Genomic DNA, 115343 nt, shown 5'->3' on the forward strand with positions numbered 1-115343 from the left:
CATGACGTTCCATTTCATGCCGGGCCTGTGGCTCGACGACTGGGGACTCGAAATCACGGAGAGCATCCTGATTACGGAGTCGGGTGTCGAGACGTTCTGCAATACGCCGCGCAAGCTGTTCATCAAGGAGTAGTGCAATGCGGGCATCACCCATTCATGCCACTGTCGATTTCGAAGCGGACGGCGAACAGCACGGCTTTCTGAAGCTGCCCCATTCGCACGACGCGTCCGCGTGGGGCGCCGTGATGATCCCCATCACGGTGATCCGTCGCGGCGAGGGTCCGACCGCTCTGTTGACGGGCGGCAATCACGGCGATGAGTACGAAGGTCCGATCGTGCTGTCGAAGCTCGCGTCGACGCTGAAGGCGAGCGAAGTGACGGGACGCGTGATCATCGTGCCGTTCATGAACTATCCGGCGTTTCGCGCGGGCAGCCGCACGTCGCCGATCGATCGCGGCAATCTCAACCGGAGCTTTCCGGGCAAGCCGGACGGCACGGTGACGGAGAAGATCGCCGACTATTTCCAGCGCTATCTGCTGCCGCTCGCGGATTACGTGCTCGATCTGCACGCAGGCGGACGCACGCTCGACTTCGTGCCGTTCGCAGCCGTGCACGTGCTCGACGATGCGAAGCAGCAGGCGCGTTGCGAATCGGCGATGCGCGCGTTCGGCGCACCGTATTCGATGCGGATGCTGGAACTCGATAGCGTCGGCCTGTTCGATACGGCTGTCGAAGAAGCGGGCAAGGTGTTCGTGTCGACGGAACTGGGCGGCGGCGGAACGGCGACGGTAGCAAGCGTCGCCGTGGCCGAGCGCGGCGTGCGCGGCTTCCTCGCGAATGCGGGCGTGCTATCGACGGCGCCTGCCGACGAAGCCTCCGCGCGCACGACGACGTTGCTCGACATGCCCGACGGCACCTGCTACACGACGAGCGAGCACGACGGCCTGCTCGAATTGTGCAAGGACCTGGGCGACAACGTCGAAGCCGGCGAAGTGATCGCGCGCGTTCATGACGCGACGCGCACGGGCGCAAAGCCGTTCGAATATCGCGCGAAACGCAGCGGTCTGCTCGCCGCGCGGCATTTCCCCGGGCTCGTGCATATCGGCGATACGGTGGCCGTGGTGGCCGATATCGTCGAGCGCGGCATTCCCGTTTCGACGGCCGCCGCGAAAAAGTAGAGGCATGTGCCGATGATGAAACTCGATCGCTACGATCTCGCCATTCTTCGCATCCTCGCGCAGGACGGACGCATCACGAAGTCGCGTCTTGCGGAGGAAGTGAACCTGTCGATCTCGCCTGCGTGGGAGCGCGTGCGGCGGCTCGAAGAGAGCGGCGTGATTCGTGGCTATCGGACGGATATCGACTGGGCACGCGCATTCAAGGGCAGCCGCATCATCGTCGAGGTGACGCTTGCGCGGCATACGGCGCAAGACATGCGCCGATTCGAAGAGCGCGTCGCCGCCGCCCCCGAAGTGACGCAATGTCACGCGACGGGCGGCGGCGTCGATTACGTGCTGCACGTGATGTCGCGCGACATCGATCACTATCAGCGCTTCATCGATGCGCTGCTCACCGATGAACTCGGTATCGAGCGCTACTTCACGTATATCGTGACGAAGGTCGTGAAGAACGTGCCCGAGACGATGCCGGACTGGGCCTCGGATGCAATCGGCGGCGAATGAAGCCGTCGATGCAGTGCGAAAGGCGAAAACGGGCGGCAAAAAACTTCGCGTAACGCGGCGCTAAAACAGAAAAAACACACAGCGCCGGCGTGCCGAACCAAAAAAACACGATGCGTATCGCCCGTACAGTAACAGTCAGATAACGCACATAGGAGATCGTCATGTTGCTGGGTCATCCCGTTCTGTTCAAGTCGCTGTGTTACGTCGATGGCCGTTGGGTGCATAGCGAAACGGCATCCACGGTGGCCGTGCAGAATCCCGCGGATCAGGAAGTGATCGGCCACGTGCCGATGCTCGAAGCGCCGCAAATCACGCAAGCCGTCGACGCCGCGCAGCGCGCGTTCGAAACGTGGCGCTGGGTGCCTGTCGCGAAGCGCGCGGCATTGCTGCTGCGCTGGCACGAACTCGTAATGCGCCATCAGAACGATCTCGCGGGCATTCTCGCGCTCGAGCAGGGCAAGCCGCTTGCCGAGGCCGCCGGCGAAATCGCGTATGGCGCGAGCTTCATCGAATGGTTCGCGCATGAAGGCAAGCGCCTGAACGGCCGCACGATTCCGACGCATATCGACGGCGCGCATCTCGGCACGATGATGGAGCCCGTCGGCGTGGCCGCATTGATCACGCCGTGGAATTTCCCGAACGCGATGATCACGCGCAAGGCGGCGGCTGCGCTGGCAGCGGGTTGCACCGTCGTCGTGAAGCCCGCGCACGAGACGCCGTTCTCGGCACTCGCGCTTGCGCAGCTCGCGGAAGAAGCGGGTTTTCCCGCGGGCGTGTTCAACGTCGTGCTCGGCGAACCGCAAATGGCGATGGAAACGCTGGTGCGCGATCCGCGCGTGCGCACGGTGAGCTTTACGGGCTCGACGCGTGTCGGCGGACTCGTGATGCAGGCCGTCGCGCAAAGCGGCATCAAGAAGACGGCACTCGAACTGGGCGGCAACGCGCCGTTCATCGTGACGGAAGACGCCGATCTCGAACAGGCGGTGCGCGTCGCCGTGGGCGCGAAGTTCCAGACGTCGGGACAGGACTGCTGTGCGGCGAACCGCATTCTGGTTGCGCGCCCGGTTTACGACGCATTCGTCGAGCGCTATGCGCAAGCCGTGCGCGCGTTGAAGGTCGGCTCGGCATTCGAAGCGGGCAGCGAAGTCGGTCCGCTGATGCATCAGGCGGCGTTCGATGCAACGGTGCAACGCGTCGAAGATGCGCGGGCAAAGGGCGCGCGCATTGTCGCGGGCGGCGCACCGCATGCGCGCGGCGGATGGTTCTTCGAGCCGACCGTCGTTGCCGATGCAGGCAAGGGCATGCGCATCTATGATGAAGAGAACTTTGCGCCCATTTCCGCCGTGTCGCCGTTCGACACGCTCGACGAAGCGATCGCCCGCGCGAACGACACCGAGTACGGCCTCGCTGCATATCTTTGCGCAAAGGATCTGAACACGGTGTTCCAGGTGATTCGTCAACTGGACTTCGCGATGGTCTCCGTGAACGGCGTGAAGTTCACGGGCGCGCCGATTCCGTTCGGCGGCATGAAGGCATCGGGCCTCGGCCGCGAAGGCGGACTCGAAGGTTTCGAGCCGTTCGTCGAAACGCGTTACTACTGCCTCGGTCAATTGGGCTTGCCCGTCGCCGACGCTGCTTCTTGTGCTCATCGGCCGCACGCCGCTTGAGACCTGTCATTCAACTATCGATCAGAAAACGGAGTTTCCCATGACCCAGCTCGATCAACTGTTTAGCGCGGACCGCGCGCATTTCATGCACCCGTCGACGCACGCTCACGACCACGCGAGCGGCGCGCTGCCCGGCCGTATCGTCACGGGCGCGAAGGGCATTCGCATCGAAGACCATCAGGGCAAGTCGTTCATCGACGCGTTCGCCGGCCTCTATTGCGTGAACATCGGCTATGGCCGCACGGAAGTCGCCGACGCGATTTACGAGCAGGCCAAGAAGCTCGCGTATTACCACACGTATGTCGGCCACTCGACGGATACGATCATCGAGTTGTCGTCGCGCATCATCGACTGGTCGCCGAAGGGCATGAAGAAGGTGTACTACGGCATGTCCGGCTCGGACGCGAACGAAACGCAGATCAAGATCGTGTGGTACTACAACAATGTGAAGGGCCGCCCGAACAAGAAGAAGATCATCTCGCGCCAGCGCGGCTATCACGGCTCCGGCATCGTCACGGGTAGCCTGACGGGCCTGCCGAGCTTCCATCAGCATTTCGATCTGCCCATCGAGCGCGTCAAGCATACGGTGTGTCCGCACTGGTATCGCCAGGCGCCCGCGGGCATGAGCGAAGCGCAGTTCGTCGACTATTGCGTCGAAGAACTCGAGAAGCTGATCGCGAAGGAAGGCGCGGATACGATCGCCGCTTTCATCGCCGAACCCGTGATGGGCACGGGCGGCATCCTGCCGCCGCCGGCCGGTTACTGGCCCGCGATCCAGAAGGTGCTGAAGAAGCACGACATTCTGCTGATCAGCGATGAAGTGGTGTGCGGCTTCGGACGTCTGGGCTCGAAGATGGGCGCGCAGCATTACGGCATCGAACCGGATCTGATCACCGTCGCGAAGGGCCTGACGAGCGCGTATGCGCCGCTGTCGGCCGTGATCGTCGGCGAGAAGGTGTGGGATGTGATCGCCCAGGGCTCGCAGGAACATGGCCCGATGGGACACGGCTGGACGTATTCGGGGCATCCCGTTTGCGCCGCTGCCGCGCTCGCGAATCTCGACATCCTCGAGCGCGAGAACCTCACGCAAAACGCGGCCGACGTCGGCGGCTATCTGCTCGCGCAGATGCATGCCGCGTTCGACTCGCACCCCCTCGTCGGCGAAGTGCGCGGCGCAGGCATGCTGGCTGCTCTCGAATTCATGGCGCATAAGGAAGAGCGCCGTCCGTTCGATGCCGCGTTGAAGGTCGGTCCGCGCGTGTCGGCTGCCGCGCTGCAACGCGGGCTGATTGCGCGTGCGATGCCGCACGGCGACATTCTCGGCTTTGCGCCCCCGCTGATCACGACGCGCGCCGAAGTCGACGAGATCGTCTCGCTGACCAAGGCCGCCGTGGATGAAGTCGCATCGCAGGTACTCAAGGACGCGGCCACGGCATAACAGCGTCGCCGCTGAATTGCAATTGGCGTAAGCGAGTGCGAGAGCGGCCCCATGCACGACGAGTGCATGGGGCCGCTTCGCATTTGTGCGCATTGCGTGTTATAAGCCCAAAGACAGGCTTTTCGTTCCTGAACCGGAAGAATGTCTTTGGAGACACGCATTGAAACTAATCGATAAAGCAAAGTTCTCTACAACAGCCCTCGCAGTGGCCGGGCTTTTCGCAACATCAGCGGGATTTCTCGAATCCGCGCCGGCCTACGCCAAGGCCCCTCCCAAACAGAAAGCCGTACTCGATGCATCGGCCGTGGCCGTCGCGGACAAGTACAGCGCCGATGCCGCCGAGCAGATCTTCAAGGAAGGCGGCAATGCCGTCGATGCGGCCGTTGCGATTGCGTTCACGCTGGCTGTCACGTATCCCGAAGCGGGCAATATCGGCGGCGGCGGTTTCATGACGCTATACATGAACGGCAAGCCGTATTTCATCGACTATCGCGAGCGTGCGCCGCTTGCCGCGACGCGCACGATGTATCTCGACGAACAGGGCAACGTCATCAAGGGCAAGAGCCTCTTTGGCGCCGATGCCGTCGGCGTGCCGGGAACAGTTGCGGGCATGTGGGAAGCGCAGCATCGCTTCGGCAAGCTGACGTGGAAGCAGGTACTGGCGCCCGCGATCAAATACGCGCGCGATGGATTCGAAGTCGACGAGCAGCTTGCGCAGCGCCGCGAAAATGCCGAAAAGGACTTTGGCGGCAAAACGAATTTCGACACCTATTTCGGGAATCTGAAACAGGGCGTCAATTTCAGGCAGCCGGATCTTGCGGCCGTGCTGACGCGCATTGCGAACCAGGGCGCGCGCGAGTTCTATAACGGCAAGACGGCCGATCTGATTGCCGCGTCGATGAAGAAGGACCACGGCCTCATCACGAAGCGCGACTTGCAGGAGTACAAGGCCGTTTGGCGTCAGCCCATCCAGGCGAACTGGAACGGCTACCGCGTGATCACAGCGCCGCCTCCGAGCTCGGGCGGTATCGGCCTCGTGCAATTGCTGAAGATGAAGGCGGACCGCAAGGACGACTTCAATAACGTGGCGCTCAATTCGCCGCAGTACATCCATCTGATTTCGGAAATCGAAAAGCGCGTGTTTGCGGACCGCGCGCAATACCTTGGCGATCCCGACTTCTACAAGGTGCCGGTTACGCAACTGACCGACGACGCGTATATCGCAAAGCGCGCATCGGAAGTCAATCCGGGCACACCATCGGACACGAAGAGCGTGCAGCCGGGGCTGGGCACGTCGATGCCCGAGAAGGCGGAGACGACGCATTTCTCGGTGGTCGACAAGTGGGGTAACGCCGTCTCGAACACGTATACGATCAACGGCTATTTCGGTTCGGGCGTCGTGGCGGAAGGCACGGGCATCGTGCTGAACGACGAGATGGACGACTTCGCGTCGAAGCCGGGCGTGCCGAACATGTTCGGCGTGGTGGGCAGCGATGCGAACTCGATCGAACCGAAGAAGCGTCCGTTGTCGTCGATGACGCCGACCATTCTGACGAAGGACGGCAAGGTGTCGCTCGTGATCGGCACGCCGGGCGGATCGCGCATCTTCACGTCGATCTTCCAGGTGATCAACAACGTGTACGACTTCAACATGCCGCTGAACGAAGCCGTTGCCGCGATGCGTTTCCACCATCAGCTGCTGCCTCCGAACACGATTTTCTGGGAGCCGTACAAGCCTATCGATGGCGACCTCGCGAAGCAGGTCGAAGCGAAGGGTTACACGTTGCAGGCACAGAACTTCAATGGCGACATTCAGGCAATCAAGATCAACGGAGAGACGCCGCAACCCGTATCCGACCCGCGTGGACGCGGTGTGACGCGAGTGATACCGTAACAGCGTGACGTGCATCGGCACGTCGTGTCGATTCGCTTTGCAGCGGGCATCGCCGGAATGGCGTGCCCGCTGTTTTCACTTTCAGCAGCGGGAGAGAGCGATGAATCAGCCGGTCTCACAGAACGATGCCGCCGAACCGCGCTTCGAAGGATTGAGCGCCGTGACGCTGGCGACGCACGACATGCAGCGCGCCGTTGCGTTTTATCTTGCACTCGGGTTTCCGCTTTCTTATGGCGGACCGTCCGAAGCATTTACGTCGTTTGCATTCGGCGGCACTTATCTGAATCTGATCCTCGACACGCGGGGGCCTGTTCTATGGTGGGGACGGGTTATCGTTCACGTGTCCGACGTGGACGCTGTCTATCGCAACGCGCTTGCGGCGGGGTTCACGCCACAGGCCGCGCCCGCCGATGCGTCATGGGGCGAGCGGTACTTTCATATCTGCGATCCCGATGGACATGAGATCAGTATTGCAAAGAGGCTTTAACACTTTTCGTCTGCCGCCACGCAACTGCAAGGGAAGCGGTTGCTGGCGCGCTGTCGGGCGCAACGGCAGATGGAGTAATATGAATGACACCCACGATCGCCACAATCACAAGAGCCCACGCGCAGAGTAACCCCCTTCCGTGGAATGGAAGAAACCAGGAGCCACTGTGATGAAGGAATCCGAGCAGGAATATGACGGCGCGTCGCTCGCCGCCCGGCAGCGCCGTTTCGAAGAAGACCTTGTCGACGCGTACGACGAGGAACTGGAAATGGAAGTGGACGACCGCATTCTCGACGGCTCGGAGGGCTTTACGCCCGAGGCACGCGAAGCCCGCAAGCACTATTTCCGCGAATTGTTCCGGCTGCAAGGAGAGCTCGTCAAGCTCCAGGACTGGATCGTCAAGACGGGACATCGCCTCGTCGTGATCTTCGAGGGCCGCGATGCGGCCGGCAAGGGTGGCGCGATCAAGCGCATCACGCAGCGGCTGAATCCTCGCGTGTGCCGCGTCGCCGCGCTGCCTGCACCGAACAACCGCGAGCGCACGCAGTGGTACTTCCAGCGTTATGTGAGCCATCTGCCCGCAGGCGGCGAAATGGTGCTGTTCGATCGTAGCTGGTACAACCGCGCGGGCGTCGAACGCGTCATGGGCTTTTGCAACGACGACGAGTACGAAGAGTTTTTCCGCTCAGTACCCGAATTCGAAAAGATGCTGGTGCGCAGCGGCGTCCAGATCCTCAAGTACTGGTTCTCCATCACCGACGAAGAACAGGAGATCCGCTTCCAGGCGCGCATTCAGGACCCGCTCAAGCAATGGAAGCTGAGCCCGATGGACCTCGAAAGCCGTCGGCGTTGGGAAGACTATACGCAAGCGAAGGAAGTGATGCTGCAACGCTCGCATATCCCCGAGGCGCCGTGGTGGGTCGTGCAGGCCGTCGACAAGAAGCGCGCGCGCCTGAACTGCATTCATCACCTGCTGAGCCAGGTTCCGTATCACGAGATCGAACACCCGTCGATCCAGTTGCCGGAACGCGTGTATCACGACGATTACATTCGACAGCCCGTGCCGTCGTCGATGATCGTGCCGGAAATCTATTGATCGATGCCCTGTTTATAGGCCCTGTTCATGGGCCTCAAATGAAAAGCGCGGCTTGTTTAGCCGCGCTTTTTTATTCGCCCTCTCGGGCGAATGGCCGTCGATCAGAACGTATGCCGGAACACCCAGTACAGGCACGCCGACAACGCAATCGACGCCGGCAGCGTCAACACCCATGCCAGCACGAGGCTGCGCACGGTGGCCCATTGCAGCCCCGAGCCGTTTGCAGCCATCGTGCCCGCAACGCCCGACGACAGCACGTGTGTCGTCGAGACGGGCAGGCCGTAAACGTCGGCGGCCCCGATCGTCACCATCGCGACGAGCTCGGCCGACGCGCCCTGGCCATAGGTCAGATGCTGCTTGCCGATCTTCTCGCCCACCGTCACGACGATCCGCTTCCAGCCCACCATCGTACCGAGGCCCAGTGCAATCGCCACCGCGACCTTGACCCATGTCGGGATGAACTTCGTCGCGTGATCCATCTGCTTCTTGAAGTTGTCGATTGCTTTGGCGTCGTCCGGTGCAAACGCGGGCTGCTTCGCTTTTTCCATCAGACGGATCGCCTCGGACGCCACATACATGTTGTTGCGAACGTTATCGACCACGTCTTGCGGTACGTTCGCCATCGAACCCGATGCGCCGACCTGCTGGCCGATCTGTTCCGACAGCTTTTGCAGCGCGGGCACTGTCGCGGGCGTCAGTTGACGCGTGCGCACATAGTTCTCCACTTCGGCGCGCGGCGTGGCGACGGGCGGCGCATTCTCGGTCGCATACTTGCTGAGCGTAGTCGATGCCTGTTGTGAAACGGCGAGGAACGTCTGCGTTTCGGTTGCGTTGACGGCCTTGTTCAGCGCATACGCCGTCGGCACCGTGCCGATCAGGATCAGCATGATGAGGCCCATGCCCTTCTGTCCATCGTTCGAACCGTGCGCGAATGAAACGCCCGTGCAGGTCAGGATCAGCAGCGCGCGAATCCAGAACGGCGGCGGCTCTTTGCTCTTCGGCTCGGAATAGAGTGCCGGCACGCGCACGATCGCCTTGAGGATCAGCAGCAGCAGCGCTGCCAGCAGGAAGCCGACGACGGGAGAAAACAGCAGCGATTTGCCGACACCGAGCGCTTGCGCCCAGTCGACGCCGCTCGTGCCGTTCGGGCCGTGCAGCATCTGGTTCATCAAGCCGACGCCGATGATCGAGCCGATCAGCGTATGTGAACTCGACGACGGCAAGCCGAACCACCAGGTGCCGAGATTCCAGATGATCGCGGCGATCAGCAGCGCGAAGACCATTGCAAAGCCGGCGCTGCTGCCCACCTGCAGAATCAGTTCGACGGGCAGCAATTGAAGAATGCCGAATGCGACCGCGCCCGTCGATGTCAGCACGCCAAGAAAATTCCACGCGCCCGACCAGACGACGGCCACGCTGGGCGTCAGCGAGTGGGTATAGATGACGGTTGCGACCGCGTTTGCCGTGTCATGGAAGCCGTTGACGAATTCGAAGCCGAGCGCGATCAACAGAGCAACGCCGAGAAGCAGATACGGAACGATCGAACCCATGCGCACGGGTTCGAGGTCGCCGATCAACTGGAACGCGCAATAGATGGCGCCCGCGACGAGCGCGATCAGGAAGACGGCGACGCCTAAATTGCGGTTTTTTGCGGTTGCAGTACCTGGTTGCGGATATGAGAGTTCCGGCATGGCCTGGGCCTCGGGGGAAGGTTCGGGGGGATTTACGATGCTGCAAGGCCAGTATGTCTGTACGATGACAACCCCGTGACGGATGCTGCCCCTTAACGTTTATGCCCTGAATCAAGGGGTTTTCTAGCGGCGATGCGCGCTCTTGCGCACATGCGATGTTGTGTAGTGCCTTAAAAGAAGGCTGCGAAGAAGAGCGTGTCGGCCCGAACGCTAAAATGCCTGATTGACCGCCCTTGGCGGCCTTTGAGAAAGAGACATCCTTGAAAAGAAAAATGCCAGCGCTCAATGCGCTCAAAGCCTTTGAAGTCGCCGGCCGCACCGGCAGCTTTACGCGCGCCGCAGAACTGTTGAATGTCACGCAAAGCGCGGTGAGCCGTCAGGTGCGTCAGCTCGAAGAACAGCTTGGCGAATCGCTGTTGCAGCGGCGGCATCATCATCTCGACCTGACGGCGTCGGGCCGTGTGCTCTTGCAGGCTCTACAGCATTCATTCGACAAAATCGAATGGACCGTGCGCAGCATTCAGGAGAAGACACATCTCAATCGTCTGCGGATCAATGTGCCGCCCACGTTTGCAAGCCGCTGGCTGTTACCGCGGCTCGGCCGTCTGCGCGCGGATCGGCCGGAACTCGAACTGAGCCTGTCGACACGTCTCGAAGACGATCTCGCCGAATCGAGCGTACTCGACTGCGCGATTCGCTTTGGCAACGGCGAATGGGAAGGGCTCGACAATGTGCTGCTGATGAACGAGCAGCACATCGCCGTGTGTTCACCCGCACTGCTCGCGCGCCAGGCGGGAAGCTCGGGCATCGACCTCAACCAGTTCACGCTGCTGCACGTATTGGCAAGCGACAACCAGCGCTATCTGACCTGGCAGCACTGGCTGAAAGCGGCGGGCATCGAGGGCGTCGATACGTCGGGCGGCTTCGAGTTCGATCTGCTCGATCACGCGATTCGCGCAGCCATCGACGGCCTCGGCATCACGATCGCCGATCGTCATATGATTGCGCAAGAGCTTGCCAATGGACAGCTCGTGCAAGTGTTGAACGTGCATGTCGATGGGCACCAGTCCTATTGGTTCGTGACGCGGCCCGAGCAAGGCGAGCTGCCGCATGTGGCCGTCTTTCGCGACTGGCTGCAGCAGGAAGTGTGGCTGACGCAGCGCAGCTTCGAAACATCGGCGGCATCAGCCGTGCCGCTGATAAGCGGCCATTGACCACACTCAGGCTCGATCGCTTCTTGTGGGAAAACAACACACGCGCGCGACAGAAGCGCTTCCACCCGTCAAAGGGACGCATTGCACGCGGCGGCACTGGTATTATTTTTATATCAATCCATGACGTTGCGTCTGCATTGAAACTCCAGGCACCACGCGCAATGACCATCGCGCGTGCCTGAATTCCCGTAGTCACTTGCTCAGAGAGCGATGAAGTTGGCAACGAATAGCAAGGTCGCGCAAGGGACACGCTTTGTCGAGCGCATCTACCGCTTGCGCATGGCCGGGCTCGGACTTGGCTTCTTCTGCGTCGCTTCCGTATTCGCGCAACAGCATCGCGGCTTCTTGCTGTGGGCGCTGCTCGTGTTTCATGGTTTCTTCTGGCCGCACGTCGCGCGGCGCGCCGCGCTTGCGTGTGCCGTGCCCTCTCGCGGCGAGCGCGTGAACCTGATCGTCGACGCGCTGCTGGGCGGCTTCTGGGTCGTCGCGATGCAGTTCAATGCGCTGCCGAGCGTGCTGATTCTCGTGATGCTCAGCATGAACAACATTGCCGCCGGCGGTCTCAGGCTATTTGCACGCGGCGTGGCTGCGCATGTACTCGGCTTGATCGTCGGGCTTGTCACGCTGGGCTTCGTCTTTGCGCCAATAACGCAGATGCCGGTCATTCTCGGGTGCCTGCCGTTTCTTTTCGTTTATCCGCTCGCATTGGGCTTGACGAGCTACCGCCTGTCGCTCGAGCTTGCGCAGCGCACGCGGGAACTGGAACGTCTGAGCCGCACAGATGGCCTGACGCGCCTGTGGAACCGGCGGCACTGGGAAGGTCTGCTCGCCGACGAGTTCGAGCGATGCCGCGAGAACCGCTACGCGTCATGCCTTCTGCTGATCGACCTCGATCATTTCAAGCGCATCAACGATACGATGGGCCATCCTGCCGGCGACGCCGTGCTACAGGCATTCGCGGATCTGCTGCGCCGCCATTTTCGCGCGGGCGACAGCATCGGGCGCTACGGCGGCGAAGAATTCGGCGTCGTGCTGCCGGGCGCGACGCTGCGCGAGGCGCACGCCGTCGCGAAAGCGCTGGTGCAGCGCGTGCGCGAGAAGTGCAAAGACGCATCGGCGGAATGCCCGTGTACGATCAGCGTGGGCATCGCCCAACTCACCGACGATCTATCCGACTATCACACGTGGCTCCTCGAAGCCGATCGCAGCCTGTATCAGGCGAAGGCGACGGGGCGCGACCGGATCGTTGTCGGCGGACTTGTACCCGCGCAGGAAGTCGCGCGCGGCTAAAGCGGCGCGGGCCATGCTAACGGGGGATCAAGAAACACGCGCCTAAAGAATGGTGCTCAGGCAAAGCGCTTTTCGCGTACACACACTTGCACGCGCGATTCAGGAAACGGCGCCCCTCGGCGCAATACCGCGAAGCGTGATGCCGCGCTCTTCGCGCTGCGCGCGGCTCTTTTCGCGTGTGGGAAGCGCGACAATCTCTTCCTCGGCGCCCGAAGGCTCGACCGCATAGCCGCGCCGCTCCCACGCGTCGAGTCCGCCTCTTAGCGCGCGAACCCGCGTGAAGCCTTTGCTTCGCATATGCTGCGACAGCGCTTTCGCCGTGACATCGTCGGCGCAAACGCAATAGACGACGACATCGCGCGCAAGTAGTGCGGCATCGACGGTGCCGGGTGAATTGATGTCGAGTGGCAACGCGCCTGGAATGCACTGCGGCGCGCGCGCTTGCACTGCTTCGGGGCGGGCGTCGAGCACGATGGGCGGCTTGTCGGCGTGCATCATTGCATCGAGCTGTTCGGGCGAGATGGGCGCAAGCGACAGCGGCTGTTGCAACCGCCAGCGCTGGAGGAGGCGGAACGCCAGATAGACGATCGCGATTGCGAACAGCACATCGACGATCGTCCAGCCATGAGCCCGCACTTCGAAAATCAACAGGCTGAGCTGATGCTCGAATATCGCGCCGCCGAGCAGCCAGAACGTCGCCCACGCGACGATGCCCGCGGCATCCCACGCGAAAAAGATCACGGCGCCGACGCGCGTCGTACCCATCAACGGCGGCGTGATGATCGCAAGCCCCGGCACGAACTTCGACACCGACACGATGGCCGGGCCAAAGCGAACGAAGAGCGCGCGCGCTTTGCGCATGCGCATTTCAACAGCGGCCGACAGCCGGGCGAGCGCGCGGATCAGCCGTCGGCCGAGCAGGCGGCCCGCGAGGAACCATGTGCCGTCGCCGATCAGCGCGCCTGCGAGCGCTGCTGTCAGCACATGCCAGAACGACAGATGGCCATTCGCGATGGCCGTCCCTGCAAGCAGCAGAACGGGCACGGCGGGCACGGGAACACCGAGGCGCGTGAGCAGCACGTTCGCGAAAACGACGGTTGCGCCCCAGGTAGATATTGCCGACGGGTGGAACTCGACCAATTGCAGCGACTCCTTGGCGCTTTGCATCGCTCGTCTCGCGTTGCCTGCCGCGCGGTTCACGTCGGCAGCGGCTCATTGTTGCACGGCTGGACGCATCGCGCGTATCGAGCGTAAGGGGCGCGAAGCCGAAGCGAAAAAGATACGCAAGACTAGCGCCGGTTCGACGCAAGCAGTGTGACAGGGATGTCGGTGCATCCGATGCTGCGCGAGATCTCAAGCTCTCGCCACTCGCCATCGCGCGATTTCGATGAGATGAGCGGTTCGAGTTGCCGGTCGGTGCGCAATACGTTGAAGGGCCACGATGGCCTTAGCAGCCGTTCGTGTACGAGCGAGCCGAGCCAGATCGGCGTGGGCGCGATGTCGTCGCGGCGCGCAACGGCATAGCCCGTGCGCCAGAAGCGCAACACATCGCGTTCGTCGCGGCGATCGCGCTGTTTGCTGAAGACGAGCAGCGACGGTTCGCCGTCGTTGAGCTTGGGCAAAACGGGCAGATCCATCGCGGGCACATCGGGGGACACCAGCGAAAACAGGCTCCGCGCATTGAAACGCGTGCCCTCCAGCCAGCCGCGGCTGCGCAACTGCGCGACGATCTGCTGCGGATCGGCTGTCCATTGCAACGTGATCGGCTCGCGCCGGTCGCCTTCCATATCGGAGCGATAGCAGGGAAAGATCTTCCACAACGAGTCCGTCCATTGCGCTTGCGTCACGACGATAGGCGGCCGCTCGCGCATCGGTCTCGGCGCATCCGGCTGGCGTCCCAAGCCGATCTGCAAGCCCACGCTCGCGCACAGCACCACGAGCAGAATGGCAGGCATCGCTTCGCGCAACGGCGGTGTTTCAGGGTGCCGCCATACGGCCGTCAGCGCGACCACGGCCACCCACACGGCAGCGAACGCTGCGCCGCCCACGGCATCGGAGAACGCGAAGCGTCCCGAGTACAGGCCCGCGAACGCGATGACGATCACGATCAGCGTAGCAAGCGCCGTGACGGCGATGCTCGTCAGCATGCCGACTCGCCGCGCGACCACGAACGCGAGAAAGCCGTATACCGTGACGCTTGCCGCAACGTGATTGCTGGGAAACGCGTAGAGATCGGGTTGCGTGGCGGCAGGCGGCGCATGATGGACGATCACCTGGATCGCGAAGATCAGCAGTTGCGAGAACAGCACGGCAATGAGCCAGTAGATGAGCGTGCGCCAGCGCTTCTCATAGGCCATCAAGATGACGGACGTGATGACGAGCGCCATCAGCGTGGGAATGCTGCCCAGTGTAGAAGCGCGCGCAAGCGCTTCGTCTATCCACGGCGCGCGCGACGATTGCAGGAAGCGATAGACGGACATATCCACCTGAACCAGCGGATCGCCTGCCACGACGTCCTGCATGACGCCAAAGAATATGCCCGCGCACAACAGCACGAACAACGAAATGCCGACGAGCAGGCCGATGGCTTCGCGTTCGGGATCGACGATGCGATAGATCAGCCGGCCGTATGGTGCTTCATGATGGCGTGCCCAGTTCAGGATGCCCTGGCGCGATGCGCTGGCCCATGCACGCGCATGCGAGACCACCACGCGCATGATCCAGAAGCAGCCCCACACGAGGGCGACGACGATCGCCAGCGCCGCGACGAGGCGGAACGACACGGCGCCCGCCAGTTGGATCGATGCGCCGAACACGACGCCGGGCAGAATGTGCGCAGGTGCCCATAGCAATGCCGAGAGCAGATTCATTGCGTAGAAGCGCGCGGGCGGCATTTCGAGCATGCCCGCGACCACGGGCACGACGGCGCGCAGCGGCGCGGCGAAGCGCGCGAAGACGACGCTCTTTGCGCCGTGTTTGTCGAAGTGCTTCTGGCCGCTTTCGAGCAGGCCCGGATGCGTGCTGAAAGGCCAGAGCCTGCCAATTCTGTCTTTATAGCGGCGGCCGATCCAGTAGCTCATTCCGTCGCCCGCGACGGCGCCCGCAATTGCGCACGCGAGCAGCCAGCCGAGATTCAGCGTGCCCGTGCCGACTAGCGCGCCCGCGATGAACATCGCCGTGCTGCCGGGCACGAACGTGCCGACGATCGCGACCGCTTCGAGAAAGGCCGCAAGAAAGACGACGATCAACGTCCATGCCGTATGGCCTGCAAGCAGGTGCAGCAACTGGACGTACGCGTGCTCCATCGATTTCTCCGGGTATTGAAGCTGCTATCCAAGAGCATGGCGACGCAGCACGGTGACGCGCGTGGCGCGCAATTCGTTCCATGAAAGTCTACCAGTGTGCTCATGCCGGACGCAGACATGCGGCTACGCATCGCGAACAGGATATGGAGACTCAACGTTCGAAAGCCATCGCTTATTCTCGCGACTCGCAAAGCCGCCTCGATGTTCTTTAAAGCGTGTCAAAGCCAGGCTTGCTGGGCGGGTGTTACAACCCTTATGCGAGTCTTAAGGGCGAAAGCCTTATAAATACACAGCGATTGTCTTATTCACGCTTCAAAACCATAGCGCTTCTAAGCAATTCCGTGGCATAGTCGGCCTTGTAATTCAAAGGGAGGCAATAATGGCGACATTGGAATCTATCCAGGCACGTATAAAGAAGCTGCAAACCCAAGCCGAAGCGATCGTCACCCAACGCGCTCAGGGCGCGCTGGACCAGATCCGCGAATTGATGATCAAGCACGGTCTCACGACGGAGGATATCGAACGGCGTGCAAAGGCTCGACGCGATCGCGCGAATGCGGAGCGTCTCGGTCTTGCCGGCGGCAAGGCAAAGTCGGCGACGGCCACGAAGGGCAAGCTGCCGCCCAAGTATCGCGATCCGAAGACGGGGGCGACGTGGAGCGGTCATGCGCGTCCGCCGGCATGGATCAAGAACGTGAAAGACCGCAGCAAGTTTTTGATCGATCCGGCTGAGGCTGTTTCTGAACCGGCTGTGACCGTCAAGGCGGCTGCTAAAAAGACAGTTGCAAAGAAGGCAACCGCAAAGAAAGCAACCGCAAAGAAAACGGCGGCAAAGAAAGCAGTGACAGCGAAGTCCGCGGCGGGCAAGGTCGCGAAGAAAGCGTCCGTCAAGACTGCTGGCAAAAAGACAGCAGCCAGAAAGACCACTGCAAATTCCGCCGCGCCGACGGCTGCAAAGAAAGTGGTCGCAAAGAAAGCGGTCGCCTGGAAATCCACCGCAGCCAAAGCGCCCGCAAAGAAGGGCGTCGCGAGAAAAGTGAGCGCGAAGAAGGCGCCCGTGAAGACCGTGGAGCCCGTCGTTGAAACGCCGGCGGCAGTGCAGGCGCCCGCCGAGACAACCGGCCAGGCTTGAGCCGCGCGTCCGACGCGGAACACTTCGATACGACCCGGCCGGATCTCGCGAGGTCCGGCCCTTTCCCCTGGCGCGGTGCATCAACCGCCGCGCCGTCACTCGCAGCCAGCGCGATGCCGGCTCGCTCGACGGCAGTTCTGCCGTTTTCCGCGTCCTTAAAGCAGCAGTCGAATAGACGCATTTCCACACATCCGTCCGATCCATTGGCGCATCGTTCGTCTGGGCGTCAATTCGCACTATAAACATGAGTTTTTCGAATGCTTACGGGTCGAAATACTCGCTTGCGCGTCGTAATGGCGCAGAGAAGAATCCGGTCATGCGCCGGTTGCACGTTTCGAATCGCTTTAAAGCGCTTCGAATGGCGGCCGGTAACGTGCTTTGCGCACGCGTCACGAGGCAAGGACCATGCGACTCGACCGGAATTTCGTAAGCGGCCAGTTCATCGAACCCGCAACCGACGAACTCATCTCCGTCTATAACCCCGCCAACGAGGCGTTGATCGCGCAGATATCGGGCGCGTCGCGCGAAGAGGCGATCGCCGCCGTCGATGCGGCCGCTGCCGCGCAGAAGCACTGGCGCAAATTGCCTGCCGCTGAGCGCGCCGCGTATCTGCACCGACTCGCGGATGCATTGACCGACTGTGCGCCCGCCATCGGCGCAGCGCTTGCGCAGGAGTCCGGCAAGAGCGTCGCCGATGCCACGAACGAAGCCGTCTACGCCGGCCAGATCACGCGCTATCACGCGGAGTGGGCGCGCCGCATCGAAGGCGAAGTCATTCCGAGCGACACACCCGACGAAAATCTCGTGCTGCATCGCGAGCCGATCGGCGTGGTCGCATGTTTGATTCCGTTCAATTACCCGGTCTATACGTTGATGCGCAAAGTCGCGCCGGCCCTGATCGCGGGTAATACCGTCGTCGTGCGTCCGAGCAACAACACGCCGACCTCCGCATTCGAAATCGCCAAGGCCGTCGCTCGCGCCGAATTGCCGCCGGGCGTGGTCAACATCCTCGCGATGAGCCACGCGACGGCCGAGGCGGTGTGCACGCATCCCGCCGTCGGCATGATCACGCTGACGGGCAGCGTCGGCGCGGGCCGCAAGGTACTCGACTATTGCAAGGCGAACATTGCGAAGCCGTCGCTGGAACTCGGCGGCAAGACGCCTGCGATCATCGAGCCGGATGCCGATCTGGAGAAAGCCGCGCGAGAACTCGTCGGCTCGAAGACCACGCATTGCGGCCAGCTTTGCACGGCCATCGAACGCGTTTATGTGCATGAGAGCGTGCACGACCGTTTCGTCGCGCTGCTGAAGCAGCGTATGAGCGCCGTGAAAAGCGGCGACCGCAGCGTCGATGCTTCGCTGATGGGCCCGCTCGTCAACGACGCATCGCGCCAGTCGATTCACGCAATGGTCCAGCGCGCGATTGCGGACGGCGCAAAGCTCGAGACGGGCGGCGTGATGCCCGAAGGCAAGGGCTTCTTCTATCCGGCGACGCTGTTGACGAATTGCCGTCAGGAAATGGAGATCATCCAGGAAGAAACCTTCGGCCCGATCATGCCCGTCGTGCGCTACAGCACGCTCGACGGAGCGCTGCAAATGGCCAACGACCATCAATTCGGACTTTCGTCGGTGATTTACACCGAGAACTACCGCACGACGATGAAAGTCGCCAACAACATCGAAGCCGGCGAACTCTACGTGAACCGCACGCCCGCCGATCCGTATCAGGGCTTTCATGCAGGCTGGAAGCGCTCGGGCCTCGGCGGCGACGACGGCAAGCACGGCATGCTCGAATTTACGCAGACGCGTCTCGTCGTCATGAAGTACTGATCCTGTCAAAGCGCATTCCGCGCAAGCGGGTGCGCTTCTTCCTTAACAGCAGCAAGCATACGCTGCGCTGCATTCATAACAACATCTGGAGACACGACGTCACGGCGCATGCCGTGCTCCTCGCGCGTCTCCACAGGAGCACCTCAGTGGCAAGCCCATCTCTGCAAACGGACGTCTCGGCACGCCGTTCCAACGCATCGATCGTTCAGTCCGCCAGCAACGCGCAACGCTATGTGCAATTGCTGCTGCTCGTCATTGCAGCCGGTGCAATCTATCCGATTCTCTATTTGCGCCAGGTCTATCAGCCGACGATGCTGGAAGTCTTCCACATCAGCGAAAGCCAGCTTGGGTATCTGTATTCGATGCTCGGCACGATCTTTCTGCTGAGCTATCTGCCGAGCGGCTGGCTCGCGGATCGCATCGCGCCGCGCGTGCTGATCAGCTTTTCTCTCGTTGCAACGGGCGTGCTTGGCCTGCTGTATTCGACTGCGCCGTCGTTCGACCTGCTGCTGCTGATTTTCGGCGGCTGGGGGCTGTCGACGGGCCTGACATTCTGGGCGGCCGTGATCAAGCGCGTTACGCTGATCGCCGGTCACGACGAGCAGGGCCGCTTCTTCGGCTTTCTCGACGGTGGCCGCGGACTCGTCGAAGCGATGCTCGCGACGATCGCGATCACGCTTTTCGCGTGGCTCACGCAGACGAAGGGTGAACCGGCTGCCGTCGGCTTCCGGTTTGTCGTCTATATGTATGCGTTCCTTTGCATCGGGCTTGGCGTGCTGCTCGCGCTCGTCAAGGACCCTTCGTCGCAAGCGGAAGAGGTGATCCGCGCGCAAGCCGAAAAGCGCAGCAACGTGGTCGCCGATCTGCTCACGCTCGCGAAGATTCCGGAGCTGTGGCTCGTCGCGGCGATCGTCTTCTGCGGCTATCAGGTGTTCTGGGCGACCTATAGCTTCTCGGCTTATCTGCACGAAGGCGAGATCGGGCTGTCGGTGGTGATGGCGGGCACGATCACGACGCTCAAGCTGTGGATGCGTCCCATCGGCGGGATTGGCGGTGGTTTTCTCGGCGACCGCTTTTCGAAAGTGACAGTGCTGATCATCGCGCTCTTTCTTGCGTCGATTTCGCTGATCGGCCTGATCTTCGCGCCGAAAATCAGCAGCCACGTGCTGCTCGTCTTCCTTGTGCTTTTTATCGGCGTGCTCACTTACGCGATTCGCGGACTCTACTGGTCGCTGCTCGACCGCTGCAATGTGCCCGTGCAAACGATGGGCCTCGCGATCGGCCTGATCTCCGTGCTCGGCTATTCGCCCGATGTGTTCCTGCCGCTCGTCAACGGCTATCTGACGCAGACGTTCCCGGGCGTGCACGGTTATCAGATGTACTTCGGCTATGTGGCTGCCGTGTCCGCCGTCGGCGGTTGCGCTGGTCTCGTGCTGCGCAATATGCTCAACAGAAAAGAAGGTGCGTAAATGAAAGTCGTCTCGCTCGAAACGCATGTCGTTGCCGTACCGCCGCCGCATATCGGCGGCATGTACTGGATCTTCGTCAAGATCAAGACGGATTGCGGCATTGAAGGCGTCGGCGAAATCTATTCGGCTTCGTTTCATCCGAATGCGATGACGCACGTCATCGACGATGTGTTCACGCGCTATCTGCTCGACAAGGACCCGCATCATATCGAACGCCTGTGGCGTGAAGCGTATTCGAGCGGGTTCACGCAGCGTCCCGATCTGACGATGATGGGCGTCGTGAGTGGCCTCGAAATGGCGTGCTGGGACATCATTGGCAAGGCGGCGAACAAGCCGGTGTACGAGCTGCTGGGCGGCCGCGTGCACGAGCGCCTGCGTTCGTACACGTATCTGTACCCGAAGAATCGCCGCGGCGAGTACGACTATGACGATCCCGATCTCGCCGCCGAATGCGCAGCCGAAAACGTCAAGCGCGGCTTTACGGCCGTGAAGTTCGATCCGGCCGGGCCTTATACCGCTTACTCGGGCCACCAGTTGTCGCTCGAAGTACTGGACCGTTGTGAAATGTTTTGCCGCAAGGTGCGCGAGGCCGTGGGCAGCAAGGCCGATCTGCTGTTCGGCACGCATGGGCAGATGGTGCCGTCGTCGGCGATCCGCCTCGCGAAGCGCCTTGAAAAATTCGACCCGCTGTGGTTCGAAGAGCCCGTACCGCCGGGACAGGACGATGCAATGGCGCAAGTCGCCGCGCACACGAGCATTCCCATCGCGGCAGGCGAGCGCCTCACGACAAAGTATGAATTCTTCAAGCTGCTGCAAGCGGGCGGCGCGTCGATTCTGCAATTGAATGTGGCGCGCGTCGGCGGTTTGCTCGAAGCGAAAAAAGTGGCGAGCCTCGCCGAAGTGCATTACGCGCAGATCGCGCCGCATCTGTACAACGGACCGATCGGCGCTGCGGCGAGTATTCAGTTCGCCACGTGTACGCCAAATTTCCTGATCCAGGAAAGCATCGGCACGTGGGGCGGCTTCCACGCTGAAATCCTCAAGACGCCGATTCGCTGGGAAGACGGCTACATCATTCCGTCGACGGAGCCGGGCCTCGGCGTCGAGTTGAACATGGAAGTCGTGCAGCAGCACACGCCGTACACGGGTACGCGTCTGCATTTGCAAATGGCATCACAGCCTTTTGACGTGAAAGATCTCGCGCCAGCCAAAGGCTGAATGCACGAACGGGCCTCAACGTATTCCACGTATGGACGCCTGCGGGCGGATAAAGCATGAACTACGACTACATCATTGTCGGGGCGGGATCTGCGGGCTGCATTCTCGCGAACCGGCTGTCGGCGTCGGGCGAGTACTCGGTGCTATTGCTGGAAGCGGGGCGCGCGGACGATTCGTTCTGGTTCAAGATTCCAGTCGGCTTTACAAAGACGTACTACAACGAAACGTATAACTGGATGTACTACAGCGAGCCTGAGAAGGAACTCGACGACCGTTCGCTGTATTGTCCCCGCGGCAAGGTGCAGGGCGGCTCCGGCTCGATCAATGCGATGATCTACGTGCGCGGCCAGGCGCGCGATTACGACGACTGGGCGCAAGCGGGCAATGAGGGCTGGTCGTATCGCGACGTGTTGCCGTATTTCCGCAAGCTCGAATCGCATCCGCTCGGCGACACTGAGTATCACGGCGCGAATGGGCCCATCAGCATTTCGCCGATGAAGGACGCCGCGCATCCCATCTGTCATGTCTTTCTCAAGGGCTGCGAGCAGGCGGGCTATCGACGCACGGACGACTTCAACGGCGCGCAATTCGAAGGCGCGGGCATTTACGACGTGAATACGCGCAATGGCCAGCGCTCGTCGAGCAGTTTCGAGTACCTGCACCCGGTGTTGAACCGGAGGAACCTGACCGTCGAGCGCGAAGTACTCGTCACGCAAGTACTGTTCGACACGAACAGGCGGGCGACAGGCGTCGTCGTGAAGCAGAATGGCGGCACGCGTCAATTCACTGCGAAGCGCGAAGTGATTCTGTCAGCAGGAGCCGTCGATACGCCGAAGCTGCTGCAACTGTCGGGTGTCGGCGACCGGACGCTGCTCGAACAGCATCGGATTCCGCTCGTGCACCATCTGCCTGCAGTCGGGCAGAACCTTCAGGATCATCTTTGCGTAAGCTTCTATTACCGCGCAAACGTAAAGACGCTGAATGACGAAATGCGGCCGCTCATCGGCAAGATCAAGCTCGGCTTGCAGTACATGTTGACGCGCAAAGGGCCGCTCGCGATGAGCGTGAATCAGTCCGGCGGTTTTTTCAAAGGCAGCGACCGCGAGGCATTGCCGAACTTCCAGCTCTATTTCAATCCGCTCTCTTACCGCATTCCAAAGAGCAACAAGGCGAGCCTCGAACCGGAACCGTATTCGGGCTTTTTGCTGTGCTTCAATCCATGCCGTCCGACAAGCCGCGGCTCGATTCAGATCGCGTCGAACCGCGCCGAAGATCCTGCGAAGATTCGCATCAACGCGCTGACGACGCAAAAGGACATCGACGAGGCTGTCGAGGGTTGCGAGCTCGTGCGCAAGATCATGTCGACGCAGGCGCTCAAGGGCATCACCGTCGAAGAGATTTCACCGGGGCCGCAAGTGAACGATCGCGCGGGCTTTTTGCAGTACTTCCGCGCGCAGTCCGGCTCGATCTATCACCTATGCGGGTCGTGCGCGATGGGGCCCGACGATGGAACGTCGGTGGTCGACGAGCGTTTGCGCGTGCATCGCATATCGGGCTTGCGCATCGTCGATGCGTCGATTTTCCCGAACATCACGTCGGGCAATATCAATGCGCCGACGATGATGGTCGCCGAAAAGGCCGCAGACATGATTCTCGAAGACGCGCAAGCGGGCGGCGCGCAAGTGCGCGAAGTGGCACAGTCGATGGTTGCCGCTGCCGCGCACCAGGCATAATTGAAGAGGCTGGCGGCCGCGTGTACGGAATGGTTTTCCGGCGCGCGGCCGCTTCGTTTTTGATCTCGCGAATCGCGCTCAGACGTCTTCTGGAAAGACGGCGCGGCCTTGCGTCATGTCGCGCAGTGCTTCGCGCGCGGCGTCGATGGCGGTGATGGGCATGCGCATCGTCAATTGCACGCTCATTCCATAGGCGCTTGATTCGAGCGTGTGATTTTCCTGTTCGATCCAGCGGCGCACGCGTGCTTCGTCGGGATAGCCGATTTCGACGCTCAGCGACGCGAGCGCGATCCGCTCGACGCGCGGCGCGTCATGCAGCGCGGTCGCGATGGCGTCGGTATAGGCGCGCACGAGGCCGCCCGCGCCCAGCTTCACGCCCCCGTAGTAGCGCACGACGGCGGCCAGCACGCCGTCGAGGTCGTGGTGACGCAACACTTCGAGTATCGGGCGGCCCGCCGTGCCGGAAGGTTCACCGTCATCCGACATGCCGGACTGGCCGCCCGCGAGAAGTGCCCAGCACACGTGCGTGGCAGTGGGGTGCTCCGCGCGCAGGCGCTGTAATTCTGCCATCGCGGCGTCACGGTCGGCCACGGGAATCGCGTAGGCAATGAAGCGGCTTTTGCGGATTTCGAGTTCCGCGTGAAGCGTCGAGGGCAGCGTAAAGGTCGGCAAAGCAGGTTGCGAACGGTGATTTAAAGGCGCGGGTGCGTCCGACATATTAACGGATGTGCGAGCACGGCCTGTCTTTTAGCGGACTCGCTGCTCGCATTTTGACGCATGCGGAAAGAGTCTATTGTTCACTTGCATGATGACGCGACAGCAGCGCGAGCCGATAATGCATCGCATGACGGATCTAGCTCTGGCTGGAGCGATGCCGGACTCCTCATCCGGTGATCCGTCTGTCCTTCTCTTTCGACGCGGCGAATATCGTCGGGTGCCGGCGCTAAAATCGCGTTCCCGCCGTGCAACCCGCAGCGTAGCCGTAGTTACTGCCGGCGCCCGCGCAACCGAAAATCCCACAAGCGGAAAGCAGCGTGCTGACGATTGCCACTATGGCGATGAGTTGGAAGCGTGATTTCATCCTGTGCTCGTCACGGTAATTCCGCTTCGCGTCATCGTCGCCATTGAATCATCATGGGACCACTCGAAGCCGCCCCTTTGCCCCATTCAGGAACAAAGGGGTCTCGTTCTGCCAGCACCCCAAAAAAAGCAGACACAAAAAGAACTCTCAAATCATCGGTCCTTTGATACGCCCCTCGAAAATGGCGGTGTCGATTGCCCAGTCGTCGACAGTGCCGCTACGGGTGCCGTCGACGGTCACGGCAACGCTTCGTCCGCCGACAATGCTTTTCATCGTGTCAGGCGTCAGCGCGGTTTCCTTGCGGTCGAGGGTGGTGGATGGGGACAGGTCTTTCACTACGACAGTGGCTTTCATGGCAATTCTCCCGATGCGGATACGAGCACGATTCAGCGCTCGCTTCCTGCTCCGCAACGCGTATGCCGATTTAGCCGCACTCTGAGGGGTAACGCACATTGCGCGTTGAAAGCGCCTGCGCACAAGGGAATATCGGAACGGACTCACGCGTCTATCACCGGTTGGCCGAAGCGTCGGCGAAATACTGTTCGCGTCAACCACACCGGCACGCGTGAGCGTTGTTGGAACGAACCCGACGTGTCGATCGATGCTGCGCGTTGACGCGCGAACGAATGCGATCCGTATGCCGCCGAGTAGCGGCATACGGCGAGAAGGTACTCGTGAGTAATTGACGAGAGCGGGACGAGAGCGCTACCGCTATTTGCGCAAAAGGCTTTGCGGCGGTATACGTTCGTCGACGGGTTGACGCGCGGCCGTCGGGAATCCTGCGGGGTAGTCGACTACGCGCGTTTCGGCGGACAGTGCCTGCGCGGTGACGCCAAAGAAGCGTCCCCCTGTTCTTGCGCCGCCGACGATGGCCGTCATGGCCGCGCGATCGAGTTCGACGCTTTCGGAGAGATCTTTGATGACGAGCTTGGGCATGGCAGTTCCAGAAAAGATGTCGCGCGACGCCATCGCGACCAAAGGCGCGCTTCGATCAGTGGCGGCAACGCTCGGGCTCGAATAACCAGTATAGGTAATTCAGGCTCGATACGATGTGGGCTACCGAGCAATGCCGGCCAAGCGAGGCTAAAAGCGGAGGCGAGACGCAAACTGAGAAGCGCAGCGCCCGTATTCGTCGCATCGTTTACAAGCTGCGGGGCATCGACCGTCTTGCTGTTGTCGAGCATGAACGGCAGCCGCGCCGCTCGCGCCGTGCGCACGATCACTACGCGGCACATCGATCGACGCATAGGCCATGCCAGTCGCACGACCGTGCCGTGCGCGCGTCGCGGGCCAATCCTGGTTTGCGAAAGGCATACGTGCGAACTACTATCGAACGAGCACATGTAATTGGTTACGACAGGGAATTTCTTCGGCCAACGGGAGCTGCAGCGCTTTGAACACATGGCTAGCCTTGCGCACGTGATTCGGGATTTTCAGAGCGGCGCGCTCACGCAAGACGCGTTTGTCGCTCAACTCGACAGCACGCTGACGACGGAAGGTCTCGGTTCGGCTCGTCTGCTCGAAATACTTGGCGAAGCGCACACCAGGAAGCCCCTGCCTCCTGATCTCTACACGGAAGTGCGCCGCCGGATCGAGCAGATGCCGGTGTCGAATCTTGCCGCGGCGGGCGGTGAGGAAACGCGCGTGCAGACGGTGCCGGAGCGCCTCATCACGTCGCCGCCCGCGAGGAACGCGGATACATCCTCCGTTCTGCACGGCCTCGATCAGGTGAAGGGCACGGGCGATACGCTGAACAACCGCTTCGTTCTCGAAGAGTGTCTGGGCGTGGGCGGCATGGGCACCGTGTACAAGGCACTCGATCTGCGCAAGCTCGAAGCGTCCGACCGCAAGCCTTATCTCGCGATCAAAGTACTCAATACGCAGTTTCGCGGCAATCCGAAGTCGCTAATAGCATTGCAGCGCGAGGCGCGCAAGGCACAGGTACTCGCGCACCGCAATATCGTCACCGTTTACGATTTCGATCGCGATGGCCCCATCGTTTATCTGACGATGGAGTACCTGTCCGGCAAGCCATTGAGCCAGATCCTGCGCACGCCGGATTTCAAGGGCATGCCCGTGCAGTCCGCGTTGCCGATCGTGCGCGGCATGTCGAACGCGCTTGCCTATGCACATGAGCGCGGCTTCGTGCATTGCGATTTCAAGCCCGCGAATGTTTTTCTCACGGATACGGGCGAAGTCAAGGTGATCGACTTTGGCATTGCGCGTGTTTTTCAGCGCCCCGAAGAAGAGAGCGACGCGACGGTGTTCGATCCCGCGAGCCTCGGCGCGTTGACGCCTGCGTATGCGAGCCCGGAAATGCTCGAGCATCTCGAGCCCGATCCGCGCGACGACATCTACGCGCTCGGCTGCATTACGTATGAGCTTTTGACGGCACGTCACCCGTTCGAACGCATGTCGGCGACTCAGGCGCGAGCCGCGAATCGACAGCCGCAGCGGCCGGAGAATCTGGGCAACCGTCAATGGCGTGCACTGCGCTCAGCGCTGGCATTCGATCGCAAGGCGCGCACGCCGACCGTTTCCCGCTTCGTCGAAGAGTTCGGCGCGCAGGAGCGTGCATCCGCGTCGAAGTCGACGACGCACAGCCCTGACCGCACAGGGATGCTGGTGAAATCCGGCGTCGCGGGTCTTGCGCTCGCTTGCGCTGCGGCGGGCGCGCTGTACTTCTATCGCGCGTCGCAGAACCTGGAGCACGAGAACGACGCACAGCAGGCGTCGGCCGTGCCCGAGGCAGGCGCGCCGTCCGCGCAGAGCGCGACTGTGTCGCCAACGTCCGCTACGTCTGTTGCACCCGTCACACCCGCACAACCGTCCGACGCTTCCGTGGCCCCCGCGCCACCGTCGCGCCAAACGCCCGACCAGGCATCCACCCCGACGCCGCCCGCGCCGCCGACGCTCGCTGCCGTCACGTCGGTGCTTGCATCGCTGCCGTGCTCCGCGCTGGCCGCTTCCGTTCAGGATCGCGCGGTAGAGGTGCGCGGATTCGTGCCGCAGCAAGGCGAGGCGCAAGTCAACGAGCGCCTTGCGACGTTGCCGGGCGTGGCGTCGACGAAAGTCGACGTGCATCACGTGAGCAACGACAAGTGCGACATCTTGAAGGAACTCGGTCCTTACTGGTCGCATAACTGGCTGGTGGGTCACATCAGTTCGCTGAAGGCGCGCATGCCGAATGGCGTGCTGACGGAAGGCGATCCTCTCGTCGTCGATGTGACGACGCCGGGTTACGACTCGTATGTGAATATCGACTATTACGTGCTCGACGGCACGGTCGTACACATGGTGCCGGGGCCGCGCGCAAAGGGTAATCAGGCGCCGCCGCACTATGCAGCGACGATCGGCAACGGCGGCGAGTGGGTCGTTTCGAAGCCCTTCGGCCAGGAACTGGTTGTCCTGCTGGTCACGCCTGCGCCGCTATTCGATTCGCCGCGTCCCGAGAGCGAGTCGCGCGCCGACTATCTGCGCGCGCTCGATGCGCGGCTCAAGCAGCTTGCGGCGAGATACGGGCAGGATCGCATCGTCGCCGATATCGCGCAGATCAACAGCAGGCCAAAACCGAATTAAAAGTAAAAGGCGCGCGCGTTCTGCGTAATACGCGCGGCCTTGGATCACTTGAGTTCCTTGACGACACGAAAGCCGTTTTGCGACTGGCGCACGCTCGGGCTGTACTTGAAGCGCGTCGAGCTCAGCATGTAGTCGTTGCCTTCGCGCCATGAGCCACCGCGAATCACGCGCATGTTGCAGCCGGGCGCATCCCATGTGCGTCCGTCGGCGGGTGCGTTCTGGTATGAGTTATGCCAGCAGTCGCCAACCCATTCCCAGACGCTGCCGTTCATGTCGTACAGTCCGTATGGATTCGCCGCATATGAGCCGACGGGTTCCGGCGCTTCCTTGTGATAGGGATCGCCGCAGTCCTTGCAGTTCGCGACGCCTTTACGCATCTGATCGCCCCACCAGTACTTCGTCGAAGTGCCCGCGCGATCCGCGTATTCCCATTCGGCTTCGGTCGGCAACCGATAGGTCTTGCCCGTTACCTTGCTCAGCCATTTCACGTATGCCTGCGTATCGTCCCAACTGAGATCGCGCGCGGGTGCATTCTTCACGGAGCTGTTTTCGGACGATAGCTTCGGGCATCCGTTGACGTCCGCGCACGCGTTCCATTGCTCGACCGTCACTTCGTATCGGGCGATCGCGAACGGCGCGGAAATCGTCACATGATGCGGCGGCTTCTCCGATGGGTCGCCGTAATTGCTGCCCATCGTGAACGAGCCTGCGGGCAGCGACACCATGACGGGGCATGCCGCGCAGTCCTTGCTTTCGCCCCCCGTCGCGGCGTGCGCGGGCGCGGCAGGCGCGGGTGTCGCGGCGGCTTTCGGTACAGGAGCGGGTGTGGAAGCCGGCGAGGGCGTTGCGGCAGCCTTCGGTGCCGGTGCGGCTGGCGCCGAAGGAGCAGGCGCCGCGTGCGTGGCAGGCGGTGCGGCCGCTCCCGCTGCCTTGAGCCGTTCGATGCGCGCTTTCGCGAGCGTCGCGAAGCGGCCGTTCGGATAGGCCTTCAGATACGCTTCATAGTCGCTCGCGTAATTGCTGTCCTTGATCGAATCCCAGAACGTCAGTTCGTATTGCTCGTTGCTGTCCTTCGGCAAAATGCCACGGCTATTCAACGCGACAAGTGCATTCGGCGAGTCATCCATGGCCAGCGTCGAGGTACGGAATGCGAAGACGTGTGCCGGCTTCGTCAGCGACGAGACGGCCCACGGTTTCTGCATGCCGTGCGTCGCTTGCGTCACGCGTTGTGTGACGTGAGCAAACATCGAGTCGAGTGGCTGATCCGGCGCGCGGGCCATTTCGCGCAACCATGCGTCGGTAAAGATGCCGTGACGCGTGCCGTCGGCCGCCTGCTCGCCCTGCGCGGCCGCAAAGGCAATGAGCGTTTGCGCGGGCAACGGAATCGCCGCGACAGATCGCGCGAACGGCTGCGTGAGGCACGCGTCGAGCACCACCAGATTGAGCGCATGCGCGCGCGGCGCAGAGAGCGTATCGAGCACGCCCGAGAGATCGACGCTCGCCGCCATCAAGGTCGCGGGCACGCGCGGGTCGGCGCTGGCGGAAGCGAGCAGAGTCGAGTGCCCCGCTAGCAATCCGTGCCCGGCGAAATAGAAGAGTGCGGTGCCGCCCGGCTGCACGCGGCGGCGAAATTCGTCGAGCGCGTCGCGCATCTGTTGCGCCGTCGCGTTCGTGCGCAGCACCACATCGAAGCCTTGAGCGCGCAACGTATTGGCGACGCTTTGCGCATCGCGCACGGCGTTCGGCAGCGCATCGACAGGGTAGTCGGCGTTGCCGATCACCAGCGCGACCTTGCGCCCGGCGCCTTCGACTGAACCTGTAACGGCATCGTCCATCGCGATGCGCAGAGCGGCAGCGCCTGGTTCGCGCGATAGTGTTTGCGCGGCGGCTGCCTGCATCTGGAGTGCCCCGATGATGCAGACCAGCAGAAGTTTTCGCCACATTTTCAGATCCTGTTTGTTCTGGAAGTTCTGGAGAGAACCTCGCTATGGACGAACCAGCGGGACCAGCCGGAGGGGCCCAGCGCGCAATGAGAACGACAGCCGTTCGCTGCATTGCAATCGACGGCGAAGCACTGCTTTTGCATGGACTACCCTCTTCAACGATAGCACGCGATTCGAAACGTCAGAACGTTAACGAGCGTGGCGTATCTTTTTGACAAGTTACGTCCTAAGCTAAAACGGAAGCAAGCAGCACTGACCCTCCCTCGGAGAATGCGCAATGCAAAGAACAATGAGGCTGGCGATTTTCGGCGCGCTCTTTCTCGCTTCGGCACAGGCGTACGCGGGACCGACGCCTTCTCCTCCCGGGGCCGAGGAGTACATCATCTGGCCGTCGGACGGTACCGTCATTACGGGCGGCAAGCTCTGGGTGCGAATGGGCTTGCGCAATATGGGCGTGTGTCCTAAGGGCGTGAATGTTCCGAATACGGGACACCACCATCTGCTGATCGATACGGACCTGCCGCCGATGGATCAGGAGATTCCCTCCGATCGCCAGCACCTGCATTTCGGCGCAGGGGAAACGGATGCGCGCATCGAGTTGCCGCCCGGCAAGCACACGCTGCAATTGCTGCTAGGCGACTACAACCACGTTCCGCATAATCCGCCCGTCTATTCGAAGAAGATCACCATCATCGTGAAGTGAGCACGCGCCGCCACTGCGCCGGCGGACCGGTGCAATGCGCGCAAGACGGAGAACAGCAGCCATGACCAGGATCGTTGCCGCCGCGGCGCTTGCCGCTCTCGCTTCGTTGAATATCGCCTTCGCCGGGCCGACGCCTGCGCCAAAAGATGCATTCGCGTATATCGGCTATCCGAACAACGGACAGGTCGTGCCCGCCAACAAGCCTTTTCGCGTGTGGTTCGGCTTGCGTTATATGGGCGTCGCGCCAAAGGGCGTCAAGTACCCCAATACGGGCCACCACCATCTGCTGATCGACACGGACCTGCCGCCGATGGATCAGGAGATTCCTTCGGATCGTCAGCATCTGCATTTCGGCGCGGGGGAAACCGAGACGATGATCGAATTGCCGCCCGGCAAGCACACGCTTCAATTGCTGATGGGCGACGAGAACCACGTTCCGCACAATCCACCCGTCTATTCGAAAAAGATCACCGTGATTGCGAAGTGAACGAACGTGTGTGCTCAACAACGGCGGGATCAATTGAGTACTTTGCGCGTGTTCTTTTCGACCCAACAGTTTCGTTATGGATGTTTGCGAGGCGGCATCACTTGCGCCGCAGACGATCGCATGCGCAATTCGTATGCGCAGAGGCGTTTTGACAGGCAACTCAATACGAGCAAGGCTCCGAAGGTTTTTAAAGGTACACGCGATGCAATTGGCACGGCCCATGCGTGAGTAAGGTTCGAGCAGACAAGATGCTTGAAGCACCAAACTGGATATCTCGCGAACCTTTCGCTTTTCTCATGGGAGAACTGTCATGAGCGCACTGATGATCAAGAACCTGTCCGTTACGGAAGAACTCGACAGCGAAGCGCTGAAATCCGTCCGCGGCGGCTATCTTGCCAATCCGTTGTTCCCGAGCCTGTCGTTCCTGTTCGACAACAGCAAGACGATCAACGCGCCGCAATTCGTTCAGCAACACATGAACATCACGAACGTCGGCGGAAACAGCAACTCGACGACGCAGATCATTCCGATGATGACGGCCGGAAACAGCATCGTCATGAACTGACGTTTCACGCGCGCATTCGAGGCTGTCCGGACCGGCAGCCTCGAATGACCGGGCGCTCGTACTCAACCCGTCGCCACCGCCGTCAAAAAGATCGAAAACGTAATCGTCCTTTTCACAAGACCGCCGCGTCACCGCACGAACTCCACGCCGAACGAAATCCGCCGACATCCATAGTGATGCCGCGCTGGACGTGCTTTACTTGAATGGCGCGCTTTGCACGTGCAGTAGAGCCGGGAAAGATCGGAGAATATCGTGTCTGCGTTGCCTGATTCGTTCGTCGCCTGCTGCATGCAACCGGGTTCGTCCGCCACCGTTCACGCGGATAGCCGCGACAAAGCGCCGAAAAGCCGTATCGCCATCGCCGTTCGCGCAATCGCATCCACCGCCATCTGCGCGGCACTGCTTGCCGGTTGCGTCGACGTTCACCAGCCCGACTACAAGCGTCCCGATACGCCCGCCAAAGCGTCATGGTCGGACAAGACGGGCTCGCTCGTTTCGCCCGCCGACACCATCGTGCCCGACTGGTGGAAGGGCTTCCAGGACCCGTATCTGAACACGCTGATCGACAAGGCGATTCAAGGCAACTTCGACATCAAGGTACTGGCCGCGCGCATCGATGTCGCCGGCGCGCAGATCGGCGAAGCGAAGGCGGGCGCGCTGCCGACGGCCGATCTCGGCGCGGGCGCGAATTTTCAAAAGGTCACGGGGCAGCCGTTTACCAAGCAGTACAACGTCGCTGCCCAGGTGAACTGGGACATCGACATCTGGGGCAAGGTCGAAAAGGGCGTGCAGGCGCAAAAGGCCGAATTCCATGCGACGGAAGCGGACTGGCGCGCGGGCTATCTGGAACTGGTGTCGAACGTGGCGACCACGTATTTCCAGATTCTTCAGTTCGACGACCAGATGGAAGCGCAGCAAAAAATGGTCGACGAGAACAAGCAGATTCTCTCGATCTTCGACGGCATGAATCGCAACGGCCTCATTCCGAAGACGCAGGTTCTTCGCCAGCAGGCGGAGGTGAATCGTCTAACGAAGGATCTGATCGATCTGCGCCGTTCGCGCAGTCTCGCGAACAACGCTCTGTGCACGCTGATTGGTGTGCCCGCGGGCGAATTCACGGTACCTGTCGGTCATTTGCAGCAGCGCGTGCAACTGCCGCCCGTGCCGGGCGGACTGCCTTCGCAATTGCTGTCGCGCCGGCCCGACGTCGTCGCGGCGGAGCTGCGCGTGCTCGAAGGCTACGACTTCGTCGGCGAAGCGAAGCTTGCGCAATTGCCGACTGTCAGTCTGACGGCGCACGGCGGCACGGCGAGCTTTGCGCTGTCCGAGCTGCTGAAGTCGTTCACGTTCGGCCTGATGCCGAGCATCAACATTCCGCTGCTCGATCCGGGCGTGCGCGCTCATGTGAAGACGACGGAAGCGCAAATGGCCGTCGCCGAACAGCAGTACCGGCAAACGGTGATGGCGGCATTCGAAGAAGTCGAAAACGCGCTGGTCAGCCTCGACGCGCACAAGCAGCAGCGCGTGGAATTGCAACAGGAAGTGCAGCGTCTTGGCGTGGTCGCGCAGCAAATCGAGTCGCAATTGCGCGAGGGCGTGGTTTCGCAACTGGAAGTATTCGAAACGGAGCGCACGTTGCTTCAGGCGCAACTCGATGTACTGACGAATCATCAGCAAATACTGTCGGACACGGTACTGCTTTACAAGGCACTCGGCGGCGGCTGGCCGGCCGTCAATGTGGAAGCGCAAGTCAAGCAGTGAGCGCGGCAATCAATCCCGCAATGAACGGGTGCTCGCCATTGGCAAGCACTGGCACGGTTCTTAAAAGTACTGCGACGAATCGGATGAATTATGGCGGCCGCAATAGCCGGACCAACAATTGACTAACACCATGCGTGACTTAAAATTCCTGATTAGCTGCCGAATTAGCTACGAAGTCGGTGGCTGCGTCGAATACGCTCGGGTCGCCGCGCCTGTCGAAAGCTCTGTCCTGACGCTCGCGCGTCAGCTGTCCACGCTTGGTGATGCAAAGAGATGAATCCCGGCGAAGCTCCGATTGCTGAGATGCGGGCGGCTCTGGACAAGGAGTTCGACGTCCTGCTGCTTCCCGTCTCGCATCCGTCCCCGGGCCCCATCCGCATCGTCGACGATCTGTTCGCGATCGGCCGCAGCGAGCCGCCTTTTGCCGAGTATTCGCGCGACCTGGTCACGAAGCTGTCGCGGCGTCACGCGCGCATCTTTAGCGAGCACGGCGCGGTTTATGTGGCGGATCTCGACAGCAAGAACGGCACGACGGTGAACGGCAATGCCGTACGTCAGACGCCGGCGCGCGTGCGCGCAGGCGACGAACTGTGCTTTGGCGGCGAGTTGAGCTATCGCGTCGCCGTCGAGCCTCGCCCGTTCAGTTCGGCATCCGCGCGCGGCGTTCAGCATCTGACGGTGACGCTTAAGCCGGAGCGTGCCGATCTGGGGCTCGAAGCGATCGACATCCCTGCATTTCCGTTTCTTGTCAGCAAGACTGACGAACTGTTCGCGCGCTATAAAGATCGCTTTCCGCATCAGGTCAATTACATTTCGCGGCGCCACGCCCATATTTTCCTGAAGAGCGGCGAGCCGTGGATCGAAGATCTCGGCAGCACGAACGGCACGTTCGTCAATCACAAGCGGCTAGGCGAGTCGGCCGTCGCGCTGCAAAACGGCGATGTGATCGGATTCGGCGGAGATCATTTCGTCTATCAGGTCGCGCTCGAAAAGACTTTCGAAGTCGAGCCCACCGTCACGCAGATGACGCCGCCGCTTACCGACGCCGCTTCGCCCATCGCTTCACATGTTGCTTCCGATACGCCCGCGCCCGTTGCCGCCGCCGCGATGCCTGCGGAAGATCCAGACAAGACGACGTTCGTCGGCGCGGCGCATTCGTTTCTCGACATCTTCTGTGTCGATCGCGCGTTGCAGCGCGAAGATGAAGTCAACGAGAACTCGCCGCCGTTGACGCCGGAAGAGTCGACGGAAACGCCGGCTCGCCGTCCGCGTCGCCGCTGGCAACTCCTGCTCAACGAATTGACGCGTACCATCGCGGGAGGCGACCGCACGACGATGCGGCGCATCGGCTGGGGCAGCCTTGCCGCGCTGATCGTGATCGGGGGCATTGCAGTTGCGCTCTACATGCGCGGTGCGTCCGAGCGTGAACTGAAGAATCTGCTCGCGGCGGGCGAATACGAACAGGCGGCGCATTCCGCCACGTCTTATCTTCAACATCATTCCGCCAGCGATTCGATCAGGTCGCTCGCGAGCGAAGCGCTGATGAAAGCGCGCGTGCCCGGTTGGCTCGCTGCATTGCGCGCCAAGCAGTTCGACCGTGCGGCCGCGCTGGTCGAAGGGATGCGCGCATCGAGCGAGGGCAACCCGGATGCCGTTTCGCTGATCGACCAGTTGCGCTGGGTCGGTGATCTCGAGCGTTTCGTCGTGGGCCGTGGCGGCCCTGACGCGCCGATTCACATCTATAGCGACGAAGGTCGCATCGGCGATCTGCTGAAGCGCTGGGAAGACGATGCGAAAGGGCATCAGCGCATACTCGATCGCATCGCGTCGTATGTGCCTGAATTTGCCGAGCCGTATGCGCTCGCGATGAGCCATCTGCGCAAGCTGCAAAGCGACGATTCGGTGTATCTCGCGGCAATCGAGCGGCTCAATTCCACGATCGCGACAGAACTGGAACGCGACAAGCCGAACACGTTGACGGCCGTGCTCGACGATTACGCGCAGCGCTATCCGCGCCTCGCCGGACTCGATGCGGTGCGCGCAGATTTGCGGCAGTACATGGATATCTTCAACGAGATGACGGCGCGTCATCTGCCGGCGCTGCTCGCCTTGATGAAAAAGGCGAGCTTCAGCACGCCGCCGTTTCAGTCGCAATACACGCAATTGAGCGCGAGTCGCTTGCCGTCGGCGGAAGTGATTGCGAAGCACGATGCCGTGAGCGCCGCGTGGCAGAGCGGCGACAGCCAGCAGGCGCTGGCAGGCTTGCAGGCGATGCCCGCTGGCCCGTGGTCCGATGTGCTCGCGGCAGAACTCGCGCACAAGAAGGCGGTGCTCGACCAGTTCGCGGACTTGCAGAAAAGCCGCGGCGCGGGCAATCGCGACGACAAGTTGTTGTCGTTTTACGCGAGCCTCGATCCTGTTGAAGACGCGTACTACGTGCGCGCAATCAAAGCCGACGTCGACGCGCTTCGCGACCGGGCGCTCGCGCGTGCGCAGGACTCGATCAATCGCGCGCAGACGTTGTGGCGGCAATATCGCGCGAACGGTTCGATCGGCGGCACGCAACGTCTCGAAGCGGGCGTTTCAGAGGGCTTTCGCAATCAGGCGCGTCTGCTTTCGGAAGCGAATACGTCCGCGCAACAGGGCATGCGCATCTATACGCAATTGAAAGCGCCGCCGCCCGCCGGCTCCGATCAGTTGATCGAAGACATCGAAGCCGAAACGCAATTGCAGCGCCGTTCGTTGCAGGAACTGCGGATGGTGCTCGAGCCTGGCTTGCTGAAGTCCAAGCTCGCGTTGATTGGAGGCACTGACGAGTGAAGCGCGACAATCAGCCGAAGCCGCTTTACGAAGCGCTCGAAGATCACAGCGCCGAGGGCATCGCAATCCTCACCGCGGAGCCCGTGCGCATTGCGACGGCGCTTGTGCTGACACTGGTCGCGCTGGTGGTGGCGGGCCTGCTATGGTCGTTCATCGGACGCGCGGATGTGATCGTGACGGCGCAAGGCACGCTCGCGCCGGAATCGGACGTGCGACGCATCTACGCGCCGATCGACGGCGAACTGACCGATCTGTATATCGCGGAAGGGCAGCCCGTATCGAAGGGCGACGTGCTCGCGCGAATCAACGCGCGCGGCGCGATCGAAGCGGCGACCAATGCGTTGCAGGCGCAACTGAAGCTCGAAGACGCCGAGCGCGAATGGAAAGAGTTTCCGCAAAAGAAGGAGTTGATGGAGCGAAGGGCGGCCGCGCTCAAGGATCAGCTCGAAGTGGAGGAGCGTCTGCACGAGAACCGCATTTCCGAAGGCACGACCAAGCTCGCGGAAGGCCAGAAGGCAGAGCTGGAAGAAGCGCGCAGCACGCTCGACAACGCGCGCCGCGCGCGCGACGCCGCGCGCCAGGAAGCGGATAAGTACGCGCGCCTTTTCTCGCAGCCGGGCGGCGGCGGCGTGGCCGAACTTCAGGTGGATGCGAAGCGCAACGCGTATCTGGAAGCGGACAACGCCTATCGCGTCGCGCAATCGAAGCTCACGGAACTCGACTTCAAGCTGAGCCACGAATATGCGCAGGCCAATGCGCAACTCGAAACGAGCGGCCAGCAGGCGACGAGCTTGCAGCTTCAATACGACGCCGCGATTCGCGACATTACGAGCACCGAAGAGAAGCTGCGCCTGCAATTGCAGACGGCGCGCCTCGTCGCCGACGCGGCCGCGCGCATTCGCTTCGAGAACATCGACAAGGACAATTTCCTGTTGATCCTCGCGCCGACATCGGGCGTCATCACGGATGTCACGTCGACGCAAACGGGCGACAAGATTCAGGCGAATACGCCGCTGGGTGGCATCGCGCCGAAGGACGCACGCCCGGTGCTGAAGATCGAGATTGCGGAGCGCGACCGCGCTTTCCTGCACGAAGGGATGCCCGTCAAGCTGAAATTCAACGCGTTTCCGTATCAGCGCTATGGGCTCATCAACGGCACGCTCGCGTATATCTCGCCAGCGACGAAACCTTCGGCGCAGGACAAGCAGCCTGTCTACGAAGGCCGCGTGTCGCTCGACAAGAATTACTACCAGGTCGCGGAGAACCGCTATCCGCTGCGTTACGGCATGACGGCGAGCGCCGAAATCGTCGTGCGCGAGCGGCGGCTGATCGACTTGGGGCTGGACCCGTTCAGGCAACTCGCCGGATAAGCCGGCCACGATCTGGACGCTGCAACGCAAGCCGTAGTCAACATACAACCGCCAGCCCGCCTGTTCTTTCGGGCCACCACTAGAGGAGCGGACGAGATGACCGCGATCGTACGAATCGATGATGAAGTCGTGGATGTCGGCGAATTCACACGCCTGCTGAAGCTCACGGGCCAGTTCGAAAGCCTGATCGAGCAGATGGTGCGCGACAAGCTGACCGTGCATGCCGCAAAGAAGCATGGCGTCACGGTGAACGCCGACGAGATCCAGGAACGCGCCGATCAGTTCCGGCGTGTGCGCGGGCTGCATCGCGCAGCCGACATGAACCAGTACCTCGACACGCTCAAGGTCAGTCTCGACGAGTTCGAGGGGTTCATCACCGACAGCCTGTATCAGGAGAAGATGCTCGACAAGGTGTGCAGCGACAGCGCAATAGAAGAGTACTTCTCGATGAATTCGCCGAAGTTCGACGCAATCGAGATCAGTCACATTCTTCTCGACGACGAAGGCAAAGCCAAGGAGATGATCTCGTATCTGAACGACGATCCCGATGCATTCGCGGAAATGGCCCGCGAGCATTCGATTGCGGATACGAGCGTATCGGGCGGCGTGATCGGCAAGGTACTGCGCGGCTCGTTGAAGCCCGATATCGAAGCGAAGATCTTCAACGCGGCAGTAGGCGATCTGCTCGGGCCGTTTGCATCGCCGGACCGTTCGTGCTTCGAGATCTTTGCTGTGACGGCGAAATATCCGGCAGAACTCGACGCCGATGTGGCGTCGGAAATCAAACGCCTGCTGCGCGAAGAGTGGCTGATGACGCGCGCCCAGGAACACATCATCGAAGCGCTCTGAGCTGAAGCGCGCTACTGCCGGGAACCACCAGCATCATGGATGCACCGCAAACCACGCCGTCCATCGCCGACTTTCTGTCGACGGTCGAGATTCTGTCGCCGTTCACGCGCGAAGAACTCGAACGTCTCGCGGAACACGTGCAATCGCGCTTTTATTCCTTTGGCGAGACGGTGTGCAACGTGGGCGATCCCGCCGACGGTCTCTACCTGATCAAGTCGGGATCGGTGCGCATCTTCACCGAAGAACACGGCAAGGAAATCAGCATGGGCGTGCGCAAGTCAGGCGAAGTATTCGCCGACATCGCGATGCTGCGCGCTTACGTGCACGAGTCATCCGTGCGTTCTTCTGGCAAGACGGAGTTGCTGTTCATTCCGCGCGCGGCGATCGAGCCCGTCATCGGCGGCAATCAGGCTGCGCTCGCATTTGTCGCGAGCTACGTTGCGATCAATTCGGCGGGCGGTTTCGTTGCGCAGCTATTCGATTTGCGCGGCAAGCTGAACAAGCAGGAACTCGAAGAATACGTGCGCAGCGTCGGCGTCAAGCGCGTCAGCGCGGGCAAGGAAATCCTCAGGCAGGACGGGCGCGACGACCGGCGCCTCTATGTGGTGCGACAGGGCGAAGTGCGCATCGTGCGCCAGGAAGACGGCAACGACTATACGCTCGCGACACTGCGCGAAGGCGAGATCTTCGGTGAAAAGGCCTGCCTGATGCGGCAGGAGCAGGCGGCGTCGGCGGTTGCGATGACCGATACGCGGCTGCTCGTCATTCCAGAGCGCACGGTGCATTTCATTCTCGAGCGCAATCCGAAACTGCGCGAAGTACTCGACGAGCGCATCAAATACGCGGATCGCGAGCTGGACCGGCAAAAGCGCATCGAACAGCGCCGCAAACTGCCGCTGCGGCTCGATCTGCATACGAAGCCGGAACTCGGCGAGCGCGTGATAAAGCGCTTCGCGCTTGTCGAGCAGGCGGAGGAAATGGATTGCGGCGCCGCGTGCCTTGCGATGATCTGCAAGCACTACGGCATACCGATGACGCTCGGCAAGCTGCGCGAGCTCGCGAACGTGACGACGCAAGGCGCGACGCTCGACAGCCTCGCGCGCGCGGGAGAATCGCTGGGCTTCACCGCGCGCGGCGTGCAATGCACATTCGATTCGCTGCGCGGCTTCGATCTGCCGTTCATCGTGCACTGGGAGGGCTACCACTACATCATCGTGTACGGCGTGTCGAAGGATCACGTCTGGCTCGCCGATCCCGCGTTGGGCTTTCGCAAGCTGAATATCGAAGACTTCGAGCGCGGCTGGAGCGGCACGTGTCTGCTGTTCACGGCTGGGCCTAATCTCGTGCAGCTATCGGCGTCGCGCTCGCCGTGGCTGCGCTTCGTCGCCTATCTGACGCCGTACAAAAAGATATTGATGCACCTGTTTCTCGCGACGTTCGTGATTCAGGTGCTGGGCGTGATTCCGCCATTGATCATCCAGAACATACTCGATGGCGTGATCGTGCATCAGAACATCAGTCTGCTGCATCTGCTGATACTCGGCCTGATCATTTCAAACGTATTCTCGCAGCTGATGTCGATGATTCGCGCGTACCTGTCGAACTTCATGGTTCGCAACATGGACTTCGCGATGATGTCGCAGTTCTTCAAGCACACGATGTCGCTGCCATTCTCGTTCTTCGCGAAGCGCAAGACGGGTGACATTTTCGCGCGCTTCCAGGAGAACCAGACGATCCGCGCGTTCCTGACGGAATCGACGGTGACGACGGCGCTCAATCTGCTGATGGTGTTCATCTACTTCGCGATTATGTTCTTCTACAACGCGAAGATGACGATTGTGCTGATCGCATTCGTCATTCCCATCACGGCTCTGACGATTGTCGCTACGCCGAAGATCAAGAACTACGCTCGCGAGACGTTCTCGGCGGCGACGGATTCGAAGTCGTTCCTGATGGAGGCGCTATCGGGCGTCGAGACGGTGAAGGGCATGGGCATCGAGCGGCCCGTGCGTCTGCGCTGGGAGAAGAAGTACGCGAAAGCCCTTGAAGTGCAGTACCGCGCGCACGCGTTCAACATCCTGATCGGCTTTATCAGCCAGTTGTTGAATGCGGCGACGACGATTGCGATTCTCTGGGTCGGCGCGAATCTCGTGCTTGCGCGCGAAATGACGATTGGTCAGTTGATCGCGTTCAATGCATTCATGGGCAGCGTGCTGACGCCGCTGATGGGACTCGTCAGCTTGTGGAGCATGCTGAACGATGCGGGCGTCGCGATGGAGCGCCTCGGTGATGTGCTCGATATCGAGCCCGAGCAGAAGCCGGAAGATCTGCCTTCGCGCGTGATGCTGCCGGATCTGCAAGGCGCGATCAGCCTCAATGGTGTCTATTTCCGCTACGGCGAGAACGAGGGCGCGTATGTGCTCGAGAACATCACGTTCGATATCAAGCCCGGCGAACTCGTTGCGATAGTCGGAAGAAGCGGCTCGGGCAAGACGACGCTTGCGAAGCTGCTGGTCGGCTTTTACGCGCCGAGCGACGGGAAGATGACCGTGGACGGCTACGACATGAACGTGGTCGACAAGGCGTTCTACCGCGCGCAGATCGGTTATGTGATGCAGAGCAATCTGCTCTTCTCGGGCACGATTGCCGAGAACATCGCGAGCGGCGACGATACACCCGACCGGCGGCGCATCGAGGAAGTCGCGAAGATGGCCGACGCGCATGCGTTCATCAGCAAGCTGCCGCTCGGTTACGAACAGATCGTCGGCGAGCGGGGCATTGGCTTGTCGGGCGGACAGATCCAGCGTCTGTGCATTGCGCGCGCGCTGTATCACGATCCGCGTCTGCTCGTCTTCGACGAAGCGACGTCGGCGCTCGATACGCAATCGGAAAGCAATATCCTCAGCAACATGCACGACATCCTCAAGGGACGCACGGCCGTCATCATCGCGCACCGTCTGAGCACGATCATGCGCGCGGACAAGATTCTCGTGCTGTACGAAGGCGCGATCGTCGAGCAGGGGCGTCACGAGGAACTGGTCAACCGGAAGGGCATGTACTACCAGCTCGTCCAGAAACAGTTGAGCGCGTGATGAAGATACTCGACCAGCAACCTGAAGAAAGCAGTTCCGCCCTCTCATACGCGGGATTGATCGAGAAGATCGAGATATTGCGTTCGACGCTGCGCTGGTCGTCGCGGCTCGAACGCGCGGATATCGAAAAGCTCCTGAAACAGGCAAGTTCCTTGCGCGACGAAGTCATGCAGATGTCGCACAAGGAGCGTTTCGTGCAGGCGGCCGTCGTCGAGCCGTTGCGCGGCGACCAGTCGCGCGGCGCGCGGCGGCAGGCGCTGCTTGCGCGCAGCTTTATTTTCGAAGGCACGTTCGGCGACAACCCGAAACTGCTGGAAGCACTCGAAATCGCGGAGAAGGCCGCGCCGACCGATCTGCCCGTTTTGATCGACGGCGAAAGCGGCACGGGCAAGGAGCTGATGGCGAAGGTCATTCACGCGAACGGCAGCCGCGCGGACAAGCCGTTTATCTCCGTCAACTGCGGCGCGATTCCGGACAACCTGCTCGAATCGGAACTGTTCGGTCATCGCAAGGGCGCGTTCACGGGCGCGACGAACGACCGCAAGGGCAAATTCGAAAGCGCGCATACAGGTACGATCTTTCTCGATGAAATCGGCGAGTTGCCGTTGACGGGACAGGTGAAACTGCTGCGCGTGCTCGAGGCGCATGAAATACAGCGCGTGGGTTCCGATGAGCCGATCGGCGTCGATACGCGCATCGTCGCCGCGACCAATCGCAACTTGCGCAAGCTGAGCGAGCAGGGCACGTTCCGCGAAGATCTGTTCTACCGGCTGAGCGTCATTCACGTGACGCTGCCGCCATTGCGCGAGCGGCGCGATGAAATTCCGCTGCTGATCCAGTACTTCGGCGACGAGGCAGCAGGCGCGCTCAAGCGCCGTCCTGTGAGAATAACCCCTAAATTAAGGGACTTTCTGCTGACCTATTCGTATCCCGGCAATATCCGCGAATTGCGCAACGTGATGTACCGCATTTCGTGCCTTGCTGGCGATATCGCGGATGTCGATCACTTGCCGACGGATATGCGCCCATCGTCGCCGATTGCTTCATTGATACCCGGCGTGGCGAGCGACACGGCGAACGGCGCCGCGAGCGTGACGAACCTGCTGTCGCTCAGCGACGCGAAGCGGGCCGCCAGCGACGAAGCCGAAAAGGCCTTTTTGCAGCGCGGCTTGCGGGAAGTAGGCGGCACGGTGGCGGAACTCGCGCGGCGCGTCGACATGAACCGCTCGCATTTACAGATGCTGTTGAAGAAGCACGGGCTGCATTCGAAGGATTTTCGCCGCCAGCATGCGCAGGCCAATGCGCGCAAGGACGAGACGGAAGCGAACGACGAAACGCAATGACGCAACACCGGGAAACCAAGGCGTCGTATCAGGGCGCCGGATTGAGCAGCGTTTTGTCAGACGCATGCGGATCTTCTGCCTGCACGACGATCGCCGTGATGTTGTCGCGGCCGCCGCGCGCCAGCGCCATATCGACGAGTTCGCCCGGGGCATGCAGGCAATCGACGTTGGAGAGCGTCTTGTGAATCTCTTCGTCCGTTACTTCGTTGCTCAGGCCGTCGCTGCATAGCAGGAACACGTCGCCGTCCACGACTTCGATCGCGTCTTCGTCGAGATCGAGATGATCGGTTGCGCCGACCGCGCGCGTAATGATGTTGTGCGCGGGATGATTGCGCGCTTCTTCGTCGGTCAGATAGCCGGAGCGGCGCAGTTCTTCCACCTGGCTGTGGTCGCGCGTCAGTTGGCGCAGCTGCCCTTCACGCAGCAGATAGATGCGGCTGTCGCCCGCCCACAGATAGCCGCAGAAGCGGTCGCATGCGAGCAGCACGACGACGGTGGTGCCGATGCGCGGCACCTGCCGGCGGCTTGCTTCTTCGCGTAGCTGGCGGTTCGCGTCTTGCAGGCACGCGCGCGCCTGGTCGATCGACTGCTTGATGCCGGTTGCGTCCGTTAGCTGTCCGAGTATGCGGACGACGAGCTGGCTCGCGAGATCGCCGACAGCGTGTCCGCCCATGCCGTCGGCCACGGCCCAAAGGCCGCGCCGCGGCTCATCGAGGCAGGCGTCCTCGTTGATCTCGCGCACGCGACCGGTGTCGGAGCGTGCCGCCGACGCCCACCGGAATTGGCTGATACAGGTCACGGCATCTAAGCCCGGTTCAGGCTCCGTTCGTCAGGAGCGGTGATGACGTTCGAGTTGTTGCCCGTGTTCTGGACGTTGACCGTCTGGAACTGGTTGATCATCTGGTTAGCATAGAAGTTGTTCGTGACGTCGTACAGGTTCACAACGGGGCCGACGCTCGGCGTGTTCTGGACAAACGGCGTGATCCAGCCGAATACCCACGGTGCGCCGCCACCTCCGCTGATCGTGGACATTGCCTTGCGATCGAGCGCGAGGTTGAGGGGAAGGTCGCTGATGTTGATGGATGCCATGACGTGTCTCCTGAGGGGCCGTCAACCATGAGGCCGCGAGTCAGAGAATGATGCGTGATGCCAGCTAAGGTGCAAGGCCTATGCCAGTTTGCATCGCACGCGCGCGCTTTCCTGCCGATCGTTGCTGGGCGTGGCATGACGGCAAGCTCCCGCCGATCGCGCGGCATGCCGGCGACTCGTTGCGTTGGCGCTGGCCCAACAAAGGACAGCGGCAAAAGGTGGGATAGCCAACACTCTTGCATGCCGCAACGCGCGTCGCTGCAGAGCGCGAAGTGATGGTGACTGCGCAACACAACGGCCCGAATTTCTGTTGGAACTATCCATACACAAGGTGCCCGAACGGCACGCTTCAAGAGGAAATGTATCGTTAAATCAATGGCCTGTGTCGCATGGTCCGCTTGATGCAAAAGAGTCGGCAACAGTGTTGGCCTTTTGAACCGGATAGCTCGACAAAGCCATGAACCGCAACCTCCAACAATCAGGCAGTGAACAAGGCGCAAACCGCGCGGCCGCTTATGCATCGGCGGACGTCGCGCTCGGCGGTCGCGATGACGAACCCGCTCTCGGTGCTCACCTGATCACGCAACGCCGCGGCTACGAACATCACGGCATCTACGCGGGCAACGGCAAGGTCATTCATTACGCCGGTTTCGCGAAGTCCGCGCATCGCGGCCCCGTCGAAGAAGTGCCGCTCGAACAGTTCGCCGATGGTCACGCCGTCGCCGTGCGTCCGCATCCGTTCCCGAAATTCTCCGGCGAAGAAACCGTGCTGCGCGCCCGCGCGCGCCTCGGTGAAAACCGCTATCGCCTGCTGACGAACAACTGCGAGCACTTCTGCGCATGGTGCCTGCTCGGCGAAAGCCGCAGCGAACAGGTCCACGAATGCTTCACGCATCCGCGCACGGGCATGCATGCGCTGCTGTGCCTCGTGAGCGCTTTTGTCAGCAAGCGGATGAAAATCGGCCACGCGGTTGTTAACGCAGCATGAACCCGGCAGCATGAACCCGGCAGCATGAACCCGGCAGCATGAACCCGGCAACTGAAGTTTGAAGCAGACAAAGACGCGAAGGAGACCATCATGAGCCCGACCGGAAAGACACTGCACTGGGCCGTCGACAAATGGCTTGCGCCCACGCCCGCGATGCCTGCGCGCGTCGTTCGCTTCTGCCGCACGCAGATGCATCGGCGCTGCGTGTGCGTCGAAGCTGCGCGTCCCGGTGGGCTGCTGTCGATCTTCTTCTTCCGTCACGACGACGGATCGTGGAATGTGTTCCCGCCCGCGCAAGCGCGCCCGGCGATGTCGGCTTGGAGGGCTGCGTGATGAAGAACGGCGACCCGGCGTGCAACGCACGCGGCCCGCGCATCGAGCGGCTCGCGCTGTGCGGCGCGCAATCTATTCGCCAGGCTGACAGAAGCGCCGCCCCGGCACGTGCGACATTACGGCCTCGGCGATTTGACGAGGCGTGCTGTCGGCAGGCACGACGCGCCGGCAGGATTCAACGTCGTGCCTGAAGGTCCATTCGACGAGCCGGTACGAGCGTCCCCATGGATGCTGCATCGGCGGTGAAACGGTGCAGCTGCGGATCGTGAGCGTTTGCGCGTTGCCGTGCAGCGCGCGCAGATGTTCGAGCACCGAGTCTTCGACCATCATATCTCTCCTGTGTCGGCCGAAGTTAGTGCTTCAGCACTTACTTCGGCCCCATGCAAAGCGGTCGGCCGAGTTAGTGCTTCAGCACTTACTTCGGCCCCATGCAAAGCGGTCGGCCGAAGTTAGCGCTTTAGCTGTCGGCTGGAGTGAGTGCTTTAGCGCCTTGCTCCGGTCCCATGCAAAGCGTTGCAACGGGAGGCGCCACCCCCGGCGGATAAAAAAATGCCGCCGATGCTCAGGCGGCTCAACAGGGGATGTTGAGCCGCATGTTCACAGGAAAGAATTAAACGAGCCTTAAAAGTGGTGGCTCCACGGATCGCGGAAGGACGCGCAGGCCAGCTCTCAATGCTGCTCGCCGTAGCCGTCGGTCAGCGTGCGCAGGAACGCGACGATGTCGCGCATGTCCTGATCGGTCATCGCGGGCTGCTCGCCGAACTTGCGATCGAACGGCGCATCCTTCACGTCGACGTTCGCGCGATACGCGGGCGGAATGTCGTTGTACTTCTCGGGCTTGCCGTCGGCGCCGCGCGGATAGAAGCGCGCGGGATCGGTATTGCGCGCGTTGTAGAACGCCATCACGTCGTCGAGATTGTTGTAGATGCCGTTGTGAAAGAACGCGTGACGTGTCGCCGAATTGCGCAGCGTCGGCGTGAGGAACATCCCGCAGTATTGCGTCTGGTCCTTCAGGTCGGTGCGGAAGGGGCCGCAGATGCCCATGTCGAAGAAGTGCGGATCGCGGTTCTGCGCAAGCGCCGCATTGCGCGGCACGCCGAGCGCTTCGTACTGGAAGTCGGTGAACATCGGCGGCAGTCCGTCGCGGCTCGGCTTCGACAGATGGCAGCCCGCGCAGTTGGCCTTGTCGGGATCGTTGAAGAGATGCAGGCCGCGCAGTTCCGCGCGCGACAGACGCGCCTTGCCTTCGAGCCAGTAGTCGTACTTGCTGGTGTACGGATGGAACGACGGGTCCTCGACCTGATAGCGCGCGACGGCGAACATCATCTCGGCGACGGCGAGCCGCTGGTCCTTGAAGATATTCGGGCCGAACAGCTGCATCATCGTCTTCGCATAGCGCGCGTTCTGCAGCTTGCGCAGCACTTCGGCGTCGTCCTTGTTCGCCATCTCGACGGGATTGAGCATCGGGCCCGACGCCTGCTGTTGCAGCGTATCGACGCGGCCGTCCCAGAAAAGTCCGCCCTGCGGCACCATTTCCGCCGCCGCGGGCGCCGCGCCCGCTGTCTTTTGCGCGCGTTGCGTGCCGGCGGCCTGGCTTGCGAGCTGCGCGAGATTGGCCGGGTTGTCGTCGTTCTCCGCGCTGTCGGGGCCGATGCTGAAATTCGGCTGACGGTACAGGTACATCAGCGACGGCGGCGGCCGGTAGCCTTGCAGCGTCATGTGCTCGCCGCCCAGCTGCACGGCGAGATCGTTGGGCGGGCCATACGCGTGCGCGGGACTATGGCACGTCGCGCACGACTGCTTGCCGGACGCCGACAGCGACGTGTCGAAGAAGATCTCCTTGCCGAGCATCGCGACAGCGGAGAGCGGCGCGACGGACGGGCGCTGCAACGTGACGGGATGCGCATTGGCGCCCGTCATGTCCTCGACGATTTCGCCGATGGCATCGGGCATGTACTGCGGATACGCGACGGCGAATCCGCACGCGCCGAGCGCCACGACGACGACGGCCGCGGCGCACAGCGCGAGCGCGCGGCGCCGCGAGCCGGACGGCGAACCGCTCGGGGTGTTCCTGGGTTCGACAGGCGTGGGATTCGCTGACGGCGTAGAGAGCTCGGTCATATTCGATGGCGATGCAGTGACTGATTCGGGACAGACGCGCCGCACAGGCCGCGCCTCGAAAACGAAAGCGCCGCGTTGCGCCGGTTTCCCGGCTGCAACACGGCCATGCTGCTAGATGCCAGACGCGCTCGATGCGCGCGTCAGATCGCGGGCACCGAACTGACGGGGGTGCCTTGCGTCTGGTCGAGGAACAGCGTCGGGTTCTTGCCGCCGTTCGAGAAGTCGAACATCGACATGATGCTGCCCGACGTCGCATCGAACGAACCGCCGCCGATGCGCTGACCGTTCAGCCAGTTGTCCTCGATGAAGCGCACGACGGAGGCCTGGTCGACGAACGTGTGATCGACGTAGTTCGTCTTTGCCCACGGCGAGATCACGAGGAACGGGATGCGCGTGCCCGGACCGCAGCGGCCGTTGACGGCGCCGCCGTTCACGCCGGCCGGCTGCGTGCCCGTCGTGCCGCACACGCCCGCGCCGTTGAGCTGGTCGGCCTGCGCATCGAACGAGCCATGCACGGGCGGCATGAACACATGGTCGTACCAGCCGTCCGAGTCGTCATACGTGACGATCACGGCCGTGCTGTTCCAGTCGGGCTGCTGCTGCAGGAAGTTCACAACCTTCGTGACGAACTGCTGCTCGTCGAGCGGATCGGAGTAGCCTGCGTGCGCGTCCTGCGCGGCGGGTGCCTTCAGGAAGCTCACGGACGGGTAGTTCCCCGCCTTCACGGTGGCGAAGAAGTCATCCGTGTCGTACTGGTGGTTCGCGGGTTCCGGCGTCTTGCCGTCGGATTCCGTGCTGTAGCCGATCGCGGCCGTCGAGCTCGGGCGCGTGTGCTGCGGATTGGCCGTCGACGTGTAGTACTGGAACCAGTTGTGGTGCGGAATGTAGTCGGCCGTCGCGGCGCCCACGGCCGTCGCGACCGTGCTGCGCTTGCAGCCCGTCGTGCCGTTCGGGTTCGTCGTCGACAGGTTGAAGCCGCCCATGAAGCCGCCCCACGTAATGCCCTTCGCGTTCAGCAGGTCGCCGATGTTCTTGCCCGACATCAGCACCTGGTCGGTCTGGCTCGAGCACACGTCGTTGCCCGGATCGACGTCGTTGATCATCGTGATGCCGCCCTGGCCGTCGTTGATGAAGAACGAGCTCTTCGCGACCGTCGACGGACTCGCCGTCGTCTTCAGGATCTGCACGCCGTTGGTCTGGCCCGATACGACTTCGAGCGCGCCCGGCGTTGAAGGACCATACGTCGACGTCCACGCGTTATCGCTCATCGAGAACTTCTGCGCGTAGTTCCACAGGCCCGTGACGGTGTTGCCGTCGAAGTAGCCCATCACCTGGCCCGTCGTGCCGAATGCGCCGACGCCGCCGCTCGAGCCCTTACCCGTGAACTTCGGGAAGAGGTCGGCTGCGCCGTTGTCGTTCGCCTGCTGCTCGGGCGTGTACGAGTGGTTCTGGTCGGCCGTCGCGGCCTGCGTGCGGTCGAGACGGAACGGATTCGCCGCGCCCGTGCCGTTGGCGGCATTCAGGTTCGGGTTGGCCGTCAGCAGCGTGCCCGTCAGGACGTTCGCCGACGGCGTGCCGGCGGCGGGCGAGAACGCCGGCTCCCCGGCCGGATTCGTCGCGTTCGGATAGGTGCCGAAGTAGTGATCGAACGAAACGTTCTCGCCGTAGATCACGACGAGGTGCTTGATGGGTGTGGCGGTTTGCAGCGAATTCTGTGCGGTCGAGTTGTTGTGATCGCTGCCGCATGCGACGAGCGACAGCGCCAACCCGGCGCAAGGAACGGCTATCAAAGCTCGGCGAAACATAATGACGTAGCTCCCGGGAATGAATTGTTGATTTGTTTCGGGGCGGTCGTATCGTGAGCGCGCCGATCTCAGGCGCGTGACGATCCGCATGACGATGCGGGCCGCGCGTCGGCTATGCCGACGCGACCGCATTGAATCAAACAGGTGTGAACTTATGGAGTCGTGTAACTTTCGCCGCTGTTATCGTCGGACAGCGTTGTGAAAGGCGTCGATTGTCAAATCGTCAATGCATGTCCGCGCAACCATCGGCGCGGCTGGAGTTTGTCTTGCATCGTGCTTACGGGAGAAACGGCGCGTCATTGCGCCGGTGGCGCGGACGATGACGAAGTGGCGTCAGGAGAAGGCACAATGTCGAGCGATTCGACGCGCACGGCGGGCAGCAGGACGTGTTGCGTATCGGCGTTATTGACGCGCGTGATCGTGCCATGCACCTTCACCTGCCGGTTCTGCAACGAGAGCGCCCGTTCGCGCGTGATGCCTTCGAGTTCGAACACGCCGCGCGCATCGTAGACCACGGGATAGACAAACGGCTCGTTGCCGCGCAGCGCGAGCCGTCCCGACAGATCGACGGCGTCGCCCCGTTGCATCGTCGATCGCGTCGCGGGTTGCATCGCCGGTTGCATCGCCGGTTGCATCGATGCTGCGCAGGCGGTTTGCATCAGCACGAGCGCGGCGATCGTCGCAGTGCGTTTGAGCATCGTGGACCTCCTGGAAAGCGTTGTCGTCGGCAGTCCATCCGAGCCATTAAAACACGCACGCGCGATGCCGTCGCGAGTCGTTGTGCCTTGTCGTGCGGGTCAGACGCGTATCAGTCGATCACGACCGACAACGTCGTGCCCGCCGGCACATGCACCGTTTCGCTGTACGTGCCGCTCACATGCGGACGCACGACGGGGAATGCGCCGAGCACGGCGAGCGTGGCGGGAACCGTCGTGGGCAGCGCGCGCGCCACGCCATTCGACAGCGAAGCGGGGTCGATTGCGGGCAGCGTGAAGCCGGCTTCGCTGCGGGCCGGGAACGTGAAGCCGCGCACATTCGACGACAACGGGATCAGCCCGCTCGCCGCATCTGCGAAATCGCGCAGTTCGGAGGCCACCGTCGCGCCCGACTGCGCGTTGCCGATCGCGTCGTCGAGGATATCGAGCGAAACGGTGTGGTTCTTGTTGTTCAGCAGCGACTGATAGAACGCCAGGCCGAACTGACGGTTCAGATAGCCGCCGAACGAGCCGTTCACCGCATAGCTTTCGCAGTCCGTGCCATACGGCGTCCACGTCGTGAGGCCACAGTTGTAGCTGCCGTGGCCCGCATACGTCATGTACGTGGTGAAGCGCATGTCACGGATCGCGTTGTAGCCGGGCACGATCGTGGCGCTCGCCCAGTCCTCCATCATCATCGCCGTCATTTCTTCGAGCCACGGCTCGAATGCGTATTGCGCGCCCATCAGCACCGCGCGCCGATAGAAGTTCTGCATGTGCATGCTCTCGTGCGCCATCGTCGTCAGCATCTGATCCATGCCGTACGTGCCGCCGAGATAGAGCGTCTCCGAGTCCAGATACAGCGAAATCGATTCGTTGCTGTACGCGAGTTGTCCCGCGCCCTTCCTGAAGTTGTTGAGCGCCCAGAAGTAACCGATCACGCCGTATGGAAGATTGTTGTAATCGAAGTTCATCACGACGAGATCGATCGGCTGATGCGTGCCGTCGATCAGGCTCGTCTGGTCGTTCGGACCATACAGCGGGCCGCCGACGCGCGTCAGCATGTCGTAGATGCCGCCCGGCTGCGCGTATTTCGTGATCAGCGTGTCGATGATCTGCGGGGAAATCTTCGCCGCGCCGAGTTCAGCCGATTCGACCCACAGATTGACCGTCGTGCCGTCGGACGTGTTCGTCGTCTGCGCGAGCGTCGTCGTGCGCGGCGAGTAGTCGGCGTAGTAGAACGTGCGCGTATCGCCGACGTTGTAAGTCGTCGACGTGCCCGTGCCGTTCGTCGCATAGCGCGCGGCCGGCGCGACGCGGTTCGTCGCGAGCGTATCCCAGCCCCGATAGTTGAAGTCGCGGATCGCGGCCAGCGTCGGATTTTCGCCGCTCGCGGTCGTTGCCGTTTCAGCCGCCAGCGACTGCGCGCGCATGATCGACGCCGACATGTTCGCGCTCGATGTGTTCAATGCGATGGCCGGCATCGGCTGCGCGCTCGTGCCTTCGTTCGTGAAGACGAGCGTCACGTTCTGCCCCGACAGTCCCTTGATGCTGACGGGTACGTCGATCGCCGATGCATTCGTGTTGACCGCCTGCCAGACGGCCGTGCCGCTGCCGGTGTAAGTCGAATCGTCGGCTGCGGAGCAGGCCGAGCACGCGGCATGCAGCACGCTGTTGCTGCCCACGGGCGCCGGCGTGCTCGTCGTGGCGGGCGTGCCCTTGGCCGTGTTCGACGTGGGCGCGCTGTCGCCGCCTCCGCCGCCGCAGCCGCCGAGCGTTGCCGCAAGCGGCAGCGCGATCGGCAACGCAAAAGCCGCGACGCGTGCCGCTATCGATTTCGAGCGTTGGCTGCCCATCGCAGATGTCCTTTCGGTATCGCCGGCGACGGGGCAGGGCATCGCCGACCGTGCCGGCGTGTCGGTCCACGATGTGCGTCAAGCGGCCTCACAGGCGTCGACGCACGAAGCGGGACTGATGACGGGAGCGCTGATGCAAAGCGATGAAGCCTTGATGGCCTCTGCTGGAATATCGGCGGCGCGGGAGGCAACTTTAGGCGCCGATGCCGTTCGGGCAGCCGGTGATGGATGAAGTCGCAAGCGATTTGCGCGTGCTTGCGCGAAGTCGCGCGTGACGAAACAACGGATGTGCCGACTGCGCGGCATGGCAGGCATCACACGTCGGGCGCATGCGTGGCTTCCGTTGCTGGCACCGTCACCGGCGCATCGGGCGGCACGCCGAGCAGTTGCAACGCGCCGCCCGTCACCGCGCTGAACACGGGACCCGCGACCGTGCCGCCGTAGAACGCGCGGCCCGCCGGATCGTCGATCATTACGGCGACGATCAGACGCGGATCGCTCATCGGCGCCATGCCGACAAAGAGCGAGCGGTAGCGGTTCTTCGCATACGTCGCGCCGACCTGCTTGCGCGCCGTGCCCGTCTTGCCGCCGACGCGATAGCCGTCCACATTCGCCGCGCGCCCCGTGCCGCCCGCGCCCGTCGCCATTTCGAGCATCGAGCGGATTGCCGCCGCTGTCGCAGGCGTCGTGACGCGCTGGCCATCGCCTGTGGAAGCGGGACGCGCCGGGCCGGTCATGAGGCTGACCGGGTGCAGCGTGCCGTCGCCGGCATACGCGGTGTACACCTGCGCGATCTGCAGCAGCGACGTCGACAGGCCGTAGCCATACGCCATCGTCGCCTGCTCGATCGGGCGCCAGCGCGCGAACGGCCGCACGCGGCCCGCCGCGACGCCGGGAAACGTCAGTTGCGGCGCGCGCCCGAGTCCGTACTCCTGATACTTGTCCCAGATGGTTTCGGCGGGCAGGTTCAGCGCGAGCTTCGCGAGCGCGATGTTGCTCGACTTCTGCAATGCCTCGGCGATCGTCATGCGTCCATGATTCGACGTGTCGTGAACCACGTTCGGGCCGATTTTGTACCAGCCCGGCGTGGTGTCGATCATCGAATCGGGCCGCACGAGGCCGCGATCGAGCGACAGCGCGACCACCAGCGGCTTGATCGTCGAGCCCGGCTCGAACGTATCGACGACGGCGCGGTTGCGCAACTGCTGCCCTGTGAGCCGCGCGCGGTCGTTCGGATCGAAGCTCGGGTAGTTGGCGAGCGCGAGAATCTCGCCGTTGCGCGCGTCGAGCACGACGACGCTGCCCGCTTGCGCGCTGTGCTTCGCAACGGCCGTCTTAAGCTGCGCATACGCAAGCTGCTGGATGCGGCGGTCGATGGTCAGGCGCACGGTCGCGCCGTTTTGCGCGGGCGTCAGCGGCCGCGTATCGGAGACCACGCGCCCGAGACGATCGCGGATCACTTCGCGCTCGCCCGGCTCGCCGGCGAGCAGTTCGTTGGCCGAGAGCTCGATGCCTTCCTGTCCGTTGTCCTCGATATCGGTGAAGCCGACCACATGCGCGGCTGCTTCGCCTTCCGGATAGAAGCGCTTCGAATCGGCGATGCGCGTGATGCCCGCGAGATCGAGCTTGTCGATATGCGCGGCCGTCTGCGCATCGACCTGGCGCTTGAGCAGCACGAAGCTCTTGTCGCCGGATACGCGGCGCGCGAGTTCCGCGCGAGGCATGTCGAGCAGCTTCGCGAGCGGCGCATGAGCGGTGTCGTCGAGCAGTTTCGGCGACGCCCAGATTTCATACGTCGCGAGACTGACGGCGAGCATCGCGCCGTGCCGGTCGACGATGCGCCCGCGTGTCGCATCGAGTTCGATGGTCCGCTGATAGCGCTTTTGCCCCTGCTCGATGTAGAAGTCCCGGTTGACGACCTGCACCCACAGCGCGCGGCCGATCAGCGACGCGAACGCCGCGAACACGAGGATCACGGTCAGCTTCGAGCGCCACATCGGCAGCCGCGCGACGAGGACGGGATTCTTCGCGACGGGCGCGTACGGGTCGTGGTTTTGCTTGCGTGTCATGAGGGCGAAGCCGGCCGTTCCGATGACCGGTCCACAGTGAGTGTGGAACGGATTGTAATAAGAACGTAATCTCGGCGCGAGCTTCGCGCAAGCAATCGCGATGAAAGAGCGGCCGCTTCGAAGCCGTGTCGCTCCGTGCGGCCGCGCTCATATCGTGTGGAATGCGGGCAAGTTGGCGTTGAAAAATCGGACGGATCGCCCGTTCAACCTATGCGTCGTCTCCGACGCGGCGTGTTGAAGAGGCGCTCGCGATGAGCGCCTTCTTTTTGTCGACTACGTTTTGTGGCCTTTCTTGGCCGCATCGGAAAGGCAAAGGGCACTCAGGCGGGCAGTGAGAAACTCGAAATCGCTTCGCGCAGCACGCCGACCTGATCCTTCAGCGAATGCGCGGCGGCGGCCGCCTGCTCGACGAGCGCGGCATTCTGCTGCGTGACCTGATCCATTTCACCGACGGCGCGGTTCACCTGCTCGATGCCCGCGCTCTGCTCGCGCGACGCGTGGCTGATTTCCTCGAGTATCTCGTTCACGCGGCGCACCGACGCGACCAGTTCCGTCATCGTCGAGCCGGCGTTCGCGACGAGCGACGCGCCTTCCTCGACGCTGCCCGTCGACGTTTCGATCAGCGCCTTGATCTCCTTCGCGGCCGTCGCCGAACGTTGCGCGAGGCTGCGCACTTCTGCCGCGACGACCGCAAAGCCACGGCCCTGTTCGCCGGCGCGCGCCGCTTCGACGGCGGCGTTCAGCGCAAGAATGTTGGTCTGGAACGCGATGCCGTCGATTACGCCGATGATGTCGCCGATCTGCCGCGAGCTGTTCGTGATGTCACCCATCGTGCGAACGACGTCATCGACGACGCGGCTGCCGCGCGTCGCGACGTCGGCGGCCTGGCTCGCGAGCTGAGCGGCCGTGGCGGCGCTGTCGGCGTTCTGCTTCACGTTCGACGTCATCTCGTCCATGCTCGATGCCGTTTGCACGAGGGCGGCCGCCTGCTGTTCCGTGCGCTGCGACAGATCGGTGTTGCCCGCTGCGATCTCGCTCGCGCCGACGTTGATGTTCTCGGTGCCGGCGCGCACGCGCGAGACGGTATCGACGAGGCCTTTTTGCATCGTGCGCAGCGCATGCAGCAGGCTCGCGCCGTCGTGATGCGCGACGGGGATGGGCGTCGCGAGATCGCCGCGCGCCATGCGCTGCGCCGCTTCGACGGCCACTTCGAGATCGCCGCCGAGCGTCTGCTTCACGCTGCGCAGCACGAGCACCATCGCGACGGTGGCGAGCGCGCCGAGCGCGAACGTGATCGCGAGCCAGCGCACGAGGTCCGCGTAGAACGCGCTCTGCACGTCGTCCATGTACATGCCCGTGACGAGCACCCAGTCCCACGGGGCGAAGCGCATCGCGTAGCTGGTCTTCGCGACAGGCGTTTCGCTGCCGGGCTTCGACCACAGATAGTCGACGAAGCCGCCCTTGCCCTGGTTCGCCGCCTTCACGAGATCGAGGAACAGGTGATTGCCCGCCGGGTCCGCGAAATCCGCCAGGTTCTTGCCGACGAGGGCCGGCTTGAAAGGATGCATCAGCATGACGGGCTGCGAATCGTTGACGGAGAAATAGCCGTCGCTGCCGTAGCGCAGCGCGGAGAGCGAACTGAGCGCCTGCTTCTTCGCGTCTGCTTCGGACATCGCATTCTGCTGCGACAGCGTGTAGTAGTGGTTGACGATCGCGTTCGCTTCTTCGACGAGCGTGGTCAACTGGTCGCGGCGGTCGGAGATCATCGACGCGCGGTTCTGCCACGCGCCGAACGCGCCAATGAGGATCAGGCCGATCCAGAGGATCGCAATCATCGAGGCGAGTTTCTTGTTGAGAGTCATGGTGAAGTCAGGATGGTCGGTTTGCTGCGGCTGGTGTCGAGGCTTGCGGGTTGTTGCTGGTCGTTGCTGGTCTTTGCTGACGTGTTGATTGCCCATGCGGCTGGTTTCCGTGGCAACCGATAACGCGCTGCCCGATGGGTATAACGGCGCGTTTCCGCCAGACCTGACGCGGGGAAACCCGTAATCTGACGTCGATTAATCGTATGATCTTTCTCGCCGCGAGCCGGGTTTAACGCGTGACCGTCTTGCCGGCTCCAGGGACAGAATCGCCGTAATCGCGGTACTCTCCTACCCGGCGCACTTTCCGCTTTGTCGCAACCCGCAACGGTTTTAACAGGACACGATCCGATGCCCAACGACATTCCAGAACCGCAAGCCGTCGACAGTCCCATTACCCGCAGCGCGATTTTCATCGTCGCGACGCTCGCCGCCGGACAGGACCACGCCAGCACTGTGCGCGCATGGTGCGCTGACATCGGCGCGCTCGTGCGCTCCGTCGGCAAGCGCGTGCCGTCAGGCAACCTGTCATGCGTATGCGGCTTCGGCTCCGATGCGTGGGACACGCTGTTCGGCGCCCCGCGTCCCGCGCAGCTTCATCCGTTTCGCGAGTTCGGCCCGAGCGAACGCCGCGCGGTCGCGACGCCGGGCGATATCCTGCTGCACATTCGCGCGGACCAGATGGACCTCTGCTTCGAGCTCGCGACGCAACTGATGGGCCGGCTCGGCGATGCCGCGTCGGTGGTCGACGAAGTGCAGGGCTTTCGCTATTTCGACTTGCGCAGCATGGTCGGATTCGTCGACGGCACCGAGAACCCGACGGGCCGCGAAGTGCCCGGGTTCACGTTGATCGGCGACGAGGACCCGGACTTCGCGGAGGGCAGCTACGTGCTCGTGCAGAAATACCTGCACGACATGACGGGCTGGAACGCGCTCACCGTCGAGGCGCAGGAGCACATCATCGGCCGCACGAAGCTCTCCGACATCGAGCTTGGCGAAGGCGTGAAGCCGTCGTGGTCGCATAGTTCGCTGACGACGCTCGTCGAGAACGGCGAGGAAGTGAAGATCCTGCGCGACAACATGCCGTTCGGCCGCCCCGGCGCAGGCGAGTTCGGAACGTACTTCATCGGCTATGCGCGCTCGCCCGCGCCGCTCGAGCAGATGCTCGAGAACATGTTCGTCGGAAGGCCACCGGGCAACTACGACCGGCTGCTCGACTTCAGTCGCGCCGTCACGGGCGGTCTCTTCTTCGTGCCATCGGCGACCCTGCTCGAAGTGCTCGCGGAACGCAATCCGCAGGCCGGGAACGTGAATGCAGACGCGAGTGCCAATGTAGAGATGAGCGAGCCCGCCGATGATGCATCCGCATCCGCATCCGCATCCGCATCCGCATCCGCATCCGCATCCGCGTCCGCTGCCGCCGAGCCGCGTCACGAAGGCTCGTTGGATATTGGCTCTCTGAAAGGAACTCCCCAATACGAATAACCTGCATCGCGAGCTGGCGCGATCGAGCACATCAAGCGGATCGTGAACGGCGACATCGTCTGGGCGCCGGCGGTGGAGGGTGGAAGCGCGCTGTCGAGGCGCGGCGGCGACTACGAACTGCATCTTGGCCAGGACGCGTCGATCGGCTACCGGAGCCATGGCGACTCGGCCGTGCGCCTCTATCTGCGCGAGACGCTGACGTTCCTGATGCTGACGAGCGAAGCGTCGGTGTCGATGATGCGAGCGGAGTAGAAGGAATCAAAGCCCAGTAATGATTCGCGCGTTTGCACTGCGCGAATCGAAATGTATGATGGCGGGCTCGCGCCGCGCGAATAGCCATACGGCGCGAACGCATCCATTCACGACGACAACAGGAAGACCGCCATGACGGCCGCAACGCAATTCGATCAGGTTTCCGTTATCAAACGGGCTAACGTCTATTTCGACGGCAAGTGCGTGTCGCACACCGTTCTGTTTGCCGATGGCAGCCGCAAGACGCTCGGCGTGATCCTGCCCGGCACGCTCAACTTCGGCACCGATGCGCCGGAACTGATGGAAGTGCAGGCCGGCCAATGCCGCATTCGTCTCGAAGGCAGCGACGAGTGGAACACGTATCGCGCAGGCGAGTCGTTTTCGGTGCCCGGCAAGAGCCGCTTTGATATCGACGTGATCGAAACGCTCGATTACGTGTGCAGCTATCTGTAAAGACGCTCGGACGCGTGTCGCTTGCGTCGCTCGCGTTCACGCCGAGCGCAACGGCGTATTGAAGAATCCTTTGATCGCGTCGGTGAACGCCATGCGGTTATGCCGCGAGCGTTCGAGCAAGCCGACGTGACGAAGTACTTCGACGCCATTCAAAGGCATCACCTGCAGCTTCTGGTCATTGGCCCACGCGACGTTGGCGAGCTTCGGCACGATTGAGATGCCGAAGCCTTGCCGAACCAGCTCGATGATGGCTTCGACCGAGTTCAATTCCATCGCCTCGTTGACGAGCGTATCGCACTGATTCAACGCGTCCTGCACGAGATGCCCCGTCCACGTGCTTCTGTCGAAGCGCATGAAAGGCGCTTCACGCAGGATGTCGTTCTGGTTGCGCGGCACATCGAAGTGCGGGCTTCTCGGCACGATCAGAATCATCGGCTCTGAATATAACGGCGTCCAGAGAAGATTCGAAGCGAGCGCGCGCGGCGATTGCGTGACGACGGCCGCATCCAGTTCGCCCGTTTCCACCTTTCGCGCGAAGTCGCTCGACATTCCCGCAAACAGATGCACATCGAGCCGGGGATAGCGTTGACGGATCGACCATAGCGCATCGGCAAACGAGCCCATCAACGCCGATACGAGCGCGCCCATCGTCACCGTTCCCGACATTTCGCCGCCACCCACTGCGGACTCGAGCAGTTCATAGCGGCGCACGATTTCCTGTACCTCAGGAATCAGCGCGCGGCCGACGGAATTGAGCACGGCCGCGCGAGCGGTCCGGTCGAAGAGCTGTACCTTGAGTTCGTCTTCGAGCGCGCGAACCTGAAGACCGATTGCAGCGGGCGTGAGACCGACTTCGGAACCCGCCGCCGCGAATGTGCCGCAACGGGCGACAGTGAGGAAGATTTTGAGGGTTCTGATCGAAGGCATGACGATGGGTCAGGCAGCGCATCGACGCGGTAGTGCGTTGAATTGGCAAAGCCTCATGATACAAAAGCGAAAGTTTTCCTTGTGCTAAGGAAAACCATTATTGGATTTTTCTTTATCAACGTCGGTTTCATAATGACTCGTGGAAAGGAACCCCGATACCACGAGGCAATGCACCGATGCTTGACCATGCGTATCTCGCTCTGTCCACGATCGGAATCGACATTGCTTCGATAGCCGTGTCGGGTGTGATCGTCGCGCTTGCGTACCTCGTGTACGGCGTGACGGGGTTCGGTTCGTCGATCGTCGCTATTCCGATGCTGACCCAGCTCATTCCATTGAAGACGGCGACGCCCGTCATGCTGATACTTGACCTGATGGCGGGACTGCTCGTCGGCATCCGCAATCTGAAAGACGTGCAGATCGGCGAGCTGCGCAAGATAGGTCCGTGGCTTTGCATCGGGCTCGTGCTTGGCGTGACCGTGCTCGTCTCGGCGCCGGAAAAGCCGCTCGAACTCATACTCGGCATTTGCCTGCTCGTGTATTCGACATGGCGAATCATGTCGAGCGGAGAATTTCGCGCGCTGGGCGCAGGCTGGGCATTGCCGTTGGGTGTCAGCGGCGGATGCCTGACAGCCGTATTCGGCACGGGCGGTCCCGTCTATACGATCTATCTCGCGGGGCGGCTGCGTGACGCCGACCAGCGGCGCGCCACCGTCAGCATGCTGATCACCGCGACGGCTGTCGCGCGGCTCTTTCTATTCAGTGCATCCGGCTTGTACAAGAACCCGGTGGTGTTGCCGCTCGCGGGATGGCTCTTGCCTTGCGGCGCGCTCGGTCTTGCCGCGGGCGCGTTGTTGCGCAGCAGAGTGCCGGCCGCCAGAGTGTCGACGCTTCTTTGGGCCGTGCTGATTCTGGCAGGCGCCAATCTCATCGTCCGCTCTTCAATCGGAATGCTGGCGTGATCTCGCCATTTTGGCGGCATGCCGCACCGTTCTTTCCTGCAAGACACCTTACTCATAAAGCGGCTCTTTGCTCTTTTCACTCACGAACTGTCGTCAATCCATTGACGAGCCGCGACGAGAAACAGGAGACACCATGCTGCGTCGATTCACCCGACATGTCTATTTCCAGGTCTTTATCGCGATCCTTATCGGAGTCGCAATCGGTCATTTCTTTCCCGCGTTCGGACAATCACTGAAGCCGTTGTCCGACGGCTTTATCCGCCTCATCAAGATGATCACGCCGCCGCTGATCTTTACCACGATCGTCTGCGGGGCCTCGCAAATCAGTGATCTGAAGACATTGGGCCGGATAGGCGGCAAGACGATTGTGTATTTCGAGGTGGTAACGACACTGGCGCTGCTGATCGGCATGATGATGGTGAATCTGATCGGACCCGGCACAGGGATGAATCTTCAACCCGGTTCCGCCGATGTTCACGCACTGGCGCAATACCAGACAGTCGTACAACACGACAGTGGACTGGTCGGCTTTCTGCTGAACATCATTCCGCCGAGCTTTCTCAGTCCCTTCTCATCGGGCGACATGCTGCAGATTGTCGTGATCGCCTGCCTTTTCGCTGTGGCTTTGTCGTACCTCGGTGAAAAAGGACAGCCGCTGTTGACCTTCTTCGACGGCATTTCCGAAGTCCTGTTCAGGATCGTCGGTTTCATCATGAAGCTTGCGCCGTTGGGCGCACTCGGCGCAATGGGCTTCGCGGTAGGCAAGTACGGTTTGTCGGCGCTCCACTCGCTCGGCATGCTGCTCATCACCGTCTACGTCGCGACCATCTTCTTTCTCGTCGTGGTGATCGGCACGATCTGCCGAATGAGCGGTTTCGGGTTGCTCAAGCTGCTCAATCATATGAAAGGCGAAATCCTGCTGGTACTCGCCACCACTTCTTCCGAGTCGGTGTTTCCCCAACTGATCCGCAAGCTGGAGGGATTGGGATGCCCCAAGCAGGTGGTCGGAATCGTGATGCCGTTGGGGTATTCGTTCAATCTCGACGGCACCTGTGTCGCGCAGGTGATATGCGCAATGTTCATCGCGCAGGCCTATGGCGTGCCGATGACATGGGGCGATCAGATCGCGCTGATGGTGCTGTCGATGGTGAGCTCGAAAGGCGCGGCGGGCGTGTCGGGCGCCGGCTTCGTCACATTGCTCGCGACGCTGACGGCGTTCAGGCACATACCGATCGAAGGCGCCGCGCTGATCCTCGGCGTGGACCGTTTCATCTCGGAGATCCGCGCCGTCACCAACATGATCGGCAACGCGGTCGCGACTCTCGTCATTTCAGGGCTGGAGAAGGAACGCGATAACGCCCGCATGGCGTTGGTGCTGAGCCGTCGTGGCGTCGACTGATGAAAAGCGATTCTTTCTCTCAAGCCAAGAAATATTCGCTTTTCCTTTATCTCCCGATGCAGAACACTAGTGAGTGACAAGCCACTACTGGCTATTGCATTGGGCATTCTTCATCAAAGGCACTGTCGACATGGACACACGTACGGACACACTACGCGTCAAGGTCTGGAGAGGCCGCACGGAAGGCGAACTGATCGACTACGAAGTGCCTCGCCATGAGAGTCAGACCGTATTGGACGTCGTGACTTATATCCAGCGTCACCTGCAACCCGATCTGGCCTATCGATTCGCATGCCGCGTGGGGATGTGCGGCTCTTGCGCGATGAACGTGAATGGAAAGGCGCGTTGGACGTGCCGCACGCATGTCGCAAAGGTGGCCGCGGGCAATCAGCTTGAGATTGCGCCGCTGTCGAACCTGCCCGTGATCAAGGATCTCGTGACGGACATGAGCCGCTTCTTCGATAAATGGGCTCAGGCCAAAGGTCAATTCAGCGGGGAACGTACGCGCCGCGATGACTTCGCGCGCGTGCAGCCAGACAGCCCTGGACGACGAGCGGCCGACGCGGGTGTCGAGTGCATCGGTTGCGGCGTCTGCTATTCATCGTGCGATGTCGTGACCTGGCGTCCCGATTATCTTGGGCCCGCCGCGCTTAACCGCGCATGGACGCTCGTCAACGACGAGCGCGACAGCAAGCGTGCCGAACGCCTTCGCGCGGTGGCGGGCGATGCAGGCTGCCATTCGTGTCATACGCAGGCGACCTGCACGGAACGTTGCCCCAAGCACATCTCGCCGACGGCTGGCATCGCGGGCCTGAAGCGTATGACGATGAAGGCCGCGCTCGAAGGGGAATTGTGATGAACGCGATGTCGCTGAGAACGCAGGCGCGTTTGTGGTACTGGCAGAGAATGAGCGCGACGGTTCTCGCGTGCTGCGTATTCGTTCACATCGCCGTCATCGTTTACGCGGTGCACCAGGGGTTGAGTGCGTCTGCCATTCTCGGCCGCACGCATGGCAACTGGTTCTTCGGCGCGTTCTATACATTGTTCGTGATTGCGTGCGCGATTCACGTCCCAATCGGTCTGCTGCGGATTGCGGAAGAGTGGTTGCAATGGCGCGGCAAATCCGCAGTGGCGGCAAGCGTTGCGATTTCCGCCGTGCTGGCTTTCATGGGACTGCGCGCGGTCTATGGAGTTGTCGCATGATGCGCAAGAACGACTATCGCGCGCGTACGCATCCGGCGTATTGGGCGTTTCTCGTACACCGCTTGTCCGGTCTCGGTCTTGCGCTCTTTTTACCTGTTCATTTCTGGGCGCTCGGGCAGTCGATTGCCGGCGCGGGCGCGCTCGAAAGTTTCATTCGCGTCACTGACCAGCCGCTTTTCAAGTTCGGCGAATGGGGCCTCGTGATCCTGCTCTCGCTTCATTTGATGGGCGGCATCCGGCTGTTGTTGATCGAGTTTCTCCCTTGGACCGGGCTGCGAAAGAACTGGCTCGCGTTTGGATTGGGAGCGAGCACCTGTGCCGGCCTCGCGTTTCTGCTTGCACTCATGCACTGATGTACTGATGCCGCGTTTGCGAAGCCAGCGAGATCTGGATTCCAAACGCTATCCGGGAGGAAATGACCATGAAACTGGATCTCGGCGCTGTCGAGGAAGCGTCTAAAGAGCTTTATATCCGCGCGCTCAAGCTGCTGCCACCGGATGTGAAGCAGGGCATCGACAGGCTCGCGACAACGGATACGTCGCCCGTGGCAAGGCGCGTGCTCGAAACGATGCGCACGAACATTCAAGTGGCGGAAGGAACCGACAACCTGCTGTGCCAGGACACGGGTATCCCGATCTACAACGTCGTGATCGGACGCAATGTCGAATTCGACGGATTCGAATTGAAGGCCGCGATTCGCAAGGGCTGTGAGCGAGCGACGCGGGAGCATCCGTTGCGCTCGTCGGTCGTGCATCCGTTGACTCGCAAGAACAATCACACGTCTTGCGGCATCGGAGTACCCGTCATTCACATCGACTTCTCCGGCGACGCCAATACGGCGGCCATCGAAATGGTGCCTAAAGGCAGCGGCTCCGAAAACAATTCGTTTCTGAAGATGGCCGTACCCGCAGAAGGGATCGATGCGATCAAGACGTTCGTCGTCGATTGCGTGCTTTCTGCGGGCGGCAAGACCTGTCCGCCGACGATCGTCGGCGTCGGACTCGGCGGGACGTCCGATCTTTCGGTAGCGCTCGCGAAACGCGCGGCCACGCGGGCGCTCGGCACGCGTTGCGAAGATCCCGACGGCGCGGCGCTCGAAGAGAAGCTGTCGGCAGCCGTGAACCAGCTCGGCATCGGTCCGCAAGGTCTGGGCGGCGACAGCACCGCATTCGCCGTTCATATCGAGCTCGCTGCGACGCACATCACGATGAATCCCATCGCAGTGAACATGCAATGTCACTCGGCGCGGCGTGCAAAAGCCGTGTTCTCTACCGACGGACTTTCATACGGTTTCTGAAAATGGCCCACTACGATCTCTTCACGCCCGTCGACGAGTCACAGATCCGGCAATTGCGTGTGAACGATACGGTGACATTGCATCGAACGCTTTACGGCATTCGGGACGCGACGCAAATCCATATGTTCGACAGAGGGCGCACGACGCATTTCGATCTTCGCGGTCATGCCGTCATTCATACGGCGCCGAACGTGCGCAAGGTTCCCATCTGCGACGAGTATCCGGCGGGCTATCAGCCGATCTGTATCGGCACGACCACATCTGACCGGATGGAGCGCTTCACGCGGCCGCTAATGGAGCAATACGGCGTGCGCATGATCGTCGGCAAAGGCGGGCTGCGCGAAGCGTCGCAAAGCGCGTTCAGCGATCTCGGCGGCGTCTATCTCGCGATCATCGGCGGCACGGCGGCGCTTGAGACGACATGGATCGAGCAGATCGAAGCCGTCGATCTCGACGATCTCAATCCCGAATCGCTGTGGCGATTCAGGATCAGCAATTTCGGTCCGTTGCTGGTGGCGATGGATAGCCACGGCGGGAGTCTTTACGACGCAGTGAAGCACGACGCAGCCGACCGTCGCGCGGCCGTGCTCGCAAGTCTCGGAGTACAGGCCAAATGAATATCGCGCACATCCGGACAGATATCCTGATACTCGGCTCAGGCGGTGCGGGTCTCTTCGCGGCTTTGCACGCGCATCAGAGTGCGCCTCAGCTTTCGATTACCGTTGCTGTCAAAGGGCTGCTAGGGAAGTGCGGCTGCACGCGCATGGTACAGGGCGGATATAACGTGGCGCTGGCGCCGGGCGATTCTGTCGAGCGTCATTTCATGGACACGATCGAGGGCAGCAAATGGCTGTCGAATCAGGATCTCGCGTGGACGCTGGTGAGCACGGCCGTCGAGCGCGTTCGTGAACTCGAAAACGAATTGGGCTGCTTTTTCGATCGCAATCCCGATGGCTCGATTCATCAAAAGGCATTCGCGGGACAGACGTTCGACCGGACCGTGCACAAGGGCGACCTGACGGGTATCGAGATCATCAACCGTCTTGCCGAGCAGGTGTGGAGCCGTGGCATCAACCGGCTCGAAGAGCACCGCGCAATCGAACTGATCAGAAGCCGCGACGGCAAGAACCTCGCGGGGGTGCTGATGATCGACATGCGCTCGGGGCAATTCGTGTTCGTGCAGGCGCGAGCGGTGCTGCTCGCGACGGGCGGCGGCCCGACGATGTACAAGTTTCATACACCGTCAGGCGACAAGAGTTGCGATGGCCTGGCGATGGCGCTGCGCGCGGGCTTGCCGCTGCGCGATATGGAAATGGTGCAGTTCCATCCGACCGGGCTTCTCGCCGGAAGCCATACGCGAATGACGGGTACCGTCCTTGAAGAAGGTTTGCGCGGCGCGGGCGGTCATTTGCTGAACGGCGACAAAGAGCGCTTCATGCATCGCTACGACGCGCGCGGCGAGCGTGCGACGCGCGACATCGTATCGCGCGGCATCTACTCGGAAATGAGGGAGGGGCGCACATCGCCGAATGGTGGCGTGTACATTCAGATGGGCCATCTCGGACCGGACAAGGTACGCAAGCAGTTCAAAGGCATGGTGGAGCGCTGCGCCGATTGCTGCTTCGATCTTGCGGGCGGCCTCGTCGAAGTCGTGCCGACGGCGCACTACATGATGGGCGGCGTGGTTTTCCAGCCCGATTGCCGCACGGAACTCGCGGGCCTGTTCGCAGCGGGCGAAGATACGGGCGGAGTGCATGGCGCTAATCGTCTGGGTGGCAATGGTGTTGCGAACTCCACCGTATTCGGTGGCATTGCCGGCGACAGCATGGCGACGTGGGTCAGCGAACGGGGACAGCATCATGCCCCCGACGATGACGCAATTCATGCCGCCATCAGCGAAGCAGAAGCGCCTTTTAAACAGAACGGAAAAGAGCTGGAGTACATTCGCGAAGCGCTCTACGAATGCATGTGGAAAGACGTCGGCATTATTCGCTACGGCGACGGCCTTCTTCGCGCACGGGCGGCTTTGCGAGATCTTTACGGCCAGTTGATGCGAACGGGCGTTGCCGATGGCGACCGCGCATTGAATCTGCAATGGCACGACTGGCTCAATTTGAAGAACCTGATATCGGTCAGTCAGGTGATTACGGAAGCGGCGATTGCTCGCGAGAACTCGCGGGGCGCGCATTTCAGAGAAGATTTTCCGGATGCAGGCGATCTTTCGACATCGGCATTCACGACGGTTCGTTGCGAACAAGGAGAGATCTGCATATCGCAAGAGCCTGTGACTTTCACACGCGTCAGGCCGGGCGAAACGATTCTGGATGAGCGTGAAAAGACCCTTGAAACCGGTGCGGTTCGCGGCTAAAAGAAGCACGAAAAAAAACGGCGGGCATTCAATTGCGCCCGCCGTTCTTCTATTGATTGACAGCGAAAAAGCCCTTACGACTGCATGCCCCAACGCTGCACCGTATGCCGTTCGAGCACGCGGAAGATCAAGTTCTCGACAGCGAGGCCGATCAGGATCACCGTGAAGAGGCCCGCGAATACATTGGCGATATCGAGCAGGTTCTTGTTCTCGTAGATGAACCAGCCGAGGCCGCCCGAACCCGAACTGACGCCGAACACCAGTTCCGCCGCGATCAGCGTGCGCCATGCGAATGCCCAGCCGATCTTCAGGCCCGTCAGGATGCTCGGAAACGCGGCGGGCACGAGTATCTTCGCGACGTAAGCGCCGCCGCGCAGTCCGTAATTGCGGCCCACCATCTTCAGCGTATTGCTGACGGAGAGAAAGCCCGAGTGCGTATTCAATGCAACCGACCACGTGACGGAATGCACCAGCACGAAGATCAGGCTGCCGTTGCCAAGCCCGAACCAGATCAACGCGAGCGGCAGCAATGCGATCGCGGGTAGCGGGTTGAGCATCGACGTCATCGTTTCGAGGAAGTCGGTGCCGATGCGCGATGTGATCGCGGCCGCCGTCAGCAGTGATGCGAGCACCACGCCGCATACATAGCCCATCAGCAGTACCTGAATCGACGCCCACGCCTTGCCGGGCAGTTCGCCGCTCGCGATGCTGCGGAACAACGCTTCGACGGTCGCCGTGAAGGTCGGGAACAGCAGCGGATTGTTCAGCCAGCGCGCGTACGCTTCCCAGATGATCGCGAGCACAGCGAGGATCATCGCCTTGCGCAGCCATCCCTGGTTATAGAGCCGCTCGAAAGCCGACAACGGTTTCTCGACTACGCTGAAATGCGTGGCGTCGCTGGGTTCGCGGATGATCTCGGCGCGCGGCGCGCGCGTGCCGGCATCGCGCCGCGTCGAATGAACGGGCGCCGCGCCGGGTGCAGTAGCTTCAGACATTCTCGGCCTCTTCGATCTCGTCTTCGAACAGCATGTGCTGGATGCGTTTTTCGAGCGTGGCAGGCGTTTCGCCGGCGGCTGCCGTGTCGAGTTCCGCCTTGACCTGGCCCGGATGCGGCGACAGCAAGAGAATGCGGCTGCCGACCTTGATCGCCTCGGGAATCGAGTGCGTGACGAACAGCACGGTGAAATGCGTGTCCTGCCACAACCCGAGCAGTTCGTCCTGCATCTTTCGGCGCGTGAGCGCATCGAGCGCCGCGAACGGTTCGTCCATCAGCAGGATGTCGGGCTCCATCGCCATGCCGCGCGCAATTGCGACGCGCTGCTTCATGCCGCCCGATAGCGTGTGCGGATGACTGTCCGCGAATTTCGTCAGGTTGACCTTGTCGATGTAGTGCATCGCGCGCTCTTCCGCTTCGCGTCCCGACAAACGATGCGACGCCTGCAGCGGAAACATCACGTTCTGCTTGACCGTTTTCCACGGCAGCAACTGGTCGAATTCCTGAAACACCATCATCCGGTCAGGGCCGGGCCTCGTGACGGTCTTGCCCTTCAGCGTGATCGTGCCTTCCGTCGGCGGCAGATAGCCACCGACGCTCTTGAGCAGCGTCGATTTCCCACAACCGGACGGACCGAGCAGCACGAAGCGGTCGCCTTCGAACACCTTGAAGTCGACGCGATAAGTGGCCATCACCAGATGTTTCGGCGTCTTGTACTGCAACGTGACGCCGCTCACATCGAGCAGTGGTCCGTCATCATGCGATGGCGTATCGGATCTGGCTGCTGCGCGCGTACGTGACATCGTCAACTCCCTTGCAGCGATTGAACGGTCGGAAAGAACATGTCCTTCCACGAATCGGGCTTCGCCTTGATAAGACCGGTGCGTGCCATGAAGTCCGCGTATTTGACGGTGTTTTCCGGCGTCGTCGTAAAGGCGACGTCGGGCGATGAGATCATCTTCTCGATGTCCGCGACATTGCTCTTGTCCTTGCTGATGCGCAGATACGCGAGCGCCGCAGCGTGCTTGTCCTTGTTGATCTGCGCTTCCGCTTCGTCGAGCGCGGCCATGAAGGCCTGCACGAGTTTCGGGTTCTGCTGGTAGAACTTCGACGTGCACCACACGAGATTGAACGTCGATTTGCCGCCCAGCACGTCGTACGAATTGACGACAGTACGCACGCCGCCGTGCGCAAGCTCCTGTTCCTGGAACGGCGGCGAGCCGAAATGCGCGGTCACTTCGCTGTTGCCCGACAGCAGTGCCTGCTGCGCGTCCGGATGCGAGAGCGACACCGTGTATTTATCCAGTTGCCCCTGATTGCCCGCGCCGAATGCCTTTTCGGCGGCCATTTGCAGCGTGATCGCCTGAATCGATACCTTCGCTGCGGGCAGCGCGATCTTGTCCTTGCTGCTGAAGTCCTTCAGCGTCTTCACGGCGGGATTTCGTGTGTTCAACAGCAGCGGCATCGAGTTGATGGCGGCAAGCGCCTTCACTTCGACGGGCGTACCGTGCGTGCGCGCCCACAGCAGCACGAGCGGCGCGACGCCGCCCGACGCGATCTGCAGCGAGTCGGACAGCAGTGCATCGTTCATCACGTTGCCGCCCGCGAATTCGACCCACGACACTTTCAGGTTCGGCACGCCGAGTTGCGCCGCATGTTTTTCGAGCAGCTTCTGATCCTGCATGATCATCAGCGGCAAATAGCTGACGCCGTATTGCCGCGCGATGCGTATCTCGGAGAGTTCGGCGCGCGCGGGCGCGCTTGCCAGCATCGCGCACAGCGCGAGCAGCGTCGAGAAGAAAACGACAAGTCTGCGGAGGCTCATTGCGGGTCACTCCTTGTAGTTGCCGTGCGCGACAAGACACGGCGGGGCGGTCGGATGGTGCGAGTGCGCGACAGGCAATCGTGCGCGCCGGGCAAGCCGGTACGCGCGCGACAAATCAAACGATGGCGAACCGCGCGCAGACGGGCGCGCGGCAATGCGGACGTGGCCGCTGACGATGGAACAGATGTGCAGGACGACGATGAGGCGGGGTACGCATCGCGAGTGTCTCCTTGTGTTCCGTTCGTTCGCGCCGCGAAACGTTGCATGGCGGCGCACGACTGGAACCCGGTGCCTTGATGGTCTGTTGTCGGGCACCGTGCTCGGTGGCGCATTAAGTGCCCTGTGATTTAACTCATCTGTATGAGTGTCGAGTGTAGGTGATGCCCTTGCCGATTGCAACTGCGGGAAAACGTGAAAAAGGGACGTGCTGGGCACGTCCCTTTTGTCGTGTGATTGCCGAGCGCGCTAAAGCGCGCGGCGCGTGCCGTTACAGTGGTTGTTCGTGTGAAGCGGACGGCCCGACGTATTCGTAGCGCGCGGTGTTCACATGGGAAATGCGCACCTCGACGGGCGCGTGATGATACGAGTATGCGACCCGTCGCACTTCGAGCAGCGGCGTGCCGTGCGGCACTTCGAGCAGACGGCTTTCGGCGTCGTCGGCGGTGGCGACGCGCAGGCGCTCTTCCGTCCCGACGACGTTGATGTGGAAAGAATCCTGATAGAAGTTGTAGAGCGTGCTGGGCCGCTCGTGCAGAGCCGCTTCCGTCAGCCCCGGAAAACGCGCCTCGGCCACCGTGATGTTGTCGATCATCACCGTTTCGCCGTGCAGCGCCAGCCGGTTGACGAACGTGAACACGCGCGCGTTCGGCTCGACGCCGAGCATCGCGGCGATTTCTCGCGTCGCCTTGGCCTTCCTGAAGGACACGAGGCTCACGCTCGGGTAGGTCTTGTCGCCGTCCTGGCGCACGATGCGGAAGAAGCGAAAGAAGTGCCGGTCGCGCTGGTGTTGCGCAACGAACGTGCCGAGCCCTTGATGGCGCACGAGGATGTTGTCCGCGACGAGTTCGTCGATTGCCTTGCGCAGCGTGCCGATCGAAACACCGAAGCGTTCAGCGAGTCGCTTTTCCGACGGTATCGCCTCGCCGCCTTTCCATTCCTGCGCGGAAAGCGCCGCGAGCATCGCGTTCTTCACTTCCTTGTAGCGTGTGCCGCCGATGGTTGGCGTGCCCATGGTGCCGCTGGCGTTGTTCGAGCCGATCGTCAACGTGTTCATGGCTGTGTCCTCTCGTGCATGGTGCTTCGTCAGTGCGTTGTTAGTGCGTTGTTGTTGCGTTGTTGTGGCCTGTGCAGCGCGCGATGCCGCTCTTCTCGCTTCTTTCCAAATTATTCTACTTCATCCGATTCATCAAACACATATAGATGATATGGTTGACATATGGATGAGTGCTGCCTAAGATGATTTGCACGGAGACGAAACACAACCTGTCAACCAGACTGGAGACAAACGATGAGCTACACGGCAGCAGGTGGGTCGCAAACGGGTTCTGGAGCTTCCGGCAACCCATCACAGGAGCGCAGGACGATTCATATCGTGCTGCACGAAGCGAAGGACACCGTTGGTGTCGCGGTCGTCGAAGGCATCAAGGCGGGCACGCAACTGAATGCGTGGATCATGGACGACGACGAAGTCATCACCGTCTCCGCGAAGCAGGACATTCCCATCGGTCACAAGGTGGCGCTCAAGGACATGGCCGTGGGCGACACCGTCTACAAGTACGGCGTCGATATCGGCAAGGTGGTGCAGCCCATCAAGGCGGGCGAGCACGCCCACGTGCACAACATCAAGACGAAACGCTGGTAAGGCGGCGCGAGGGGCATGCGTCCGCACGCACGCGTCCCTTTTTGGCCCCAGCTATTCCCACACTGAACAGAGCCCGATCAAAGAGACCCACCATGAGCGTGATTGACCAGAACACTACTTTCCGCGGCTATCGCCGTTCGAATGGACGCGTCGGCGTGCGCAACCATGTGATCATTCTTCCCGTCGACGATCTGTCGAATGCGGCCGCGCAAGCCGTCGAAAACAACATCAAAGGCACGATGGCGCTGCCGCATCCATATGGCCGCCTGCAATTCGGCGCGGACCTCGACCTGCATTTCCGCACGCTGATCGGCGCGGGCTGCAACCCGAATGTCGCGGCCGTCGTCGTGATCGGCATCGAGGAGGGCTGGACCAAGCGCGTCGTCGACGGCATCGCGCAGTCGGGCAAGCCCGTAATGGGCTTCGGCATCGAGCTGCACGGCGACCACGACACGATCATGCGCGCATCGAAAGCGGCGAAGGAGATGGTGCAGTACGCGACGTCGCTCGACCGCGAAGAATGCCCGATCGCGGACCTGTGGGTATCGACCAAATGCGGCGAATCGGATACCACGTCGGGCTGTGGCGCGAACCCGACCGTCGGCAATGCATTCGACAAGCTCTATGGTCTCGGCACGACGCTCGTGTTCGGCGAGACGTCGGAGCTGACGGGCGGCGAGCAGCTCGTCGCGGCGCGCTGCGCGAACGATCAGGTGCGCGAGCGCTTTCAGTTCATGTTCGACCGCTATCAGGACATGATCAACCGCTGGAAAACGGATGACCTGTCCGAGTCGCAGCCGACCAAGGGCAACATCGCCGGCGGCCTGACGACGATCGAGGAGAAGGCGCTCGGCAACATCCAGAAGATCGGCAAGAAGTGCCGTGTGGACGGCGTGCTCGACAAGGCGGAAATGCCGACGCATTCGGGCCTGTGGTTCATGGATTCGTCGTCGGCGGCGGCGGAGATGGTCACGTTGTGCGCGGCCTCCGGCTTCGCCGTGCATTTCTTCCCGACGGGGCAGGGCAACGTGATCGGCAACCCGATCTTGCCCGTCATCAAGATCTGCGCGAACCCGCGTACTGTGCGCACGATGAGCGAGCATGTCGACGTCGACGTGTCGGGTCTGCTGCAGCGCGAGCAGAATCTCGATCAGGCCGGCGACAAGCTGCTGGAGTCGATGCTCGCCACGGCGAATGGCCGCTGGACATCGGCCGAGGCGCTGGGTCATCGCGAGTTCGTGCTGACGCGTCTGTTCGAAAGCGCCTGATCTGGCTGATCTGCGCGATCACATGGCATCGTGCCCATAAAGCCCGCCTGCTTGTGCTGAGCGCGGCGGGCTTTGCGAACGCAGTTTCGCTACAGCGCGCGCACCGTGCAAAGCGGGCCACGGAAGGACAGAAGGCCGACGCACGATGCGCGACGCTGTTCACTTCAAGCAGCAGCGAGTGGAGGAGACACCATCTTGCGCGTGCTCAAGCATCTTTATGTGCAGGTTCTGATCGGCCTCGCGGCCGGCATTCTCGTCGGCTACTTCTCGCCGGATCTCGGCGTGCAGATGAAGCCGTTCGGCGACACGTTCATCCGCCTCATCAAAATGCTGATCACGCTGGTGATCTTCTGCACCGTGTCGGTGGGCATCGCGCGGATGGAAAATCTCAAGCACGTCGGCCGTGTCGGTCTGAAGACGATTTTCTATTTCGAAGCCGTGACGACGCTCGCGCTCGTCATCGGTCTCATCGTCGCGAACGTGTTGCATCCGGGCGAAGGGCTCAACATCGACCCGCAAACACTCGACACGCACGCCGTCAGTCACTACGTGGCGGAAGTGCATACGGCGGCATCGCAGAGCTTCCTTGAAGAGATCGTGCCGAACTCGGTCGTCGGCGCGTTCGCGCGCGGCAACCTGCTGCAGGTGCTGCTGTTCTCGGTGCTGTTCGGCATCGCGCTGTCGATCATGTCGCGCCGCAGCCGCTTCCTGTCGCGCGTGATCGAACAGAGCGGCGAAGCGCTGATGAAGATCGTCGAGATGATCATGCGGCTCGCGCCGCTCGGCGCATTCGGCGCGATGGCGTTCACGGTCGGCAAGTACGGCATCGGCACGTTGCAGCAACTGGGCCTCCTGATCGTCTGCTTCTATCTGACGAGCATTGTGTTCATCGTGCTCGTGCTGGGCTCGATCTGCCGCTGGACGGGCGTCGGCTTGTGGCCGCTGCTCAAGTACCTGCGCGAAGAACTGCTGATCGTGCTCGGCACGTCGACGACGGAATCGGTGTTGCCGCGACTGATGGAAAAGCTCGAGCGTCTCGGCTGTCCGAAGCCCGTCGTCGGGCTCGTGCTGCCGACCGGCTACTCGTTCAACCTCGACGGCGCCGCGATCTATCTGACGATGACGTCGCTCTTCATCGCGCAGGCCACGAATACGCATCTGTCGCTGGTTCAGCAGATCGGCCTGCTTGCGATCCTGATGGTGACGTCGAAGGGCGGCGCGGGCGTCGCGGGCGCGGCGCTCGTCGCGCTGACCGCGACGCTGTCGACGCACGACATCATCCCCGTCGCAGGCATTACGCTGATCATCGGCATCGACCGCGTGCTCAACGAGATTCGCGCGATCGTCAACATGATCGGCAATGCGGTGGCCACGCTCGTGGTCGCGCGCTGGGAAGGCGCATTCGATGTCGAAGCCGCGCGCAAGGTACTCGCCGAGCCGCTCGCCATCAGCAAGGAGGACGAAGCAGCCGAAACGGCCGAGGAGATCAGCGAAAGAACGCCCGCCTATGCACGGGAGCGCTCCAATTGAAGAACGATCGCAAGAAAGTCGTCGTCAGCGAGTTCATCGATGCATCCGCCGTCGAATCGTTGGAGCAGCATTTCGACGTGCAGGCGAACGCATCGCTCGTCGATCAGCCCGAGACGCTGCGCAGCCTGCTCGCCGATGCCGATGCGCTGATCGTGCGCAATCGCACGCAGGTCACGCAGGCGTTGCTCGATGCCGCGCCGAAACTGATCGCCGTCGGTCGCCTGGGCGTCGGGCTCGACAATATCGATCTCGCGGCGTGCGCGCAGCGCGGCGTCCAGGTGCTGCCCGCGACGGGCGCGAATGCGCGCGCCGTCGCCGAGTATGTGATCGCGACGGCGTTGATGCTGCTGCGCGGCGCGTATCTGTCGAGCGCTTCCGTGGCGGCGGGCGAATGGCCGCGCACGGCGCTGTCGAACGGACGCGAAGCGGCGGGCGGCACCTTGGCCGTGATCGGCTTTGGCGGGATCGGACAGCTCGTCGCGCAACTGGCGCGCGCGCTCGGCATGCGGGTCGCGGGCTACGATCCGCAGCAGCCGGCGAGCGCCGCGTGCTGGAAAGAGACGGGCGCGCAATGCATGACATTCGACGATGCTTTGCGTGCGGCGGATGTCGTGTCGGTTCACGTGCCGCTCGTCGATGGCACGCGCAATCTGCTCGGCGCCGCGCAACTGTCGATGCTCAAGCCGCACGCGGTGGTGATCAATACGTCGCGCGGCGGCGTGATCGACGAACGCGCGCTCGCCGATGCGCTGAAGCACGGACGTCTCGGCGGCGCGGCGCTCGACGTATTCGCCGACGAGCCGCTCAAGGCGGGGTCGCCGCTCGCCGGTGCGCCGAACCTGGTGTTGACGCCGCATATTGCGGGACTCACAGTGCAATCGAACGAACGCGTCAGCACGCTCGTTGCGGCGCGCGTGACGCAGGCGCTGCTCGAAGGCGAGCGCGATTCACAACGACGGGAAGGAGTCTCGATATGACGCGTGTTTCATCCGGCGACCTGTACGCGCTCGCCACCCGCGCAATGCTGGCTGCGGGCGCGACGCAGCAGACGGCCTCGGCGACGGCGCGCGCGCTCGTCTACGCGGACGAGCGCGGGCTATCTTCGCACGGCGTCGCGCGTCTGCCGATGTATGTCGCGCAGTTGCGCAACGGCCGCGTCGATCCGCAGGCGCAGGCGTTCATCGCAAATGCGCGCAACGCGGCCGTGCTGATCGACGCCGCCGACGGCATGGCGTTTCCGGCCTGCGAGCTTGCCATCGAAACATTGATCGGCCGCGCGCGCGAGCAGGGCAGCGCGGTCGCGAGCGTGCGGCGCAGCCATCATTTCGGCGTCGGCGCGTATCACCTCGAAGCGCTCGGCGCGGCGGGTCTCGTGGGGCTCGCGTTCAGCAATGCGCCCGCTGCGATGCCGGCGTGGGGCGGGCGACATTCGCTGTTCGGCACGAATCCGATTGCGGCTGTATTTCCGCGCCGCGATGGCGCGCCGCTGCTGATCGATCTGTCGCTGTCGAACGTGGCGCGCGGCAAGATCATGGTCGCGGCGCGCGAAGGCAAGCCGATTCCAGAAGGCTGGGCGACGACGCGCGACGGCTTGCCGACCACCGACGCGAAAGCCGCGCTCGACGGCATGATGCTGCCGTTCGGCGGCGCGAAAGGCGCAATGCTGGCGCTGATGGTCGAGCTGCTCGCAGCGGCGCTTGCGGGCGCGAACTTCGGCTACGAGGCGGGCTCGTTCCTGACGGAAGAGGGCGAGAAATCGCAGATCGGCCACCTGTTCTGGGCGATCGATCCGGGCGCGCTGGCAGGCAGCGAAGCGTATCTGTCGAGAGTGGAGGCGCTGATCGCCGCGATGCTTCAGGATGCGGACGTGCGCTTGCCGGGCGAGCGCCGGCGCAGTCTCGCCGATGCGGCCGAGCGCGACGGGATCGAGATTCCCGATGCGCTTCACGCGCAGCTTGCGGGGCTGGCGGGGTAATCGTCGAGCGCTGCTCGTGCGCGCGCTATGCCACGCCCTTCAGGCTCGCTTCGTACGATTCCAGCATCTGCGGAATGAAGTCCCTGAGATGTTCGACAAAGGTTTTTATCTTGGCATCGAGATAGCGCCGCGACGTGTACAGCGCATATGCGGTCAGAGGCTGAAGCCGGTAGTCCGGAAGCACGCGGGTCAGTGAGCCGTCACGCAACGCCGTTGCCGCCGTCGACATCGGCACCGCGCCGATGCCGATCCCTTCCTTCAACGCCACGGCGAGTCCGTCGGCCGAGTTGATCCTGAAACCCCCTTCCCGCAGATGCACGGTTTCTATTCCGTTCGGACCTTCGAGCAGCCAGCGGTCGACGGGATAGACGGCGGAGACGAACTGGAAGCACGCGTGCCGCGACAGTTCGTGAACGTCCTGCGGCATGCCGTGTTCGCGCAGATAGACGGGCGCCGCGCACAGCACGCTGCGCAACGTGCCGAGCCGCTGCGCGACGAGACTCGAATCGGGCAGTTCTTCGACGCTCAGCACAACGCTGACATCGTACCCCTCGTCGATGATGTCGGGCATGTGCTGCGAAAGCGTGAGATCGACCGACACGGAGGGATACTGCTCGCGATAACGAACGATGGCGGGCGTCACATACGTCTGGCCGAAACTCGACGTCGCGTGCACGCGCAATTGCCCCGTCGGACGAACCTGCGCGTCGGCGGCCTCGGCTTCTGCCTGTTCGACGAACGCGAGAATCTGCTCGCAGCGCTGCAAATAGCGATGCCCGGCTTCGGTGAGGACGACCCTGCGGGTGCTGCGATTTAGCAGGCGCGTGCGCAGATAGGCTTCGAGCGCGGAGACGGCGCGCGATACGGCGGGTGTCGTGATGTTCAGGCGCTGCGCGGCGGCCGTGAAGCTGCCTTCTTCCGCGACGCGCACGAATATCCGCATGTTGGTGAATGTATCCACTGTTCGAACGCTCCACGACGTGTCTCGCGAATGTTTCGGTACGCCGGGAGATGCAGTCAGAATGAACCGCATTATACGTCAACGTGAACGTGCGCGTTCAGGTTCAACGTCCGGGGACATGGGTTCGACCGTCGTCCGAAAGCGGCTGGCCCGCCCGGCTGAGAGGATTGTGCAAATCACCTGCGACCCACGCGCGGCCTGCGTGCCGCACCGCGCGTTTTGCGGGATGTGCATCGCAATTGGCGGCAATGCGCAACGGGGGATTTGCCGAGGTATCGTTTTAGCAACACGTGCGATAAGACACACAAGCGCCTATCTTATTTTTGATAGCCTAGAGCCGTGGTGAACAGGAACAGCGCGCGTGTTTTATGCCGCATAAGCACAATTGCGAAGAGGAGGGCTCCACGATGCTGCAATGGCTGATCCGCTGGGCGTCACATCACTCTGCCGCCCCTGAAAGACAGGCTGAACGTGCGCTGCACGATCTACGGATGGAACTCTACCAGGCCGAGCAACGTGTCCTCGACGCGCAGATGCAGGCGGACTACTACCGTTCGCGTATCGCGTTCTGCGAGGAAGTGCAGAAGAAGGGGATCGAACAGGTGTCCGACGACCGGCGCGGGCATCAGGAAGTACCACCGCCGTTGCGGCCTGCGGGATTGAAGCTGACCGCGGCGCAGTAGTGCGCACAGTGCGCGGAGCGTCGATCGCGGCCGGTTGCAGCACGCACAGCGCTGCGACCGGTTTGCAGTTCATCCGTAAATCGACAATTCATCGATAACCCGTCGACAACCGTTCAGACGGCGCCGCTGAACGAGACTGCGAGCGCAAGTCCGATATTGACGACGGTCAGGATGATCCAGCCGGCGAATACGAGCGCAGGTCCGAAACGAGACATGATGTTCTCCACTCGCGGCCTCGACGGCTCGTCAACCGAGTCGATCGGCCGCGTTACCATGCCTGAATCGTAGGCCCCGAGTCGCTGCTTCAGTAGAGGCACATCGCAACACTCACCGTTTCCGTAGCGGCATCAATTGCAGAGGCTACCGTTATGGCACGGACGGCCTTCATGCCTGATGCTCGCGCTCAGGACATTCCGTATAAAAATCTTCGAAGCAAAGCAGATTGAGCGCGCGAATCTGCTCGGTCATGAAATCGACGAACACGCGAATGCGCGACGGCAGATGCTGTCGGCAGAGATAGCAGATGTAGTGGCCGCGGTCGTCCGGCACATGCCGCTTCAAAGCCATCACGAGTTCGTGGCGCGCGATGTGATCGCATATCTGATAGCCGGGCATTTGCGCGATGCCATGTCCGTCGAGGACTGCGCGCAATACGAGGTCCGCGTCGTTGAAAGTCAGTCTCGCCGTCGGCAGAAACTTTCGCATATGGCCGTCGACCTTGAATTTTCACTCGCACACGCGCCCGCTCGAAAAGCGATAGTTGATGCACTCGTGCTGGCCCAGTTCGTCGAGCGTCGTAGGCAGCCCGCGCTTTTCGGCGTAGAGAGGCGAGGCGCAGAGCACCATCTGCATCGGAATCAGTTGCTTCGCGATGATGCTGGAGTCCTCGATGCGCCCATCGCGAAACGCGACATCGATCTGTTCGGCGGCGAAATCCGCAGGCCGGTCGTCGAGAAGCAGATCGACTGCGATATCCGGGTAGGCGTCCGTGAACGTGGAAATCAGCGGCGCAACCACCTTGCGCCCGAATCCGACTGTCGAGCTGATGCGAAGCAGGCCGCGCGGCGGGCCGCGGCGCAGGTCCAGCATGTCGTTCATCGCCTCGACGATATGCGTCACGCCCCGGTTGCAGTTCTCGAAGAAGCGCTCGCCCTCGCGCGTCAGATGGGTCGTTCGCGTCGTCCGCAGAAAGAGGCGTGTGCTCAGTTGCGTTTCGAGCTTCTGGACATTGCGGCTGACAGCCGAGCGCCCGATCCCCAATCGCTCGCCCGCCTTGGCGAAGCTTCCTTCCGTGGCGACGGCCATGAACGAGATGATGCCCGCGTAGCTCGTCGCAAAGCAGGTGGACAAGGCGTCGGCGGGGTTGGGCAGGCCAACGCGAAAACCATGCTGCGGTATATCCGCTTGATCCATTGAGGGCTCCGACTATGGGCACCTACATCGCCGAACCGTCCGGGTGCCTGTCTTATTTGCGCATCGGGAGTGTTGCGCAGCCGTAGAACTTTGGCGGGGCTTTCGGCTGGCTTTCGTAGTGTAGGACACGTTGAAGACATGCGGTACAGCGTTCTGGCGGCCTGTTTTCGATTGACTTTCGATTGACGCCGGAGGGGAAACACCGTGAGGCCGTGGAAGCTCTACCGCCCTGGTCCGCGCTCGCATAGCATATGAGTTGCGCCTGCGGACACGCGTTCCGAAGCGGGCACGTCCGGGCGAAAACCATGCGGAACGCCGACGCCGGCTATACGATCGTTCGTTCCGCGCATATCGTCGGAGACGGGCGCGGATTCGCCGATATCGGGGCCGAAGGCAATCCCGTACGCTCGTCTACAGGGAATCAGAGGGACCACAGGGAACCGGCGCGCTCGTCGCCGAGCCAGAGGGCAACATGGACAACGAAAAAGACAACGAGGAACTGCGAGCCCCTCCGCTTTCGCTGCTCGACCGTTATCGGGGCCGGGATTTCGCGCCGCTGTACACGACGACGGTGACGGTTTCGGGCGGCGAGACGGGGCACGGTCGCGCATCCGGCGTGGCCCGTTCGGACGATGGGAATCTCGTCGTCAATCTGCGGCTGCCGACGGAACTCGGTGGCCCCGGCAACGGAACGAATCCCGAGCAGCTTTTCGCGGCGGGCTTTGCCGCCTGCTTTCATGGCGCGCTGAATCTGCTCGGAAAGCGCGCGAAGCTGGAACTCGACGATACGGCCGTCGAGGTGCGGGTTGCGTTCGGCCGCGATCCGATGGACGGCGGCTATGCATTGGTCATCGATGTGCGCGTGCGGATGCCGGGCGTCGAGCGTGCCGTCGCCGAAGAGATGGTGCGAAATGCCGAGCGCCTGTGTCCTTACGCGAAGATGGCCCGCCAGGGAACGGTCAATGTCGTGGCCGTCATCGACTGACGCGCGGCGTGCCTCTCGCTCGTGAGCGCGCGGCGGTGCAGGAAGTTCAGGCGGTTCAGGATCGTGACGATGCGCCGGACGGCGTCACCGCTTGATCGCCGTCGCCTCGCAGCACCGCCTCGCCGCGCTCGACGTAGGCGCGCAGCAGATGATGCGCGATCGCATACGGTTTCGGTGCTGATAGTCCGTCCGGATGCGTGCCCGCGAGCATCGCGGCAACTTCCGCGCGCGTGAACCAGCGCGCGTCCTCGAGCTCCGCCTCGTCGACGACGATGTTCGTGTCGGCGGCCCGCGCGAAGCAGCCGATCATCATCGACGAAGGAAACGGCCACGGCTGCGACGCGAAGTAGACGACCTGCGCGCAGGTCACGTGGGCTTCTTCGAGCACTTCGCGGCGCACGGCATCTTCGACGGTTTCGCCCGGCTCGACGAAACCCGCGAGCGCCGAGTACATGCCCGGCGCGAACTGGCGCTGGCGTCCGAGCAGACACCGCTCGCCGTCGATTGCCAGCATGATCACGACGGGATCGACGCGCGGAAAGTGACGCGTGCCGCACGCGTCGCACACGCGTTGCCAGCCTGCCGCCGCCGGGCGGCTGGCCGCGCCGCAGTTCGCGCAGAAGCTGTGGCGGCGATGCCAGTCGAGCATCGACTTCGCCTGTCCCAGCATGCCGATCAACTCGGGCGCGACGAGGCCGCGCATTGCGATGGAGCGCAAGTCGATGCGCTCGTGCAGCACGCCGTGCGTCTGCCCTTCGCCGGGCTCCAGGCCCAGCGTGAAGCCGAGCGCGAAGCGGCCGCTGCCGTCGTCGTGCTGCCCCAGAAACACGCTTTGCAGCGGCTCGCCGAATGCAGCCGCTTCACGGGCGAGAAACCACGCATCCTGCCCGTCGCCGCGCCTGAGCAACGGGACGTCGCCATCAAAGACGAAAAAACGCGCGGCGGGATCGCTGCGCAGGCGTTCGATGAAGGCGTCGTCGTCGCGCTTGTCGGAGCGGCGGTCGAGCGGGTTCAGGTTGAAGCCGATGGAAGCGGAACGGGTGATCATCGCATTGACGTGTGGAAAGTTCGAAGAGGACGGTTCGCAAGTATGGCACGGCATGCCGTACTTTTCCGAGGCGCCTGTCCGCGTGGCGCAACCCTTACAGCATGCCGGGCTCGTGCGCCGACGGACTGCTTACGCCCGCTGCCGCGAGTGCCTCATGCAGCGTTTCGAATATGTTCGCGTCGCCGATCGTCTGCGTGATGCCGTGCCGGTCCATATCCGAGCGCAGATAGCGGTTCACCCGTCCGAACAGCACGCCGATCTTCCGTTCATGCAGGTTATCGATCAGATCGTTCAACGTGCGCGCGGCCGAATAGTCCAGATCGGTGATCGCGCCCGCATCGACGACCAACCAGTGCAGCGGACCCGGCGCCGCGTCGATCAGCCGCGAGACTTCGGCTGTGAAGAAGTGATCGTTCGCGAAGAACAGATCGGAGCCGAAGCGATACACGATCAGTCCGGGCGCCGTCATCGTTCCCGGCTGCGCGGGCACGGGCAGCCAGCGTCCCGTCGAGGGCGCGGGCTCCAGCACCATCGTATGCGGACGATAGCTGTGCCGCACGTGCCGCATCAGCGACAGCGCGACGGCGAGCAGAATGCCATGCTCGACGCCCACCATCACGACGGCGGCCGCCGTGACGAGCGCCAGCGTGAACTCGCCGGGGCTCTCGCTGCGGATCGCCCTCAGGCTTTGCACGTTGATCATTCCGATCGCGATCGTGAACACGATGCCCGCCAGCACGCAGTGCGGCAGATATTGCAGCCACGTGCTCAGGAACAGCAGCACGACCACCACGACGGCGGCGAACGCGAGCTGCCCGAGCTGGCTGCGCGTGCCGGCGCGTTCGGCCATCGCGGTCTGCGTCGGGCTGCCGTTGACGACGAAGGTGCCGCTGAACGCGGCGGCTGCGTTCGCAGCGGCCAGCCCGAGGATATCGGCATTCGTGTCGACATCTTCGTGAAACTGCTGCGCGAACACGCGCGCCGCCGCGGCGCTTTGCGCGATGATCATCACGAAGCACGATGCCGCGACGGGCACGAGATCGAGAAACTGCTGCCACGTGACGTCCGGAAAGCGCAGCGGCGGCAAACCGCCCGCAAGCGGACCCAGCACGGAAATGCCGTGAGACGCGAAGTCGAACGTCTTGCTTGCCGCGATGCTGCCGACCACGACCACGAGCGGTATCGGCAAACGCGGCGACAGCGCCTTCGAGCCGAGGATGGCTGCCACCACCAGCGCCGTGAGCGCGAGCGTCGGCAGATGCGCGAGCGTGAGATGGCCGATCACGTACGCGAACTGCGCGAGACTGCGCGACGAAGGATAGGGCACCGTCATGCCGAGCATGTCGCCGAGCATCGCGATCGACACCTGAATGCCGACGCCCGTCAGAAAGCCGACCAGCACCGTGCGCGACAGGAAGTCGGCGAGAAATCCGAGCTTGAAGATGCGCGCAAGCAGCAGCAGCGCCGCAGTGAGCAGCGCGACCATGCCCGCCAGCGCCACATATTCGGCGCTGCCCATCGGCGCAAGCGCCGAGGCGCGGCTTGCGAAGATCGTGGCCGTCGCCGAGTCGGCCGCCACCACGAGATGCCGCGACGCGCCGAAGAACGCAAACGCGACGAGCGGCACAAAGACGGTGTAAAGCCCCGTCACGGCGGGCATGCCCGCGATGCGCGCGTAGCCGAGCACTTGGGGAATGTCCATCGACGCGAGCGATACGCCCGCGAACACATCGCGCAAGGCCCGCGTACGGTCGATGGGGAGCAGGCCTTTCAGAACGCTCAGGCGTGCGGGACTTTCGGTTGTATCGCTCATGCTCGACACCTTGTTGTTATATATCTCAAGCGCGGGTCCGGCCGACTACGCGCATCGAACGCGTCGCTGGCATGGTGATGGGTCTCAGGTGCCCGCGACGAGAAACGCCTCGCCTGTCGCCGGCCGCAGGCCATCCGGTCGATGCGAGAAATAGCGCTCGGTCAGGTCGGCCGTCGATACATGCCGGACATCGCTGAAACCCGCTTCGCGCGCCAGCGCCAGCATTTCGTCGGGGCTGAAGAAGCTGACGAACGGCGTGCCCGCCGCGCGCGCCCGTTCATATACGGCCTCATGCTGCGCGCGTTCAGCCGCGTCGATGAGATCGAGCGGCAACAGGAACGTCATCGCGAGCGTCGAGCCCGGCGCGAGCTTGGCGATCTGACGCAGCGTCGCGAGATTCGCGTCGCGCGTCAGATACATCGACACGCCCGTCGATGCGACGACGGCCGGCGCGCCCGCTTCGAAGCCCGCGCCCGACAGGCAGTCCCACCACGACTGGCCCGCTTCGAAGTCGACGGGCACGAGCCGCAGCCACGGCGGAATGCCGTAGCCGAGTTCGATCAGGCGCTGCCGCTTCCACGCTTGCGCGCCCGGACGATCCACTTCGAACACCCGCAGCCGCGACGCGATCTCGGGCTTGCGCTGCGCGAACGTATCGAGGCCCGCGCCCAGGATGACGTACTGCGACACGCGGTGGTTCGCCTCTTGCGCCACCAGATCCTCGATGAAACGCGCGCGGGCGACGATCGATGCCCGATAGCCGCGCGTGCCCTGCGGGTCCATGTCGGGACGGTTGCGCCAGCCTTCGTCGGGCGCGGCGAGGCGCAAGCCGATTTCGTCGTCGAGCACGTGCGGCGTCGCATCGACCTGCACATGCATCGCACGCCACAGCGCCACGCGTACGGCGGTGCTGTCCGCTGCCACCGTCTGCTTGTCCTGCATGATGTTCCCCTTCGAATAATCGGATGTCGACGGCAAGACTGTAAAGCAATCGCACGCGTCAGGACAAAAGGATGGACGATGGGCGGCGCTATACTGTGGGCCCGAATACAGGACAGGTAGCCGGCATGGCGGTGCGCCGATGCGCGCTTCATCGCATGAGGCGTCGAGGGTTGCACGAGCCATCCGGCGACGACATATAAATTGGCAGATCACGATCTGAAGCGGCTCAAAATCGACCGGCTGGCTGTCGCGACAGGCGGGCGCCGGCGCAACTGGATCGGCTACGGGGCCGTCGCGCTGCTGCTTGCCGTCGCGCTCTTTTTCGGTCTGAGGCTCGCCGGGCCGCAGACCGTCGACACCACGACCGTGGTGTCCGCTTACCCATCGCAAACCTACACGCTGCTCAACGCGACGGGCTATGTCGTGCCGCAGCGCAAGGCGGCTGTGGCGTCGAAGGCGCAAGGGCGGCTCGAATGGCTCGGCGTGCTCGAAGGCACGCGCGTCAAGCAGAACGAGGTGATTGCGCGGATCGAAAGCAACGACGTCGAGGCCGCGCTCGCGCAGGCCAAGGCGCAGGTCAAGGTCGCGCAGGCCAATCTCGCGCTTCAGCAAGCGGAACTGAAGAACGCCGAAATCAATCTGCACCGCTCCGCGATCCTCGCGCCGAACGGGGCCGTGCCCGCGACCCAGTACGACGCCGATCTCGCCCGCTACGACAAGGCGAAGGCGTCGATCGACAACAGCCGCGCGGCGATCGTGTCGGCGCAGGCGAACGCGCAGGCCGCGCAAGTTTCCGTCGATCAGACGGTGATCCGCGCGCCGTTCGACGGCGTCGTGATCGAAAAGCACGCCAATGTGGGCGACAACATCACGCCGTTTTCGCAGGCGTCCGACAGCAAGGGCGCCGTCGTGACGATCGCCGACATGGCGACGCTCGAAGTCGAGGCCGACGTCGCCGAATCGAACATCGCGAAGATCACCGTCGACGAGCCGTGCGAGATCCAGCTCGACGCGCTGCCGGAGGTTCGCCTCGCGGGCAGCGTGTCGCGCATCGTGCCGACCGTCGACCGCTCGAAGGCGACGGTGCTCGTCAAGGTGCGCTTCGTCGATCGCGACGAACGCGTGCTGCCCGACATGAGCGCGAAGATTGCGTTCCTGTCGAAGCCGGTGCCGCCACAGGACAGACAGCCGGTGGTCGCGGTGCAGCCGGCCGCCATCGTCGAGCGTGGCGGGCGCAAGGTCGTGTTCGCGATCAAGGACGATATCGTGCATGAAGTGCCCGTCACAACGGGCGCGACGCTCGGCGAACTGGTTGCCGTCGGCGGCGTGCGTCCCGGCGATGTGCTCGTGCGCTCGCCCGACGGGCACATCAAGGACGGCGCGAAAGTCACCGTGGCGAACAAGCCGTGAACGACATGAGTCACGACGCGAGCGCGGCACTGAAAGAGGCGATGCCACTCGTCGACATCCGGCACCTCGTGAAGTCGTATCGGCGCGGCGTGCAGACCGTGCCCGTGCTGTCGGACATCACGCTCGCGATCGGCGAAGGCGATTTCATCGCGCTGATGGGACCGTCCGGCTCGGGCAAGAGCACGCTGCTCAATCTGATCGCGGGCATCGACCGGCCGGACGGCGGCGAGCTGCGCGTCGGCGGCGTCGATATCACGCGGCTCTCCGAAGCGGCGCTTGCGCAATGGCGCGCGGCGCATGTCGGCTTCATCTTCCAGTTCTACAATCTGATGCCCGTGCTGACGGCGTTCGAGAACATCGAGCTGCCGTTGATGCTCACGCGCCTGACGCGCAAGGAGCGCCGCGAGCGCGTGGCGCTCGTGCTCGACATGGTCAATCTGTCGGACCGCGCGCATCACTATCCGTCGGAGCTGTCGGGCGGCCAGCAGCAGCGCGTCGCGATTGCACGCGCGCTGATCACCGATCCGACGCTGATCGTCGCCGACGAGCCGACGGGCGACCTGGACCGCGCATCCGCCGAGGAAGTGCTGTCGATGTTGCAGCGGCTCAACCGCGAGCTGGGCAAGACCATCATCATGGTGACGCACGACGCGCATGCGGCGGGTGCGGCAAGGGCGCTCGTGCATCTGGAAAAAGGGGAGCTGATCGATGGAACGGCTCGCTGAAATACCCAATAAAGCGCGCACTGGCAGGCGGCCATGCATCTGCTGAAGCTGATCACGCGCAACGCGCTGCGTCACAAGCTGCGCACGATGCTGACCGTGCTCGGGCTGACGATTGCCGTGCTCGCATACGGACTGCTGCATACGGTGGTCGATGCGTGGTACGCGGGCGCGGCGGCGGCGTCGAATGCGCGGCTCGTCACGCGCAATGCGATCTCGCTCACGTTTCCGTTGCCGCTCAGCTACGAGAACCGCATTCGAGGCGTTGACGGCGTGACGATGGTCGCGCGTTCGAGCTGGTTCGGCGGCATCTATCGCGAGCCGAAAAACTTCTTCGCGCAGTTCGCTGTGTCGGACAACTATCTGGACCTGTACCCCGAATTCATTCTGCCCGCGCAGCAGCGCAGCGACTACGAGCGCGACCGCAAAGGCTGTCTGATCGGCAGGCAGCTTGCGAACGCATTCGGCTTCAAGGTCGGCGACGTGATCCCGATCAAGGGCACGATTTATCCCGGCACGTGGGAATTCACGGTGCGCGGCATTCTCGATGGCCGCGACGAATCGACGATCACCCGCCAGCTGATTTTTCACTGGGACTATCTGAACGAAACGGTGCGCAAGATGCCGGGGCGCAAGCCGGATCAGGTCGGCGTGTACGTGCTCGGCATCGCGAGTCCCGACGATGCCGCCGCGATCTCGCGCAACGTCGACGCCGTGTTCAAGAACTCGCTCGCCGAAACGCTCACGGAAACGGAGCAGGCGTTCCAGCTCGGCTTCGTCGCGATGTCGAATCAGATCATCGCGGCCATTCGTCTCGTGTCGTATGTCGTGATCGTGATCATCATGGCCGTGATGGCGAATGCGATGGCGATGAGCGCGCGCGAGCGCACCGTCGAATACGCGACGCTCAAGGCGCTCGGCTTCGGCCCGGGCTTTCTCGCGCTGCTGATGTTCGGCGAATCCGTGACGATCAGCGCAGTGGGCGGCGCGCTCGGCATGCTCGCGACGCCGCCCGCCGCGAGCTTCTTCAAGCAGGCGACAGGCGGCGTGTTTCCCGTGTTCGTCGTGTCGCACCAGACGATGCTGTTGCAGGCCGCGTGCGCGCTCGCAGTCGGCGTTGCTGCCGCGATCATTCCGGCGATGCAGGCGGCGCGCGTGCGGATCGTCGAAGGCCTGCGGGCGATCGGCTAGAGGCGAGGTCTATTCGTGGCGATCCCGCTTTCGTACATCGCTCGCAATCTGTGGACGCGCCGTCTGACCACGGCGCTCACCGCGAGCGGACTCGCGCTCGTCGTGTTCGTGTTCGCGACCGTGCTGATGCTCGACGCGGGCCTCAAGAAAACGCTCGTTTCGACGGGCGAAGAAGACAACGTCGTGGTGATCCGCAAGGGCGCGGAAACGGAAGTGCAGAGCGCGATCGACCGTGCTCAGGCCAACGTCATCGAAATGCATCCCGCCGTGGCGATGGGCGGCGATGGCAGGCGCATGGCGTCGAAGGAATCCGTCGTGCTGATTTCGCTGCTAAAGCTCAGCACGGGCAAGCCGTCGAACGTCGTGATACGCGGCGTGTCGCCCGCCGGCATGAGCTTGCGGCCGCAAGTGAAGCTCGCGTCGGGGCGCATGTTCAGTCCCGGTTCGTCGGAGATCATCGTCGGCAGCAGCGTCGCGAAGGGCTTCAGCGGCACGCAGCCGGGCGAGCATTTGCACTTTGCGCAGCGCGACTGGACGGTGGTCGGCACGTTCGACGCCGGCGGCAGCGGCTTCGATTCGGAAATCTGGGGCGACGTCGATCAACTGATGCAGTCGTTTCGCCGCACCAGTTATTCGTCGATGGTGGTGCGCCTCGCGCAGTCCGATCAGTTCGATGGCTTCAGGCAGGATCTCGACGTCGATCCGCGCCTCGCCGACGAAGCGAAGCGCGAGCAGACGTTCTACAGCGACCAGTCGAAAGCGCTCTCGACGTTCATCAACGTTCTCGGCTTCACGCTGTCGACGATCTTTTCGATCGCCGCGATGATCGGCGCGATGATCACGATGTATGCGTCCGTCGCGAATCGCGTGGCGGAGATCGGCACGTTGCGCGCGCTCGGCTTCAGACGCTCGAACGTGCTCGCCGCGTTTCTCGTCGAAGCGATGTTGCTCGGATTCGTCGGCGGGATGATGGGCCTGGGCTGCGCGGCCTTCATGCAGTTCGCGTCGTTTTCGACCACCAACTTCCAGACCTTCGCGGACCTGTCGTTCCGTTTCATCCTGACGCCCGCCATCGTCGTGAAGACGCTCGCGTTTTCGATGACGATGGGACTCGTTGGCGGATTCCTGCCTGCGATGCGCGCCGCTCGCATGAGCATCGTCGATGCGTTGCGTACGCGTTGAGCACATATTCAGCACGCGGACAGGGCATTCCATTCCGCCGACGAGCGCAGCGTCACTTCGCCTTGTTCGCCTGCCTTTCGATGTCGGCGCGCACGCGGTCTTCCTGTTCGCGCAGTTCGGGCGTGAATTCGTCGCCGAAATCGTCGGCTTCGAATATCTGGCGGATTTCGATTTCCGATTCGCCTTCCATCGGGTTCGGGCAGCGCCGGACCCATTCGACGGCTTCTTCCATCGACTTTACCTGCCACAGCCAGAACCCGGCGATCAGTTCCTTCGTTTCCGCGAACGGCCCGTCGATCACGGTGCGCTGCGCGCCCGAGAAACGCACGCGCTTGCCACGCGAGCTGGGATGCAGGCCTTCGCCCGCGAGCATCACGCCCGCCTTGACGAGTTCCTCGTTGAAGTTGCCCATGGCGGCCAGCAGTTCGGTATCCGGCATCTTGCCGGCTTCCGAGTCACTTGTGGCCTTGACGATCACCATTACTTTCATCGTTGCTTCTCCTCGAATGAATTGTCGAAACCGCGCGATCAGGCGGCTTTCATTGCTACGACGTTCGACGATAGCCGAAATCGACACGGGAGCGCGTGCAGCGCGCGGCATCGATGAAGGCACGCGTCCGATCTCGGGCGGCGAAGGGTGTCCCGATGCTCTCGATGCGGTCCCGCCTGGCGCCGTGAATTAGCGTTCCGCGCCAGATAGTGGGAATGCCAGCGTGCGACGCGTTTGCACAAACGTTCAAGACCGCGCGCTGTCGCGAGCACTACGCTCTGTCCCATACGGATGATCCGGGTATTCAGCGCGAGGGCGACATGTCGGCTTCAATCACGCATCAAGTGCTTCCTTCGATTCGGGAAGCGGTTTATCCGTCGGACACGGCGGCTCTTGTCGCGATCATTCGCGAGTATGTGCAATGGCTCGACATGGATCTGTCGTATCGCGGCTTCGAGCATGAAATGCAGACGTTCGAGCAGACATACACGTTGCCATCGGGCCTGTTCTTCGTCGCGGAAGCAGACGGCGATATAGCGGGCTGCGTGGGGCTGCTGCGTCATTCGAATGAAGTTGCCGAAGTGAAGCGGCTTTACGTGCGTCCTGCATATCGTGGCTTTTCGCTTGGAGAGCAACTCGTTGCATCGGTGATCGGCAAGGCCAGGGCGCTGGGATATGCGAAGCTCGTGCTCGACTCCGTTCCTCGAACGGCCTTCGCGCAGCGTCTGTACGAACGCATGGGCTTTATCGAAACGGCCGCCTATTACGCGAATCCCGTTGCAGGGACGCGCTTTCTTTCACTGGCTCTCTAAAGGGAAGGAACTCCCGATCTCACACACAGAGAGGATGAGGCCGCACGGCCTGACGCAATTGACATTCGATGCGAGCGACCGGTGCGAGTGACATGCGCTCGCGAGACGTGCAATTGTCAAATGCAGCATCAGTCGATGCCAGCGCGCATGACTGTTTTCATATGAAGTATCAACCTCGGGCCAGAGATGCCGTTATACATCGGCAGAGTCACCGGAACTGGCCTGAGCCCAACATGCTTTCCTCCTCAACGGATCGGACGTCCGACGCCGGATTGCAACACCGGTTTCACCGACGTTCACTGGAACATCAGCGACCCCTCGCAACCATGACGATGGCGTTTACCGTCATCGTGTTCATGGCGTTCGCGTTCGCGCGCTGCTTCGTGGCGGGGCCGGCCGCGCCGCTCGTCTGGCGGCTTGCGTGCGCCGCGTGCCTTGCGCTGCTCGTCGCCGCGATTGCACGCGCGAAGAGCACATCGCAATTCGGCGCGCTTGGCGTCGCATATATGCTCGTGTTGCTTGCGGGGCTCGCATTGAATGTCGATGGACTCGACGTGCCGTTGGCGTGGGCGCTGCCCGCGATGGTCGCGATTCCCGTCTGCGCGGCGCCGCTGTGGCTCACGCCTGCGCATTTTTTCGTCGGCAGCGCGCTCTTCTGTGCAACGGGCGTGCCGCTGTTGATGAGCCTGCCGCGCGCGCAAGGCGATGCGAACGTCGTGTGGTGGATGTGGCTCGCCATCGCGCTGCCGATGGCCGCCGTGTTTCACTTCGGCTTCTATCGCTTCAGGCGCAATCACTTTATGCTCGAAGACGGCCTCGCGCGCCTTGCCGCAACCGATCCGCTGACGGGACTGCACAACCGCCGCGCGTTTCTCGACCAGGCGGGGATGCGTCTGTCGAAGCTGGACCGCGATTCAAGCGTCAGCGCCATTTTTATCGACATCGATCACTTCAAGTCGCTGAACGACCGGTTTGGTCATGCAGTCGGCGACCAGGCGCTGTCGAACGTCGCGCGCATGCTGAAGGACATGACGACGCCCGCCGACATCGTCGGCCGCATCGGCGGAGAAGAATTCGTGCTGCTGCACGACGCGGCCTTGCGCCCTGCCGCGCAGTTCGCCGAAACATTGCGCATCGCAATCGGCCGCATTGCGCGTCCCGATGGCCTCTTGAGCGCGAGCTTCGGCGTTGCGCAATACCGATGCGGTGAGAGCGTGATGGCGCTGCTCGATCGTGCCGACGAGGCCTTGCTGCGAGCGAAGCATACGGGGCGCAACTGCGTGTGCGTCGAACGCGCGGCGCCCGTCGATCCTGTGCGTCTCACATGGGCGCATGATCTCGCGGACGGCGCTTCGTCGGAGCCGCTTCGCCAGTTGTGGGACGACTTCTGGCTGACCTCGCACTTCCAGCCGCTCTACAGCCTTTCGCATCAGAAGCAGGTCGGCTTCGAGGCGTTGTTGCGCGGCGAGCGCGAGGACGGCTCGCGTGTGCCGCCTGCCGTGCTGTTTTCGCCGAGGCCGTTCAGCGATCAGGGCGATCTCGACCGCGCGAGCCACGCATTGCATCTCGGCAATGCGCGCCGTCTGATCCCTGATGACGCCTGGCTCTTTCTCAACATCCTGCCTGCCACTTTCATCGCCGACGGCTATGCGCGTCAGCTCGCGCAGCTCGTGGGCTCGGCGGGGCTCGCGCCGGATCGCGTGGTGCTCGAACTGCTGGAGTCGCATGGCGGCAGCGTCGACGACATGTCGCGCGCGGCGGGGCAGTATCGCGAGCACGGCTTTCTGATTGCCGTCGACGATTTCGGCGCGGGCCACTCGAACCTCGACCGTCTGCTGCGCATCCGGCCCGATCTCGTGAAGCTCGACGGCGAGCTGATACGCGCAACGAGTCCGGGCGTCGAGCAGCCGATCTTGCCGAAGCTCGTCTCGCTGCTGCATCAGGCGGGCATGCTGGTGGTGGTGGAAGGCGTCGAGACGACGCAGCAGCTGATTCTCGCCGTCGAATCGAACGTCGACTTCGCGCAAGGCTTTTTGCTTGGCCGGCCGTCGCCGTCCATTACACCGCCCGACGCCGTGCACCGGCGCATCGATCACGCATTCGATGTGATCGCGCAAGGGCGCGCGCATCAGCACGCGGTGTTCGAAGCGGAAGTGCGGCCGTACCTGCAGGCGCTCGATGCAGCCGTCGACGCATGGCAGAAAGGCGCGCCGCTCGACGGCGCATTCCGCGATCTCGCGCAACTGGAGCTATGCGTCAGCTGCTTCGTGCTCGACGATACCGGGCGGCAGATCGGACGTGAAGTGACGGGCAGGGCGTCGGCGGTCGATGGCGGTTCGCTGCATCCCGTCGCGAATCCGCGCGATGCGCGCTGGGACCATCGGCCGTATTTCCGCAATGCCGTGCTGCGTCCGGGCGTGCCCGTCACGAGCAGCCCGTATCTGTCGCTGGCGAGCGGCAGGCCGTGCATCGCCGTGACGGTCGCGTTGCAGTCGCCCGAGGGGCGCTGCGTGGTCGGCGCGGAGCTTGACTGGTCGCTGCGGCGTCTGCCGTGGCCGACGGCCGAGCATTGGTGATGCGCCGCGCGCGAGCGCTTCGGCGCATCGATGCGTTGAAGCGTTAGCGCAGTTGCGCGAGCAGCGCGCGCGCCTGTTCGTGGAGATCGGCGTCCGTGGGCCGCAGCGCGAAGCGCATCGACTGCGGCAACTGCGCATAGTGCTTGCCCGTGCTGCGCGCGTAGGCGGGATCGTAGTGCAGGTCGATCAACTGCTCGAAGAGTTCGACGCGTTTGTCTTCGTCGATCATCGTCTGCCATTCGCCGATTCTCGCGCGACCGTGCAACTCGATCAGCTTCGCGAGTTGCGCCTTGAAGAACTCGCGGTTGTCGAACAGGTGCGCATAGTCTTGCAGCAGCAGACGGATGCGCTCGCCGCGCTCCGTTTCCACCCGGATGCACGTGCCGCGATGAATCTGCTCCGTCAGCGAGACGGGCAGCGATATCGAACCGATGCGCCGGCTTTCCGCTTCGACGAATACGGGCCGGTTCGGATCGAATGCGCGCAACGCGGAGACGAGGGCGGTATCGAAGGCCTTCTGCGAAGGCTGCGCCTCGTTCGGCAGCATGCCCAGAATCGAACCGCGATGCGCGGCGAGCCCTTCGAGATCGAGCGTTTGCGCATCGGTTCCGGCGAGCGCGTTCAGGAGCCGCGTCTTGCCGCTGCCCGTATGGCCCGCGAGAACGACGTAGCGGAATTGCCCCGGCAGCGTGTCGAGCGACTCGACGACGGCGTGCCGGTAGCTCTTGTAGCCACCGTCCAGTTGCCGCGCGCGCCAGCCGATCAGATTGAGCCACGTCGTCATCGACCCCGAGCGCTTGCCGCCGCGCCAGCAATAGACGAGCGGCCGCCAGTTGCGCGGACGGTCCGCGAACGTCGTTTCGAGGTGCGCGGCGATGTTGCGCGACACCATGGCCGCGCCTTGCCGGGTCGCCTCGAACGGCGACACCTGCTTGTACATCGTGCCGACGATCACGCGTTCCTCATTGGACAGAACGGGCGCATTGACCGCGCCGGGAATGTGGTCCTCGGCGAATTCGAGCGGCGTGCGGACATCGACGATTTCGTCGAATTCCGATATCTGGTCGAGCGGGGCGAGAAGCGATTTCAAGGGTTCGGGCACACGGGCCGTCGCGGCGCGACGTAAAGCGCAATTATCGCATGTCGGCGTTTTTGCCCTGTTTTCGCCGGACTTTTCCATTTCAGGCAGCGACAGCGCGTCGCGCGCAAATGCCTCACGTTATGATGTAAACTGGCAGCAAGCGATGAAAGCTGATCTGCATCGCTGGAATTGCTGTTTCATGCACGGTCAACGTACCCTGGGGAGGGTCCAACATGTCGATCTCGTCGGTATTGAACTGGTGTTTCGGGAACCCGAGCCATCACGCCGGGGCCATGGATGACCGCGCTCAGGGCGACGGCGAAACGAATCCGGGCGAAGGCCGGGCGCGGGGGCAACAGGACGAACGGCGAACGGCACTCGGCGAGCTGCAACGGCAGGCCTATTTCCAGCACTTGCTGCGGCTCACGTGCGCGGACGTGATGCGCAAGCCGCCCGTCACCGTGACCGTCGACGATACGATCGGCGCAGCGTTGAAGGTGCTCGATTCGCACCATATCAAGCTGCTGCCCGTCGTCGATGCAGAGGGTTGCCTGAAAGGCGTGGTCACGCATGTCGATTTGCAACCGCTCGATGCCGTTCTGCCTTTCCTCAAGCTCGCGTCCGATACGACCGTGCCCGAGAGCGAGCGGCGCGCGCGGCCCGTGACCACGGTGATGTCGCGCAAGGTCCACTGCGTGGCGGAGATGACGCCGCTCACCGATGTCATTCCGCTCTTCACGCAAAAAGAAGGGCATCATCATTTGCCCGTGGTGGGCGAGGGCGGCCGTGTGGTCGGCGTGCTGACGCAGGCCGACATCATGAAGATCATGTGCGGCCAATGAGCGGTTGCCACGCCAGCCATAAGCGGCAATCAGCGGCTAATTGGCAATAAGTCGGCACGCTCACGCGCTCAGCCGGCACATCGACTCGCTGCGCGCGGCCAGTTGCGCCACGCCTTCCCCAATCGCCCGGCCGATCAAAATCACGGCCGGGCTCGCAATGTTTTCCGATGCGGCGCGCGCCGCAATCTCGCCGAGCGTTGCGCACACGCGCTTTTCCTGCGATGTGCCGGCCCACTGCACGACGGCGGCGGGCGTGTCGACGGGGAGCGATTTGCCGAGCGCTTCGCTGATGCCTTCGATGCGGCTCGCGCCCATGTAGATCGCGAGCGTCATGCCTGTGGCCGCGAGCGTCGCCCAGTCGGGTTCGCTGCCGTCGCGCAGATGCGCCGTCACGAAGATTACCCCCTGGCAATGGTCGCGATGCGTGAGCGACACGCCGAGCCCCGCTGCCGCTGCAAAGCCCGACGAGATCCCGTTGACGATATCGACGTCGATGCCCGCGCTGCGCAGGTCGGCGATTTCTTCGCCCGCGCGGCCGAACAGCAGCGCATCGCCGCCCTTGATCCGCACGACGTGGCGCCCTTGCAGCGCATAGCGGCGCATCAGGCGCTGGATGAACGCTTGCGGTGTCGACTTGCAGCCGCCGCGCTTGCCGACCTTGATCACCCGCGCATGAGCCGCTTTTAGCGTACTGATCTCGTCATTGACGAGATCGTCGATCAGCAGCACGTCGGCGGCCGCGATGGCCTTCGCCGCCTTGAAGGTGAGCAGGTCGAGATCGCCGGGTCCCGCGCTGACCAGTGAGACTTTGCCCATATTCATCCGTTTTTCCATCGCGTGTGTCCGTCAATCGATGCCGCCAACGCAAACGGCGTCCCGCTCGTGCTTGCACGAAGGGGACGCCGCTGTCCTGTCTGCTTTTTACCTGTTCCCGTGATGGGCTTCGTGCCCGGACCGGATGCCGGCGCCTTTGCCGGCGAACGGCGGTATCGCAAGAACGAGGCCAGTCGTCGAAACGCGCGCGCCGTTCATGTGTGCAACGTGCGGCGGGCTTCGTTGCTAGCGGGCAAATCGAGTGAGCGATGCAATGCGTCTGACGATTTCGCCGCGCCTTATAGTGCACTTATGCTGTGCTGCGACGCACCACGAAAGTGCTTGCGAGCATCGCGATGAATCGCTGACCTCGGCTGCTATCGAGACTAAATGATCGCGGCATCGCCTGTGGGCGCGGCCGTCCGCTCAAACGTCGCGCTTGGCATATCGCTTGCGTTGTTAACCTGCCGCAGCGTCAACGACGAGCCGCGGCGCAGCAAAAGCCTTCTGGCCTTCCTGGCACTTTTGCAGCATCGAATTGGACAACGGCGTCCCCTCAGTCTGGTCTTGGAACCGGACTGGCGGGACGCCGTTGGCGTTTACTCCCGCGCGTTCTTCGCGTTGCACCCGAACGGACGCGGCACGACAAGCACCTGGAGACAACATGAAGCAGCGCCTCTCGACGTTGATCGACTTCTTCGCCCGCGATCGCGTGCCTGTGGCTGCCCTCGCCAGCGACGACGAGGACAGCCGCCAGCGACATGGCGCGAGCATGCGTCCCGAACGGCTCAGGGAGCGGCGCGCGCCGCGTGCGCGAATGCAACGCGGCGATGCGCGCAGAATGGTTCGCGCAACGGGCTGTGTGCGAAAAACGGTTGCGACGCTGAACGTTGCATGATTGTTTGCTACTGTTGATCGATCCGCGCCGCGTGCGTTTTCAAGAGCCACGAGAGAGGACCATCATCATGCAGACGTTCGAATGTGTATTGCCCGCTGCCGCCGCGCTTGGCGAATGTCCACGCTGGGATGAGCGCCGCACGAAGCTGTGGTGGGTCGATATCCAGGCGCCCGCGCTGCATGGCTTCGATCCGAAGACAGGGCAGGATGTGGCGATCCCGATGCCCGAGAACATCGGGTGCTTTTCGCTGACGGAAGACGACGGTTTTATCGCCGGCATGCGCACGGGCATCTTTCTGCTGGACGAAAACGGGCAGGTGGTGCGCAAGCTCTGCGCGAACCCGGAGAATCCCGCGACGAGCCGCTTCAACGATGGCCGCTGCGATGCGCATGGCCGGTTCTGGCTCGGCACGTTAGACGAACCGAAGGCGGGCAATGCCGCATCGTTGTATCGCTACGCGAACGGCGAGCTGACGAAGATCGACCCAGGTCTGCTGACGTCGAACGGCATGGCGTTCAGTCCCGACTCCCGTTGGTGTTATCACTCGGATACGCCGCGCTTCACGATCTACCGGCATGCGTATGACGTCGACAGCGGCGAGGTCGGGCCGCGCGAAGACTGGATGAAGTTCGAGCCGACGCCGACGGATCGCGGGCGTCCGGATGGCGCATCGGTGGACAGCGAAGGCTGCTACTGGTCCGCGCTGTACGAAGGCGGACGGGTCGTGCGCATTTCGCCGGAGGGCAAGATCGTCGGCGAATATCCGTTGTCCGCGCGCTGCCCGACGATGTGCGCGTTCGGCGGCGACGATCTGCGCACGCTCTATGTGACCACCGCGCGCCAGGGCCGTCCCGCCGAGGAGCTCGAACAGTATCCGCAATCGGGCGGCGTCTTCGCGATGCGCGTATCCGTGCCGGGACTGATCGAAAAGCGCAGTGCATTGCGCGTGACGGATTGAATCGGCGAAACGCGCACGCATCGAATCCGGCGCTGCGTTCATCATGCGTCGTGTCGCTCGTGTCGCTTTCTTCGCAGACGCACGGGGCGCGTGCGACGTTGCCGTTATCATATGCGGCTGATAAAGAACGCGACCCCAAACGATCAGCATGTCCAGCACTCCACGCAGCACCAGACGCGCCATCGAAACACGCAACGCGCTAGCGGGACCGCCGCGCATGTCGGATGTCGCGGCGCTCGCGGGCGTATCGAAGATGACGGTCTCGCGCGTGCTCGCCGGCCGCGGCGTCGCGCCTGCTACGCGCGAGCGCGTGCAGCGGGCCATCGACGAACTCGGCTACGTCGCGGATGCGGCGGCAGGCGCGTTGTCCTCGGGCCGCTCGGCGTTTGCGGCGGTGCTCGTGCCGTCGCTTGCCAGTTCCAACTTCTCCGACACCGTGCGGGGACTCACGGCCGCGCTCGAGCCGCAAGGGCTGCAACTGCTGATCGGCGATACGGACTACGACCTCGAACGCGAAGAGCGGCTCGTGCGCTCGATGCTGCGCCATCAGCCGCGCTGCATCGCGCTGACGGGCGCGCAGCATACGAGCGGGACGCGCGAGTTGCTGTTGCGCTCGGGCGTGCCCGTCGTCGAGATGTGGGATCTGCCCGCCTCGCCGATCGATGCCGCCGTGGGCTTTTCCAACGCGAAGGCCGCGCGCGAGATGGTTCGCTATCTGGTCGAGCGCGGCTATCGGCGCATCGGTTTTCTCGGCGGCGCGAGCGAGCTCGACCGGCGTGGCCTCGAACGTCTCAAGGGCTATCTGCAGGAAGTGAAGGCGCAGAGCCTGGGCGAGCCGCGCGTCGTGCGTCTCGGCGAGTCGCCCATCACGATGAGCCACGGCGCGCCCGCGCTCGATGCGCTGTTGCATCAATGGCCCGACACGGACGCGGTGATGTGCGTGAGCGACATGTCCGCGTTCGGCGCGATCATGCAATGCCGCCGGCGCGGCTTGTCGGTGCCGGGCGATATCGCCATCGCGGGCTTCGGCAATTTCGAAGTGGCCGCGTGCTGCGCGCCCACCATCACGACGATTTCCGTCGACGCGTACGGCATCGGCACGCGCACGGGCGAAGCGCTGCTGGCCGCGCTCGCGGCACAGGACGGCGCGGCGGCATCGACGCGCGCTTCGGCGCACAAGAGCGTGAAAATCGATTTCAGCGTGATCGCGCGCGAGAGCGCGTAGCACGCTTTTCAGCGGACCATCATCGGCCCGCAGCCTGTCGCGCATGCGCATGGCAAGGTGCAGGGGCCGCCCATCATCGGAGGATCGCCTGTCATGACCGCATCGACGGAAACGAACTATTTGCCCGACGATCTCGGCCGCGCGCCGGCTGCTCGGCTCGAGCGCGTAATGGTGGGCGTATGCAGGATCGCGTAAAGGCGTATGGAGAAAACGTTTGCACGTCCCGTTTCATAGGCTCACAAGGGAACATGCTCAGGATCGCAAAGTTAACCGGACGGCCTTCATTCTTTCCCGGATTAAAATGTATGCGTAAAGGCCTAAAGATCTGCAATTTGCAGTCGATATAAAGGCAAGAATAAAAGGCGCGTCGAGCGCCTGTGTAGTCGAACTGCACGCCAGGTACTTCGGTGCCTGGCGTTTTTTCTTGGCTGATCACTTGCCAGAACGCGGCCTGCCAGAGCCGTAGCCCGCTTGCCGCATCCCGTTCATCGAATGCGCTTAGAATGCGAACTGATAGCGCGTTCGACCCGTCGAGACGAACCGTGAGAAGAACAAGACGCACCGATAGCGTCATCATCAACGGAGAGGATGTTGTGCATTTTCTGAATCGCGCGGTTGCCAGGGCAAATGGAGTCGGGCTCAAGCTGTGTATCGCGACGGCACTGTGCATGAGCGCGGCTGCCTATGGGGCGACGAATGCATCGACGAATACATCGGCGAACGCAGCCTCCAAAGCCGCCGAGCCGGAAGCGTCGAGCACGACGTCGATGCCGGAACACGTTACAGCCGACGATCCCGTCAAGGTGCGCGATGCGCTCGCTGGCCAGATGCCCGCTGCCGCGACGCAATCGCTCAGCGAGCGCATTCGCAATCTCGCGCGTCAGCCGTTCGACCGCATCTTTCACGGCCATGCGGCGACCACGGAGAACGGACAACGCACGTTCCTGTTCATGATTCCCGCGCCGCACGGCATTCTGTACCGCTCGGCGACGCATCGGCTGAGCGTGAACGTGCCGCTTGCCAGCGACGAGCATCCCGAAGCGATCCAGCTGTATCTGAAGATCGTCGGCCCGAGAGGGCGAGGGCTCGTGATCGCGCCCGACGCGAAGGCCAAGGGCTACATCCAGACCATCGACCTGATTCAGCTGAAGACAGAAGGCGCAACGAAGACCGTCGCGCGCGGGCGCCTGATGCTTTCGCAAGAGGCATTCGAAAGCGCCGGCGATAACTTCGCGATCGTGCTTGTCTGCACGCTGGAGCCGCCGTATCTGACGCAGACGAGCGAGCACAGCGATCCGACCGACGAAGAGCCCACCGACATCACCCGTCGAACCTCGACGCTTCACGCAAGCGTTCGGGCCGTCTGGCTCGTGAACCAGAAGGACGGCTCCGTGCTGGGCAAAGGACTGAGCCTCGCGAAGTAGCATGACGAGAAGTGCACCGTGTACCCTCCTGCGACGGCTTGTTTCTGATGCGGTAAGGTATGTCGCTTCTCACAGCAGCGGCAATTCCTCGCAACATTTCACATCGGAGAATAAGCTATGAAGGCAAACTGGGCAGCGGTTCTGATCGCCGCATCGACGGCCGGCGTGTTTTCGGTTCAGGCGAGCGCGCAGGTGGCGGGCGCACAGACCATCGGCGTGAGCGTCGAGCAGGAATCGATCATCATCAACGGCTGGAGTGCGAAGAAGAGCCTGCTGGGCAAGCCGATCTACAACGAGCAGGGCCAGAAGGTCGGCGTGCTGCACGACATCATCATTTCGCCGGACAATGCCGCTTCGTTTGCGGTCGTCGCCGCGCATCAGTTCCTTGGCGTGTCGCAGCACGATGTCGCGATCCCGATGTCGCAACTCGACTATACGGGCGGCAAGCTCGTCTGGGCCGGCGCGACGAAAGACGCGGTGAAGGCCATTCCCGCGTTCCAGTATTCGAAGGTGCGCGCGACGCCGATGGCTCGCAAGGAATACGGCGAGCATCATTGATGCGTTGGCTGCATCATTTGCTCCCGTAGCGCGCGCGTTCAGCGGGCAATAAAAAACGCGCGACAGCTTGAGACTGTCGCGCGTTTTGTTTTCGCGTGCTGAGCGTCACGGCGACGCTCAGCTTCGAGCCGTTAGCCGCGCTCGAGGAACGGGCGCAGCTTGTCCGCGCGGCTCGGGTGATTGAGCTTGCGAATCGCCTTGCCTTCGATCTGGCGGATACGTTCGCGCGTCACGTCGAACTGGCGGCCCACTTCTTCGAGCGTCAGTTCCGATGCCGTGTCGATCCCGTAGCGCATGCGCAGCACCTTCGCTTCGCGCGGCGTGAGCGCGTCGAGCGCTTCGTCGATCGCGCGGCGCATGTTCGCGTGGACGGCGGCATCGGCGGGCGACGTCGCGGACGTGTCTTCGATCATGTCGCCGAGCGTCGTGTCGGCATCTTCGCCGACGGGCGAATCGAGCGACGCCGGATTCTTGGCGATCTTCAGGATGCTGCGGATCTTCGCCTCAGGCATGTCCATGCGCTCGGCGAGCACGGACGGATGCGGCTCCTGGCCCGTTTGCTGGACGATCTCGCGCTGAATGCGGTTCAGCTTGTTGATCGATTCGATCATGTGGACAGGCACGCGGATGGTGCGCGCCTGGTCCGCGATCGCGCGCGTGATGGCCTGACGGACCCACCACGTCGCGTACGTCGAGAACTTCCAGCCGCGACGGTATTCGAACTTGTCCACCGCCTTCATCAGGCCGATGTTGCCTTCCTGGATCAGATCGAGGAAGTGCATGCCGCGATTGACGTACTTCTTCGCGATCGAAATGACGAGACGCAGGTTGGCTTCGATCATCTCGCGCTTGGCCTGGCGCATCTTCGATTCCGCCGAGTTCAGCTGCTTGTTGATCTGCTTGAGCTGTTGCAGCGGCAGCGCGATCGCGGCTTCGATATCGACGAGCTTTTGCTGCTCGGACTGGATCGCGGGCAGGTGACGCTCGAGCGCCGGACCATATGCCTTCGATTTCGCGGCCGTGCGCGTCGTCCATTCGAGATCGGTCTCGTTGCCCGGGAACGATTCGACGAACGCTTCGCGCGGCATGTCGCAACGGTCAACGGCGATCGACAGGATGTTGCGTTCGATCGCGCGAACCTGCGCGACCTGCGCCTGCACGTCCGCGCACAGGCGGTCGATGGTCTTGGCGGTGAAGCGGATCGGCGTGAGTTCCTGCTGGATCGACTCGCGCAGGTTCGCGATGGCCGTTGCGCGGCGCTTGTCCGTGACGGGCATGTCGGGCACGCTCGCAAACAGCGCGCGCACGCGCTCGAAGATCGCGAGACTGTCTGCCGTCAGCTGTTCGAGGCGCGCGGCGTTGGCCTTTTCGCCGCCGTCGTCGGAGAGATCGCTGTCTTCGTCATCCGAATCTTCGTCCGATGCGCTCGCTTCCAGTTCTTCTTCCGCGGCGGCGTCGGCTGCTTCGTCGTCCATCTCGGCGGCTTCGCTCGCATCGCTGATGCCGTCGACCAGTTCGTCGATGCGGATTTCACCCGCCACGACGCGGTCCACGTCCGCGAGAATCGTCGAGATGATGGACGGGCACATTGCGATGGCTTGCACCATGTCCTGCAGGCCGCCTTCGATGCGCTTCGCGATTTCGATTTCGCCGGCGCGCGTGAGCAGTTCGCTCGCGCCCATTTCGCGCATGTACATGCGGACGGGGTCGGTCGTGCGGCCGAATTCGGAGTCGACGGTGGACAGCGCGACTTCGGCTTCCTCATCGGCCTGATCGTCCGATGCGGCAGCCGACGGGCCGTCGTTCAACAGCAGCGTTTCCGCGTCGGGCGCCGTTTCGTACACGGCAACGCCCATTTCGCCGAACGTGCTGACGATGGTTTCCATCGCAGCCGTTTCGGTGAAATTGTCGGGGAGGTGGTCGTTGATGTCGGAGTGCGTCAAATAGCCGCGCTCGCGGCCTAGCGCGATCAGCGCGCGCATCTGACGTTGACGTTCTTCAGCGAGGGATTCCAGCAGGGCCGCGTCTTGCGGCACGGCTGCGGGTTGGGCCTTCGCCTTTGCGGCGCGCTTCGGCGCCTTCGATGCGGTGGTTTCGAACTGGGAGTTGTCCCGGTCAAGCTTTGCCAATACGTTCTCCTCGGCAGGCTGTTTCGCTACCCCGCGCGCACGCGCGCGGCAGGCAGCGTGACCTGTCGGATCGTGAGGGAGGGCGGGGTGTTGCACGAATCGATTGACGCGGAACGAACGATGCGCTGAAGGCCGCCGAAGCGCACTGAAATGCCCGTGCGTTCGCTGGTCCTTTCGCGCAGTGCCTTCCAGTTAGGACGCAATTCGACGCGTGCGAAAAAAGTGAATCTGTGAGTATAGCAGAAAAGTGGTGCAGTGCACCACTTTATGTAGCATGAAATGCGCCGTGCTGGTGCGTCGCGCTGTCATTGCCTTCTGGAAAGGTCCGCCGCGACGATGCCCGCGAGCGCAGCGACCACCACGCAGCCGACCGCCAGCAATGTCTTGGCGACGGCCATCGACACATGCTCCGGTCCGATGACGGCAAACGCGCCGACCAGCAGCCCGATCGCCGACAGCGCGAACATCGCCCACGGCGCGCCGCCATGCGCGACCTTGTCTTCGCGCGCGGCGGAGACCGCGTCGCGCGCTTTGTCCTGCTCCGGAATGATGGAAGGCGTGGGCACGGCGTGCGTTTTCGAAGAAGAGGAGATGGAAGTTATCTTATGCGACGCATCGTTCATTTCGACTACGTATTGCTTTCGGATCGTTGTATGAAACGCGCGCGTAGGCCGCTGCGGGCGGTCGCGCACGATCCATCATGTTATGAGATGTTGTTGCCCCCGTCAGCCGAGGGACGCGGCTGCGTGCAGAAGTACAACGCCTGTCAGGCGCGAATGGTTTACACGCGCAATCGGGGCGCCATTATCGAATGACGCCGCGCATTAGACGACGATATTCAGCCGATGATATTGACCCCGCCGTCGACGAACACCGTGTTGCCCGTCACGCGCCGCGCGTAGGGCGTCGCGAGGAACGCGCACGTGTAACCGACGTCCATGATGTCGACGAGTTCGCCGATGGGCGCGCGCTCGGCCGCTTCGTTGAGCAGCAGATCGAAGTCCTTGAGGCCTGACGCGGCGCGGGTCTTCAGCGGCCCCGGCGAAATCGGATGCACGCGGATGCGCTTGGGCCCGAGTTCGTGCGCGAGATAGCGGCACGACGCTTCGAGCGCCGCTTTCACCGGGCCCATCAGATCGTAGTTCGGCACGACGCGCGTCGCGCCCAGATAGCTCATCGCGAACATCGAGCCGCCTTCGTCCATCAGCGGCGCGGCGAGGCGCGCCATGCGGATGAACGAATGGCACGAGATGTCCATCGCCACCGAAAAGCCCTCCGCCGAGCTGTTCAGCAAGCCGCCTTGCAGATCGGCCTTGGGCGCGAACGCGATCGAATGCAGGGCGACGTCGAGCCGTCCCCATTCGTTGCGGACTGCGTCGAATACGGCTTCGAGCTCACCGGGCTTCGACACGTCGAGCGGCAGCAGCAGCGACGCGCCGAGTTCCTGCGCGAGCGGCTCGACGTAGGCCTTCGCCTTGTCGTTCAGATACGTGATGGCCAGCTCCGCGCCGAGTTCGCGAAACGCGCGCGCGCAGCCATACGCGATGGAGTGCTCATTGGCGATCCCGATGATCAGCACCTTGTACTGCGCGAGCGGCTGACCCGTTGGCTTGTCCATGCTTATCCCTCCAGCCGGCCGAGCGCATGCCGGGCGATCATCAGTTCTTCGTTGGTGGGGATGACCCAGACATCGACGGCGCTTTTCGCATCGCTGATGAGCGGACCGTGATGCGCGTTGGCCTCGTCGTCGAGTGACACGCCGAGCCATGCCGCCAGTTCGCAGACGCGCTTGCGCACGGCGTCCGCGTATTCGCCGATGCCTGCCGTGAACACGATCGCGTCGAGTCCGCCGAGCGCGGCCGCGAGCGAGCCGAGCTCGCGCGAGATGCGGTAGCAGAACAGCTCGACGGCAATGGCCGCTCTCGGGTCGTCGCTCGCGAGCAGCTCGCGCATGTCGCTGGAAATGCCGGATACGCCGAGCAGGCCCGAGCGCTTATACAACAGCGATTCGATCGCGCGGGCATCCATGTTCGCTTCTGCGAGCATCCACAGCACGACGCCGGGATCAAGGCTGCCCGAGCGCGTGCCCATCACGAGCCCTTCGACGGCCGTGAAGCCCATCGTGCTCGCGATACTCTTGCAGCGATCGAGGGCCGTCATGCTCGCGCCGTTGCCCAGGTGCAGCACGACGGTCTTGCCTTGCGCCGCGCGTTCGTCGCGCTCCGGCAGCACGCTCGCGATGTATTCGTACGACAGCCCGTGAAAGCCGTAGCGCCTCACGCCCCGGCTCGTGATGTCGGGTGGCAGCGCGAAGCGCGTCGCGACGGCGGGCTGCGTGTGATGAAACGCGGTGTCGAAGCACGCGATCTGCGGCACCTGTTCGTTGCGCGCCATGATCGAGCGGATTGCCGCGAGATTGTGCGGCTGGTGCAGAGGCGCGAGCGGCACGAGCGCTTCGAGTTCTTCCATCACGTGCGCATCGACGCGCACGGGCTCCGAATACCGGTCGCCGCCATGCACGACGCGATGGCCGACCGCGCGCAACGTCGCGCGGCCTTCGCCGTGGCTGCGCAGCCAGTCGAGCAGAAACGCGATCGCGTTGTCATGCCCGAGCTGCTCGCCGTCCGGCCAGCCCTTGTCTTCGAGCACTTCGCCGCTTTGCCGCTTCGCGATGAAATGCGGCTTCGCGTAGATCTCTTCGATCTTGCCGCCCGCAATGGGATCGAGCTGCGCGCCGTTCACGGCGAACGCATGAAACTTGATGCTCGACGAACCCGCGTTGATGACGAGGATGACGTCCATGCCGGTTCCTCAAACGTTCTCAGACGATGGCGGCCGCGGGCTGCTCGCGCCGCGCGAGCGCGACCATCGACGCGACCGCGCACGAAGCGAGCCGCGTGATCACCGAGTCGGCGCGGCTCGTCAAGATGATGGGCACCTTCGCGCCGAGCACGATGCCGGCCGCGTCCGCGCCCGCGAGAAACGTCAGGCTTTTCGCGAGCATGTTGCCCGCTTCGAGATCGGGGACGACGAGCACGTTCGCATGGCCCGCGACGGGCGACACGATGCCCTTGATCTTCGCGGCTTCTTCGCTGATCGCATTGTCGAGCGCGAGCGGGCCGTCGAGAATGCCGCCTGTGATCTGTCCGCGATCGGCCATCTTGCAGAGCGCGGCCGCTTCGAGCGTCGACGGTACTTTCGAGTTGACCGTTTCCATCGCCGACAGGATCGCCACGCGCGCCTCCGGAAAACGCAGCGCATGCGCGAGGTCGATTGCGTTCTGCACGATGTCGCGCTTTTCGTCGAGCGTCGGCGAGATGTTGACGGCGGCGTCCGTGATGATGAGGGGATCTTCGCGGCCCGGCACGTCCATGATGAAGCAGTGGCTCACGCGTCGTTCCGTGCGCAGGCCCGTATCGCGCGCGACCACGGCAGCCATCAGCTCGTCCGTGTGCAGCGATCCTTTCATCAGCGCCTGCGCCTTGCCTTCGTGCACGAGGCGCACCGCGCATTCGGCGGCTGCGTGGCTGTGCGGCGCGTCGACGATGGCCAGGTCGCCGAGATCGAGGTCGCCTTCCTTCGCGGCCGCCTCGATCTTCGCGCGTGGTCCGACGAGAATCGGCGCGATCAGCTTGAGGCGCGCGGCTTCGACGACGGCCGACAACGAATCGTGATCGCACGGATGCGCGACGGCGGTCGGCGTCGGCGGAAGGCTTGCGGCGAAGTCGACGAGACGCTCGTACTTTTCGCGCTTGTGTTCGCGCTGGGGTTCCATCGTGTGTGCCCTCGCATGTGCCATCGTGTGAAAAGCGACCCTGCATCGCCGATGCGCGCGGCGGCCCCTCGCGCTGCGTCGATGCAACTGCGCATCGTTCATTCGACCTGTTGGCCCGCTTCCGTGCGCCGCGCCGATTTCTTCTTCGATGCCGATTCGAAAATCGTCAGCACGCGCGCGAGGTCGGCGCGCTCGTTGTCATCAAGCGGCAGCGTCGTGCTGATCTTGTCGATATCGCGCGCGGCGTTGCGGATATGCGTGGCGGACGCGTCGGCCAGCAGGCCGGGCAGCGCTTCGATCGCCGCTTCCGTGTCGAGGCGCAGCAACGCGGCCTGTTCGCGCACGACGTGCTTGAACGCCAGGATGCCCTGATCCGATAGCGTGCTGAGCATTTCGCGCGCGAGGTTGAAGCGGCGCTCGTCCGCTTCGCCGTGCGTGCGCCTGACGTAGAGCAACGCGCGCACGCTCGCTTCGAGAAGGCCGCCTTCCGTCATGTCGTTGCGCAGACGCGCGTGCTCGGCGACGATCGATGCTTCGCGCTCTTCCGTGTTGCCGGGTTCCGTCAATGCCGCCGCTGTTTCGCTGCCCGCTTGCGGCGGAAGACCGGCGAACGCCTGCAGCCAGGGCGCGCCGTATACCGTTTCGAACATCTGCTCGACGGCGGCGTCGCGCATGTCGCGGTAGTAATCGAGCGATGCTTCGATCGCGTTCGACATGAACGTCTGCATCTGCAGGAACGGATTGTCGGGCTCGATGGGCGCGCGCGCTTCCTTCACGCTTTGCGCAGCCTGCGCAACGGACGACGCAAGCGGATTGCGATCGGACCACAATTCGTAGGTCACGCGCAGCGGATGCAGCTTGCTCGCGAAATCGGCCATCCACGGCATCGTGCCCGCGTGCACCCACGGCTGCATGATGCTGCGGTACAGCCCGAGATTGAAGCGCGACAGATACGCGGCCGTCGCGAAGCGCCGGTCGCTTTCCGGGTCGGGCTGCACGATTGCGCGCACGTCAGCAACCGTGCGCGGCGAAATCGACAGCACGTTGTCGCCGATCACGAGGTCCGTATGCTCGGTCGCTTCCGTCTTCGCGCCGATGTGCGCTTCATAGAGGCCGGACGGCAGCAGGTCGATCAGATCGATATTGCTGACGAATTCGCGATGCTCCTTGCGTCCCGTGCTGCTCGACACGAAGATGCCCAGGTGGCCGATGCTGTCGTGCGTCGCGTAGACGATGGTCTGGTCGTGGCCGAGCAGATCGGCGTCGTCGCGATAGAGGTCGGTGATCCAGCCGAGCGCTTGCGGCGGCGGCGTGATGTTGTCGCCATACGAGCAGAACACGACGATGGGCGAGCGGATATTGCGCAGGTCGAGCCGCACGCCGTCCGCTGTCACGATCTCGCCCTTGACGAGCCTATTGCCGACGAACAGGTTGTCGACGATGTACTGCATCTCGCCCGCGTTCAGGAACACGTGACCGCCCCAGTACTTTTCGAAGCCGAGATAGCGCGGCCCTTCCGTATCGATGTTCGCGTAGAGGTTGTACTGCTTCGTCCACAGCGTATTGGCGGGATTCAGGTTCTCGAAGTTTTCCACGAGCCACGCGCCGTCGAAGCGGCCATCGCCGATATCGCCCGTCAGCGCAGTGAGCCACGAGCCGCCCAGCATGCCGCCCGAATAGCGCATCGGATTCTTGCCGCGCCATCCGGCCCAATACGACACGGGCGCGCCCGCGACAATGATCGGGCCGAACAGCTCGGGGCGCATCGCGGCCGTCATCAGCACTTGCCAGCCTGCCTGGCAATTGCCGATCACGGCGGGCTTGCCGGGACTGTCGGGATGCAGCTCGATCACTTTTTCGAGGAACGCCGCCTCTGCATGCATCACGTCTTCGACGGTTTGTGCCGGCACGGGGTCGGGCAAAAAGCCGATGAAATAGCACGGATGTCCTGCGCGCAGCGCAGCGCCGATTTCGCTTTCGCGCTTGAAGCCGCCGATGCCGGGGCCGTGTCCCGCGCGCGGGTCGACGACGACGAACGGACGCAGACGGCCAGGATCGTGTCCGTCGGCGAGATCGCGGTCGGGCTTCAGGTCATCGGGCGGGACGATGCGAACGAGGCCGTAGTTGACGGGACGCGGCAACTGCCGCCCGTCGACGATCAGTTCCCTGTCGAAGTCGAGCACGTTGGGCACGCGTTCCTGCAGGTGCGACTGATATTGATTGCCGCGCTCGCGCATCACGTCGGCAAACAGCACGCTGCGCTGCCATGCATCGATCGCGTAGGCGGACGCTTGCGTCAGCAGATTGCCCGGCATCGACGCGAAGGGCATCGGCGGAATGGAAAAGCTGGACGAAACGGATGTCGGGAGAGACTGATTCATGGTCGCTTCGAACTCCCTCAAAGAGTCGGTGCCACGGTCCCATGCGACGCGCGCCTCGCACGCATCGCGTGTACATCGAACTCGTACGCCAGGCGTGCATCGTTGCACTGGGTCACGCGCCTGAAACCAGGGCGAGACTTCAACACGCCTCATCGAGGCGCGGCATCGATCAAGATCAGCGATAAAGATGGCAGTTGCATGACGCGAGTATGAATGCGGCCATCGGACGCGCGATACGCACGCGAAGAGGCTCGTTGCGGCTTGTTGCGTTGCGTCATCAAAGCAGTTTAGGTCGGGATGTTTTTTCTGGCAATCAAAAAGCGATGCCTGCCTGCGGGGGCGCAATGAAAGCGTGGAAAGGGTGGAAATCGTGGACGACATGCGCCGTCCACGCGTTGCGCCGAGGCGCGCGCGATCGATGCATCAACGGCTTGCGTCGCGAATCATGTTGCGCGCAATCACGAGCTGCTGGATCTGCGACGTGCCTTCGTAAATGCGGAAGAGGCGCACATCGCGATAGAAGCGCTCGACGGCATAGTCGGACACATAGCCCGCGCCGCCGTGGATCTGCACCGCGCGATCCGCGACACGTCCGCACATCTCCGATGCAAAGAGCTTGCAGCACGACGCTTCCGTCGACACGTCCTCCTTGTTGTCGCGGCGGCGCGCGGCATCGAGCACCATCGAGCGCGCGGCGTAGATTTCCGCGCGGCTGTCGGCGAGCATTGCCTGCACGAGCTGGAATTCGGCGATCGGCTGGCCGAACTGCTTGCGCTCCATCGCGTAGCGCAGCGCGTCGTCGAGCATGCGTTCGGCCGCGCCGACGCAGATCGCCGAGATATGCAGGCGTCCTTTGTCGAGCACTTTCATTGCTGTCCTGAAGCCGACGCCTTCCTTGCCGCCGATGATATTCGCGGCGCTCACGCGGCAGTTCTCGAAGATCACGTCGCAGGTATGCGCGCCTTTCTGGCCCATCTTCCTGTCGATCTTGCCGAGCGACAGACCCGGCGTGTCTTTCTCGACGATGAACGCCGAGATGCCGCTCGCGCCCTTGATGTCCGGGTTCGTGCGCGCCATCACCGTGTAGATGCCCGCTTCCGGTGCGTTGGTAATGAAGCGCTTGGTGCCATTGATCACGTAATGATCGCCGTCGCGCACGGCCGTCGTGCGCAGCGATGCGGCATCGGAACCCGACCCCGGCTCCGTCAATGCGAACGATGCGATCAGTTCGCCCGATGCGAGCTTCGGCAGATAGTGGCGCTTCTGTTCGTCGGTGCCGTCGATGACGAGCCCTTGCGAGCCGATGCCGTTGTTCGTGCCGATCAGCGAGCGGAACGCGGGCGACGTCCTCGCGATCTCGAACGCGGCGAGCACTTCTTCTTCCATCGTCAGGCCGAGGCCGCCGTATTCCTCGGGAATCGACAAGCCAAACAGACCGAGTTCGCGCATTTCACTGACGATGGCAGCGGGAATCTCATCCGTTTCGGCGACTTCGTTTTCGGCGGGCACGAGACGCTCGCGCACGAAGCGCGACAGTGAGTCGAGAAGAATAGACAGTGTTTCCTGGTCGCGGATCATCGTTCGTATTACCTGTGTGCAGTGTCATATACGTTGCAATTGTGCCTGCACCGTTGAGAGTTCGTCATGCGGACGGGCATCGTTGGCGATGCGCGGGTTCTGCGTCCCCGCTTCCCGTTAGCTGCCGTTGTCCTTGACGCGGTTGCGATGCAGCCATTTTCGAGTAGCATGGCGCCAGCGCATTTTCCGGGGACACGCGTGGGTTATCTGTTGGTACTGGCCGTCGGCCTGGCGGCGGGGACGTTGAGCGGCGTGATCGGCACGGGCTCGTCGATGTTGCTGATGCCTGTGCTCGTGATGATGTTCGGCCCGCAGCACGCCGTGCCCGTCATGGCGATCGCGGCGATCATGGGCAACGTCGGCAAGGTGCTCGCGTGGTGGCGCGAAATCGACTGGCGCGCGTGCGGCGCATATTGCGCGACGGCCGTGCCGGGCGCGGCGCTCGGCGTGCGCACGCTGCTCGCGCTGCCGCCGCATGCCGTCGAGATCGCACTCGGCGTGTTCTTCGTCGCGATGGTGCCGGCGCGCCGCTGGCTCACGCGCCGCTCGATCGGTCTCAAGTTGTGGCATCTGGCGATGATCGGCGGGCCCATCGGCTTTCTGACGGGCATGGTCGTATCGACGGGCCCGATCACGGTGCCCGTGTTCATGGGTTATGGTCTCGTGAAGGGCGCGTTCCTCGCGACGGAAGCGGCCGGCTCGGTCGGCGTGTATGTGGCCAAGGTGATGACGTTCGGACACTTCGGCGCGCTGCCCGTTCACATCGTACTGGACGGGCTGATCGTCGGCTGCGCGCTGATGGCGGGCGCGTTCTGCGCGCGCCGCATTGTCGTGCGCATGAGTCCCGGCACGTTCAGGCTGATCGTCGACGGGCTGATGCTGTCGTCGGGACTGTCGCTGCTGTGGGCGGCCGGGCGCTAAACTGCGTGACTTGCTTGCCAGGGCCACGCGATGCATGCCGCCGTGCATGTTCCCCTTGAACCCGATGCAATCACTCGACACGAAAGGAACGACATGATCGAACGAAACATGGTCTCCACGACTTTCGATTTGCCCGGCTATACGGTCGACGGCTCGCTTGGCATCGTGCGCGGCATCATCGTGCGCTCGCGTTCGGTGGTCGGCGCGATCGGCGCGGGGCTGCAGACGATCTTCGGCGGCAACATCTCGCTGTACACGTCGTTGTGCGAGCGGGCGCGTCTGGACGCGTACGAGCGCATGCTTGCGGAAGCCGGGACGCTCGGCGCGAACGCTGTCATCGGCATGCGGTACGATGCGACCGAAATCGCCTCGGGCGTCACGGAAGTGCTCTGTTACGGCACGGCAGTGCGCGTGCGCCGCAACGGGTGATCGAAGTATTCAACCCTAAGTTCAACCCGAAGTCGATGCCGAAGGAAATGTCATGCGCCTGTTGCTTGCCCTGATCTTGCCGTGGTTCCAGTTCTTCACGATTGGCCGTCCGATTGCGGGCATCATCTGCCTCGTGCTGCAACTGACGATCATCGGCTGGCTGCCCGCCGCGATATGGTCGGTGTATGCGCTGAGCCAGTACAACACCGACAGGAAGATAGAAGAAGCGCTCGGCCGGCGCACGTAAGCCGCGCCACGCGCATGCATGGGGTCACGATGGCGTGCCGCTAGTCGTCGTCGACGAACAGCATCGACACATAAAGAATCGTCGACACGGCGATGATGCCGACGCCGACGAGCACTTTCGTGCGGTTGAATTCAAGCCCGCCGTTGATCGCAACGGCGATGCCGACGACGGCCGACAACGTGCCGATCGCCGCCAGCACGACGTGCGCCTTGCTCCAGATCATCTTGCGGCGTGCTTGGCGCTTCGGAGAGTTCCAGGGTTCGATGGGCATCGCAGTGACCGTGATGCAAGCGCATTGGCTGCCGAAGACGGCCCGTCTCGCCGAGAGGGCAAGACGGGCCGGCCGTCGAAGTCGAGTGCTCGTTATTGAATGGGCGTGCCGTCGCGTGTGATCTGGATGGCCGTCGCCGATACGTAATTCGCGCGGACGCTGTCGCCGACCTTGATCTTGTCGAGCGGCACGTCGGGCGCGACTTGCAGGATCACGCTGCGGCTGGGTCCGCGCAGTGTCACCTGACGCTTCTTGTGGTCGATCTTCTGCACGGTCGCGACCACTTCGATGTTCTGCTTCTGCGTCGACGCGCCGCCTTCCACGGGCGTAGTCGATTGCGACTCGATGCGCGAGCGCACGCCCTTCGCGTCGACCTTGTCCGCCGACAGTAGCAGCGCGCCCTTGTACGAGACATGCACCTGATCGCCGACCTTCAGCTTCTTCACGTCGCCGACGTCGGGATCGACTTCGACGATCGTCGAGTTGCCGCGCGGGCCGCGGATCGTCACCTCGTTCCTGTCGATGTCGATATGCGTGACGCGCGCCGTCACTTCGGCGACGGCAGCTGTGCCGACCGCGTTCGCAGCAGGCGAAGATGCCGGATTGTCCTGCGCGCGTGCGTCGATGGCGGGCGCGGCCAGCACCGCGCAAGCCGCTGCGATGGCCATGATGCGAATCGAACCGCGAACTACATGTTGCATGTGAGACTCCTCGTTTGTGCGTTGAGTGTGCCGATCGTCCTGTGCCGGGACGTGGCGGTTTTAGTGGTCACGCTGTTTCGACGGCGTGGTTTGCTGCTTTCTGTCTCGCGTCGTCGTATACGCGGCGACGTTCCGCTTCCACCAGCATCCGCTTGCGCTTGATTGACTGCCGGTGAATGGGCGGCCCCATCACGGCCACGTAGTCGTTGTAGCGATGCTTCTGGAAACGGCGGAAGAAGTCGGGGCCGGGCAGGCCGTTGCTGAGCGCAAGCAGCACGCCGTAGTCGATCGTCGAGACTTCCCCGAGCGACGCAACGGCCCGCTCCAGTGCGTCATAGCGCGCAGTGAGCGGATCACCCGCGCCGAACATTGCGTGAAATCGCTGATAGGTAAGGAGCCGCTCGTGCTCGGCGGCGCGTCGCAACGCCACGACGATACGTTCAACCCGTTCCACTTCCATGTTGCCCTCCACGCGTGAAAATGCGCCGTCGCGTACGGAATCGAATGCCGCGCGATGGCGTGTTGCAAATAGTCTGTTATGACGTTTATCAGTGAAACCGTTTTTTTGCCAATAAGGCCGGATGTAATTCAATTGCCTGCCGCGTATTTTGTTTTTTAAAGCAAGCCCTCATTGCTTTTCGAGCAGCGAATAAAAACAGGCGTGACTGATCATGCCGGTTGGGTTGAAACAGGCCGCCGGCTAAGGTATTACGTGCTGAAATAAACGCATTGCCGCACAACGTTCTTCTTATGAAAACGGAGCAGGCACACGTACGGTATATGGGCTATGAGGCTTGAATCAATGCGATGCAGTAATGGTTACAGCATGCTAGCAAACGATTTCGGCAAGTTCAAGAAATCATCCGAATGCTTCGAAAATAACGGCGATGATTTATTGTTTACCTAAATGGACATGGTTTTTCTTTTGTTGGGTATCCCGCAATAAAATCCATAAATGATTTCTTGACGCTCATGAAATTTTACGGATGAGAGACACAGTTCCGCTGTAAACATATATCGGTCTTTCAATGCGTTGCATTTGCTGCGCCATGTCCGTCATCCGGCAATCCGGGCGCTCGTGTTCTGACTATCGACGGGGTCGCTCATGCCTTCACGAAACGAAGAATTGCCGACCGTCATGCGCAGACTCGCGGCGGGCAGGATGCTGATGGAAGGCGCGTCGATCAGCGACGTCGCCGCGCAACTGCACATCTCCGAAAACACCGTGCGCAAATATCGCGCGCTGCTGAACGAAGGCGGGCTGGATTCGTTGAGGCAGATGAGCGTCGGAGGCCGTTCGTCGGTGCTCGACGAAGCGGCGATGCAGTGGATCGCGTCCGCGTTGAGCGGACCTGCGAGCATTCACGGTTTCCCGTCGGATGCGTGGACCAGCAACCGTCTGCGCGAACTGATACGCGCGCACTTTGGCGTCAGCTACTCGCGCGTCTATACGTGGCAGATCGCAACCAATCTCGGTCTAGGCCACCGGCTCACGAAGTCACGCAAATAGTCGTGCGACAGGCCGATTTGCGCGGCCTTCAGCGCGCGGAGGGCAGCAGCTCGCCCCATGCGACGAGAATCTTCTGGATGCTGCGCGCGTACGAGTCGCGCTCTTTCGGCGACTCCGAGTGATATGCGCCGATCGCGCGCCACGTGTTGCCGTACTTCACCATCTTCTGCTTGATGAGCCATGCGGCGACATAGATGTTCACGCATGCGTCGGTGAGTGCGCGATGCGGAATGCCGAGGCGCTTCAGGTCGCTGAAATGAATGGAGTTGATCTGCAATTGCCCGACGTCGATCGAGCCGTTCGCGTTGCGATTGATCGCGCTCGCGTCGCCCTTCGATTCGTGCCACGCGACCGCACGCAGAATCAGCGGATTGACGCCCTGATAGGCGGCTGCCTGTTCGAAGCAGTCGTCGGCGCGCGCGACGTCACATGCGAGCGACGACACGGACAACGCGAGCGCGGCCAGCGCGCATTTGAGCAGATGGCGCGAACGGCGCGTCGCAGGAAGCCGATGAATGGACGCACGAGTGGACACGATATGACGCTCCGTTGCCGTTATTTCGCCATCGCGAGTTCGAGTTGATTTTCGACCGAGCGCAGATAGATGCGCGAAGCGTCGGACACAACGAGGCGCGCGGCAGGCGCCGTGGGCCTCACGTCGACGACGCGCGGCTTGCGCTTTTTCGACGCGTGCTTCGGCACGACGGGCTCGTCATCGTCGTCGGATACGGGCGGCAGCATCGAGAGGGTCGGCAGCGGCGGATAGACCTTGTCGGCGGCGGGCAGGCCGGAGATGCCCGGCGCAACGTTCGCGCTGCCTGCCGACAGCGTGCCGGCGACGGCCGGCTGGCCCGCGTGAGCGGCCTGGCTTAGCCCGGCGAGCACGAGGCTCGCCGCGAGGAGAGCGGTCCTGAACATGGCGAGGCTTCCCTTCATGGTGTGCCGGAGAGGGTCGCGGAGGTCGGCCTGATCGACACGCTATATGGCTGGTTCGCGCCCGCTGTCAGGTTCTCCAGACTGATCTTCGCCGGATGCTGCGACGGCACGCCTCGCCAGATGGCCTGATTCAGATACGGCAGGTCCTGGCCGAGGGCGGTGACGAGAATCGTCGTCGGCTGCTTTTGCGCGGCGGCCAGCGCGCCCGCTTTGGCGAGCACGGCCGCCAGTTGCGGATCGCGGGCGCCGAGCGCATCGGGCGGAATCGTGAAGCTGATGAGGTCAGTCGACACGGGCGGCTTTTCTGCCTGCGATGCCGTGTTCGCAGGCAATTGCGCGCAACCGGCCATCGCGACGAGAACCATACAAAACGCAAGCTGCTTCACGAACCGCTCCAGAAGTCGTTGACGCTACATCGGTTTGTCGGCACGGCCGCGGCGAACTTGATATGCGATCCGCAAACGTTTGGCAAATCAGGAAACTTGACTCAGGAACGGCCGTCGTCCGGAAACTCTGACCGTCGAACGACTAGAAAAACGGTGAGGTTGCCTCGCGCCTCGTCGGCGGTTGGCGGGCGCGTGCGTTCGACGCACAGCGGTTTACCGGTTTGCGCGCGCGATGAACTGTGACAGGCTCGCGACAAAGCCGCCGAACATATTCGTGTAACACAGTAGTGAAACACGGCGGCTTCACGATAGCGTCCCCATCATTCCGGCCTCACGGCTTACAGCATACGAACAACATGGCAGCGGATTTCATCTGGCGGCTACTCGCCGCGTTTGCGTTCGGCGTCGCGATCGGTCTGGAACGGCAGATGCGCCAGCGCACGGCCGGGCTGCGCACGATCACACTGGTGGCGAGCGGCGCATGCCTGTTCGTCACGCTCGGCATGCTGACGGGCAACGGCGTGGCGGGTGTCACGCAGATTGCTGCGTATGTCGTGTCGGGCGTCGGCTTCCTGGGCGGCGGCGTGATCATGCGCGACAAGGGCTCGATCCAGGGCATCAACACGGCGGCGACGCTGTGGTGCTCGGCCGCCGTCGGCGTGCTGTGCGGCGCCGGTCATTACGGGCCGGCGTTCGCGG

102 protein-coding genes and 3 pseudogenes (1 of these 105 running past the window's edge) are annotated in these 115343 nt (G+C 62.7%); 62 read left to right on the forward strand and 43 right to left on the reverse strand.

Annotation, left to right across the window (positions count from 1 at the left end; genetic code table 11):
* The 8 genes and pseudogenes from AABE10_RS19550 to ppk2 form a co-directional block, all read left to right on the forward strand.
* Window positions 1-133, forward strand: a pseudogene (locus AABE10_RS19550) (ectoine hydrolase DoeA); the annotation flags it as partial.
* A gap of 4 nt (window positions 134-137) precedes the next feature.
* On the forward strand, window positions 138-1178 hold the full coding sequence (gene doeB, locus AABE10_RS19555) for a N(2)-acetyl-L-2,4-diaminobutanoate deacetylase DoeB (protein WP_342934913.1): 1041 nt from the start codon (window positions 138-140) through the stop codon (window positions 1176-1178).
* 15 nt (window positions 1179-1193) lie between these two features.
* Window positions 1194-1682 (forward strand): Lrp/AsnC family transcriptional regulator, encoded by a 489-nt coding sequence (locus AABE10_RS19560; RefSeq protein WP_342935257.1) that lies wholly within the window; start codon window positions 1194-1196, stop codon window positions 1680-1682.
* Window positions 1683-1843: 161 nt separating this feature from the next.
* The gene (locus tag AABE10_RS19565; protein WP_342934914.1) at window positions 1844-3349 is read left to right on the forward strand and encodes an NAD-dependent succinate-semialdehyde dehydrogenase; all 1506 of its coding nucleotides are present in this window, start codon (window positions 1844-1846) and stop codon (window positions 3347-3349) included.
* 40 nt (window positions 3350-3389) lie between these two features.
* Window positions 3390-4787 (forward strand): aspartate aminotransferase family protein, encoded by a 1398-nt coding sequence (locus AABE10_RS19570; protein ID WP_342934915.1) that lies wholly within the window; start codon window positions 3390-3392, stop codon window positions 4785-4787.
* Between the two features lie 160 nt (window positions 4788-4947).
* Entirely contained in the window at window positions 4948-6681 is a 1734-nt protein-coding gene (gene ggt / locus AABE10_RS19575; protein ID WP_342934916.1) for a gamma-glutamyltransferase, read from the forward strand.
* Window positions 6682-6781: 100 nt separating this feature from the next.
* The gene (locus AABE10_RS19580) at window positions 6782-7168 is read left to right on the forward strand and encodes a VOC family protein (RefSeq protein ID WP_342934917.1); all 387 of its coding nucleotides are present in this window, start codon (window positions 6782-6784) and stop codon (window positions 7166-7168) included.
* A 169-nt stretch (window positions 7169-7337) separates the two neighbouring features.
* Window positions 7338-8264: a polyphosphate kinase 2 gene (gene ppk2, locus AABE10_RS19585; RefSeq protein WP_342934918.1), complete on the forward strand. Its 927-nt coding sequence runs from the start codon at window positions 7338-7340 to the stop codon at window positions 8262-8264.
* A gap of 101 nt (window positions 8265-8365) precedes the next feature.
* Here ppk2 and AABE10_RS19590 read toward each other — a convergent pair whose 3' ends face one another.
* Entirely contained in the window at window positions 8366-9955 is a 1590-nt protein-coding gene (locus tag AABE10_RS19590) for an inorganic phosphate transporter (protein WP_342934919.1), read from the reverse strand.
* Window positions 9956-10227: 272 nt separating this feature from the next.
* On the opposite strand from AABE10_RS19590, the gene AABE10_RS19595 reads away from it, so the two are divergent.
* Window positions 10228-11169 (forward strand): LysR substrate-binding domain-containing protein, encoded by a 942-nt coding sequence (locus tag AABE10_RS19595; protein WP_342934920.1) that lies wholly within the window; start codon window positions 10228-10230, stop codon window positions 11167-11169.
* A 210-nt stretch (window positions 11170-11379) separates the two neighbouring features.
* Window positions 11380-12459 (forward strand): diguanylate cyclase, encoded by a 1080-nt coding sequence (locus AABE10_RS19600; RefSeq protein ID WP_342934921.1) that lies wholly within the window; start codon window positions 11380-11382, stop codon window positions 12457-12459.
* Between the two features lie 99 nt (window positions 12460-12558).
* Here the strand turns inward: AABE10_RS19600 and AABE10_RS19605 are convergent, their stop codons facing one another.
* The 3 genes from AABE10_RS19605 to AABE10_RS36455 all read right to left on the reverse strand — a co-directional run bounded on the left by AABE10_RS19605 (window position 12559) and on the right by AABE10_RS36455 (window position 16431).
* The gene (locus AABE10_RS19605; RefSeq protein WP_342934922.1) at window positions 12559-13626 is read right to left on the reverse strand and encodes a VTT domain-containing protein; all 1068 of its coding nucleotides are present in this window, start codon (window positions 13624-13626) and stop codon (window positions 12559-12561) included.
* Between the two features lie 122 nt (window positions 13627-13748).
* Complete coding sequence (locus tag AABE10_RS19610) at window positions 13749-15764, reverse strand: bifunctional DedA family/phosphatase PAP2 family protein (protein WP_342934923.1); 2016 nt, start codon at window positions 15762-15764, stop codon at window positions 13749-13751.
* 301 nt (window positions 15765-16065) lie between these two features.
* Complete coding sequence (locus AABE10_RS36455; protein WP_428983369.1) at window positions 16066-16431, reverse strand: hypothetical protein; 366 nt, start codon at window positions 16429-16431, stop codon at window positions 16066-16068.
* 27 nt (window positions 16432-16458) lie between these two features.
* Between AABE10_RS36455 and AABE10_RS19620 the strand changes: the two genes are divergently transcribed.
* The 5 genes from AABE10_RS19620 to AABE10_RS19640 all read left to right on the forward strand — a co-directional run bounded on the left by AABE10_RS19620 (window position 16459) and on the right by AABE10_RS19640 (window position 23146).
* Entirely contained in the window at window positions 16459-16896 is a 438-nt protein-coding gene (locus AABE10_RS19620; protein ID WP_342935280.1) for a histone, read from the forward strand.
* A gap of 405 nt (window positions 16897-17301) precedes the next feature.
* Entirely contained in the window at window positions 17302-18726 is a 1425-nt protein-coding gene (gene aldA / locus AABE10_RS19625) for an aldehyde dehydrogenase (protein WP_342934924.1), read from the forward strand.
* A gap of 146 nt (window positions 18727-18872) precedes the next feature.
* On the forward strand, window positions 18873-20195 hold the full coding sequence (locus tag AABE10_RS19630) for an MFS transporter (protein ID WP_342934925.1): 1323 nt from the start codon (window positions 18873-18875) through the stop codon (window positions 20193-20195).
* On the forward strand, window positions 20196-21413 hold the full coding sequence (locus AABE10_RS19635) for a mandelate racemase/muconate lactonizing enzyme family protein (protein ID WP_342934926.1): 1218 nt from the start codon (window positions 20196-20198) through the stop codon (window positions 21411-21413). It begins immediately after the preceding gene.
* Between the two features lie 56 nt (window positions 21414-21469).
* A complete protein-coding gene (locus AABE10_RS19640) occupies window positions 21470-23146 on the forward strand; it encodes a GMC family oxidoreductase (protein WP_342934927.1) in 1677 nt (558 codons plus the stop codon).
* A gap of 78 nt (window positions 23147-23224) precedes the next feature.
* Here the strand turns inward: AABE10_RS19640 and AABE10_RS19645 are convergent, their stop codons facing one another.
* From AABE10_RS19645 to AABE10_RS19655, 3 genes are all read right to left on the reverse strand, one after another.
* On the reverse strand, window positions 23225-23863 hold the full coding sequence (locus tag AABE10_RS19645) for a YigZ family protein (RefSeq protein ID WP_342934928.1): 639 nt from the start codon (window positions 23861-23863) through the stop codon (window positions 23225-23227).
* Window positions 23864-24374: 511 nt separating this feature from the next.
* Window positions 24375-24581 (reverse strand): hypothetical protein, encoded by a 207-nt coding sequence (locus tag AABE10_RS19650; RefSeq protein WP_342934929.1) that lies wholly within the window; start codon window positions 24579-24581, stop codon window positions 24375-24377.
* Between the two features lie 357 nt (window positions 24582-24938).
* Complete coding sequence (locus tag AABE10_RS19655) at window positions 24939-25163, reverse strand: hypothetical protein (RefSeq protein WP_342934930.1); 225 nt, start codon at window positions 25161-25163, stop codon at window positions 24939-24941.
* A gap of 465 nt (window positions 25164-25628) precedes the next feature.
* On the opposite strand from AABE10_RS19655, the gene AABE10_RS19660 reads away from it, so the two are divergent.
* Window positions 25629-27806: a serine/threonine protein kinase gene (locus tag AABE10_RS19660; protein ID WP_342934931.1), complete on the forward strand. Its 2178-nt coding sequence runs from the start codon at window positions 25629-25631 to the stop codon at window positions 27804-27806.
* A gap of 44 nt (window positions 27807-27850) precedes the next feature.
* Here the strand turns inward: AABE10_RS19660 and AABE10_RS19665 are convergent, their stop codons facing one another.
* Window positions 27851-29749, reverse strand: a complete 1899-nt coding sequence (locus AABE10_RS19665) for an SUMF1/EgtB/PvdO family nonheme iron enzyme (protein ID WP_342934932.1) — start codon at window positions 29747-29749, stop codon at window positions 27851-27853.
* 277 nt (window positions 29750-30026) lie between these two features.
* Between AABE10_RS19665 and AABE10_RS19670 the strand changes: the two genes are divergently transcribed.
* The 9 genes from AABE10_RS19670 (at window position 30027) to AABE10_RS19710 (ending at window position 42739) form a co-directional block, all read left to right on the forward strand.
* Entirely contained in the window at window positions 30027-30452 is a 426-nt protein-coding gene (locus AABE10_RS19670; RefSeq protein ID WP_342934933.1) for a DUF4399 domain-containing protein, read from the forward strand.
* Window positions 30453-30513: 61 nt separating this feature from the next.
* Window positions 30514-30939 (forward strand): DUF4399 domain-containing protein, encoded by a 426-nt coding sequence (locus AABE10_RS19675; RefSeq protein ID WP_342934934.1) that lies wholly within the window; start codon window positions 30514-30516, stop codon window positions 30937-30939.
* Between the two features lie 310 nt (window positions 30940-31249).
* The gene (locus tag AABE10_RS19680) at window positions 31250-31504 is read left to right on the forward strand and encodes a hypothetical protein (RefSeq protein ID WP_342934935.1); all 255 of its coding nucleotides are present in this window, start codon (window positions 31250-31252) and stop codon (window positions 31502-31504) included.
* Window positions 31505-31792: 288 nt separating this feature from the next.
* A complete protein-coding gene (locus tag AABE10_RS19685) occupies window positions 31793-33265 on the forward strand; it encodes an efflux transporter outer membrane subunit (protein WP_428983364.1) in 1473 nt (490 codons plus the stop codon).
* A gap of 273 nt (window positions 33266-33538) precedes the next feature.
* Complete coding sequence (locus tag AABE10_RS19690) at window positions 33539-36085, forward strand: FHA domain-containing protein (RefSeq protein WP_342934937.1); 2547 nt, start codon at window positions 33539-33541, stop codon at window positions 36083-36085.
* Window positions 36082-37455: an HlyD family efflux transporter periplasmic adaptor subunit gene (locus tag AABE10_RS19695; RefSeq protein ID WP_342934938.1), complete on the forward strand. Its 1374-nt coding sequence runs from the start codon at window positions 36082-36084 to the stop codon at window positions 37453-37455. The genes AABE10_RS19690 and AABE10_RS19695 overlap by 4 nt, the downstream gene beginning before the upstream one ends.
* A gap of 96 nt (window positions 37456-37551) precedes the next feature.
* On the forward strand, window positions 37552-38304 hold the full coding sequence (locus tag AABE10_RS19700; protein ID WP_342934939.1) for a peptidylprolyl isomerase: 753 nt from the start codon (window positions 37552-37554) through the stop codon (window positions 38302-38304).
* A 35-nt stretch (window positions 38305-38339) separates the two neighbouring features.
* Window positions 38340-41396 (forward strand): peptidase domain-containing ABC transporter, encoded by a 3057-nt coding sequence (locus AABE10_RS19705; RefSeq protein WP_342934940.1) that lies wholly within the window; start codon window positions 38340-38342, stop codon window positions 41394-41396.
* A complete protein-coding gene (locus AABE10_RS19710; RefSeq protein ID WP_428983356.1) occupies window positions 41396-42739 on the forward strand; it encodes a sigma-54 interaction domain-containing protein in 1344 nt (447 codons plus the stop codon). Before AABE10_RS19705 ends, AABE10_RS19710 begins: the two co-directional genes overlap by 1 nt.
* Before the next feature lie 28 nt (window positions 42740-42767).
* On the opposite strand, the gene AABE10_RS19715 is transcribed toward AABE10_RS19710, so the two are convergent.
* On the reverse strand, window positions 42768-43538 hold the full coding sequence (locus AABE10_RS19715) for a PP2C family protein-serine/threonine phosphatase (protein WP_342934942.1): 771 nt from the start codon (window positions 43536-43538) through the stop codon (window positions 42768-42770).
* Window positions 43539-43543: 5 nt separating this feature from the next.
* Window positions 43544-43828, reverse strand: a complete 285-nt coding sequence (locus tag AABE10_RS19720) for a hypothetical protein (protein WP_342934943.1) — start codon at window positions 43826-43828, stop codon at window positions 43544-43546.
* A 457-nt stretch (window positions 43829-44285) separates the two neighbouring features.
* On the opposite strand from AABE10_RS19720, the gene AABE10_RS19725 reads away from it, so the two are divergent.
* Window positions 44286-44816, forward strand: coding sequence for a lecithin retinol acyltransferase family protein (locus AABE10_RS19725; RefSeq protein ID WP_342934944.1), 531 nt, complete (start codon window positions 44286-44288; stop codon window positions 44814-44816).
* 90 nt (window positions 44817-44906) lie between these two features.
* Window positions 44907-45149, forward strand: a complete 243-nt coding sequence (locus AABE10_RS19730; protein WP_342934945.1) for a hypothetical protein — start codon at window positions 44907-44909, stop codon at window positions 45147-45149.
* 72 nt (window positions 45150-45221) lie between these two features.
* Here AABE10_RS19730 and AABE10_RS19735 read toward each other — a convergent pair whose 3' ends face one another.
* From AABE10_RS19735 to AABE10_RS19765, 7 genes are all read right to left on the reverse strand, one after another.
* Window positions 45222-45476: a DUF2866 domain-containing protein gene (locus tag AABE10_RS19735; RefSeq protein ID WP_342935258.1), complete on the reverse strand. Its 255-nt coding sequence runs from the start codon at window positions 45474-45476 to the stop codon at window positions 45222-45224.
* 342 nt (window positions 45477-45818) lie between these two features.
* Entirely contained in the window at window positions 45819-47270 is a 1452-nt protein-coding gene (locus tag AABE10_RS19740; protein WP_342934946.1) for a cytochrome-c peroxidase, read from the reverse strand.
* Window positions 47271-47410: 140 nt separating this feature from the next.
* Complete coding sequence (locus tag AABE10_RS19745; RefSeq protein ID WP_342934947.1) at window positions 47411-49075, reverse strand: alkaline phosphatase family protein; 1665 nt, start codon at window positions 49073-49075, stop codon at window positions 47411-47413.
* A gap of 296 nt (window positions 49076-49371) precedes the next feature.
* A complete protein-coding gene (locus AABE10_RS19750) occupies window positions 49372-49773 on the reverse strand; it encodes a hypothetical protein (RefSeq protein ID WP_342934948.1) in 402 nt (133 codons plus the stop codon).
* Between the two features lie 110 nt (window positions 49774-49883).
* Window positions 49884-51626, reverse strand: coding sequence for a M30 family zinc metallopeptidase (locus AABE10_RS19755; protein ID WP_342934949.1), 1743 nt, complete (start codon window positions 51624-51626; stop codon window positions 49884-49886).
* 314 nt (window positions 51627-51940) lie between these two features.
* The gene (locus AABE10_RS19760) at window positions 51941-53695 is read right to left on the reverse strand and encodes a penicillin-binding protein 2 (protein ID WP_342934950.1); all 1755 of its coding nucleotides are present in this window, start codon (window positions 53693-53695) and stop codon (window positions 51941-51943) included.
* 320 nt (window positions 53696-54015) lie between these two features.
* A complete protein-coding gene (locus AABE10_RS19765; protein ID WP_342934951.1) occupies window positions 54016-55557 on the reverse strand; it encodes a methyl-accepting chemotaxis protein in 1542 nt (513 codons plus the stop codon).
* A 348-nt stretch (window positions 55558-55905) separates the two neighbouring features.
* Here AABE10_RS19765 and AABE10_RS19770 point away from each other — a divergent pair, with 348 nt between their 5' ends.
* From AABE10_RS19770 to AABE10_RS19780, 3 genes and pseudogenes are all read left to right on the forward strand, one after another.
* Window positions 55906-57039: a Dyp-type peroxidase gene (locus AABE10_RS19770; RefSeq protein ID WP_342934952.1), complete on the forward strand. Its 1134-nt coding sequence runs from the start codon at window positions 55906-55908 to the stop codon at window positions 57037-57039.
* Between the two features lie 21 nt (window positions 57040-57060).
* Window positions 57061-57291, forward strand: a pseudogene (locus tag AABE10_RS19775) (encapsulin); the annotation flags it as partial.
* A gap of 132 nt (window positions 57292-57423) precedes the next feature.
* Window positions 57424-57744, forward strand: a complete 321-nt coding sequence (locus AABE10_RS19780; RefSeq protein ID WP_342934953.1) for a pyrimidine/purine nucleoside phosphorylase — start codon at window positions 57424-57426, stop codon at window positions 57742-57744.
* A gap of 36 nt (window positions 57745-57780) precedes the next feature.
* Here the strand turns inward: AABE10_RS19780 and AABE10_RS19785 are convergent, their stop codons facing one another.
* Window positions 57781-58671, reverse strand: coding sequence for a LysR family transcriptional regulator (locus tag AABE10_RS19785; RefSeq protein WP_342934954.1), 891 nt, complete (start codon window positions 58669-58671; stop codon window positions 57781-57783).
* A gap of 176 nt (window positions 58672-58847) precedes the next feature.
* Here AABE10_RS19785 and AABE10_RS19790 point away from each other — a divergent pair, with 176 nt between their 5' ends.
* From AABE10_RS19790 to AABE10_RS19825, 8 genes are all read left to right on the forward strand, one after another.
* Window positions 58848-59633 carry a sulfite exporter TauE/SafE family protein gene (locus tag AABE10_RS19790; RefSeq protein WP_342934955.1) on the forward strand — a complete coding sequence of 262 codons (786 nt, stop codon included), beginning with the start codon at window positions 58848-58850 and terminating at the stop codon, window positions 59631-59633.
* A gap of 133 nt (window positions 59634-59766) precedes the next feature.
* Window positions 59767-61032: a C4-dicarboxylate transporter DctA gene (gene dctA, locus AABE10_RS19795; RefSeq protein WP_342934956.1), complete on the forward strand. Its 1266-nt coding sequence runs from the start codon at window positions 59767-59769 to the stop codon at window positions 61030-61032.
* Window positions 61033-61162: 130 nt separating this feature from the next.
* Window positions 61163-61888 carry a succinate dehydrogenase/fumarate reductase iron-sulfur subunit gene (locus AABE10_RS19800; protein ID WP_342934957.1) on the forward strand — a complete coding sequence of 242 codons (726 nt, stop codon included), beginning with the start codon at window positions 61163-61165 and terminating at the stop codon, window positions 61886-61888.
* Window positions 61888-62235: a succinate dehydrogenase gene (locus AABE10_RS19805; RefSeq protein WP_342934958.1), complete on the forward strand. Its 348-nt coding sequence runs from the start codon at window positions 61888-61890 to the stop codon at window positions 62233-62235. The genes AABE10_RS19800 and AABE10_RS19805 overlap by 1 nt, the downstream gene beginning before the upstream one ends.
* Entirely contained in the window at window positions 62235-62588 is a 354-nt protein-coding gene (gene sdhC / locus AABE10_RS19810) for a succinate dehydrogenase, cytochrome b556 subunit (RefSeq protein ID WP_342935259.1), read from the forward strand. The genes AABE10_RS19805 and sdhC overlap by 1 nt, the downstream gene beginning before the upstream one ends.
* Before the next feature lie 68 nt (window positions 62589-62656).
* Window positions 62657-63532, forward strand: a complete 876-nt coding sequence (locus AABE10_RS19815; RefSeq protein WP_342934959.1) for a fumarate hydratase — start codon at window positions 62657-62659, stop codon at window positions 63530-63532.
* Window positions 63533-63534: 2 nt separating this feature from the next.
* Window positions 63535-64149: a fumarate hydratase C-terminal domain-containing protein gene (locus tag AABE10_RS19820; protein ID WP_342934960.1), complete on the forward strand. Its 615-nt coding sequence runs from the start codon at window positions 63535-63537 to the stop codon at window positions 64147-64149.
* Window positions 64146-65900, forward strand: coding sequence for an L-aspartate oxidase (locus AABE10_RS19825; protein ID WP_342934961.1), 1755 nt, complete (start codon window positions 64146-64148; stop codon window positions 65898-65900). The genes AABE10_RS19820 and AABE10_RS19825 overlap by 4 nt, the downstream gene beginning before the upstream one ends.
* Before the next feature lie 74 nt (window positions 65901-65974).
* Here AABE10_RS19825 and AABE10_RS19830 read toward each other — a convergent pair whose 3' ends face one another.
* The 4 genes from AABE10_RS19830 to AABE10_RS19845 all read right to left on the reverse strand — a co-directional run bounded on the left by AABE10_RS19830 (window position 65975) and on the right by AABE10_RS19845 (window position 69992).
* The gene (locus AABE10_RS19830) at window positions 65975-66895 is read right to left on the reverse strand and encodes an ABC transporter permease (protein WP_342934962.1); all 921 of its coding nucleotides are present in this window, start codon (window positions 66893-66895) and stop codon (window positions 65975-65977) included.
* Window positions 66888-67697, reverse strand: coding sequence for an ABC transporter ATP-binding protein (locus tag AABE10_RS19835; protein ID WP_342934963.1), 810 nt, complete (start codon window positions 67695-67697; stop codon window positions 66888-66890). Before AABE10_RS19835 ends, AABE10_RS19830 begins: the two co-directional genes overlap by 8 nt.
* A gap of 2 nt (window positions 67698-67699) precedes the next feature.
* Window positions 67700-68719: an ABC transporter substrate-binding protein gene (locus tag AABE10_RS19840; RefSeq protein WP_342934964.1), complete on the reverse strand. Its 1020-nt coding sequence runs from the start codon at window positions 68717-68719 to the stop codon at window positions 67700-67702.
* Between the two features lie 487 nt (window positions 68720-69206).
* Window positions 69207-69992 carry a GntR family transcriptional regulator gene (locus AABE10_RS19845; protein WP_342934965.1) on the reverse strand — a complete coding sequence of 262 codons (786 nt, stop codon included), beginning with the start codon at window positions 69990-69992 and terminating at the stop codon, window positions 69207-69209.
* A 318-nt stretch (window positions 69993-70310) separates the two neighbouring features.
* Between AABE10_RS19845 and AABE10_RS19850 the strand changes: the two genes are divergently transcribed.
* From AABE10_RS19850 to AABE10_RS19870, 5 genes are all read left to right on the forward strand, one after another.
* Window positions 70311-70580, forward strand: a complete 270-nt coding sequence (locus tag AABE10_RS19850) for a UxaA family hydrolase (RefSeq protein ID WP_235851095.1) — start codon at window positions 70311-70313, stop codon at window positions 70578-70580.
* 92 nt (window positions 70581-70672) lie between these two features.
* Window positions 70673-71848 (forward strand): UxaA family hydrolase, encoded by a 1176-nt coding sequence (locus AABE10_RS19855; protein ID WP_342934966.1) that lies wholly within the window; start codon window positions 70673-70675, stop codon window positions 71846-71848.
* A gap of 195 nt (window positions 71849-72043) precedes the next feature.
* Window positions 72044-73378, forward strand: coding sequence for a C4-dicarboxylate transporter DctA (gene dctA / locus AABE10_RS19860; RefSeq protein WP_428983357.1), 1335 nt, complete (start codon window positions 72044-72046; stop codon window positions 73376-73378).
* Window positions 73375-74355, forward strand: coding sequence for a hydroxyacid dehydrogenase (locus AABE10_RS19865; protein ID WP_342934967.1), 981 nt, complete (start codon window positions 73375-73377; stop codon window positions 74353-74355). The genes dctA (AABE10_RS19860) and AABE10_RS19865 overlap by 4 nt, the downstream gene beginning before the upstream one ends.
* Window positions 74352-75353, forward strand: a complete 1002-nt coding sequence (locus tag AABE10_RS19870; protein ID WP_342934968.1) for an Ldh family oxidoreductase — start codon at window positions 74352-74354, stop codon at window positions 75351-75353. The genes AABE10_RS19865 and AABE10_RS19870 overlap by 4 nt, the downstream gene beginning before the upstream one ends.
* 25 nt (window positions 75354-75378) lie before the next feature.
* On the opposite strand, the gene AABE10_RS19875 is transcribed toward AABE10_RS19870, so the two are convergent.
* Window positions 75379-76314, reverse strand: coding sequence for a LysR family transcriptional regulator (locus AABE10_RS19875; protein WP_342934969.1), 936 nt, complete (start codon window positions 76312-76314; stop codon window positions 75379-75381).
* A 407-nt stretch (window positions 76315-76721) separates the two neighbouring features.
* Here AABE10_RS19875 and AABE10_RS19880 point away from each other — a divergent pair, with 407 nt between their 5' ends.
* A complete protein-coding gene (locus AABE10_RS19880) occupies window positions 76722-76997 on the forward strand; it encodes a hypothetical protein (RefSeq protein ID WP_090867668.1) in 276 nt (91 codons plus the stop codon).
* A gap of 384 nt (window positions 76998-77381) precedes the next feature.
* On the opposite strand, the pseudogene AABE10_RS19885 reads toward AABE10_RS19880, so the two are convergent.
* Window positions 77382-78410: pseudogene (locus AABE10_RS19885) on the reverse strand (LysR substrate-binding domain-containing protein).
* A 472-nt stretch (window positions 78411-78882) separates the two neighbouring features.
* On the opposite strand from AABE10_RS19885, the gene AABE10_RS19890 reads away from it, so the two are divergent.
* Entirely contained in the window at window positions 78883-79395 is a 513-nt protein-coding gene (locus AABE10_RS19890) for an Ohr family peroxiredoxin (protein ID WP_342934970.1), read from the forward strand.
* A gap of 55 nt (window positions 79396-79450) precedes the next feature.
* On the opposite strand, the gene nudC is transcribed toward AABE10_RS19890, so the two are convergent.
* The 3 genes from nudC to AABE10_RS19905 form a co-directional block, all read right to left on the reverse strand.
* On the reverse strand, window positions 79451-80443 hold the full coding sequence (gene nudC, locus AABE10_RS19895; protein ID WP_342934971.1) for an NAD(+) diphosphatase: 993 nt from the start codon (window positions 80441-80443) through the stop codon (window positions 79451-79453).
* 94 nt (window positions 80444-80537) lie between these two features.
* On the reverse strand, window positions 80538-82256 hold the full coding sequence (locus AABE10_RS19900; protein ID WP_342934972.1) for a SulP family inorganic anion transporter: 1719 nt from the start codon (window positions 82254-82256) through the stop codon (window positions 80538-80540).
* 84 nt (window positions 82257-82340) lie between these two features.
* Window positions 82341-83198: a class I SAM-dependent methyltransferase gene (locus tag AABE10_RS19905; protein WP_342934973.1), complete on the reverse strand. Its 858-nt coding sequence runs from the start codon at window positions 83196-83198 to the stop codon at window positions 82341-82343.
* Window positions 83199-83399: 201 nt separating this feature from the next.
* On the opposite strand from AABE10_RS19905, the gene AABE10_RS19910 reads away from it, so the two are divergent.
* Genes AABE10_RS19910 through AABE10_RS19925 form a run of 4 tightly spaced genes read left to right on the forward strand, consistent with a single transcriptional unit; the run spans window position 83400 to window position 87703 of the window.
* Entirely contained in the window at window positions 83400-84608 is a 1209-nt protein-coding gene (locus AABE10_RS19910) for an efflux RND transporter periplasmic adaptor subunit (protein ID WP_342934974.1), read from the forward strand.
* 5 nt (window positions 84609-84613) lie between these two features.
* On the forward strand, window positions 84614-85333 hold the full coding sequence (locus AABE10_RS19915; RefSeq protein ID WP_342935261.1) for an ABC transporter ATP-binding protein: 720 nt from the start codon (window positions 84614-84616) through the stop codon (window positions 85331-85333).
* A 33-nt stretch (window positions 85334-85366) separates the two neighbouring features.
* On the forward strand, window positions 85367-86521 hold the full coding sequence (locus tag AABE10_RS19920; RefSeq protein ID WP_342934975.1) for an ABC transporter permease: 1155 nt from the start codon (window positions 85367-85369) through the stop codon (window positions 86519-86521).
* Window positions 86522-86536: 15 nt separating this feature from the next.
* A complete protein-coding gene (locus AABE10_RS19925; protein ID WP_342934976.1) occupies window positions 86537-87703 on the forward strand; it encodes an ABC transporter permease in 1167 nt (388 codons plus the stop codon).
* Between the two features lie 52 nt (window positions 87704-87755).
* Here AABE10_RS19925 and AABE10_RS19930 read toward each other — a convergent pair whose 3' ends face one another.
* Complete coding sequence (locus tag AABE10_RS19930) at window positions 87756-88193, reverse strand: YciI family protein (RefSeq protein ID WP_342934977.1); 438 nt, start codon at window positions 88191-88193, stop codon at window positions 87756-87758.
* 320 nt (window positions 88194-88513) lie between these two features.
* On the opposite strand from AABE10_RS19930, the gene AABE10_RS19935 reads away from it, so the two are divergent.
* Together AABE10_RS19935 and AABE10_RS19940 are read left to right on the forward strand one after the other, a co-directional pair.
* Entirely contained in the window at window positions 88514-89005 is a 492-nt protein-coding gene (locus AABE10_RS19935; RefSeq protein ID WP_342934978.1) for a GNAT family N-acetyltransferase, read from the forward strand.
* A gap of 233 nt (window positions 89006-89238) precedes the next feature.
* Window positions 89239-91581 (forward strand): bifunctional diguanylate cyclase/phosphodiesterase, encoded by a 2343-nt coding sequence (locus AABE10_RS19940; protein WP_342934979.1) that lies wholly within the window; start codon window positions 89239-89241, stop codon window positions 91579-91581.
* A 43-nt stretch (window positions 91582-91624) separates the two neighbouring features.
* On the opposite strand, the gene mnmH is transcribed toward AABE10_RS19940, so the two are convergent.
* Window positions 91625-92671 carry a tRNA 2-selenouridine(34) synthase MnmH gene (gene mnmH / locus AABE10_RS19945; protein ID WP_342934980.1) on the reverse strand — a complete coding sequence of 349 codons (1047 nt, stop codon included), beginning with the start codon at window positions 92669-92671 and terminating at the stop codon, window positions 91625-91627.
* 224 nt (window positions 92672-92895) lie between these two features.
* Between mnmH and AABE10_RS19950 the strand changes: the two genes are divergently transcribed.
* Window positions 92896-93504, forward strand: a complete 609-nt coding sequence (locus AABE10_RS19950; protein WP_342934981.1) for a CBS domain-containing protein — start codon at window positions 92896-92898, stop codon at window positions 93502-93504.
* A 60-nt stretch (window positions 93505-93564) separates the two neighbouring features.
* Here the strand turns inward: AABE10_RS19950 and cobA are convergent, their stop codons facing one another.
* A complete protein-coding gene (gene cobA / locus AABE10_RS19955; protein WP_342934982.1) occupies window positions 93565-94326 on the reverse strand; it encodes a uroporphyrinogen-III C-methyltransferase in 762 nt (253 codons plus the stop codon).
* 655 nt (window positions 94327-94981) lie between these two features.
* On the opposite strand from cobA, the gene AABE10_RS19960 reads away from it, so the two are divergent.
* From AABE10_RS19960 to AABE10_RS19980, 5 genes are all read left to right on the forward strand, one after another.
* Window positions 94982-95215, forward strand: coding sequence for a hypothetical protein (locus tag AABE10_RS19960; protein WP_342934983.1), 234 nt, complete (start codon window positions 94982-94984; stop codon window positions 95213-95215).
* A 67-nt stretch (window positions 95216-95282) separates the two neighbouring features.
* Window positions 95283-96173 carry an SMP-30/gluconolactonase/LRE family protein gene (locus AABE10_RS19965; protein WP_342934984.1) on the forward strand — a complete coding sequence of 297 codons (891 nt, stop codon included), beginning with the start codon at window positions 95283-95285 and terminating at the stop codon, window positions 96171-96173.
* Between the two features lie 217 nt (window positions 96174-96390).
* Window positions 96391-97398, forward strand: a complete 1008-nt coding sequence (locus tag AABE10_RS19970; RefSeq protein ID WP_342935262.1) for a LacI family DNA-binding transcriptional regulator — start codon at window positions 96391-96393, stop codon at window positions 97396-97398.
* 542 nt (window positions 97399-97940) lie between these two features.
* Complete coding sequence (locus AABE10_RS19975) at window positions 97941-98822, forward strand: hypothetical protein (protein WP_342934985.1); 882 nt, start codon at window positions 97941-97943, stop codon at window positions 98820-98822.
* Window positions 98823-98939: 117 nt separating this feature from the next.
* A complete protein-coding gene (locus AABE10_RS19980) occupies window positions 98940-99380 on the forward strand; it encodes a PRC-barrel domain-containing protein (RefSeq protein WP_342934986.1) in 441 nt (146 codons plus the stop codon).
* A 131-nt stretch (window positions 99381-99511) separates the two neighbouring features.
* Here AABE10_RS19980 and rpoD read toward each other — a convergent pair whose 3' ends face one another.
* The 7 genes from rpoD to AABE10_RS20015 form a co-directional block, all read right to left on the reverse strand.
* The gene (gene rpoD / locus AABE10_RS19985) at window positions 99512-101509 is read right to left on the reverse strand and encodes an RNA polymerase sigma factor RpoD (RefSeq protein WP_342934987.1); all 1998 of its coding nucleotides are present in this window, start codon (window positions 101507-101509) and stop codon (window positions 99512-99514) included.
* A 305-nt stretch (window positions 101510-101814) separates the two neighbouring features.
* The gene (locus AABE10_RS19990; protein ID WP_342934988.1) at window positions 101815-102075 is read right to left on the reverse strand and encodes a hypothetical protein; all 261 of its coding nucleotides are present in this window, start codon (window positions 102073-102075) and stop codon (window positions 101815-101817) included.
* Window positions 102076-102347: 272 nt separating this feature from the next.
* Complete coding sequence (gene fabI, locus AABE10_RS19995) at window positions 102348-103127, reverse strand: enoyl-ACP reductase FabI (protein ID WP_342934989.1); 780 nt, start codon at window positions 103125-103127, stop codon at window positions 102348-102350.
* 2 nt (window positions 103128-103129) lie between these two features.
* On the reverse strand, window positions 103130-104311 hold the full coding sequence (locus AABE10_RS20000; protein ID WP_342934990.1) for an acetate/propionate family kinase: 1182 nt from the start codon (window positions 104309-104311) through the stop codon (window positions 103130-103132).
* 19 nt (window positions 104312-104330) lie between these two features.
* Window positions 104331-105308: a phosphate acetyltransferase gene (locus AABE10_RS20005; protein ID WP_342934991.1), complete on the reverse strand. Its 978-nt coding sequence runs from the start codon at window positions 105306-105308 to the stop codon at window positions 104331-104333.
* 74 nt (window positions 105309-105382) lie between these two features.
* Window positions 105383-107665 (reverse strand): DUF3141 domain-containing protein, encoded by a 2283-nt coding sequence (locus AABE10_RS20010; RefSeq protein WP_428983358.1) that lies wholly within the window; start codon window positions 107663-107665, stop codon window positions 105383-105385.
* Window positions 107666-108088: 423 nt separating this feature from the next.
* The gene (locus tag AABE10_RS20015; RefSeq protein WP_342934992.1) at window positions 108089-109243 is read right to left on the reverse strand and encodes an acyl-CoA dehydrogenase family protein; all 1155 of its coding nucleotides are present in this window, start codon (window positions 109241-109243) and stop codon (window positions 108089-108091) included.
* Between the two features lie 198 nt (window positions 109244-109441).
* Here AABE10_RS20015 and AABE10_RS20020 point away from each other — a divergent pair, with 198 nt between their 5' ends.
* The 3 genes from AABE10_RS20020 (at window position 109442) to AABE10_RS20030 (ending at window position 110840) form a co-directional block, all read left to right on the forward strand.
* Window positions 109442-110164, forward strand: coding sequence for a sulfite exporter TauE/SafE family protein (locus tag AABE10_RS20020; RefSeq protein ID WP_342934993.1), 723 nt, complete (start codon window positions 109442-109444; stop codon window positions 110162-110164).
* Between the two features lie 93 nt (window positions 110165-110257).
* On the forward strand, window positions 110258-110593 hold the full coding sequence (locus AABE10_RS20025; RefSeq protein ID WP_342934994.1) for a YbjQ family protein: 336 nt from the start codon (window positions 110258-110260) through the stop codon (window positions 110591-110593).
* A gap of 52 nt (window positions 110594-110645) precedes the next feature.
* Complete coding sequence (locus tag AABE10_RS20030; protein ID WP_342934995.1) at window positions 110646-110840, forward strand: YqaE/Pmp3 family membrane protein; 195 nt, start codon at window positions 110646-110648, stop codon at window positions 110838-110840.
* 40 nt (window positions 110841-110880) lie between these two features.
* Here AABE10_RS20030 and AABE10_RS20035 read toward each other — a convergent pair whose 3' ends face one another.
* The 3 genes from AABE10_RS20035 to AABE10_RS20045 form a co-directional block, all read right to left on the reverse strand.
* Window positions 110881-111111: a DUF2964 family protein gene (locus tag AABE10_RS20035; RefSeq protein WP_342934996.1), complete on the reverse strand. Its 231-nt coding sequence runs from the start codon at window positions 111109-111111 to the stop codon at window positions 110881-110883.
* Between the two features lie 92 nt (window positions 111112-111203).
* Window positions 111204-111812 carry a hypothetical protein gene (locus tag AABE10_RS20040; RefSeq protein WP_342934997.1) on the reverse strand — a complete coding sequence of 203 codons (609 nt, stop codon included), beginning with the start codon at window positions 111810-111812 and terminating at the stop codon, window positions 111204-111206.
* A gap of 67 nt (window positions 111813-111879) precedes the next feature.
* A complete protein-coding gene (locus AABE10_RS20045) occupies window positions 111880-112272 on the reverse strand; it encodes a hypothetical protein (RefSeq protein WP_342934998.1) in 393 nt (130 codons plus the stop codon).
* A gap of 645 nt (window positions 112273-112917) precedes the next feature.
* Between AABE10_RS20045 and AABE10_RS20050 the strand changes: the two genes are divergently transcribed.
* A complete protein-coding gene (locus AABE10_RS20050) occupies window positions 112918-113322 on the forward strand; it encodes a helix-turn-helix domain-containing protein (RefSeq protein ID WP_342934999.1) in 405 nt (134 codons plus the stop codon).
* Between the two features lie 28 nt (window positions 113323-113350).
* Here the strand turns inward: AABE10_RS20050 and AABE10_RS20055 are convergent, their stop codons facing one another.
* The 3 genes from AABE10_RS20055 to AABE10_RS20065 are packed head-to-tail and all read right to left on the reverse strand — an operon-like array spanning window position 113351 to window position 114623.
* Complete coding sequence (locus AABE10_RS20055) at window positions 113351-113839, reverse strand: lytic transglycosylase domain-containing protein (protein WP_428983365.1); 489 nt, start codon at window positions 113837-113839, stop codon at window positions 113351-113353.
* 38 nt (window positions 113840-113877) lie between these two features.
* On the reverse strand, window positions 113878-114240 hold the full coding sequence (locus AABE10_RS20060) for a hypothetical protein (protein WP_342935000.1): 363 nt from the start codon (window positions 114238-114240) through the stop codon (window positions 113878-113880).
* A gap of 14 nt (window positions 114241-114254) precedes the next feature.
* Window positions 114255-114623: a hypothetical protein gene (locus AABE10_RS20065; protein ID WP_342935265.1), complete on the reverse strand. Its 369-nt coding sequence runs from the start codon at window positions 114621-114623 to the stop codon at window positions 114255-114257.
* Window positions 114624-115000: 377 nt separating this feature from the next.
* Here AABE10_RS20065 and AABE10_RS20070 point away from each other — a divergent pair, with 377 nt between their 5' ends.
* Window positions 115001-115343, forward strand: the beginning of a protein-coding gene (locus tag AABE10_RS20070; protein WP_342935001.1) for an MgtC/SapB family protein. It continues 365 nt past the right edge of the window; 343 of the gene's 708 nt are visible here — the first part of the coding sequence; its start codon is at window positions 115001-115003; its stop codon lies off the right edge, out of view.

It is taken from the genome of Paraburkholderia diazotrophica (genome assembly GCF_038900755.1).
GTDB lineage: Bacteria > Pseudomonadota > Gammaproteobacteria > Burkholderiales > Burkholderiaceae > Paraburkholderia > Paraburkholderia diazotrophica_A.

Excerpts from the sequence above, each read along its gene's own strand:
- AABE10_RS19635 (WP_342934926.1), top strand. The coding sequence starts at position 20,196 with ATGAAAGTCGTCTCGCTCGAAACGCATGTCGTTGCCGTACCGCCGCCG.
- AABE10_RS19660 (WP_342934931.1), top strand. The coding sequence starts at position 25,629 with ATGGCTAGCCTTGCGCACGTGATTCGGGATTTTCAGAGCGGCGCGCTC.
- AABE10_RS19705 (WP_342934940.1), top strand. The coding sequence starts at position 38,340 with ATGGATGCACCGCAAACCACGCCGTCCATCGCCGACTTTCTGTCGACG.
- AABE10_RS36455 (WP_428983369.1), bottom strand. The coding sequence starts at position 16,431 with ATGACCGCTCCACGTCGCCCCCGTCTTCGGATCGCGATACTTGGGCGG.
- fabI (WP_342934989.1), bottom strand. The coding sequence starts at position 103,127 with ATGGACAAGCCAACGGGTCAGCCGCTCGCGCAGTACAAGGTGCTGATC.
- AABE10_RS19855 (WP_342934966.1), top strand. The coding sequence starts at position 70,673 with ATGAGCGTGATTGACCAGAACACTACTTTCCGCGGCTATCGCCGTTCG.
- aldA (WP_342934924.1), top strand. The coding sequence starts at position 17,302 with ATGCGACTCGACCGGAATTTCGTAAGCGGCCAGTTCATCGAACCCGCA.
- AABE10_RS20035 (WP_342934996.1), bottom strand. The coding sequence starts at position 111,111 with ATGCCCATCGAACCCTGGAACTCTCCGAAGCGCCAAGCACGCCGCAAG.
- ppk2 (WP_342934918.1), top strand. The coding sequence starts at position 7,338 with ATGAAGGAATCCGAGCAGGAATATGACGGCGCGTCGCTCGCCGCCCGG.
- AABE10_RS20040 (WP_342934997.1), bottom strand. The coding sequence starts at position 111,812 with ATGCAACATGTAGTTCGCGGTTCGATTCGCATCATGGCCATCGCAGCG.
- AABE10_RS19825 (WP_342934961.1), top strand. The coding sequence starts at position 64,146 with ATGAATATCGCGCACATCCGGACAGATATCCTGATACTCGGCTCAGGC.
- AABE10_RS19805 (WP_342934958.1), top strand. The coding sequence starts at position 61,888 with ATGAACGCGATGTCGCTGAGAACGCAGGCGCGTTTGTGGTACTGGCAG.
- cobA (WP_342934982.1), bottom strand. The coding sequence starts at position 94,326 with ATGAATATGGGCAAAGTCTCACTGGTCAGCGCGGGACCCGGCGATCTC.
- AABE10_RS19785 (WP_342934954.1), bottom strand. The coding sequence starts at position 58,671 with ATGCCTTCGATCAGAACCCTCAAAATCTTCCTCACTGTCGCCCGTTGC.
- AABE10_RS19570 (WP_342934915.1), top strand. The coding sequence starts at position 3,390 with ATGACCCAGCTCGATCAACTGTTTAGCGCGGACCGCGCGCATTTCATG.
- AABE10_RS19650 (WP_342934929.1), bottom strand. The coding sequence starts at position 24,581 with ATGAAAGCCACTGTCGTAGTGAAAGACCTGTCCCCATCCACCACCCTC.
- AABE10_RS19595 (WP_342934920.1), top strand. The coding sequence starts at position 10,228 with ATGCCAGCGCTCAATGCGCTCAAAGCCTTTGAAGTCGCCGGCCGCACC.
- AABE10_RS20050 (WP_342934999.1), top strand. The coding sequence starts at position 112,918 with ATGCCTTCACGAAACGAAGAATTGCCGACCGTCATGCGCAGACTCGCG.
- AABE10_RS19965 (WP_342934984.1), top strand. The coding sequence starts at position 95,283 with ATGCAGACGTTCGAATGTGTATTGCCCGCTGCCGCCGCGCTTGGCGAA.
- AABE10_RS19665 (WP_342934932.1), bottom strand. The coding sequence starts at position 29,749 with ATGTGGCGAAAACTTCTGCTGGTCTGCATCATCGGGGCACTCCAGATG.
- sdhC (WP_342935259.1), top strand. The coding sequence starts at position 62,235 with ATGCGCAAGAACGACTATCGCGCGCGTACGCATCCGGCGTATTGGGCG.
- AABE10_RS19685 (WP_428983364.1), top strand. The coding sequence starts at position 31,793 with ATGCAACCGGGTTCGTCCGCCACCGTTCACGCGGATAGCCGCGACAAA.
- AABE10_RS19735 (WP_342935258.1), bottom strand. The coding sequence starts at position 45,476 with ATGGTCGAAGACTCGGTGCTCGAACATCTGCGCGCGCTGCACGGCAAC.
- AABE10_RS19940 (WP_342934979.1), top strand. The coding sequence starts at position 89,239 with ATGCTTTCCTCCTCAACGGATCGGACGTCCGACGCCGGATTGCAACAC.
- AABE10_RS19690 (WP_342934937.1), top strand. The coding sequence starts at position 33,539 with ATGAATCCCGGCGAAGCTCCGATTGCTGAGATGCGGGCGGCTCTGGAC.
- AABE10_RS19590 (WP_342934919.1), bottom strand. The coding sequence starts at position 9,955 with ATGCCGGAACTCTCATATCCGCAACCAGGTACTGCAACCGCAAAAAAC.
- AABE10_RS19935 (WP_342934978.1), top strand. The coding sequence starts at position 88,514 with ATGTCGGCTTCAATCACGCATCAAGTGCTTCCTTCGATTCGGGAAGCG.
- AABE10_RS19670 (WP_342934933.1), top strand. The coding sequence starts at position 30,027 with ATGCAAAGAACAATGAGGCTGGCGATTTTCGGCGCGCTCTTTCTCGCT.
- AABE10_RS19600 (WP_342934921.1), top strand. The coding sequence starts at position 11,380 with ATGAAGTTGGCAACGAATAGCAAGGTCGCGCAAGGGACACGCTTTGTC.
- AABE10_RS19680 (WP_342934935.1), top strand. The coding sequence starts at position 31,250 with ATGAGCGCACTGATGATCAAGAACCTGTCCGTTACGGAAGAACTCGAC.
- AABE10_RS19710 (WP_428983356.1), top strand. The coding sequence starts at position 41,396 with ATGAAGATACTCGACCAGCAACCTGAAGAAAGCAGTTCCGCCCTCTCA.
- AABE10_RS20045 (WP_342934998.1), bottom strand. The coding sequence starts at position 112,272 with ATGGAAGTGGAACGGGTTGAACGTATCGTCGTGGCGTTGCGACGCGCC.
- AABE10_RS19700 (WP_342934939.1), top strand. The coding sequence starts at position 37,552 with ATGACCGCGATCGTACGAATCGATGATGAAGTCGTGGATGTCGGCGAA.
- AABE10_RS20005 (WP_342934991.1), bottom strand. The coding sequence starts at position 105,308 with ATGGCACATGCGAGGGCACACACGATGGAACCCCAGCGCGAACACAAG.
- AABE10_RS19840 (WP_342934964.1), bottom strand. The coding sequence starts at position 68,719 with ATGAGCCTCCGCAGACTTGTCGTTTTCTTCTCGACGCTGCTCGCGCTG.
- AABE10_RS19640 (WP_342934927.1), top strand. The coding sequence starts at position 21,470 with ATGAACTACGACTACATCATTGTCGGGGCGGGATCTGCGGGCTGCATT.
- AABE10_RS19915 (WP_342935261.1), top strand. The coding sequence starts at position 84,614 with ATGAGTCACGACGCGAGCGCGGCACTGAAAGAGGCGATGCCACTCGTC.
- AABE10_RS19780 (WP_342934953.1), top strand. The coding sequence starts at position 57,424 with ATGACGGCCGCAACGCAATTCGATCAGGTTTCCGTTATCAAACGGGCT.
- AABE10_RS19920 (WP_342934975.1), top strand. The coding sequence starts at position 85,367 with ATGCATCTGCTGAAGCTGATCACGCGCAACGCGCTGCGTCACAAGCTG.
- AABE10_RS19655 (WP_342934930.1), bottom strand. The coding sequence starts at position 25,163 with ATGCCCAAGCTCGTCATCAAAGATCTCTCCGAAAGCGTCGAACTCGAT.
- AABE10_RS19960 (WP_342934983.1), top strand. The coding sequence starts at position 94,982 with ATGAAGCAGCGCCTCTCGACGTTGATCGACTTCTTCGCCCGCGATCGC.
- AABE10_RS19750 (WP_342934948.1), bottom strand. The coding sequence starts at position 49,773 with ATGCTCAAACGCACTGCGACGATCGCCGCGCTCGTGCTGATGCAAACC.
- AABE10_RS19800 (WP_342934957.1), top strand. The coding sequence starts at position 61,163 with ATGGACACACGTACGGACACACTACGCGTCAAGGTCTGGAGAGGCCGC.
- nudC (WP_342934971.1), bottom strand. The coding sequence starts at position 80,443 with ATGATCACCCGTTCCGCTTCCATCGGCTTCAACCTGAACCCGCTCGAC.
- AABE10_RS19890 (WP_342934970.1), top strand. The coding sequence starts at position 78,883 with ATGGACAACGAAAAAGACAACGAGGAACTGCGAGCCCCTCCGCTTTCG.
- AABE10_RS19725 (WP_342934944.1), top strand. The coding sequence starts at position 44,286 with ATGAACCGCAACCTCCAACAATCAGGCAGTGAACAAGGCGCAAACCGC.
- AABE10_RS19790 (WP_342934955.1), top strand. The coding sequence starts at position 58,848 with ATGCTTGACCATGCGTATCTCGCTCTGTCCACGATCGGAATCGACATT.
- AABE10_RS20060 (WP_342935000.1), bottom strand. The coding sequence starts at position 114,240 with ATGTTCAGGACCGCTCTCCTCGCGGCGAGCCTCGTGCTCGCCGGGCTA.
- AABE10_RS19760 (WP_342934950.1), bottom strand. The coding sequence starts at position 53,695 with ATGACACGCAAGCAAAACCACGACCCGTACGCGCCCGTCGCGAAGAAT.
- doeB (WP_342934913.1), top strand. The coding sequence starts at position 138 with ATGCGGGCATCACCCATTCATGCCACTGTCGATTTCGAAGCGGACGGC.
- AABE10_RS19675 (WP_342934934.1), top strand. The coding sequence starts at position 30,514 with ATGACCAGGATCGTTGCCGCCGCGGCGCTTGCCGCTCTCGCTTCGTTG.
- AABE10_RS19580 (WP_342934917.1), top strand. The coding sequence starts at position 6,782 with ATGAATCAGCCGGTCTCACAGAACGATGCCGCCGAACCGCGCTTCGAA.
- AABE10_RS19610 (WP_342934923.1), bottom strand. The coding sequence starts at position 15,764 with ATGGAGCACGCGTACGTCCAGTTGCTGCACCTGCTTGCAGGCCATACG.
- AABE10_RS19835 (WP_342934963.1), bottom strand. The coding sequence starts at position 67,697 with ATGTCACGTACGCGCGCAGCAGCCAGATCCGATACGCCATCGCATGAT.
- AABE10_RS19820 (WP_342934960.1), top strand. The coding sequence starts at position 63,535 with ATGGCCCACTACGATCTCTTCACGCCCGTCGACGAGTCACAGATCCGG.
- AABE10_RS19605 (WP_342934922.1), bottom strand. The coding sequence starts at position 13,626 with ATGCAAAGCGCCAAGGAGTCGCTGCAATTGGTCGAGTTCCACCCGTCG.
- AABE10_RS19880 (WP_090867668.1), top strand. The coding sequence starts at position 76,722 with ATGCTGCAATGGCTGATCCGCTGGGCGTCACATCACTCTGCCGCCCCT.
- AABE10_RS19755 (WP_342934949.1), bottom strand. The coding sequence starts at position 51,626 with ATGGGCAGCCAACGCTCGAAATCGATAGCGGCACGCGTCGCGGCTTTT.
- AABE10_RS19645 (WP_342934928.1), bottom strand. The coding sequence starts at position 23,863 with ATGTCGGACGCACCCGCGCCTTTAAATCACCGTTCGCAACCTGCTTTG.
- AABE10_RS19845 (WP_342934965.1), bottom strand. The coding sequence starts at position 69,992 with ATGAACACGTTGACGATCGGCTCGAACAACGCCAGCGGCACCATGGGC.
- AABE10_RS20065 (WP_342935265.1), bottom strand. The coding sequence starts at position 114,623 with ATGGTTCTCGTCGCGATGGCCGGTTGCGCGCAATTGCCTGCGAACACG.
- AABE10_RS19950 (WP_342934981.1), top strand. The coding sequence starts at position 92,896 with ATGTCGATCTCGTCGGTATTGAACTGGTGTTTCGGGAACCCGAGCCAT.
- AABE10_RS20025 (WP_342934994.1), top strand. The coding sequence starts at position 110,258 with ATGATCGAACGAAACATGGTCTCCACGACTTTCGATTTGCCCGGCTAT.
- AABE10_RS19900 (WP_342934972.1), bottom strand. The coding sequence starts at position 82,256 with ATGAGCGATACAACCGAAAGTCCCGCACGCCTGAGCGTTCTGAAAGGC.
- AABE10_RS19560 (WP_342935257.1), top strand. The coding sequence starts at position 1,194 with ATGAAACTCGATCGCTACGATCTCGCCATTCTTCGCATCCTCGCGCAG.
- AABE10_RS19770 (WP_342934952.1), top strand. The coding sequence starts at position 55,906 with ATGCCCAACGACATTCCAGAACCGCAAGCCGTCGACAGTCCCATTACC.
- AABE10_RS19765 (WP_342934951.1), bottom strand. The coding sequence starts at position 55,557 with ATGACTCTCAACAAGAAACTCGCCTCGATGATTGCGATCCTCTGGATC.
- AABE10_RS19720 (WP_342934943.1), bottom strand. The coding sequence starts at position 43,828 with ATGGCATCCATCAACATCAGCGACCTTCCCCTCAACCTCGCGCTCGAT.
- AABE10_RS19730 (WP_342934945.1), top strand. The coding sequence starts at position 44,907 with ATGAGCCCGACCGGAAAGACACTGCACTGGGCCGTCGACAAATGGCTT.
- AABE10_RS19830 (WP_342934962.1), bottom strand. The coding sequence starts at position 66,895 with ATGTCTGAAGCTACTGCACCCGGCGCGGCGCCCGTTCATTCGACGCGG.
- AABE10_RS20010 (WP_428983358.1), bottom strand. The coding sequence starts at position 107,665 with ATGAATCAGTCTCTCCCGACATCCGTTTCGTCCAGCTTTTCCATTCCG.
- AABE10_RS19930 (WP_342934977.1), bottom strand. The coding sequence starts at position 88,193 with ATGAAAGTAATGGTGATCGTCAAGGCCACAAGTGACTCGGAAGCCGGC.
- AABE10_RS19815 (WP_342934959.1), top strand. The coding sequence starts at position 62,657 with ATGAAACTGGATCTCGGCGCTGTCGAGGAAGCGTCTAAAGAGCTTTAT.
- AABE10_RS19565 (WP_342934914.1), top strand. The coding sequence starts at position 1,844 with ATGTTGCTGGGTCATCCCGTTCTGTTCAAGTCGCTGTGTTACGTCGAT.
- AABE10_RS20015 (WP_342934992.1), bottom strand. The coding sequence starts at position 109,243 with ATGATCCGCGACCAGGAAACACTGTCTATTCTTCTCGACTCACTGTCG.
- AABE10_RS19745 (WP_342934947.1), bottom strand. The coding sequence starts at position 49,075 with ATGTTTCGCCGAGCTTTGATAGCCGTTCCTTGCGCCGGGTTGGCGCTG.
- AABE10_RS19970 (WP_342935262.1), top strand. The coding sequence starts at position 96,391 with ATGTCGGATGTCGCGGCGCTCGCGGGCGTATCGAAGATGACGGTCTCG.
- AABE10_RS19870 (WP_342934968.1), top strand. The coding sequence starts at position 74,352 with ATGACGCGTGTTTCATCCGGCGACCTGTACGCGCTCGCCACCCGCGCA.
- dctA (WP_342934956.1), top strand. The coding sequence starts at position 59,767 with ATGCTGCGTCGATTCACCCGACATGTCTATTTCCAGGTCTTTATCGCG.
- AABE10_RS19905 (WP_342934973.1), bottom strand. The coding sequence starts at position 83,198 with ATGCAGGACAAGCAGACGGTGGCAGCGGACAGCACCGCCGTACGCGTG.
- AABE10_RS19980 (WP_342934986.1), top strand. The coding sequence starts at position 98,940 with ATGAAGGCAAACTGGGCAGCGGTTCTGATCGCCGCATCGACGGCCGGC.
- AABE10_RS19740 (WP_342934946.1), bottom strand. The coding sequence starts at position 47,270 with ATGACCGAGCTCTCTACGCCGTCAGCGAATCCCACGCCTGTCGAACCC.
- AABE10_RS20000 (WP_342934990.1), bottom strand. The coding sequence starts at position 104,311 with ATGGACGTCATCCTCGTCATCAACGCGGGTTCGTCGAGCATCAAGTTT.
- AABE10_RS20030 (WP_342934995.1), top strand. The coding sequence starts at position 110,646 with ATGCGCCTGTTGCTTGCCCTGATCTTGCCGTGGTTCCAGTTCTTCACG.